This window comes from Bradyrhizobium genosp. SA-4 str. CB756, assembly GCF_000473125.1.
Classification (GTDB): Bacteria; Pseudomonadota; Alphaproteobacteria; order Rhizobiales; family Xanthobacteraceae; genus Bradyrhizobium; species Bradyrhizobium arachidis.
In genome coordinates this window covers 5,939,691-6,055,033 of record NZ_KI421499.1, presented here as the reverse complement: position 1 = coordinate 6,055,033, position 115,343 = coordinate 5,939,691, and the positions used below count along the sequence as shown (strand labels likewise).

Below are 115,343 nucleotides of genomic sequence, written 5' to 3'. Positions count from 1 at the left end.
TGCCGGCCGGGATCGCTGACGGGAACGGTCAAGGTGGCGATCGCGGATTGGGCGGTTTGCCTCCACGCCGCCCACCCAGGCTATATCAGCTGGGAGGAGTTCATGGCCAACCAGGGGCGACTGGCAGATAACCTCTGTCGCTATGAGGCAGGACACGCTGGCGTACCGCGCGAGGGGCAGCCCTGTTACAAGGACTTGCGATCTGCGGCCGTTGTGGACGGCGCATGAGCATGCGCTACACGGGCCCGAATGCCGACTATCCGGTTTATTGCTGCCGCTCGGATCGGGACCAGCAAGGCAGTGCGCTGTGCCAGGAAGTCCGGGCCTTGGCAGTTGACGCGCTGGTCGAGCGGGTGGTCCTCGACGCCCTGATGCCGGATCAGATTGAGATCGCACTCGCGGCGGCGCGCCAACTGGAGCAGGAGAGCCGTCAGCTCGAGCGCCAGTGGGCGGTTCGCGTGGAGCGCGCCCGCTACGAGGCCGAGCGCGCTCGGCGTCAGTATGACGCCGTAGAGCCCGAGAACCGTCTTGTGGCGCGCTCACTTGAGCGGGCTTGCGAAGAGAAGCTGCGTGTCGTCGAGGCCGTCGAGCAGGAGCAGGCGCGTTGGCGCGCGCAAGAGCCGCTTCTGATTGGCCCGGCGGAACGCGCAGGGCTACAAGCGCTCGGCGAGAACCTGCCGCGGATTTGGAACGCGGCCACCACGTCGGCAGCCGATCGCAAACGCATTCTGCGATTTGTCATCCGCGAAGTCGTTCTTGATCAGAAGCGGACCCGAGGTCAGGTGTGGCTCAAGATCGTCTGGCAGACCGGCGCAACCAGCGAGCATCACGTCCAACGGCGCGTTCACACCTACCGCAATTACATCGACATTGATCGGTTGCGGCAACGGATCGTCGAGTTGAATGCTGAACACAAAATGGATGGCGAGATCGCGGCAACACTCAATCAAGAAGGCTTCGTCGCGGCCCGAGGCTGCGTCTTCAAAGGCGAGAACGTGTGGGTGTTGCGCACCCGCTGGGGCATTCCCACCGTCAAGATCAACGGCGTGGACAAGAATCCGATGCGCTGGCCCGACGGTAGCTTCTCGATTCAAGGCGCAGCAGCCGAGCTCGGAGTAACCCGCAAACCGTATTCGATTATCTCGCGCGCGGATTGCTGGCCGGCCGCCAGTTGGCCAAAGGCCAGCCATGGCAGATCGAGCTCTCAGACGAGCAAATTACTCAGCTTCGCAACCGGGTACGACGCACCAAGCGTCCGAAGAAGGATGCATCATGAAGTCATCGGCTCTCCAATGAGCACATGCCACTGGTCCACGGGGAGCTGGCTGGTGACGATGGTGGAACGGTGACCGTAGCGATCTTCGAGGATTTCCAGGAGGTCGTGACGGGCACCGGCGTCAAGCGGCTCAAGTCCCCAGTCATCGAGGATCAGCAGATCGACACGGCCCAGCCCGCGCAATAGGCGCGGATGGCGGCCGTCGCCGCGCGCGAGAGCGAGGTCATCGAACAGCCGCGGAACACGTTGATAGAGCACGGAGCGATTGTCACGGCAGGCCTTGTGACCGAGCGCCGAGGCGAGCCAGCTCTTGCCGACCCCGGCCGGGCCGCAGATCAGCAGGTTGGCATGGTCGTCGATCCAGCGGCCCTCGACAAGCTTGGCGAACAACGGGCGGTCGAGGCCCCGCGGGGTGCGGTAGTCAATGTCCTCGACGCACGCCTGCTGACGCAGCTTCGCGTAGCGCAGGCGGGTGGCGAGCCGCTTGTCGTGGCGCAGCGAGGCTTCACGTTCGAGCAGCAGCGCAAGCCATTCGGCGTGACCGAGGCTTGCGGCCTCGCCGGTTGCTTCGATGTCGGCGAAGGTGTTGGCCATTCCGCGGAGGCCGAGGGCGTTGAGGCGATCGAGGGTCGGATGGGTGAGCAAGGGATGGTCTCCTAATTGTAGTAGCGCGGTCCGCGGATGTTGGCAGGCAGGATCGGCGCATCGTCCGCGGAGCGCTGATGAGCGGGACGCCGATCGAGGTTGTTGGCGAGGATCGACTTGACCGAGCCATAGGTGCGCGCACCGATGTCGATCGCCCGCGCAGCCGCGGCGTCCAGCCGTTCGCGCCCATAGGAGGCGGCAAGCCTGAGGATGCCGAGGCAGGCGCGGAAGCCTTGCTCGGGGTGCGAGCGCTCGCCGAGAATGAGGTCGCACAACGCGCTGGTTGCCGGCCCGATCGCGGCAGCGTCCTGGCGGAATGCGCGCGATGGTCCAGCCGGCGTAGCGCCGATGGCTGGAGGCCATGTGCTCCGGCACGGTGGTGTGTTTGTGATTGCCACTCATGCGCTGATGCGCGGCGATCCGCTCGCCCTTGTGGAAGATCTCTACGGTGCGGGCGGTGAACCGCACCTCCACCTCGGTACGCGCGAAGCGATGCGGGACGCTGTAATAATGCTTCTCCACCTCGACGTGGTAATCGAGGCTGACGCGGCGGATCCGCCACTCGGCGAGCACGTAGGGGCTTGTCGGCAATGGCTTGAGCGCCGGCCGGTCGATCTCCTCGAGCAGCTGGCGGCGCGTCACGCCGAGCCGCCGGATCGGCCGCTCCTCGTTGAGCCTGGTGAGCAACTCGCCAATCGCCGCGTTGACCTCGGCGAGGCTGTAGAAGACGCGGTGGCGCAGGCGGCCGAGCAGCCAGCGCTCGACGATGAGGACAGCCTGCTCGACCTTGGCCTTGTCGCGCGGCTTGCGTGGTCGCGCCGGCAAGACGGCCGTGCCGTAATGCGCCGCCATCTCCGCATAGGTGCGATTGATCTGCGGGTCGTAGAGGCTCGCCTTGATGACCGCGACCTTTGTTGTCAGGCACCAACAGCGCCGGCACGCCGTCGATCGCCGCCAAGGTGCCGACGTGGGCGCTGATCCAGTCGGCAAGCCCCTGCGTCCACGTCGCCTGCGCATAGGTGAAGTTCGAGGCACCGAGCACGGCGACGAAGACCTGCGCCGTCCTCCGCTCGCCGGTGAGGCGGTCGACCACCACCGGCACGCCGTCGCCCGCGTAGTCGACGAACAATTTGTCGCGGTGCACCGCCGCCCAGTCGGGCTCGACGATGCGGCGGTGACCCTGCCGGTTGCCGTTGCCGGTCTTGGCGAACAGGCGGGCCTCCAGGGCCGCGTCCGTGAGTTCGTCGGGCAACGGCCAGCTCAGGCCTGCGGCCTCGAACCGCCGGATGGTCAACCGCACTGTCGAGGGCGCCGCGCCCATCCGCCGCGCAATCTCGCGGCTCGGCAGCCCAGCCGCCTTCATCCTGATCACATCGCGCACACGGCGCATCGCAAGCCTCTCCGTCGGCATCCAGGGTCCCCCTTCGCAAAGCCGAAAGGGTTGACCCTATGGGAGCCAGAAGAGGCCTCGTCACCCGGGCGACATCATCCCGGAATGGTGGGCGACATCATCTCGGAACGGGTGGGCGACTTCAAATCGGAATGGTGGGCGAGATCATCTCGGAATGCTGGGCGACATCGAGCGGAATCCGCATGCTAGCCTGGGAATTGCAGCAACTTCTTGGAATGCGGTCGTTTTTGCAATCGCCCTATTCGGTATGCAACTTGCGTCGGCATTTCTCTTTTATGAGGCTGCGTTCGTGTTCTTGGTACAGCGAGATGCGGTTCATGCGAAACGGCAAATGGCTGCCTTGACATTGATCGTCGGTTTCTCGTCAACGCTGTTTTGGCCGTTGACCTCGTTGTTGCTCACTTCGATATGCTGGAGGCAAGTCTGTTGGATCTATGGCAGCTGCAATGTTCTCCTCGCCCTGCCTTTGATCCAATTGGCTCATGGGAAGTCCTCCGCAAGGCTTGGAGATCAGAACACGGTCTGTGGCTCGCAAGACCAGCCCTCTTCCAAGCTGATTGATCTCGTCCTCATGACGGTAGCTTCTCGCTGACGACATTTGCTTTTTCAGCATTACTCAGCCGAATGATTCCCATCCTTTCGTCAATCGGCTTAGACCTGCAGGAGACAGCCTTGGTTTCCACGCTCTTCGGCCCGTCACAGGTTGCAGTGCGGCTATTTGCAGGGTCGTTTAGCGAGAGGGCATCCCCTATCCAACTCACCATTCTCTCATGCGTTATGCTCTCGGCGGCGACATTCGCTATTATACTAGCGTCGCACTCGCTCGTTTCAATTGTAATCTTCATTGCCCTCGTTGGGTTTAGCTCTGGTCTAAACAGCATCTGTCGTGGAAGCTTGCCGCTCTCAGTCTTCGGACCGGATGGGTATGGAGCACGGTCGGGTTGATCACGACCTTCCGATTGTCGAAGGCGTCCTTTGTGCCATTTCTCTTCAGCTTCGTCCAGAATAACTATGGTGTGGCACTTGCCTTGGCCTCTCTAGCCGTCTGCGCAGTAGGAAGCACGCTCTCATTCGCACTCGTTAGTGCCCGATCGAAGGGGGAGCCAGACCGTTGAAGAAGTACGCTGCTCGCCTGACGGCGAGCCCGACGTGAACCGGATCGTCAATAAATGTCCGCCACCTTAGATGAGCGATCGCAAGTGTCTGAGTTTGGGCTCATCAACCCCGCGCGCGACGTTAGCGCACATTCTGGAGAGCCATGGTGTGCGAGAGGGGCGATCAACTGGGCGGTCCAACTGCAGCGCCGAATGGGAGACGTATCTCGGCTTCGCCGGGCCAAAGCTCTAAATGACAGATGCCGCCCCGCTGAGGAGCTGCACGTTGGGATTATCTGATACTCTAGACTCGGTCATCGCGATCGCGACCGCCATTCGCGTTTGCGTCTTGCCTGGCGCGTGTCAACAAGCGCCCGCTGGCGGACGCGATTGAACAGCAAAGTCTATGGGAAAGAAAGTCAAGGCAGCCGACCACAGCTCGAGCTCGCCTCGTCCCCCACATTGGTATGAAGGGAAGAGCTGCTGTCTTAGCTCGCGGAACCACTAAGCTGAGCTACTAGAACCGGTAGTTTGCGGACATTCGGGGCCTAGCCCAAGTTAAGTTGCAGTTGCGGTTGGCAACCAGCCGCAAGGGCTGAGAATTCGATCGCTCTCGGCAGAAGAGTAACATCGAGGTTCGATGATCGCATATTTATCTGACCGCGCAAATGCCGTTACTGCCGTGGGGCTCCTGTGTTCTGGCGCAGCGATGGGGCTCGTGGTGAAAGGACAATATGAGGCCGGAGTAGCGCTCGGACTCTGGGCGATCATCCTTGACGATGTTGATGGGGAAATTGCCCGGCGCACCAAGAATCGAACGATGGCCACCAAAACCATTGGTAAAGCTCTCGATGCGTTCTCTGACCTCTTGTTTGGATCAGTCATCCCGGCGATTGTCGTCGCATCTTTTATGGAGTTTCCAGCATCTGCGGTGTTCACAGCATTCGTGATGCTGATCGGAGCTCTTCGTCTGGCATATTTTGACTGTTTCGGATTGGACGAGCGTGGTCGTTCGACCGGTCTACCTCTCTCTTACGCTCTGCCGATACTTGCCGCGATCTTGCTGGTTGACCACACTATCGCGCCGCTTGAGTTGGGTGTGGTTCTTCCCGCATTCATTGTACCGCTATCGTTGCTCCACATCGCCCCGTTCAAGATCAAAGCCTCTGGCAGTCTTGTGCATGTGATAACCATCGGCGTGGCGGCCACTGCTTCCGCCGGACTATTGATGACGAGTAGAGCGGGTCAATAAGCGGGCTTGCAATGTCGTAAGGACGAGAAATGTCAAGCTCAATCAACCGCGTGGTATTTGCCGGCACCAGGGGACTTGCGACCCGCTGTCTTCTGTTCGTCATCGAGACCTGCGGCAAAGACCACATCGCCGGGATTCTCGGCGCTTCTCGGTACGAGAAAACTTGGTGGAGGCATGAGACCAGTGAGGAGCTTTGGGAAGTCGCAGACCGCTTCGGAGTACCCTTTTTCGCGTCGATAGATGATGTTCCTCCTCTCGGGACGTTTCTCGTAAGCGTCATGTGGAACAAGATTTTCCCGCCCCATATCCTCGCACGGTTCGATGGAGGGGGTATTAATCTTCATCCGGGCCCGCTGCCTGAATATCGCGGCAGTTTTGCGCGGACGCATGCCATACTCAATGGCGAGAAGAGCTTTGGGGTAACTGTCCACTATCTCTCAGAGCGCGTCGATAGGGGCGATATTCTCGGCGAATTGCGGTTCCCCGTGCTGCCTTCTGAGACCGCCCTCTCTTTAGACACCAGAGCGCAACTTTATGGCTACGCTCTCTTCTGCCAAGTGTGGCTGCGTTTATTGGACGGATCGGCGTCGTGTCGCTCACAAGACAAGTTGATCGCTCAAGAAAAGCGCAAGGCTTGCTTCTATCCCATGCGCACGATGGCCTCACTTCTGGATTCGGCAGACGTTCCGCGCAGCACCGAAGAACTCGATCGGCTCTACCGCGCTCTATACCTTCCACCACGCATTGAGCCTCCAAAGTGGCTTGTCGAACGAGTCATGACCAATGAGGTTCGGACGCTCGCTCGGGACGTTCACCACCAGGGTAAGGCTTGACTTGGCTCGCACCGCGGAAGCTCGCCCGGAATATGAGATCGCGCTTCTCGAGGCCGTCCGCGGAGCCAAAGTGTTGCCTGCGAACTTCCGCTCATTGACTGAACGTGGTCTTAGCTCTGGAGGTTGTTTTTGTAGCATCCAGCCCATCGAGAGGCGCCGGCCCCCCGACCGCGTGTGAGCCGGCTGGACACGCAGGAGGCTAGCTGTGTGTGGGATTTGCGGATTCATCGGACGGGTTACTGATCTGTCAGTGACCGAGCGGAACCTCGCGCGTTGCGCTCAGAGCCTGGCCCATCGGGGCCCTGACGCGAGTGGTAGTTGCGTGACCTCTTCCTTTGCCTTTGCGCATCGAAGGCTCGCGATCATCGATCCCGATCCTAGGTCAAACCAACCGTTTCTCGATGAGGAATTCGGCTTGACCCTCACGTATAACGGCGAGATCTACAATTACCGTGATTTAAGGCGGGACCTGCTCCGGCGCGGATACCGATTTCGCACTGAGTCGGATACGGAAGTACTTTGCAAGGCATTTGCTTGTTGGGGGATTGATAGCGTCAAACGTCTGCGGGGAATGTTTGCTTTCGCAATCTACGATCAAAAGACGGGGGCAGCGTTCCTTGTCAGAGATCGGCTCGGAGTCAAACCGCTATATTACGCTTGCGTGGATAATGGGTTTGTCTTTGCCTCACAACCGTCAGCCATCCTGCAGTGGCCTAGGGTGCGCGCGAAGCTCGATCCGGTCGGATTATCAAGCTTTCTCTCCTACCGCGCCGTTTTCGGCGAGAGGACGTTGTTTGCAGATGTTCGAAAGCTGCAACCTGGAACCTGGCTGAAAATCACGGCTCAATCGCACGAGCAGACGTGTTGGTCGGATCCTGCCTACCTCGATGATGGTGGCGATTGCGATTCTCTTGAAACCTTGATTGGCAGCGCCGTGGAGGAACATTTGCTGCCCCACACTCCAGTCGCGGCGCTGCTTTCCGGAGGGCTCGACTCCAGCATCTTGGCTTTCGAGCTTTCAAGGCACTCGTCGCAAAGGCCGACATGCTTTACTGGAATCGTAAGCAAGGATGCGTACGATGAAAGCCCTTATGCGGTTGCGGTCGCGAAATCTCTCAAGCTCGCCCACGTCTTGGTTCGGCTGCCAGGGGCAACGAGCCTGGATGTCGTTACGCGGCTTACCGCGTTACGTGGTCATCCGGTCGGCATGCACAACGAAGCGGCGATGTATTTGCTTGCGCGAGCAGTCAGCCAATCGCACAAGGTTCTCCTTACCGGCGAAGGTGCCGACGAGATATTCCTCGGATATAGCCGGATCTTCAGATTGCCCTTCGACCTTCGTCGACAGGCGCTGTTGGCCGCTCTGCCAGATGTCATTGGCCGCCCGGTGCGACGCCATCTCGGTCTCCCCAAGTTCAAGGCGGGCGAATTTGAGTTCTTCCTTGCGCGGTACACTTACTTTCCCCAAGCCGAGAAGCTGTTGCTGGCGACACCGGAATGGAGAAAGGAGATTGTTCACGATGCGGAGCTGATCGATTGGATGAACGATGCCTACCATTCAGGTGGCGCCACCCCGGTCGAGCGCATAAGGCAATTCTTTGTACGGCATCATCTGCCGGCGCTGCTTGAAATGGTCGACAACACCACAATGGCGGCGGGCGTGGAGTCTCGCGTTCCCTTCACAGACCACCGAATCGTTGCGCTAGCTCTGCGCATGTCGTTCTCAGAACATCTGAGTTGGAAACATGCCTTCGCCCCGTTTCAGGCGGCCCTCCAGCCCATTGCGAAATTTAGCGAAACGCTTGACGTCTCCAAGGCCGCTCTGCGCAGTCTTTACCGAGATCATCTACCCACAAGTGTGATCACGAGAAAAAAACTTGGGTTTCCGCTGCCTCTAGGTAAGTGGGCCACAGAGCAGAGCTCGGCGCCCTTTCGTGACTTAATCTTCAAAGACTCTCCCGCGATCGCTGACTATCTCGACATTGGTGCTCTCCGCCGATGGTATGCGCGCCGCTCTCAAGCGGCAAACGATGCATTCGGAAAACAGCTCTGGTTGATCTGCAATCTGGAGGTCTTCCTTCGTCAACTGCCTTCATAGCTGTTGGTAGGGACCGGATGCGGGGGGAGCCAAGGCAACGCCCCACCGCTTAGCGGAAGACGAGCCGATCGGTGTTTGGAACAGGAGAATGCCAGCCGCCAGAAATGTATGGATGCGCGATCGCGTAATCCAGTGCGGATGAGGCGTTCTGAGTGTGCTGGAACTGGGTCGAACTACGCCAGTGGATTAGTACGCGAGAAGAACGTTGATGCTGAGAGACGACCTGTCGTGTTCGCGCGCCCTGCAAAAAGCTCGGTTTGACGGACGCGTGGTAGGAATGCAGGACAGACCTCATGATGGCCGGTTTGCTGCTGTCCAGCTCGAGTGTATACCGGCACCGGACCGCGAGCCCGCTCTATGGCACCATTCGAAGCCACTCACTGCCGCTATATGTCAAGCTTTTCGCGTCCACCGGAGGCATCAGCATTCGAACCGGAACCGATTGGCGGGTCAGGCCGAGGTTGATGGCTAGCAATCCTGGGAAGCGGAAGCGCGACATTCGCCATTTTTGGAAGGCCAGCAAGAATGACAGCCTTTTCCCGGTTAGGGCCGAACTCGGTCATGCTGGCAAAGCTCGCGTGGTCAACGCGCGTGGCAGCATCTGCCTCAGTGGGATCTTTGAGAGGATCATTGAAAAATACGTAATCGGCGTCCGTCCCAGTCACCACCACCCAATGAGTGATCATTTTAGCTTCGAACTCAATGCTGACCATCACGATAGGGTACCACCCCACCGCCATCCATTTCGAGAGGTCATCGAGGCTGTAGGTGCCAAGATGGACGGGGATGCAGCGCTGGTATGCCTCGGCTAGATCTCGCTCCTGGAGAATCTGCATCACCTCCACCTCGCCGCCTTGCGAAGCGCGAGATTTGAGAAAAAGCCCATCATGGCTCACGACAACAAGCGCTGCGAAGCCGCGCCGTTTGAGGGCTAGTGCCAGGCCAACCGGTCCGCAGCCGCCGTGAATGGTTGTTGCCTCTCGCCAGATCTCGAGCTCAGCTGTTTCATTCGGCTGATATCGCTCGTCGAGAGCGGACATGACCATCATCAGGGAAGATGGTCCACAGGTGAATTTCCTCTTTTGTCGATACAGAGGAACGTTCCTGACCATGTGATTCGTTGAGCTTTCGAAGTCGGGACGCGACATCATCTCAGGTGAATGTGAAGAAAGCTGAGCGAGATCCCGTCTGGCGCAGCGCCTCGCTGATTGTCATGAGAGCAACCGCTGTCGTTGCGATGACGAGCCCGGGCGCGAGGGCGATCCACCATGCGGTCATCAAATAGTCTCTGCCGAATCCCACCATATTGCCCAAGCTGGACATCGGCGGCTGTATCCCCAGCCCAAGAAAGCTCAGGGTGCTTTCCAGGAGAACCGTCTCGGTGAGGCCAAGTGTCATGCCGACCACGATGGTCGGTGCACAGGCTGGGAGAATATGCCTTGCGTAGATATGAACCCGCGAAGCGTTGTAGGTCCGCGCGGCCGTTACATGGAGCCGGTTGCGGGCCGTCAAAGCAAGCCCCCTCGCGATGCGGGCCTGGCGCTCCCAACCGTGCAGGCCCACAAGACAGACAAAGAGTGCCAGCGAATTGCCAAATATCGTTATGACAAGAAGTGCGGTCATCATGAATGGCACAGCAGCCTGCATATCGATCAGTGCCATGACCCCCTCGTCGATCAGTCCGCCGAGCTCGGCAGCGAGGAAGCCTAACGAAACGCCCAGCAGAGTACTGATGAAGGTCCCGCCCACCGCAACGAGCATGCTGATCTGGATTGAATATATCAACCGAGCCAGCACATCCCGACCGAGCTCGTCGGTGCCCAGCAAATGTTCAATCGTGCCGCCGAAGAATAGTGGAGGCGAAAGCCGTGCATCCAAGGAGATCTGTGCTGGATGATAGGGGGAAATCACCTGGGCCAGTGCGGCAATCAACAGGCATCCGACAATCCATACGGCGCCAACATAGAGTCCAATTTGGGGTGGCTTACGCACATCGCGACGGTCTTTCGAAGAACGGAAGATATTTCGGGCCCATTCATGCGCCCAGGCGGTGCTCATTTAGTTCTCCGAGGATTTCGACCGCGGGTCGAGCCAGGCGTAGCCGAGATCGACGGCTAGGTTGGTCATGATCATCGCAGTGCCAGCAAGCAGGACAATAGCCTGCACCACTGGAACGTCCCTGTTGCCGACGGATGTGACGAAGAGGTTTCCGATACCCGGCCATGAGAAGACCGTCTCGACCACTGTCGAACCGGTTACCGCTCCGCCGATGAGCAGGCCAAGTATGGTCAGGATCGGCACCGCCGCATTGGGTAGTACGTGGTGTATCAATATCCGCCAGAACGGAATGTCCCGCGCTAACGCAGCCAACACATACCGGCTGTCCAGCGCTTCGCGAACGGCCACGCGGGTGTAGCGGGCAAGTACGGCGGAGCTTGCGGCCGCCATGGTTACTGCCGGCAGAACCAAGCTGCGCCAGCTCTCGGCGCCGCCGGTTGGCAACCAATTGAGCTGGATTGAGAACACCAGCATCAGCACGATCGCCAGGAAGAAGCTGGGAACGCACAATCCTACGACGGTTCCGATCGTGCACGCACGGCCTATGAAGCTCGACGGAAACACCGCGGCAGTTATTCCTCCCGCAACGCCTGCGAGCGCCGCCAAAGTAAGAGCAGAGCAGGTGAGTGTCAGCGTCAGTGGAAGGTGGCTGAGGACGACACCGAGTGCATCCTGTCGATAGACGTAAGAGACGCCTAAGCTTCCTCGGACGATGTTATGAAGATAGGCTAGATACTGCGCTAGGATCGGGCGGTCGAGCCCCAATTCGCCGGAGTATGCGGCCCGCATGTCCGCCGTCGCGTCCGGCCCGAGTAAGACGGTGACCGGATCGCCCGCGCAGCGCATAAGAACGAATACGCTTGTTACCATCAAAACGAGTGTGACCAATGCGCGAGCAATTTTGCTCGCAAATATCTTCCGCGTGTTGCGCCTCATGCGGCTATCACCCCTCCGCCGGCAAGTCGCGACGCCCTGCTGGCTGCGAACAAGGCTTTGAAGGTGATGCCGTTTGAAGGCCGAGCCCAGAATTGGGCACCGCCTCGAGTAGGGACTTCATGTAATCCGTCTTTGGGTCGAGCAGCACCTCATCGCGTGAACCGCTCTCAACGATGCTTCCGCGCTTCAGGACGGTGATCTCTGAGCAGAGATAGGCAACGGATCTGATATCATGACTGATGAACAAGAGGGACAGGCCCCGGCTCTCGCGCAGATCCGACAGAAGGTTTAGGATCTGAGCCTGAACGGTCATGTCAAGTGCGGAGACGGGCTCGTCACAAATCAGAACCTCGGGATCGAGAATAAGTGCTCGAGCTATGTTGACCCGCTGCGCCTGTCCGCCGCTTATCTGATGGGGCAATTTGCCAAGGATCTCGCCCGATAGGCCGACGGCGGAAATTGCTGCAGCGAGCCGAGCCTGACACTCGGAAGATTTCATTTTGAAGTTCACGAGCAGAGGCGCGATGATTTGTTTGCCGATCGGGGTAATTGGGTCCAGTGCGTCGAGAGGGCTCTGAAAGACAGGTTGGACACGAAGGCGGAACGCAGCCAATGGATCCGGCGTCAGCAGCTCGCCGTCAAAAAAGATCTGACCCGCTTCTGGCGCTATCAGCCCAAGCAGAAGCTTGGCGATGGTGCTTTTGCCGCTGCCGGACTCTCCTATCAGCCCATGGGCCTTGCCACGACGGATGATCATGTTGATCTTATGCAGCCTCGAGCCGCCAAGGACCTGCGCAGCGGAGCGCCGAGCAGCCGGGTAGGAAAAATCGACATTGCGCAGCTCGAGAATGGGTTCGGACGACGCGCGCGCTGTATGAACGTGAGGAGGATCGGTCGGTAATGCCATTCATGCCTCCAAGTTGTGGCATGCCACCACTTGTTGTGGAATGCCCTGCAAGGTAGGCCTTGTGTGCCGGCAAATGTCCAACCTTCCGGAGCACCGAGATGCGAAATTGCAGCCGGCCTGGCGCTGAGTAGGTTCAGGGAGGCTGCCTGCTGGGCTGTGCAGACGCCGGGGACGCCCTGAGAGTGGGGGGACAGCGGAGAATAGGGCGCGCGTATAGGGATGCAGGGGAGTTCGAGCGACGAGATCGGCGCGCCCGATTTCGACCAGCTGGCCGGCGTAGAGAACGCCGATGCGGTCCGATCGTTGCAGGGCAACGCCCAGGTCGTGGGTCACAAAGAGGATTGCCATGTCTGAGCGGAGCTGTTCGAGCAAGTCAAGGATCTGCTTTTGCGTGGTGACGTCGAGGGCCGAGGTCGGCTCGTCAGCGATGAGAAGCTTCGGCTTCATCGCCAGCGCCATTGCAATCATGACGCGCTGATTCATTCCGCCGGACATCTCGTGCGGGTATTTTCTCATCGTCTCATTGGGGTCATTAATCCCCACATCGCGGAGTAGATCTGCAGCCCTTTCGCTCGCCTCTTTCTTGCTCAAGCCGTCGAGCACCTGGACCGTCTCGCGAAGCTGGAAACCAATGTTCCGGACAGGGTTAAGATATAGACTTGGCTGTTGGTAGATCATTGCACGCTGGCGCCGATCGACATCAGAAAGACGCCTGCCTTCGATATGGATGTCGCCGAGACATCTCAGTTCGGAACTAGCTACTCCCATGATGGTCGAACACAGCACGCTCTTTCCGCTGCCGCTTTCGCCGACAAGCGCGAAAAACTCACCCTTCCGCAGCTCGAACTGAACGGCCTCCAGGAGGCGCGTCTCGGGCTGCTCTGCGAGAACAACAGTCAAACCAGTAATGCTAAGAATCGGCGCGCCGCCAGCCGCGATGGCCGGGCGTCCGGCACTCCCGTGCTCAAAAGTTCGAGCATAAGGTGCTTCAAGTGCATGCGAACTGGTTTGGTCCATGATTCCACCTTCCGAGCAGACCATAGTCTTCTGCGTCTGGCCCAGGGCGTTCTCGGCTAGACGTTGATTGCGCCTGGCCGAAAATTCATCAAACCGGTTGGCGTCGGTGTCCACTTGATGTTGGCGCGCTTCCCGAAGAACTCGCCAAGCGAATGGAGCACCGTTCCTGGTGGATCAATCTCGTCGAATATGTCCAGCATCTCTTGATAGGCGGCTCGCCTTTGGGCCGGGTCCTGCGCCGTCAGCAAAGTCGTCTCCAGCATATTGAATCTGTCGTTCCGCCAATACCCACCCCTCTGAAAATTGCTCTGAGACCCCCAGCGCGAGACGAAAGATGCGGTGGGGTCGGGATAGTATGTGCCATCTGACGAGTTGTTCACGCCGCGGCCCAAACGCTCTTCGACTTGGGCCCAATTCTCTTTCATTTGGATATCGACGTTCAGGCCGATAGCCCTCCACATTGCCGCGATAGCTTGAGTTTCGATAAGCTCGGCCGTGTAATAGTTGCCGACCGTTTTGAAAGGAATTGCTGCCCCTTTGTAACCAGCTTCGGCAAGAAGCCGCTTGGCCTCTTCCGGATTGTACCGTGGGATTGGCCGGTCAGGATTGTAGAGAGCGCCGTAAGCAAGGTGTTGATGGGAAGGCGGTACACTGATGCGCTTGCGCCAGATACTATTGACAACGGTCTGCCTGTCGATCGCAAGATTCATGGCGCGCCTCATGCGCGGATCCCGCAGCACCTCATTGGTCGTCGAATCATAGACCAGCGTGCGGAAGGACATCGTGTCGCCTCCAACCACGTCCAGCCGGTTGTCCGCGGCGAGGATATCGAACTGATCCGGCGCTACGGTTGTGATGATGTCGAAGTCGCCAGCGCGAAGGCCGGCGACGCGTGCTGCCGGCTCCCGCACCATCCGAAACTCGATGCCCTTCAGCGGCGGCCTTCCACCCCAGTAGCCCTCGTGCGCCTCGAGGCGTATGTAGCGGTTTTCGACGGCCTCAACGACGCGGTAAGGCCCCGCCGCGACGGGTGCTCTGGCCCATTGATCGAATGTCACCGCCTTCAGATAGGCCGATTTCGAGACGATGCCGCCTCCATAGGAGGTCAGTCGTTTGACGAAGACAGGATCGGGCGCCTTCGTGCTAAACTCGACAGTGTGTCGACCGGTTGCCCGCACCGCGCTCATCGACGGAAAGCTGATCTGGCCAACGCCATAACCCGGGCTGTCCTTTGCCAGCATACGCTCCGCGCCGAAGGTAAATGCGACGTCCTCTGCCGTTAACTCTTCACCATCGTGGAATTGAACCCCTTTCCGCAGAGACACGCGATATGTGGTGCTGTCGAGAGCCTCGATGCTTTCAGCCAACATCGGCCGAATCTGCCCGTCCCGTTGATAGTCGGTTGCAAAGAGCTTGTCGTAAATGCTCTCGAGCACCCGAAAGCTCACGAGCGCCGTGGCACGGGGATGGAGCGGATCGAGCTCGACGCGCAGATCCTGCATTGCGATCCGCAGTGCCGTCCGGCCAGCGTCTTGGGCAAAGACAGAGGTCGATGGAAGCAAGCTCAGCCCACCGACCAATTTGAGAACCGTGCGTCGATCACAGGTCTTCATCACACATCTCTTCTTAGTTGCACAAACCATTGCGTGCCGAGCTCTGAACCATTCAGCTTCGCGTGCTCACGCTCGGGCCGGGCGGTCTCGGACAATGGTTTTCTGAGGAACGGTTCGACTACTGCGAGATATAATTCACACCGTGTGACACCATCATGACAGGCCTAGGTACCTAGGTAGCTAGACAACGGCGTCGCCACTCCCGTAGGTTGAGGCTCGGAATCGGAGCTGGAAGGTGGCGGAATGAAATTCGTAATTGTCATGCTGGATGGTCTTCGTCCTGACCAGCTAAACGAAGCAGTTACGCCCAATCTCGCCGAGCTGTCCAAAATCGGCCTTCGACTTGCCCGCCATACCTCATCTTTTCCCAGTGAGACGCGGGTTTCATCGGCCGCGCTGGCCACGGGCGGACATAGCGCGGCGCACGGAATCATCGGCAACCGCTTTGTGGCGAACGGTCGATCGATCGACGGATCTTCGCTCTCGGAGCTCCTGACACTCGGGGGCGAAAGCGGTGGCGTTCTCACCGCCACGACGATCGGCGAAGTCTTGGCGGCTCATGGAAGGGCGATGTTGTCGATCGGATCTCAATCACAGGGCTCTTTTGGACTTTCCAGCTGGGGGAGTTGGCAGGCGGGGGCGCCGGCGTTCTGGGTCCATGACCCGTCAATGTTCGGTGGCAACGCTGCCGTTCGCCGGATTGCGCCGTCGTTTCCGATGCTCCCTCCCGACGAGCGACCGGCGCGTGCGACCATTGAACGCGTCGTCGACCTATTCTTCTCGTTCCTGAAGAAAGAAGCACTTCCGGAGGTCAGCCTGCTCTGGCTTTCCGAGCCGGACATTACATATCACATGTTCGGACTTCAGCATCCTAGAGCGCGTGAGGTGCTCCACGAGGTCGATCGCCAGTTTGGGCGTATATTCGCTTGGTGGAACGAGAAAGGAGAGCGGGAAGGAGTACAGCTTATTGCTGCATCCGATCACGGACACGCCATCATTGGAGAAAAGGTCTCCGTATTGAAACACCTGCGGCGGTCGGGTTTCAAGGTCGGATACGAACTCACGCCCGACGTAGACGCCGCAATAACCGCTCAACGCGCTGTCAACATTTGGGCCCGGGACAGAGAGGGTCATCTTCTGACAGAGCTGTATCACGCCATGTGCGAGGAGCCATGGTTTGGCGTTGCTTTCTCACGTCAGGCTCCCGATGGCTCTCCAATTATCGCGCGCACCCTTGCGCTTTCGGCTGTCATGGCCGAACACGAACGAAGTGCAGACCTGTCGTTTGTTCTCGCCGATTGCGGCGCGGCTAATCGGAGCGGTTCGCGCGACGCCGTGTACTACGATGGGACCTATCCAATCGGCGTTGGTATGCACGGAGGGCTTTCGGCGCACGAGCTGTCTTCATTATGCATCCTTGCTGGCGATGCCTTTAGAAGGGGAGTTGTTGCGGCCCCAACCAGCATCGTTGATCTGGTACCGACGATCCTTTCCAGCTTGGGACTGCCGTTACCGTCGACGGTGCACGGCCGTATCATCGATGAAGCTTTGCAAGATCGCGAGGACAGAAGCCAGTATGATGTCGAAGATGCGAGCGTCTCAGTTGCCTCTTCAACACGCCGGTCAACTGTCTTCCGGGAGCTTTACCGACAACGTCTTTATCTGAGGGGAGCGGCCGTAACACGGCTGGCGCAGGTTAAGAATGATAAAGCTGGTGCTAATCCGCGCAATTGAAAGCCTGAACCACGGAACATTTGACCTATGTATCAAGGAAAGCGCTGGGAGTTTGTTCGGTCGAACATCGAAGAAGCCATTGCCTCGAGCCGATTTCGGCCAGGCGAAAAACTTCCGAACGACGTAGAGCTTGCTCTCGAATATGGTGTCAACCGGCACACCGTAAGATACGCCATTCGGGCACTCGAGCAGGAGGGACTGCTCCGCGTCGAGCAGGGGAGAGGCACTTTCGTTGTCGAACATCCAACACCCTATCTGCTCTCCCCTCAAACCCGGCTGACCGATAATCTCATCTCGCAAGGCCGCTTGGCGCGTCGTAAGATACTGTCTGCTGCAACGATAAAGGCAGACAAGCGGCTCGCCGGCTACCTCGATTTGCAAGCTCGTGACGATGTGCTGCGCATCGACACACTGAGCTATCAGGACGAGATCCCAATCGTCATCGCTCATAGCTACTTTCCGGCGAAGCGCACTCCCGGACTGCTGGACAAATTCTCTGGCGCCAACTCGATCTCGACAGCTCTCAGGCGCATTGGAATTGAAGACTACTCGCAGCAATGGGTGACGATAAGTGCGCGTCTGCCCTCTGCGCAGGAGGCGCGCCTCCTTGAAATGTCGACTTCAGCACCGGTCTTCGTCAAAGAGAGCCTTGATTGCTCCGGCCGTATTCCGATCAAATTTGGCGAGAATGTGCTGTGCGCACCGAGAATCAACTTCAGGTTCGACTTTAAAGAGATGAGTTCCGCGGAGCAGTCGCTTGCAGGAAAGCCTCGATCCGGAAAAGCGCAAGCGAGGAAATGGAAAACATCTGCCTCTGTGAAGGTCTAGGTCCCGTCCGATGCCTCCCTCAAAGCGGCTGGAGGGAAATAACTGTTTCGCTCGCACCATTGCTTCTGGGGGTGTGTTTCACGCATCATGCCCGGACGAGGTGCTCGCGTTTTGCTGAGACACTAGGAGGCCGCGTTGGTTGCGACCCCTTCAAGCTTGCGGGCCTTGGCGTTGTTAGGCGGCCAGTCTCAGAGGCAGCGGCGCAGGTCGTAAAGAGGCGCCGCGTCAAACCTCCCGTGATCGTGGGCGTTGTATCAAACGTCGGCTTTTGCGAAGATGCGCTCGGCGGTATGCAGATCGTCGGCATCATCGATTTCGTACCACCTGAGATCATCGCATCTCACCGCAGCAAGCAGCAGGCCTTGCCTTTCCACGAGATAGGAAAGAAGCTCCTCGGTGTAGGCTTGGGTAGCTCCGGCCTTGATCATATCGTCTAGGGCCGGAACGACCTCTGTCCGCAGAGTAGACGCGGACAGGCGAAACAGATTCATCGTCTTGTAAAGAGGCGGCCCATCCGTGATGAGATTTCTCGCTGTTTGTTTCAAGCGAAATTCTGAAATGAAGCCAAGATCGGACAATAGGACCGCTGATCCCTGCATTAGCTCGCCGAAGGGAGCGACAGCAGCCGCGTCTGGCTCTTCACTGATAAGCAGCTGCCGCAATACATTTTCCTCGAAGAAGACGTCGCCCTCAAGAAGCAGGTGGTCCCCGGAAACGAGCGCGTCACGCGCCAGCCAGAGCGAATAGGCGCTCCCAGTACGGTCGTAAACGGGGGATTCGATGTATTTGATCGCAACACCGCCAAACCGGCTGCCGCAAGCTTCTTGGATCGCCTCTTTGCGATACCCGACAACAATCGTCACCTGTTCCACGCCGACACGCCCAAGGTTATGGAGCGCGTTGTGCAGGATGGCAGTGCCATGGATTTGGATTAACGGCTTCGGGTTTAGATCCGTTAGCGGTCGCAGTCGAGAGCCCACTCCGGCGGCGAGAATGAGAGCATGCTTGGGAGCATTCAGAGGCATTTCATTCGCCTTCATCATCTCGAGTTTCGCTCCCCGAGCATCGTGAACGCCTCTGTTCAGTGTTACGTGCCGCAGACTTGTCGACCAGCCCAGATATTGAAGGGCGTAGCTGTGAATTGTCATCGACGCATACACCTGCATCAGCCGCTGTGTGATCCTTAAGCGTTAGGGACAGATGTTTAGCCATGTCCGGAGCTGTCCAGGATGTTAGGTCGCGGGCTTGCTGGGTCACACCGGAGCGAGTCCGACGAGGGCCCGCGGCGCATCGGGCGGGTTTTGAAAGAGAAGCTGAAGGTCCAACTCTGCTGACATGGACTAGCTGGGCTGCAGATATTGCTTTTCGGCCACGGCGAGCTCGTCATACCTCAGGAGCTCGAATATCTCACTGAGCGGCGCGATATGAGATTCAATGTTCGCAACGCTCTCTTGAGCTGCGATGCTATCGCAGATGCGCCGCATTGCAGCTGCCGCAGCCCGCATGGAGTGATTGGCCCAGACGACTGTGGAGATACGCGCATCACGATAGGCGGAGACTGGCGTTCGAAAGTACGTCGTCGGAACGATCACGAGAGGGAGCCGGTTCCGCCACTCGGTGACAAACGAAAGCATCTCGTCCGCGGTACTCTTTCGCGAGTGAATCAAGATTGCATCGGCTCCCGCGTCGGCATAAGCGTGAGCACGCAAGATAGCTTCATTCAACCCGTGCCCAGCGATCAGCGCTTCGATCCTAGCCACGAGAACCAAATTGTCGGCGACTGCATCCTTTACAGCCCGCAGACGACCGGAGAATTCATCGATATTGGCGAGCGGATGCCGCTCACCAATGAGCGAGTTCAGCTTCGGAAAACAGCTGTCCTCAAGCGAGATGCCGGCGGCGCCCGACTGATGAAGTTTGCGTGCGAGAAGGCGAGCATTGTTGAAATTACCGAAGCCGCCATCCCCGTCAACGAGCACAGGGAGCTCTGTCGAGTCCACGATGCGTTCGACGCTCTGGACGAGCTGGGTCCATGAGGCTTCATTGGCATCGCGATAGCCGAGCGAGCTGGCAATCGACAAACCAGAGGCCCAGAGCCCCTTGAATCCTGAGCGCTGGGCGATCATGGCAGACAGGCCATCATGCGCTTCCATCAGAAACGAGAGCTCATCATTCGAGCAGACCTGGGCGCGAAGCATTTCGACGGGCGACGGCCCTGCGCATTGACGACCTGCCGTAGCCCGAACAGCTTGTGGTTGATTCTGCATGCCTAGATCCTGCAAGCCGATCCTCGATTGGCGCCAACGTCACCGTTCATATCTTTTCGGGGGAATGCCTATCAATGACCAGCATTGGTAGTTTTTTGAGACGCGCAGATTCGCATAATTGCGTAGGAATGGCGCCGAACGCAAAGCTTTTCGCTATGGGTTGATTGGGATCCTTAAAGGCTAGAAAGAGGAGCCTTGGTACGAATGGATGACCTGGGTTCGCGAGCCTGGTCCTACAGCCCCAGGGAGAACTCTCCCACTCCTTGACGGGGACGAGTGCTTAGCGAAAGGGTGATATCCGCCTCACATGGAGTTGGACACAACATCGACAGCCACGGTTGTCGTAATGCTGATGTCGTGTTTACGACACATGTCGCGATCCCATCGACAGGGCTGTAGTGGGATGGCGGTTTTGCGCGAATGTCGCGGCAATCGCCGAAGATCGTCCTGCCTCGCCGATGTTGCTGGCCGCCACTGAGTGGCATGGCACTTGCTGATGCCTCTCCTGTTCTCTCGAGTCCAGGAGAAATTCATGGCGGATGAGAAAGAGGTTGTGCTGTCGGAGCGGGAAAGACAGTGTTTGCGATGGGTCGAGGAGGGGAAGTCATCCTGGGCTATCGGCGTCATTCTGAAAGTGAGCGAGAACACCGTCAACTTTCATATCAAGAATGCGATGCGAAAGCTGGAAACGTCCAGCCGGACTCAGTGCGTCGTCAAGGCGCGACGTTATCGTCTTATTGAGTAACGGTCGCGGTTCCGTTGCCGCCCATACAGATCTAGCCAAATGTAAGGGCGACTGCGGCTTGCTCCGGCGGAATGCGACGCGAATGACGCGGCCGCGGCCGTAGAGCCATAATATAGGCGCTGTTACTATGAACCGGGACGTGCTTCTATTTCGTCGCCGATCGTCACGGGGCTCCGTAGACCATTAGGGGAGGTGAGCTCACAGGCTCATGACCCCCTTGTAAGCTCGACGGCCGGTCGGATGTCTATGTTAACGATGTGATCGGTCCGTCCCCCTGCAGCGGCTGCGGCGGTCGTATGCGTGGCGTAAATTGAAGAGAGTTTATGGTAGCGGCTTACGTACTGAAGTCGTGGTCGTTCGGAAAGGCGGCGTAGCCGGTTGGGCCGGACACGAAGAGGGCACTCATAGTGCGTGAATCCATTTCCAAAAGCGTGCTGCTGGTAGACGTTTCATCATATTCTAGCGCTCTGTGCGGTCAACGATGTGCGCGCGATCCTCACGAAGCGTAGCTAGCTTGTTGAACGGCCTTTCCGCGGACACCCGGTGCGACTGTTGCGTTCTTCAGATGATGTGGTGGATTCGAGATAAGCTGAAGTTGTTTGCGGCGGACGGCGCGATCCCGGTGTTTTCCGAGGCGGGCGACTCTAAGTCGATGTGGCTGAGTTGGGCCACGACCACAGGCGTCATTCATGATTTGGAAACTTGGCAGAACCGGGAACGGCGTTGAGGAGGATTCGAGGCGCGCAACGCAACCACGAATCGGTGCGCAATGTAGAGCTCATATGCATTCTCCGCGTGGTGGGGACGACAAGTACGGGGCCGTTAACGACGCACGCTCCTACCATCCTGGTCAAACTTCGAGCTGCAATTTCGTTTGCTCTTGCATAGTGGGGAGTCGTTCGCATTGTTTTTGCCGCCGGGCAGAGCATCAAGCCGACCGCATCGGAGGTATCCTCCTCAGGGTACGAACAGGGGCATGTCATGGAAGCGGATCGTATCACCGCGTAGGGGCACAATCTCATAGACCAAGGTACTGGGCCGCGGCAGCTTGAAGGAAGCTTCTCTGCAGGTGTCTACCTCGTATTCGGATGCCCGATGAGCCGCCGCGCGGACCACGCCAGCAGCCCTATGATGCCCGTTTATATCCTACCGTCGGGGTGCCGGAGCGCGCGGCCGATGTTGGCAAAAGATCTCCGGCATCCAGACGATTGACTACTCCATAGACTTGTCAATGCGCGCTCGCGCCATGCAAATGGTGCCGATAGGACGGTGACCTCGTCACACCGCCTGAGTCTTCCTCCCATCGAGCCCCATTACGCGTCGCCGGCAACGACGGCAACGCTCTGCTTACACTCATCAACTCGATGAAGCCAAACGTCATCTTGCCCTAATTTGGGATCTCGTCGCCTCATCCGCCACGACCGCCTTGAAATCCCGATTGGATGCAGCAATTCGATGATTTTGCTCGACTGGTCAGATTCCGGAAAGCTGGACCTGCCATCGTGCGTAATGGAGATATCTCGGGGCTGATCTGCGACTGCATCAAACGCAAGCATCGTCAAAGGGAGTTACGAGATGGTTCGGATCCATGACGCGATCGACACCGCAACGTTGGCTTCCAGCAGCACATCAGGCACGACCCAGCAAGATGAAACCTTAGGCCAAGCGGCCTTTGACCTGCAGCTGCACGACATGCCGTTGGAACAGGAGCAACAAGGAGGTGCAGGTCCTTCCGATGCTGTTGTTTCGGCCGACATGGAGGACGGCCTCGATACGGTCAACCAGAAGCCCGAAATGAAGCTGGTTGTCATCTCGAACCGGGTTGCCCCCTTCGACCCTAACAAGCCCCAGACCGGCGGGCTTGCGGCAGGCCTCGAACCGGTCGTTCAACATTCCGGTGCACTCTGGGTGGGTTCCTCGGACACCCAAGGAGATGGTACCGACCAGCCCTTGCCGCTGGTGAAGACCGGTGCAGGCGACGTGGCGAGGCTAGACCTGCCAGAGGCGGACTATGCCGGCTATTATCGAGGTTTTTCGAATTCGACCCTGTGGCCGGCACTGCACTCCCTGCTTGAACGGATGTCAGGCTCCGAAGGCGATTATGAGAGCTATCGAAATGTGAACGCGTTTATAGCGCGAGCGGCCTTCGACGTACGGGATCGGGACGCATTCTGGGTCCATGATTATCATTTGCTTCCGCTCGCGGCCGAACTGCACAGGCTCGGCATAGATCGGCCGACCGGCTTTTTTCTGCACACGCAATGGCCGTCACCCGACATGATCGAGCGCGTACCCCACCATCGCGAACTTATGAAGTTGATGCTGGAGTACGATCTGCTCGGCTTTCAGACAAACCGAGATCTCAACAATTTTCTGGCCTGTCTGCAGGTATATTTCGGGCTGAAGAGCAAGGATGGCATCCTGACAACGGAGCGTGGCCAGACGCGGCTCCAAAAATTCCCGATCGGCATCGATCCCAAGCAGTTTGCGGAGTACCTTTCGGCAGAGGTTTCACCCGCTGAGGAAGAAAAACTCTCGTCATTATTGCAGAAGTTCGCGGGCACCAAGTTTGCGGTCGGCGTAGACCGGCTCGACTACACAAAGGGTATCGATAAGAGGGTCAAAGCGTTCAACCACCTTTTAGCCGCGGAGCCTGGCAGCATCTCGTTGCTGCAGATCGCGCCGTCCTCTCGTGCGGACGTCGTCGAATATCAGAAGTACAAGGAGGACGTGGAGAATGCGATCAGCCAAGTCAATGCTGAGCATGGCACGGACGAGTGGAAGGCGATCCACTACACGAATGACTCGTTCAGCCAGGCTGCACTCGCCCGTCTTTACCGCGCCGCAAATGTAGGTCTCGTCACGCCGCTGCGTGATGGCATGAATCTCGTGGCGAAAGAATATGTCGCCGCCCAAGACCCAAATAATCCCGGCGTTCTTGTACTATCGAAGTTTGCGGGGGCGGCTGAAGATTTCAACGAAGACGAGGCACTGCTGATTGACCCAAACAATCCCGAAGAGATTGCTGACGCTATTTCGAAAGCGGCCAACATGCCGCTTGAGGAGCGTGTCAAGCGCTGGCGGTCGATGATGGATAAGATTGAATCCTACACCATTCACGACTGGTCGGCGAACTACCTCCGGGAGCTGGACAAAAGCCGCGTCATGATTCCGGCTGATCACATCCTCCTTCCCGGTTTCGGCTGGAGCAACGAGGCTCAAATGCCCTTATATCAAAGTTATGCGGCGGCGCTGACCGCCTATAACGAGATTGATCCCGCTGATGGCGCTTTGAAGCAGGCTGGCTATGCAGACGTCGGGTCGGCCTTTGAGGCTTTAGCGGCCCCACTGAAGCATACACAGGACAGACTCTGGGATCTGCCGGCGGCGACAGCTTCACGCGATGGTCGTCGCGGACAAGAGCTCGGTGCCCGCGACGACTGACCGGGCGAAAATCATAGCACGGTGGATGACAGGCCTCTGTAGCAGGACAGAGGAGCAATCCAGGTCTTTGGCGCTGACGCGTGCACGAAACCAAGACATCATGCGAGTGGTCCATGACCAGAATAGGACGATACAGTCAACTCATGCTCTATCTGTAAACGACGGTGATGCGAGTAATGGCAGCGACAGCCGGCGGGCTGCTGCCGTTGATCGCTCCGCCCCGGAAAACGGCACTTGCTCGGTGGCCGCAACAGCAACGTCACAGAACAGTTCGCAGTGAGGATTGTACCAACCTTGGACCGGCCCCATGATCCGGCAGCAGCAGGCATTCTCGATCGAAATCTCGCCTTGGTCTCGTTTGTGTAATCGGGCGTCGTCGATGAGACCACCGCTCGTGCGTCGGTCCAAACCGGGTGAATCAGGATCGTTTAAGCTGGACCGTGGCTCCTCAATTGCTGCTGATGCCCAGCCTCATTTCGCCATCTTGTTGCGCAGAAGAACCTGATCTGGTGCTTGTACCTGTGGTTGATTGTTGGCTCAATCTCAAGAGGTGTTGCTACGTAGGCCGTTTCGGGGGCGTTCTTACTCTCCTCGTCTCGAGCGCAATCCTCTCGGCAACCAGTTAACGGCCCGAGTTATCGGTGTGACTTCGTGTGTTTTCGTAAGGAAAAAGCTCCTCCAACTCAGCAATGATTACAGCCGACGGGTCGGAGGTCGCCACGCATACCACCCTTAGCCCGATGTCGCTGCTGATCAATGCGCTGGGCTTCGTCCTGATGATGCCCGTCGAGAAGTCCGCTCGGTGACGCCGACCGGGAGGACCTAAGATGTCGAGGTAAGCAGCATCGCTGCGCCCCCGGGCTTGCCACTGAAAATCGAAAATGCTGGTGCTCTCTCGCAGGCCGTCCGCCGACACGCTGTGATGTCTGCTTGGCGACCAATGGCGGCAACCGAACATGGTCGCGGAGCCCCGAACGGCTGAAACTTGCGACTCTTTAGCCGGCACGCAGCTTGCAGTGAGGGGCGCGATATAGCGCAAGCCGCGCTACGTCATGCGCGTGCTTTCCGCCGCTTCTGCTTGACGCTCCGCGGCCCGCGAGCGTGGCCGCTCGACCTCAGCTGGAGTAAATTTATGAAGACATCACTCCTCTTCGCCACACTGATCTCGATTGCCTGCTTCATCTCCACGACGCTTTCACAGGAGCGAACCGATGTGGCACTGACGGATGATCCATTCCGTTGGCTCGAGGAGATCGAAGGGCCAGCCGCGGTGGCTTGGGTTCGCGCCGAGAACGAGAAGACGCTCGGGGTGCTTCAGTCAGATCCTCGCTATCGGCACTTCTACGAACAGGCGCTCTCCATCCTGCAGAAGGATCGGATCGCAAATATTCCATTGGAAGGGCGCGGTCCGGAGCATTTCTGGCAAGACGAGAACCAGGTACGCGGCGTCTGGCGGCGCACCACGCGTGAGAGCGATCGTGGCCAAGACCCAAAGTGGGAAGCCATCCTCGACGTGGACGCCTTGGCCGTCGCCGAGAACAGAAATTGGGTCTTTCGAGGTGCCAGCTGCCTTCCGCCTGAACAGCGCCTCTGCCTAATTAGCCTTTCCGATGGCGGCAAGGATGCCGTGTCCATACGAGAGTTCGATAGCGTCGCCAAGACCTTCGTTGCGGGCGGCTTTTATCTCCAAGAGGGCAAGCAGGACGTCAGCTGGCTCGATGGTGACACACTCCTTGTTGCACGGGACTGGGGCGAGGGGACTTTGACGGGGGCCGGCTACCCATTTGTGGTGAAGGAGCTCAAACGCGCTCAGTCGCTCAGTGAGGCTCGCGAGATCTTTCGTGGCGAGCCCACCGACAGTGAGACGCAGCCCCTCGTGCTTCGTGACAGCGAGGATCATATTCATGCGACCGGCGCGGTGCGCGCAATCAGCTCTTTCGAGTCCGAATATGTGGTCTTCCGCCCCGATCGGGCCGTCAAGCTCAATCTGCCGAAGAAGGCCGAGATCGTCACGATCGCGTGCGGCCGCCTGCTTGTGAAACTTGACGAGGACTGGACGCCCTCAGAGGACAGCCGATTCACGGCGGGCTCGGTGATCTCGTATGACCTCGACGAGTGGAAGCAGGATCCGCTGCGCGCCAAAGCCTCGCTTGTCTTTCAACCTGGGCCCCGCCAGGCCGTGAGCGAGTTAACCGCCACAAAGAAGTTTTTGATCCTGACGATCCTTGAGAACGTTCAAAGCAAAGCGTTCGTTTATAAGTACGATCATGGAGCTTGGTCCGCGACGCCCATACCGCTGCCGGAACAAACAGCTGTCAGCCTGTCAGTTACCTATGATGAAGCGGACAGGGTCAAGTTTACCGTCTCGAGTTATCTCGGACCAACGTCAGTCTGGTATTTTGATGCGCAAAGCAAAAGGCTTGAGGAACTGAAGAAGGCCCCGTCTGCCTTCGATGCGTCCAACCATGTCGTGGAGCAGCTCGAAGCCACTTCGCCTGATGGCACGTCAATTCCCTATTTTCTGGTGCGACCAAAGAACGCAAAGTTTGATGGCGCAATTCCGACACTTCTCCATGGCTATGGCGGCTTCCAAGTCCCGCTTCTGCCCTCTGATCTGGGGCCGGGGGCGCGGCTCTGGCTCGAACAGGGCAATGCCTATGTCGTTGCGAACCTGCGCGGGGGCGGCGAGTTTGGCCCACAATGGCATCAAGCCGCGCAAGGGGCAATGAAGCAGACGACATGGGACGATTTCATTGCCGTTGCCGAGGACCTGATCCGCCGCAAGATCACGAGTCCACGCCGGCTTGGAGTAATTGGCGGCAGCCAGGGTGGGCTCCTCGTTGGCGCGGCAATCACCCAACGTCCCGAGCTCTTCAACGCGGCGATCATCGAGGTACCGCTGCTCGACATGCTTGGATACACCAAACTGGGCGCGGGCGCCTACTGGATCGGCGAGTACGGTGACCCCGCCATTGCCGAGCAGCGTGCGTGGATCGAACGCTACTCGCCCTACCAGAAGCTGGTGGCGGGCAAGACCTATCCCGTTCCCTTAATTCTTACCTCCACCAAGGACGATCGTGTGCATCCAGCGCACGGCCGCAAGGCTGCCGCGAAGCTCGCTGCGCTGGGCCAGGCTTACCTTTATTACGAGAACATCGACGGGGGACACAGCGCCGCGGCCAATCTCAGAGAACACGCGCGTCAACTGGCCCTCGAATACACCTATGCATCGAGGCGGCTTTGTTCCGAGTAAACTTTCGGTCGACGGGCTGATCGAAGCAGAGAAAATCGAGACCATTGATTATCTCAAACGTCTTCACGTTGATTCGCTGAATTCATCGAAGTTCGTCAGATGCGGAAGCTACCGGTTGAACAGGCTCCGCCGTTGTCGAGCGGGTTTGCCAGCTCGCAAAACCGTGCGGATAACTTGCCAAATGCGCTTCCTTGAGGATTGTCTCGGCGGGCCCTGTTCATTCGACAGGACGCGATGTGCGGTTGACGTCCGAAGACGAACAGCCAAAGGGCAGCCATGCAAGCCTCTTCGTGCTTGAGAAAGCACGTCAGGTTGCTTCAATGCAGGCAGGCGCGGTAATCCTGCTCCACGTGCGGAAAGGAGTTCAAGGCCGCCCTGTTGTTCGATGTCCATGAAGAGCATTTGCCGGCTTTGGGCGAGAGTGGCATGTTCGAGGCTCCGCAAATCTTCTGTAAGCCGTTGGCGCGCGAAGGGTGAAGCGAAGATCAAAACGTCATCTGGGCCTGTCGTCGACGTCAGGATTTTTGTCGCTTGCACGATGCGGCCGCAGCTAGACCACGCTATAAAAAACGAGCACGTGATCGGCGCAGCGACGCTGGGTATCTCTTGCCGACCGTCTTGATGGCCGGAAGACTCTTCGCTAGATCACAACGGTTCACTATGGAGATGCCGCCGTGGCAATGGGTACTGTGAAGTGGTTCAACTCGACAAAAGGTTATGGGTTTATCAGGCCTGAGGACGGAAGCCCCGATGTCTTCGTGCACATCAGTGCAGTCGAAAGGGCCGGTTACACCACTCTCGAAGAGGGGGCCCGGGTAAGTTATCAGCTCAAGACCGGGCGTTCGGGTAAGACGTCAGCTGAGGATCTCCGGGTTGGCTGATCTGACCCGCCTCCGGAAACTGCTCTCTGCAAAGCTTGTTGTCGCACCTATCCGGCGATGCCTTGTCACGGCGCGCCGGGCGTTCGGCCTTTCGACCGTCTCTTCTAGGCGTGGGGCTGTCTCGCAAACCGCTTGAGAGCCTCGATCTTCTGAAGCCATTGACCAATAGTTGCAGCCAGAGTTACAGCTGTACCAGTCACGTCGCAGTGCCGGCAGTGCCGCTGTGGAAACATATTTCGGCGAGCTAACCACGAACAGTTCGAGCCGTACGCTCGTGGTCACGCCGTGAAGTGCACGTCGCGCACGTCACGAGCGCATGAAGCGGTTGGCAGAACACGGGCCGGATCCCGGCGGACTTTGTGTTTCGCGATGCTCTTGGCTGGGAAATGCGCAAGACCAGCGGCAATTCCTGTCTGCGCTCGAAAAGGAGCTTCGCCGATCAAAGAGAGTGGCCCCTCAACCGGGGCTTCAGCTTGACGTGCTGCGCCGGCCTCGAGTACCGCAGGGTTGGGCCAATTCCTCGCCGAGCGAAGTCGCCGCGCAAGCGATCACGGATGCCGCAATACTTATTCCTCCGCAGTCGCCGTCAGAGGGCGCGGGGTCGTCGCAGGAGAGCCGGACCCGCTGGAGCGCCTCGACTGTCGCCGTGGCTGGGAGGAGCGCGGCACCTATGTTAGGCTAGAGTTCTGTCGTTCTCGCGCAGCATCAATCAAATCGACTGCGGTCGTTCATGGCCACGAAATGATTGTCGGAGCAAGCGCGCGCGTAATCTTCGACAGCTAGAGCAGGTGTTGATCATATTTGCTCAGCTGTCACCCTGCTGCGCCTGTGAGGTATCTCAGCCGAGCGTGCAGAATTGACGGGCGGCTCTCCATCGCCTCTTCCTGTCCGTGATCGCCCTCCCAGGCGGCACTTCTGTTCTTGTCACCTCGATGTGACGACCTCGCATGGGCTAGAAGCGAGTTGTGATCCAGCGCGGCAATTGTCGGTCCTCGGAACGCAGAGGTTTCGCCAACTTGGTGAGAGGCCCCGATGATATTTTTCATTGGTGTTGGGTTATCCATGCCCGACGCGCAGCAGCTGCCTTGACAGCCCCGTCGATCAGGCTGGCCTCCTCTTCAGAGCGAAGGTTATCTCGCCGTTGTGGGTTGCGGGGCCGGTAGCGCCGCTCGACATCGAGCGGACGCTAAGGACTGCTTCGTTCGGTGGGCATTAGCGGGCATTTCCCGGCCGGTCTTCGTCGATCTCCTCTTCATGAACCCCGCTCGTATTTGGGAGCAGAATTCTCGATCGGTATTCCCCGGCCGCTCCGCGTCGCTCTGGAAAAATGTTCCCGCTCGGTAACTTTTATGCTCTCTCCCTCGGAAATGGAGCGAAAAGTTCCCGCTCAGTAACTTTTCGCTAGACATTTGCTGCTTCAGCACGATGCCTTGGCAATTCTGCCATGGGCGGCAAATCTGCTGCCGGAGAACGCAACTCTCGGGACCGTAGGTCATATGCTCGGCAAGTCGCCGGCCGATGTCATCGATCTTCTTGCCGAAATGGGCCGCGACACCGCCGGCGCGCTCTCCATCGGACAACCTGGCACCGCGTTGATCGCCGGCAAATGGCGAGAGATCCCCGACCAGGCCTCGCGAGAGCGCATCCCTCAACGAGCTACCCCACAAGCCCTTCCTCGTCGGCGAGGACGGCGTGTCGATGTCGCTTGCCGGTGCGCAGACGAAGCTCGCCATCGCGCTGGATGGCGACACCCTGTATATACCGATCGACGGCACGCCATCGACCCACATGCTGCATCAGGAGGACTTCTGCCAAGCCCTGGGCCGACCGCCAGCTGCCAAGTACCAGAACAACGACACAGGCCTAAAAGGACCATCATTGGCCGACATGCTCGGCGTGACCCAGCGCCACATGACAGCACAGCAGACCGCCCGCTTCGTCGATCTTGCGACCTTCAATCCGATGGTTTGGAACACGGATTCTCACGCCAAAAATTACTCGCTGATGCTATCGGCGCGCGGCGCCGCCATGGCGCCAGGTCACGACATCGTCTGTGCGGCGCCATATCCGAAGATCACCCGCAACATGACGCAGAAGATCGGCGGGCAGAAGCAGGCTGACCAGCTCGGACGCAACCACTAGGAACGCTTCGCCATCGACTGCAAGCTCACTCCAGCGCAGACGATCCGGCGCGTCTCCGAGATTGCTCAGGTCCGTGACGCACCATGCAATGTCGGCCAAGGCCGAGGTCGAAGGCATGCCTGCCCGCGGCGATCTCGTCCTGGAAACGGTGGTCGAGGCGGTGATTTCGCGCGCGCGGCTACCTAGAGCGCCTGAAGCAAGCCGATCCAGCGCCGGAAGGCGCAGAAGCCCCATCACCCTAGCAATAGACGCATGTCGCGACGAAAGCCGAGCCTGCCTGCCTCGCCGCATGAAACATGGCTGCACATCGTGCTCAAGGCTCATGGCACAGCGAGGGCTGGGGTACTGGCCGAAATAGGCCACTCGGGATTCAAAAGGTCACTGAAATTACACACCGTAGTTATACTGACTCCAACTACCAGTGCGCGAACCTATCTCTGGACTCCACCAGAATGGAGGTAGGGAATATGTCCCGAGTTACCGAAGCTGACGTTGCCGAAGCGGCCATCAAAGTTCTTACTGATCGAGCTATAGGTCGTGCGACCATAAAAGAGTTGATTGAAGAAATTCCGAACTACCTACCGCTTTCAGCCGAAGACCTTGCGTCATCACCGACCCGGCCGGGCGAGGCGTTATGGGAGCAGCAGGTGCGCAACATCACCTCGCATAAAGCGTCGCCCGGAAACGCCATCTACGAAGGCAAGCTTGTCGCCATCCCCGGCGGCTTGGCGTTGCCGGGGCGCGAGGTTGCCGCCTAGCTAGGAGAACTTCGCCTTATAGCCGGGTTTGAACCATTTCAGTTCGGTTCTGCCCGGCGCTTCTTTATCCCAAACAAACCATGCATAAGCCGTCGTTCCGCTGCCCTTGGGTTCCACGCCGCGAGGATAGAAAGTAATACGTTCACTGAAAACCCAGACCCGGGCGGGCGGTATCTTTGCGAAGATCGTATTTGCGCGGTTCGCGCCCTCTAAGAAGGCAAGCCGCAACAGCAGTGCGAACTTACGGTTCGAATGCATGACGCCGCTGGCGACAAAACCCTCAGCGCAGTTGTAAGGCGGATTGGTTACGATGTTGTCGGCTGACCATTGCGGCTCAAGAAAGTCAAAGCCGATCTCACCATAGCCGCGATCGTATAAATCAGAACTGCGAACGGGCTGCCCGGTCTGCTCTAGTACCCGGGACATCGTCCCATCACCACACGCGCTTTCCCAAATCTCGCCGGTGAATTTTTCATTGTCGATCAGAGCAAACGTTGCCCACGGTGGAGTGGGGAAAAAATCAGGCCCGCTGAGATCAGCGAACCTTTTCATTGTCGGCTTAAAGCCGCCGTTCAAATTGTAAGTTGGGTCTGCCATCCGAATCTCCTTGGATGGCAGAGTATCAGAATCATTGATTCAGCAAGGGTTTTTAGTGAGTCATTATGACTCACCCCTGCCTCCCTCCCTGAATTACAGTGAACTTCCGGCGACGATCTGGCGGCGTCTTAGTGGGCAGTGCAGGCGCCACGGAGAGTGCGGCGTCAGCTGAGTAACTCTCCACGCCTTGTCAGCCACGCCTAGGGCCTTAGCTGGCGTCGTGCGCAGGGCCTCATGGACGCGGCACAGATTGTAGTGCGCGACGTACAGCGCGACCGCACGCAACGTGGTTGTCCAGCTTCTTGCTAAAGCCGTTGATGAGGAGGGTGAACCGGCGCGAAGCCATGCGCAGCGAAAGGCTCTGACGCTCAACATAGCTGGCCGAAACGTACTGATCGGGATCGCCAGATACTACGTCACGGCTTACCACCGCTGCGGCGGCGGGCGAGTGGCGGCCCTGCGCTCCTTCACCAGATGCGTTACCGAGTAGGTCTTTACGATCCCGCCATGAGAGGCGTCCGGGCCGAAGGCATTGCGGATCGCTCCGCCGTAGGAGATGGAAGCCGTCCGTTGAAATCTCAGCCTGGCCGATGACGCGGCTGCGGACGTCACGCAGGAAGTCCATGGTGCTTTCGGTCGTGGCCCTGCACGTTCTTTTGCTTCTTGTCAAGGCGCTGCGGACGCGATCGACGAGCCCTTGAGGAACAACAGGGAGACCAAGACGCCCCATCTCGCACTGGTGATGGCGAGAGCTACAGCTCGACAACAGCTCTTTGCCAAGCTATACACGAACATACAGTGAACACATCCTCTCAGTTGCAGCAGCCTTGCGATACATCTCGACCGAGGTATCCCCTAGGCAGATTCTGAGTGCAGGCGACAAGCTGCATCCCTTTTTGGATGATGCCGATTCAGGGAGTGATAGCGATTGTCCTTGTTCCGCCATTTGCATGACGACGCGTTTTTAGCCTTCTCGCGCGATCACAAGCACCTGTACGCGGCCTGTCTGCTCGACCTCCATGAACGCTTCTTTTCAGGCGTGCCGTCGTTTCCAACCCCCCAACAGGTCGTCCATGCCATCTACGACGTCATGCGCGAAAACCCCGCCCTCTGGAATGAAGGCGATGATTTTGGCAGCCTGCCGGAAATGATCTCCGCGGGACGCCGCCGGATCCGGAAGGCCGACGTCGCGCTCGCTTCCGAGAAGGGCGACAAGGCGCTCGGTCTTGCCCGACAATTGTACGCCCGGCTGCTCGCCTGGGGATGGCTTGAAGAGGAGGAATACGGGCTTCGCGTTACCGTGGACATGGCTATGGGACCGCTGCTCGTGATCCAGCGGCTCGCGAGCCTCAACAAGGATCTCTCGCAGCGATTCGGCGGCTTGATCGTGCAAATCCGCCTCAACCTGGAGGCCGTTGAAAAACTGAGGCCCGAGATCACCGACCGCAAGCAGCGCGAAGCCGCGCTCGCCGTCCGCGAGGCGCGCAATCAGGCCGACCAGTTCACGAGGAGCCTGCGGGCCATTCTCGCCGACCTGAAGCGCGTCCGACGGACGGTCATGGAGTCGAAAACAGTCGCTACCCGGCTGGAAGCCTTTTTCGAGGAGTTCGTCGACCAGCTCCTGCTGAAGGATTTCGAGTCCATCCTCACCGTCAACCATCCGTACCGCTTCCGAGACGCTATCGTCGATCTCGCCCGGAGGATCTCCTATACCCCAGAAACCATGCAGGTCCTCGCCGAGGAGTACACAGCTTCCAGCATGGCAGCCGATATCGAGGACGGCCGCATGGCCGCGGCCGACGACCTACTGGCCATCGAAAGCATCTTCGAACAGATCGGGGAGATGTTCGATAGGATCGAGGCCTTCCGCAGGCAGCTCGAAGCCCGGGTCCGCAACACCATTAAGTATGCGGAGCGGGGCGGGCAGGGACTCGTCGGACGGGCCGGCGACCTGGTGCGGCGCCTGGATGCCCTACTGCGGGACGGCAGACACCACAAGGCCACTATCGAATGGAGCATCGAGCCGCTGCGGTCCCCATGGTCGGAGCACCATCAGGCCCCGGCCAGGCAGCCGCGTCGCCCCGTCGAAGCAAGGGAGCTCGCCGAGCCGCCATCGGACCCGCTGTACGAACTGCGCAAGAAGCTCCGCCTCGAGTACATCGCTCGTATCGCGCCCCGCCCCGAAGATGTCAGACGATTCCTCGAGGGCCAGGTGCCGCCATTCGCGACCAGAGAAGCCCGCTTCATGGAAATCGATAACGTGGACGATTTTCTCGCCTTCGATTGCGCCCGCCGATACGCGTTGACGGGCGAAGTTCCGGCGCAGGTCGCGGCCGGGTTCGATCTGGAGCCGCGCCCAGACACGCCGCCCCACGACAGCGAATGGCTTCGGTGTGCGAACTTCGTGGTCAGGCGATCCGGCCACTTCCGGAAAGCAGAGGCAGCCCGTGCTCAGTGAGTTCGAAAACGCCGAGCGCTCCTTCGGCGCGGAAAAAGCAGCCGACCTCCGCAAAGCGCTGCACTTCCTGCTACGGCGGCAGTTCGTGTTCGCGGGAGATCCCCGGACTGGGACAGTCTACAACACGATCATGGATGGCCGCTTCCGCGACGTGGTCGACGGCTTCTTCGATAGTTGCGGATACCGCGTCCATCGCGATCCGGAGGCGCAATGGGCCGGCATCGTCGCCATGGATGAGGACGTGCCGCTGCCTCGAATGAAGCTCGACGAAACCATTGTTGTGCTGGTGCTGGCAGCATACTGGCAACAGGAGGTGAACGTCGGAGCGGTCGAGGACCGGGCCGTCGTAGTGGCCACTTTGAATGACCTGTTCGATCGCTACCGCGAGATGGCGCAATACGGCGGCGGAGGCGCGATCTCGGCCGCCCGCTTCCGGGACATCCTGCGCGAGGCCGCCCAACGCAGTTTGGTCGAGATCGGTGATTTTGACGACGAGGAGCAGGACTGCGAGATCAGGATCCGCCCGATGATCAAGCTGATCAGTGGCGGCGATGCCCTCTAACGGCTGGAGCGCTACGTCCGTAGCGAGGAGGCGCGGTTTCCGCAGCCGGCAGGAGACGAGGCATGATGGAGCTACGCCACCTGACGATGGTGAACTGGCACCTGTTCGATGTGGCCGACATCGACGTGATAGGACACGTCGGGGTCTTGGGCGAGAACCGGTCCGGCAAATCGACAATCCTCGACATGGCACAGGTCGTTCTCACCGGCGGGAGCCGGCGGTTCTTGCGCCTGAACGCCGTCGCCGGCGACAGCGGAAAATCGCGCAGCGGCTCCAAACGCAGCGTCGTCGATTACTGCCTTGGGACGCTCGGCGAAGACCAGCGCCGGCGCGACGAGGCGCGCACCTACGTGGCGCTAGGGTTCGAAGACAAGGAAGGCGATCGACCGCCGGTCACGATCGGCATGGCGCTTGAGGCGCGCAAGTCCGACAGCAGGGAGACCGTGCTGGCACTGTTCGTCGCCGTCGGGACCGTTCTGAGCTCCAAGGACTTCATCGAGCAGCGAGGAAAGTCGCAATTCCCGGCGCCTTGGGAGGACGTGCGCGCCCGGATCGTCGCTGCGGTCGGCGAAGGCAACTTCGTCAATCATCGCGATCGGGCAAGCGACTACGTCCGCGAGTACATGCGCCATCTTCTGCCGCATTCGCCCTATGGCGAGCAGAACGCCAGCGCCCTTCAGAAATCAATCGTCAACGCGATGACGCTCGACCACAACCAGACGGCCACGCAGTTCGTGCGGAACTACATCCTCGAGGACAGCCCGATCGGCATCAAGGAGCTGCGCGAGTCGATCCAGACATACCGCAACATCAGCGAAACCATCCGAAAGATGCGCCTCAGGCTCGAAGCCCTGAGGGCGCTTCGTGTCGTCCTCGGCACTCTTGAAGAAACGCTCGAGACCAAGTTTAGGGAGGAGTGGATCGCAAAACGCGCGACTTGGCTCGCGGCACGCGCGACAAACCTGGACTTCAAGACCAAGCGGCGTACCGAGATGGCGCGCCGGGACGCCGCAGCAAAAGAACTCGATTTCATCGACGACGACGTCAAAGCCATCGATAACGAGATCGAACGCCTCACGGCCGCGATCGCCGAGCACGATGCCAAGACCGGCAGAAAGTCCCTGCAGCAGACCGCCGATGTGGCCGGGCAGGCGGCGCACCGCGCCTCCGTGGACTTCAAGGCTCGCATGGAGAACATCCGTCGCCTGGAGCCGCTACGCGCGATGTGCGCGGACGGTTTCGAGGACTTCGTTCCTGCGCTTGAGCGTCTTCTGACTGCCACCGCCGGGGCCGAGATCGGGCACGTCTCCGACGAGCTCTCCGCGGCCGAGAAGTCCTTCGCCGCAAGCGGCACGAAATGGCTGCCGAAGATCGACGAAGCGCGTCAAACGATCATCGCGGAGCTTTCCGGGCTCCGAGGCCGGCGCGATGAGGTGCTCGAACGGATCCGACAGCACGCCGCCGGAGGGGCGCGGGCCTATCTCGGCGACGACACTGAACTCCTCTGCCGCAGGCTGCGGCAGAGCGGAATGGTCCCGCGCGTGCTCTGCGACATCATCGAAGTCGCCGAACCCGAGTGGGTAGGAGCCGCCGAGGCGCTCCTCGGCCGCGACCGGGAAGCCGTGTTCGTGGACAGAGCGGATATCAGCGCCGCCACGTCAATCTTCAAGGAAGGTCGCCGCGAGTTTCGCCATGCATCGCTCGTGAGCCTAAACAAGCTCGAGCAGTTCAGGGCCAAGCCGGAGCGCGGTACTTTCCCCTCGATCTTCCGGAGCCAGGATCCGGACGCGATGGCCTTCATCATGCGCCGCTACGGCACAGTCCGCCTCGCGGACACGCTCGATCAGTTCAACAGGCCCGGCCGGGCTATCATGAAGGACGGCCTCTATGACGACGGCCTCGTAAGGACCCATCGCTGGATCGAAGCCTCGCAGCATAAGATTGGAAAGGCGGCCCAGGCGAACGCCCTGCGCTCGCTGCAGGATCAGGCCGAGGAATTGGATCGGCTCCAAAGGGAAAAGAGCAAGGAGGCCCAGGCGGCAGAGCAGGCCTTTGCCGCTCTGAAGAACATTTGCGAGGGGCGTAACGATCTGAACGCTAGCGCCGCTGCCTTCGCAGCCGCGCAGACCGAGATCGCCGAAGCCCAGGCGAGGCTTGAAGCGCTCGACGGCGCGGGCGACGGTGGACTTCGCGACAAGAAACGAGCGCAGCAGAAGCTGAAGGAGAAGAGGCTCGATGAGCGAAAGATCCAGCAGAAGGCTTTCGGCGAGCATGACGGTGAGGTCAGATCGGCAGAAAGGAGACTAGGAGAGGGCGAAAACGTACCCGGCTCCGAGCTTAACCTGCGGGTCGCCCGGTCGATCTATCGCAAGACCTTCCCGCTCTACTCCGCCGCGAAGGGCAGGATCGTGTACCGCGAGCGCCTCAATGCCGCGGCCCAGAAGGGCTTCGCGGAGAAACACCGCGCCATCGCCGACAGAGCGCTCAAAGATGCGGACGCCTCCGACGCCGAACGCCTCCGGATCGAGCGACGGGTCCGCGAACTCCTTTACGATTACTTCGACCAGTTCGGGATGAGCTCGCAAGTCGGCGCGGAGAGCGAGCCGCTGCGGGAGGTGAAGCCCTGGATGGAACAGCTCATCTCGGACATCGAATCCAACGAGCTACGCCAGTACGAACGGCAGGCTCGGGAAGCGGCGGAAAAGGCCTGCACCCTGCTGCGCGGTGAGTTCATCAACGCGCTAACGGCCCGGATCGGCAAGATGGAGCGGGAGCTGCAGTCGTTGAACCGCAGTCTCTACGCACATCCCTTCCACAACGAGCGCTATTCATTCCACCGCACCCAGGTCGTGGAATTCCAACCCATCCTGAAGATCATCGAGATTGCCAAAACCTCTCCGGAGGCGCTCGATATGCTGTTCCGGGGCGACGTGCCCGATGACTTCCCGCACAAGGACACGATCCTTGCGCTCGAGGCATTGCTTGAGGATCAAGACAAGGACTTCACGCAGTTCGAGGACTACCGCAACTTCTACACCTTCGAGATTCACATGGAGGATGTCGCTACGGGCCGTTCAACCCGCTGGGAGCAGCGGCGCGGCACCGGATCCGGCGCCGAACAGCAGGTGCCCATCTACGTCGCCATCGGCGCTTCGCTGGCCGCCGTCTACGGCAGCGCGGAGCGTCGTGTCGGCAAGCCCGCCGGCTTCGCCCTCGCCATGTTCGACGAGGCCTTCTCCAAGATGGACGGCAAGAACCAGCGGCAGATGATGAGCTTTTACAAAAAACTCGGGCTGCAGTTCGTGATCGCGGCGCCGTTCGAGAAGCGGGTCGCCGTGCTCGAGCACATGGACACAATCGTGGAGGTGGACCGCATCGGCGAACAGTCCAGAGCCACAGTGGTGGAACTTAAAGAAAAGGCCAAGCGCGAACTGATGGCCATCGATCCGGACCTGATGTCCGAAGATGAGCTCGCCACCCGTCTCGCCGCCGAGTAGTCATGGCGCGACGTTTCACGGACGCGATCGGCCTGCTGAACGACCTGCTCGATCGCTTCGAGGCCGGCGCCGCAAGTCCAATCGCCCACCCCGACTATGCCGCTTTCTCGTCGGTAGTCGCGGCGGACGCGTTTCTGAACCAGATCAGGAAAGCCGAAAGTGCCGGCGCGGTGTCCATTGGCTGGGGGCGCGGCGCGAAGCGGGACCAAGTGGCGCACGTGCGGTTGGCCTCGGCGGAGATCTTATACCGATATCTCGACCGCACGCCGGCGTCACGCATCGCGGAGGACGCCGCCGCGCGGCTTGTAGCCGGAGTGGCGCTGAACGAGTCCCTGACGAACAGCGGCTCTCAAATCGCGGAGGTGTGGGCGCGGGGTAAGACGTGGCACGGATTCGGTTCGTCCGAGGTCGACACGTTGCGCCACGCATTCGTTCTCGCCCAGGCGATCCTCGATAACAAGCATCTGGACGTCGACTACAAAACTTTCTCGCGACGTACGGTGGGGCACAGCAAGATACTCGAGCGCATCGAGGGTGCCGTGGTCCGGCTTTTGAGCGGCGTAATGGACTTTCCGCCTGGTGCCCGCCCCCGCGAGGCACTGCGAGCGATCGGACTGGAGCGTTTTGCCCCGCCGCTTCTGATCGCAGGCAAGATCGACCTTGATGGAGCCGACCTGTCCGGTATCTCTCCGCATTATCTCGGCATCAGTCCCAAGGAAGCAGATCGCGTCCGCTTCCGGGAGCCGCCGGCCTACATTCTGACAATCGAAAATTTCGCAAGCTTCAACCGGCACATCGCCGAAGCGGACCCCGGCCGATTTGGTACGACCATGTATGTCGGCGGGTACCCCTCGCTTGCCACCCAGCAGGCGCTGCGGACCATCGCAGGATTGGTATTCGAACAGACGCCGATCTTTCATTGGTCGGACATCGATCCGGACGGCACCTGGATCTTCCACACCATCGAGCGCGCCGTCGATCGACCGATCCGTCCCCACCTCATGAGCGTCGAAGTCGCCGAGCGCTTGGGACAAGTGCCCTTCAAAAAATCGGCACCCGCTCGATGTCCACCGAACTCCGGGATCGCGGCTCTGGCAGCGTACCTGGCGGAAGATGGAGCCAAGACACTCGAGCAGGAAGAACTCGATCCAGTCCTGCCGGAGCTTCATTAGAAAATGCGCGCGGATCAACGCGGTGCCGATCCCGATGAGCTTGCTCGGCCGACGACCTCCGTCGGCCTTTGTGAACAACACCTGCGTTCCGCAGCGCGAACGCCATAAGTAGGGCGGGGCGGCTCCTTGCCGTGCTTCGACACAACGCACGAAAATGGTGGGAGCATTCTGGCCGCCGCACGCAATATCTTTCTATTGAGCGCTGCCAGGGTGAGCGCTGCTGTGGACGTCGTGGTTGCGGCTTCGGATGTCTCGTTCAAGACGTGGTTTGTTCAAACCCGACAACAGCACCGCCTGCAACTACGTGCTACGGGAAAACCGACATCGGTTCTTCATAAAACGCTCAACCGGCATTGGCATGCCGGTTGCTTGAATATGTGACCAACCACTTCTGACTATGATGCTCGTTCAGCATTCGGTCGAGGTATTCAGATGAAACTTGCCCGGTTGGTTGGTGGCAGAGGTCTCCTGATGCGCTTTCCAAACCATGCGGCTGCGCCGCGAACTCTGACATCTTCGGATCGCGCTCCAGTTTGCCGGGCAGAATCCGATTGTCTTGTAAAGGGCTCGCGGGGAATGGCGGTCCTCAACAAGATGGTGCAGGCCAACGTAAAAGCGTTATACCTCAGGACCATTGGTTGCGTCACTTTTCGCTGGGGCTCAAGCGCGGCCATCTGCGAGATGCCGAGTCTGGGTTTGTAAAGCTAAGCGGCGGCGTTCAATCGGCGCTTTGCAGATGGTCAATAAGCTGATGCAGGACGATTGGGATCTCGAGAAAATAGTCAGGCAACAGGACGAGCTCAAGGTCAAGCTGCTTCGCGCCCACTCGGTTGTCGAGGAATGTAAGGCAGGATTGGCGGATCTCGAGAGGAGGCTTGAGCGTCGAGCGGTTTCATCATCGATCGATAAACGCCAGCGCAACCCTGCGGCGAACAATTCAATACGTAACGCGCGACCGCGCAAATCCCGAAGCTTCGATGATCCTGTTGATCAGAATGCTGGTGTGACGTTTTCGAGTCGAACATGGGACCGCTGAAAGTGCTGCCGCGCACGTTGGCAAGCGAACGGTTTTGTCGCGGAATTGGTGAAGATCTTGCGACGCATGGGGTTGCGCGCCCGGCGGGCGAATTGGACAGCGGCCCTGTCGATAGGCGCGTTTGGTTGACCGCGGTGTGTTGGCAAGGGGATGCGCGCACAGTAGCACCACATACGGGACGTATCGCCGCGTCTTTGGCTAGAGTCTCCTGCTTCGGGGCTGCTCAGCAGATGTTCTGAATCGAATATCAAAGCTCTCCAGCTTGAGCCAGCCAATTCGGTCGTTTTGTCCGTCTTAAGGTGTTCAAATTACCGGTAGACGTCTCTGGATCGGGCGCGAGGGGCGCGTTCAATGACGCGATGGTCGGCTATCGCCGTGGGGCAAGGCATGCGAGTGACGGACGGTGCTGACCGCGGAAGCCGACTATGCCTCACGGCCATCGCATGGAGGATGATGAGAACCGGCTGACTATGTCCGCATACGATCACAATTCACCGAAAGACGGCAGGTAACGGCGGTCACCTAAATTCGTGAGACGCCAGGAACCGGGTTCTCGGTGAGAATGCGATCTGGGGCGGGCCGCAGCCTCGTCAGCTTCTCGAAAGCTTCTCCGTATAGGGACTAACCCAGTGATCCTTGACGGGGAGGCTGGCATGGACTCGCACGATTGCGCCATTCCAATGTCGCACCTCCGCCATCGGTACAGCACGCCGTTCCAGACGATCAACCGAACCAGGCGGGAGCAGACGCCTTTGAGCAGCAATTAGATGCGGCAGGCTTACGGCGAACCGGCTTCGCGTCCATCCCTTGCTGAGCGAGCGCCAGCTGGCGCGAAATATCGCGCCGCATTTTCGACTGTGATTGGAGTGCTGGATGTTTAGACCCCTTGCCGATCTGGCAGCGGCCAAGTAGCCGGGGCTCAATCGAAGCGCAGCGGATCGCCTTGGATAAAGTTTAGCGCCAGAGGCGGTGAACAGTTCTTGTCCCTAACCCTGCGGCGCTCGACCTCGATCTCGCCGCCATGAAAGCTGATCCCCCACGTTCGTCCGGGACGTGTCGCTACTAATCTTGCGGTGCGCCTTCCTGGCTGCACGGTGTCAAGTGACCGTGGGCGCTCCTGACACTTCTTGTAGGCGGGTCTTTGATCGAACGCCGATGCGGCGGAGTGCGGATTCTCCCGCACTTGAGATGCCGCTTCGGGCGCTTAAACACTGTGAGAACGCCGAGAAGCTGTTTGGATTTTGGACTATCGCACAACGCTTCGTCTTCTTCGCGCATAGGCAAGGCGCTACGGCGCGATCGCAAAGTCGAAGCCTCTGCTGCGTCTTATAAATGTCATCTTGCGCGGGCCAGTGACGCGCGCGACGGCTCGATCGAGCCAGCGCTCAAATACCAGAAAAGGCACGCGGCAAGGATGCGTGCGACAAAGCACGAGCAGGTCAATGATAAAGCGTTTTCGCAACTGGATCCTATTGTCCATACTCACCTCCATGGTTGTCTGCCCCGCCGCAAAGGCGCAAGACCGCCGGACTATCGCCGAACCTGTTGCACCTCATACGGTCTGCGACCGCCCTGTGCCTTCCGGCAAGAACGATACAGTTAGCCTACAAGACGCCATTGAACATTGCCCCGCTGGGGCTGCAGTTTATCTCGGGCGCGGCGAGTTTCACTCAGGTCCACTCGACATGAAATCGGGCGTGACCTTATGGATCGGACGCGGTGCGACGCTGATCGCCATTCCCGAACCTGCTGCTTACGACAAGGGCCTCGGACAATGTGGCCGCATCGCGGAAAAGGGCGACGGCTGCCGGCCATTCATCAGCTTTTCAAAAACGCGTGGCGGCGGCATCTACGGAGAGGGCATCATCGACGGTCAGGGTGGAGCAATTATTGGCGGCGGCGCGGAAAGCTGGTGGCAGCTAGCGCGTCGCGCCCAAGCTCAGGGCGGCAAACATAACGCCCCGCGCTTGATCCAGATCGATCATGCGCAGGACATCACGTTCTCTGGTGTCACCTTGCGCAGCGCTCCCAATTTTCATGTCGCGATGAGCAGGGTCGAAGGTGCCACGTTCTGGGGCCTCACGATTGATTCGCCGGCGGATGCCCGCAACACCGACGGCATAGATCTTGGCGCGAGTCAGGATGTGACCATCACTCACAGCTTGATCCGTACGGGTGACGACAACGTCGCAATCAAAGCCGGCGATAATGGCTCGAGCAGCCATATCTCGATCATTGATAATTATTTCGGCTGGGGGCATGGCATGTCTATCGGCAGTGAGGTGAATTCCGGGGCCAGAGACATATTGGTGCGTAATCTGACGCTGGATGGTACGACGTCTGGCCTGCGCATCAAGAGCGATGTTAGCCGAGGCGGTCTGGTAGAGAGCGTGACTTATGAGTACGTGTGCCTGAGGGGCAACAGGTGGCCGGTGGCTTTCGATACAAAATATGATCCGCGCGCACGAGGCACGAGGATTCCGGTCTATCGGCAAATCGTTCTCCGTCATGTGCATGGCGACACCGGTGTGTTGCTGATGCGCGGCCTAGACGAGGGGCATGCACTTGACGTGACACTCGAAGATGTCCGATTTGCCAGTTCCGCGACTTGGCAAGTTGAACATGCGAACGTTACCGCATCTGACGTATCACCGCCGCTGCCCGGACGAGTTGCAAAGCCGCTGCGGCGCGGATCGGAGGTATGTTCCAGCGCATTCCGCGACGGCGGTTGGTAAAGCACTACACCCGGTGTCGAACTCGCTGCTGAGTTCCGCATCTGGGGCAAGATGACCGGTGTGACGAAGGTCAGCCTCATGCCCCGAGTTGGTTGCACTTGTCCGACGGTTTGCAGGGCCGGGAATACGAAGGTGACGTGCAGGTTCTGACTCTGTGCAAAAAATGTGTTTGACCATGCACGGCGACTATCCCGCGGCGGTATCTCATATCGACCGCGTCGAACGTGTCGCGAACTCAACGACGAGTGAGATCACATGCGAATTTTCGTGCCTTCCGCTGCGCTTCTGGCCGGATGTTTCTGCATCCCGGCAGCGTATGCTGAGCCACTATTCGTGTCGCATGCCGGAAATGCAGACTATCACTCCGTGCAGCAAGCCATCGACGCATTGCCGGCGGAAGGCGGAAATGTCCGGATCGCGCCGGGCGTCTATCGCGAGAAGGTCAAAATCTCCAAATCCGGCATTCATATCGAAGGGACTGGTAGGAAACCGGAGGATACGATCATTGTGTATGGCGACGGCGCGATCAATGTAGGAGGAACCGCCCGTTCGGCGACGCTGGATGCCGCTGGCGATGACTTGCGGCTCGAGAATCTGACCATCCAGAACGACTACGCCCTCAATCCGGCCAATCCCCCCTCGCAGGCCGTAGCATTGTCCGTTACCGGAGACAGGGACCTCGTTACGCGCGTCCGCCTGCTCGGTGCCCAGGACACGCTATTTGCTGGCAAGGGACCAAACGGCAGAATGTCACGACAATACTTCTCGAACTGCTACATCGAAGGGCATGTCGATTTCATCTTTGGTAACGCCAAGGCCTGGTTCCGGCAATGTGAGTTGCACGGCATCGCTAATCAAGCGGTCATCTATACCGCTCAGAGCAAGGCAGCGCCGGATGAGGACAGTGGCTATGTTTTTGATCATTGCAGGTTAACTGCCGCCCCTGCTGCGGGCTATATCGCACTTGGCCGCCCTTGGCGTCCCTACGCCACAGTGGTCTTCTTGTCAGCGAAGATAGATGCCCCCGTGATCGCGGAAGGGTGGCGCGAATGGACGCCCGGCAAGACCGATACCTTGAGGACAAGCTACTATGCTGAATACAGATCCTTCGGCCTCGGGGCCAACCCCTCAGCCCGCGAGCCCCACTCCCATCAACTGACAGATGGCGAAGCTGCGAGATGGTCGCTGAGCGTGTTCTTCGGAGGCGCCACAGATTGGCTGCCAAAGGGGACCATATCGATGGAAGACAAAGCAACGGTGACGAGACGACGGCGATCGTCGGATGAATGACGGGTGAGCGCGGATATGACGGCGGCGTAAGCTGTCACCGACATCCCGCTGGGCACCATATTTGTGGACAATCGAACACCTCACCAGACGGTTACTCACGAACAGGAAAACGCGCAACTGCATGCGATAGCCCTGTGTGGAGCGCATCAAGTTCACGGTGCATGCCTTGCCTCGCGGCGATCGGCAGAGCCCTTGAGATAGGTCGGTGGCGAGGGGCGTTACAGCCCCTGGCTATATCAGAAATGGCCGTGAACGCCGCGATCCATCGGCCTCTTGATCGATCATTAATCCGGCGGCAGCGAGCGAATAGGCCTGGACGGCTCGCTTCTGCGCCGAAACCCTTTCCATGAAGCCGCCGAGTATCCCCGGAAAGGTCTGTTCTTTCATGTTGTCTCTCGAACAACGGAGGGATCGATCGTGCGCAACTCCTGTTGAGCTTATCAGGTGGAACCGGCGGTAATAGCGACCTCGCCGTCAGGAGTGGAAGGAGCCGTTTGGCATTTCCACGAGCTCACCGCTTCGCCGATGCAGCCGCCACGTGCGCAGGATCTTGCCGCATCCCTTTTTCCGGCCCTTCTTCCTGACCGCTGCGCGGAACAAACGAACAGGTCATCGCGTCGATTGTCCGCCATGGTCACCGGAAAGCGTTAGGGCAGGGAAGTCAAACTGCCCGCGTAGCCAGAGCAAAGCTCTGGATGGTTCTGTCCTCCACTTCCGATGCGCCGTTGAGGCCCGCTGAGATGTACGGGCGAGCTCTAGCGCACCACGGTCTTCAGGTACTGGTAGGCCTTGATGATCTCGACCAGGCGATCCTCCGTGGAGCGGTCGCCGCCATTGGCATCGGGATGGTGCTGCTTGACCAACGCCTTGTACTTCGCCTTGATCTCGCCGAGCGTCGCATTGGCATTCAGACCCATCACCTGCAATGCTTTGCCCTCGCCATTGAAAATCTTACGCGCCTCAGCCTTGGCCTTCGGGCGGTGGCGGGCGCCGCCGCGTCCGTTCAGCTCGGCGAGCGTGCAGAGTGTATGCCAGTCGTCCTCGAAATTAACAGTGCTGCCGGTCATTTTGTGTGCGCTGATGTTCTCGCCCATCTTCCAGGTCGGACGATGGCCGATCAGCGCGTCCTTTTGGTAGCGCGCGACCGCTTCGGCGTCCATCCCCGAGAAGAAATCGTAGGACTGATTGTATTTGCGAACATGCTCGATGCAGAAGTGCCAATAGGCGCGCGCATTGTCGCGGCCCTTGGGCGCGGGATGGGTAGCCTTGTTCTGGCAGCCAGGCCATTCGCATAGCGCCGCGGGCTGTCGCTCCTGCGCTTCCTGCTTATTGATGCGAATGGAGTCGAAGATTTCGGACGTGTCGATCAACATGACCTGGCTCCATTGGCGCAGCGGCAGTTACAGCGCCGCTTCTATGCTAGAGACTTGGTTTGGACGGCACGCCGGGTCTGACTCGGCCTTTGCGTCCAGTCAGTCGCATGATGTAACAGGCATTTCCTAGCAATGGACATGCCAAGACGCGCGAGCTTGGTTCAGACCATCATCTCTTTGCGATTTCAGATTAGCTCAATCGCAATTTGCTGTCGGGTTCTGCACACGGACGTCTTTAATGGGACCGGTGCGAATACTCTCAAAGATCCAGCGAAGGGCAATGCTCGGCGGTAATCTGCGCAGCGAGGAACGCGAGCGGCGTCTTCTTAATTTTGTTTAGAAGCTCGAAAAGTCTTCCGTCTTCGTAGCGAAACAGAAGGCGCAATGTCGCGATCTGAAGGGAATTCGGCCCCGCTCGTTCGCGGGTCAATGCAACTCACAGTACCCGCCCGCCGCTGACAAAGCCCCCCTGCTCACCAGCCGACCCAGCAAAGTTCGAACGATTCGCACTGTTAGGGCAGGTGGGTGCTGGCACTGGCACGGCAGCCGGGATTGTAGGAGGTGCGTGGCAAAGCGCTGGTCCACGTCCCGGATGCAGCTCTAAATGGCTATGTCGAGGCAATTCGTTTGCGGCGCGGGTCGGTGCAGCCGGATCCTATAAAACACCGATTTATCGCCAATTGCCTCAAAGCATCGTGTGCCGAAGCGTCACCCAGCGCGGCGATGTCGCCTTTGGACAACGGTTTTCGAGCCCTGGCGCTTTTGGCGGCTTGCGACGACGGGACATGCACCGTGAATAAGAAATTGGATCTCGATTATGCCGTCGTCGGGTACTGGAATGCATGAGCCAAACAAGCGAGATGAAATAATCGTGCCGATCAGTCAGCGAATATCCGTCCTGAATGATCGGGCAGAAGAGCATTTCAGACATCGTGCATGAGTAAAACCCGCCTGTTGTCGGAGTTGCACCCTATGCGCATTCGGCGCTGCCGGCCCGCAGTGGCGGCGATGGCTTTCGGCAGCGCAACTGTATTTGCCCGAAAAGTTGCAGAGCCTGGACCTCATGCTTTTGTAAGAAACAGCTCTACCATTCTAGAGAGCGACCGCGCTCAGGACGAGAAATTGCAATCGGGCGAATCCGTCATTAGGTCGAAGCCCATGATCGGTTCCAACTCTCCTCCAGCCTGCGCACCTCCTCTGCGGCTTGACGGCGACAATCATCGTTGCCGCCGCTAGCCCTGCCCAATAGAAGGTCACCATGATCCGAGGGCGTCGCGTTCGCCTGTCGCGCCGTCCGCCCGCATTCTATTTGCAGATCAGTATCTGCGGTGATCCGGCGGTCCAGAGTAGGAACCCAATAGAGGATGGCGCAGCTATCGGCCTGCGAGGCGCTTTCGGCCAGCAACCCGTCAAAACAACTGGTTTGCATCCGGAAAGACCGGTTCGCAGCGATCCCCGGGGACCTTTGCGTCTGTCATGTACAAGTGCCCCATTGCCTACACGTCTGCTTGCACCGTCTCATCATCGGATGCCGAAACGCCCAGCTTCCCCGCAGTAAGAAGTCATATCGAGAGACATAGGGTTGGATGCCGCGCGGTATGCGGCGCGGGCGCCGACGATGAGGGGCAGCCGGGCCGTTGGATCTCGGTCAACTCAATGCCCCTTCGTCGACTGCCTGTCGGCAATGCAATAATTTTTTGCGGGCTCGTCGGTGGCTGGATTAACCGCTCAAACCCACGTGGTACATGCTCGGAGATACTCTAATGCGTTTTGACTGCGATTTGTCGCAAGCCACGAAGATTTTCTGCGCAGCTCAGGTTGCGGGCGCGGTAATTCAACGTTCGTGTTGCCAGTGGACCCTGCAATTTAAAACGAAGTATGCGGTCAGTCGTTGATGCGCGCAAAGCGGACGACCTGCATTTAAAGAAATTTGTTAACTTCGGCCGACTTACAACCGGAGCGAACACGCAGCCGCTGCGCATGTGGTCGAGTTATTCGCAGAACCATTCGCATGACGGCGACACTCGTATTTTTGAGTCACTTTGGTCGAGGTTCAAAATGCTCAATGTCGTGAAGTTTCGTCGACCTGGTGCGCCCATGCGGCGCACTGAGTCAATGCAAACGATGGCGATTGCTAAGCGTGACGCGCCATTAGCGCCGTTCGCAATAGCATGTGATTCCGGTCGAGGTGAAAATCAGCGGCTCAAAGCCGCCCGCGCCAACGCCAAGCTCACGATCGCGCATGCGATTGCCACGCTGGAGGAGAACCATCGTCAGATACGAGCGCTCATACATAAGATGGCCGATTCGTCGGCTGGGGCCAGGCTGGAAGCGGATCTCGATCTAATCGAGCGAGAGCTTGCTCTCGCCAAACGAAAATCTGCCAGCCTTTAGAGCTGACGTTCCTCGTTTTACGATGGGATCGCTGAAGTACATTCGAGGTAAGACGACCACCCTTTAGCAGAGAGCCACAACAAGTGTTCACAAACATCAAAATCACCGGTCGATTGATAGCTGGGTTTGGATCGCTTCTTCTGATGTCCGTTGCAATTGTCGGTTACTCGATCCATACCTCCCGGAGCGCGAACGGATTGTTGGCGACTGTGGTTCGCCAAAAAGACCACGTAGCCGAAGATGAGCGCATCGAAAAGCAAGTATTTGAAGCTCGGATGCATGTATGGATGGCCTTGGCAACCGATGATCCGTCGCATTGGGAGAAGGCCGCAGACACCTATAGGCGAACATTTGCGCGGCTTGAGGATCTCGCTGCCGACACCAAGGACTTAGGACGCCGGGTGCGAGTGCTGGATCTCAAAAGAGCCATCGAGGACGATGAAACGAAGGCGCTCGGACTGAAGGAATTTAGAGGAAGAAATAGCGCGCTAGATACGCCCGCGGCGAAATCGGCCGTAAGTTCCGCACTCGCGGCCGGTGGTCGGGTCGACGAACTCTCAGAGCCGCTCGCGATTGATTACGAGAAGGCTTCGAGAGCCACTGCGTTAAAGGCGGAAGATGACCTTGGATTGGGTGTGATGATAGCCTTGATCCTTGGCGCTCTCAGTTTGCTGCTGGGTGTCCTCCTCGCTGTGTTTACCTCGCGCAGCATTAGCAGCCCGATCCGGAATCTGACAGCATCGATGCTCGAGCTGGCCGAGGGCAATTTCGATGTTGTACTCCAAGGTCTTAGTCGCAAGGACGAAATTGGGGAAATCGCGAATGCGGTCGAAAGGTTCAAGGTGAGGTCGGCCGAGAAGGCGGAGGCGGAAACCCAAGCCAAACTTGCTCATGATCGTATCGCTGCTGAGCAACGAAAGTCAGACATGCGCGGGCTTGCAGATGCGTTCGACGTGGCCATCGGGGAAATTGTCGAAACCGTTTCCTCGGCGTCCACAGAACTGGAAGCGTCGGCTCGCTCACTGGCAAAGACTGCCGAATCGACACAGCGACTCTCGACCGCTGTAGCGTCGGTCTCCGAACAGGCGTCCGCGAACGTTCAGTCCGTTGCATCGGCCACAGAAGAAGTGTCGATTTCCGTAAATGAGATTGGTCGGCAAGTCCAAGAGTCAGCTCGTATTGCCAGTGAAGCCGTTCGAACAGCCGCGAGCGCTGACAAGCGCGTTCTGTCTCTCTCCGAGGCCGCCGGCAAGGTCGGTGACGTCATCCAATTCATCAACACAATTGCATCTCAAACAAATCTCCTGGCCTTGAACGCGACAATCGAGGCTGCCCGCGCCGGAGACGCTGGGCGCGGGTTCGCGGTTGTTGCATCAGAAGTCAAAATGTTAGCGGACCAGACCGCGAAGGCGACCAAGGAGATAAGTGATCAGATTTGTGGAATTCAGTCATCCACCAAGGAATCGGTGGCAAGCATCAAAGAAGTCACTAGTGTTATTGGCCGAATCTCAGAAAGTTGCTCGGCCATCGCATCTGCTGTGGAACAACAAGGCGCTGCAAACCAAGAGATTGCCCGGAATGTGCAGCAGGCGGCAATTGGTACGACCCAGGTCGCCACGAATATCGCCGAAGTCAATCGAGGTGCGGATCAGACGGGCACCGCGTCAACGCAGGTGCTTTCCGCTGCCAGGTCCCTAGCTGAGGATAGCAATCGTCTGAAGCTGGAAGTGCAGAGATTCCTGGCCAGGGTAGCGGAAGCTTAGCAAAGCTTTGACGCTTTTGAAGAAGCGCTGCTCCAGTGCGCAATGTTCCTTTATCTTGGTCGGATGTATTTTCGACGCCGACCTCTCGGGGGCGCGACCGACGGACAAGAGTCCCAATAGGGCTTGAGGGCAGCAGCTGCCGACAATAGGTACTCCATCTCGTGCAAAGCGCCACTTTGCGTGGAATGAGTGCACCTATGAATGGGATGATTGCCGCTTTTCGTCAGGTCGAAGTCAAAGCTAGATGCGGCGGTGGAACACGTTCGCGGCAGCTCCGAACTTGGTTAAGCGACATCTGTTACTGTACGTCTTGATGGCTCCGGCGGCTTCGATCGAAAGAAACCGAACCTGCCGGAATGCGTTCAGGTCGCCATCAGCTCGGCTGGCCTTTCACCTACAAGGGCGGCCAATGGATAGGCCTACAAGTCCACTGCGGTTGATCTCAGCAAGCAGACTGTCGGCGCGATGCCTCGCCGGAATTCCAACAAGCGGTGTGCCCGCTGTCGCATCCGTCGCCACGGGATCACGAATGAACTCATACATCCGGATAATGAAATGGACGGAGAGGCCTGCGAAATCTTCCTCCGGCCTCTTGGTGCTTACCGTAGAATCCTTGCGATCAACTTCAATTCGCCCAAACTATCGCTGCAAGCCAGGCGATCATTACGATGGTGGCAACTCCCAGGAATCCGATAGGAACTAGCGGATTGCCATTTCGCCGCCGCTCGCCTGCATCCAGGGTAAGAGACGATCAGAGCTGCCCGCCTGGCATACATCGGCGAGCTGAGACAACGATTCGGGTTGAGGACGACCTAGGAGTGACCGGGCCGGAAGCTGCTCTAATACGGCTAGGCCGCTTCATAGGGTGAGGCCGTGCTCATCGAGCACCTTATCTCTGAGAGCCCCCTTGATCTCACGGGCGATCTCTTTGCGAACTGCGGCGCCCAACTCTCGCTTGGCATCCTCGACAAGGTCAGCTTCGACCCCGATCAAACCTTTGTCGGTGAGCTGTTGCTGCAGCCGGCTGTGGAACTCCGTGCCCATTGCAGCAAGGAGCTGGTCGTGCGCCCTGGTGTGGTCTTCGGGGGCGATGCGACTCACAACGTCGTCCCAGGGTTGCCAGTCCACCGCCAAATAGTCGGCGAATTCCGCCGCCTCTCGGTTGCGCACGGATGTCTCTGCGCTGTCAACGTCAGCGTCGGTCACACCGGAAACCTCAAAGAAACGCATATTCGGGGCGACGTGTTGCAGTCCCAGCCGCTCGCGGAGCTTATTTTGATAAGCAAGAGAGACCTCAATGGCGTCGATGTCTTCGACGTTGTTGCCCGAGCCTAGCGCGTGAACTTTCTCGCGCGCAATTCTGTCCAGCGCGTCCAGGCGGAACATGACCCGCCCCAGATCGATGAGATCGGGAAGCCGGGCCTTGTTGTTATAGGCGCCGTTCTCGACCTCTGCGATGAGCCGTGCGGTCTGCATGCCGTTCCAGGTCAAAGTTCTGCGATCCTCGCAGCTCTGGTTGGCATCCAGAGCCAGTTGGAAGTACCGCTTACGCAATTCCGGGTCTTGCGCCACCTGCCGCAGATCGTTGGCCACCGACTGCCGGAATTCTTCATTCCCAGAGTTCACGGAATCGAACAGTTTGCCAAGAAAGAGCGCGTATTCACGGGCGCCCGGCTCTTCAGAAACGCTCCGCCAAGCTGCCAGCACCTTCCGATCGCCCTCCTGTGGATCGCACCGGAGCCAGTCGGCGACCCTTTCAATGAGAGCATCGGCCTGTCCATCATCTGTCCCGGACAATTCACCGGACAATTCGCTTTCGTCATCGCGCGAAAGGTAGACGGTCGGACCGACATAATCATCGGCGCGAAGGACTGTATCCAGGTTCGCCAGCACTTGCTCGGGCAGCGGATTGTCAGTCAGAACTATCCTGCTACTAACGCCTAACTGCGTCAGCAGGTCCTCGGGCAGACTCGTCAACTGGTTTTGGCTGGCGTCGAGAAACTCCAGTGAATCGGGGAGGGCCTCCGGCAAACGTGTTAGTTGGTTTTCGCTGACGTCGAGAAACCGGAGCGTAGCAGGAAGTTCCTCTGGCAGATTCGTCAACTGATTGTGGTTGGCGTAGAGAAACTGGAGCGAAGCAGGGAGGACCTCGGGCAGATCCTGCAACTGATTGTGGCTGAGGCCGAGAAGCTCGAGCTCAGCAGGTAGGACCTCAGGCAAGCTCCTCAGCCGGTTGGAGCTCGCGTCGAGGCCTCTGAGCTCGGTTGGAAGTGCGGGCAGGCTGGTCAGCTGATTACTCCTAACGTCAAGGCGCCGGAGCGAAGCAGGGAGGCTATCGGGCAGAGTGGTCAGCCGATTGAAGGGCACATCAAGCACGACGATAGCGCTCGGAAGTCTAGGGAGGCTTGTAAGGGACAGCGATTCAAGATCCAGTGTAATGGCCTCACCGATAGCATTCACTCGGCGCACCGCTTCTTCCCGATCCTCGAGCGGGCCTACCTCCGGTTCAGCAGCCCAATTCTCAAGCACCTCGCCTTCAACGTCCTCTGTGTGGGCAGAATTTCCGGAGTTAGCTGCGTGGCCTGTCACGACCGCGTTCCACTGTGCCGCCGCTTCGTTTTCCCCGCGTTCTTGTCCGGAAGATGTAGAAGAGATGCCACCGCCGCGCTGACTCTGTCCTGCCTCAAACGGATCCATCTCGCCCTCTTTACGAGACTGAGCAGACTCAGTCCATGGTGACATGCTCTAGGACCTAAGACACCTAGCTTTCGATAAGCTGACAGACTATCACCGTAAGGTGGCAACGATGCGCGAAGCCGGCATGACTGTCGGTACGATGATTTCAGAACAGTGACTCGATCTCGGCCGAGGATAGTTATCTCCAGCAAACACGTTTCTGCGGATGCCAAGGCGGCAGCGGCCTCGGTATAGAGTCCCAGAGCCGCGATGGAGCTTTATCTCAACGGCGGCCAGCGGAGCCGTTTCGGCCGAGTAGCTGGAAACGACAGGCCTCAGGCGGTCCGAACGGCCAGGATCACGGCGCCCCTCTCAGATGCCTAGGCAGTCGGTGTCGAGCTGATCTTCTTGACGGGCTCACTCGCAAGTTGGATTGCTTCGCTCATCATTGGCAAAGTGCGCAGCTCTGAAGTTCTGCAGCGACACTCGTCAGCTGATCGACAGGTAGGCCTGCTAACGGCAGAAGATACGCTGCCCCGTTGGCTGTCCTACCGGACTTATCTGGTCAACGAAAGGAAAGCAAGCTCGCAGCACTATCGATCCATTGGCCGCGGTCGGGCTCGTGTGAACCTGCGCCCACTTAAGTCGGGCGGGAGCCGCAGTGCACATGCACCGGCTCTCGAATGATCATTGCGGTGCGCAACCACCTGCTTCGCGAGCTTGAGAAGCGGTGGTATTCTTGTTCTGAGGATGGAGAAATTGATGAACACGGGACAGGCACAGTGGAGTGCAGGTTCTTCCTCGGCGCGTTCTGAAGACGCGGACCAGGAAAGGTACCTCGGCGGCTTCAATCGTGCCGTGGCGAATTTGGTCGAAACCTTGACTGGGTATCAGACCCCAGCCTCCGCGCGCGCGCAGATCGTGGACAATTGGGTTGCCGAAGAGGGGCAGGGCGAAGCCGAGAATAGGCGACAAGGGCGGAGACGAATCAGGAATTCGGATAACACAAGCTCGCGCTCGCTGGATTTGTCCTCGCTCTCGCTGACCGGTCTGCCCGCCGCCCTGCCGCCAAGGTTGCAGGAGCTGCGCGCCAGGCACAACGAGCTAAGCAGTCTGCCCGCTATGTTCCCACCCGGTCTCCAGCGTCTTCTAATTAGCCATAATCGCTTGACGAGTTTGCCGGACGATCTTCCGGTGACCCTCTCTCAGCTGGAGGTCGCTGACAACAGCTTGACCAGTCTGCCGGCAAACCTTCCGGCCGGGCTCGAGATCCTGAACGCAAATGACAACCGGCTAACCAGCCTGCCCGACGCTCTCCCGAACGGGCTCACCTCGCTTGCGGTCAGTGGCAATCAGCTGACCAACCTCCCGGAGTTCCTCCCCTCGTGGCTCATTGAACTCAATGTCAGCGGCAATCAATTGGCCAGCCTTCCCGACTCTCTTCCGAGCACGCTGCAATCACTCAATGTCAGCGGTAACCGGCTGACCAGCCTGCCTGAAGGTCTTTTAGATGCTGTTGTCCCGCATAATAGTCTCAACTACCCGCATCTGGAGAGCCTTGAATTGGCGAATAACGCGCTGCCGGACGACGTCCTCGCTCATCCGGCGGCGGCTGAAGCGCCACCGCAGCTTGCGCAGCAATCCCTGCATGAGGCTGCCGCACACTGGCTCGCAGACGACCCGGAAACACTGGCCGAATGGCAGCACTTCACGGATGAGCCCGGCGCCCAAGACTACGCACAGTTCCTGGAGAGGCTACGAGGCACCGTGAACTATGGCAATGGCGAGTTTCGGCAGGCGGTGGCCGATGATCTACGGCAGGCGGCCGCCAATCCGACATTGCGCGAGCAATTTTTCGCACAGGCTTCCGAGGCCAACGCAAGCTGCGAGGATCGTGTCACCTTGCACTGGAATGGTATGCAGACCGCGCGCCTCAACGCTGATGTCGAGGACGGGGTATACGACGATCGGCTTGGCGATCTGATCCAGCGCGGCCGTCTCGCCTTCCGCTTGGAGGCGTTGGACGGGATTGCGCGCGACAGGGTCAAGTCGCTCGCCAGCGGCAACCCAGACGTAGACGACATCGAAGTCTACCTGGCCTATCAACATCGACTGCGCGAGCCGCTGGAGCTCAGTCATTTGGCCCCTGATATGCGCTTCCTGGCGGTCTCTCACGTCAGCGAGGACGATGCCACGGAGGCGCTTGAGCTAGTTCAGCAGCAGGAAGCAAGCCAGTTCATCGACTACATGGCAAGCCGCTGGCAACCCTGGGAGACGGTGCTGAGGCGCATGGCTCCTGACGAACATGCAGCGATGCAAGATCGGCTGGTCGAAGCCATGGGCGAGGAGTTTCAAACCCGCTTGGATCAGCGACTGGCCGAGCGTGATCTTCTGGGCGATCCGGATGCCGAGCGGGTGCTCGGAGCCCAAGTCCGAAACGAGATCGCTGGCGGGATCAAACGCGAGGTCATGCACCGTGTGCTCGCAGAGCGTGGCCTCGAACTATGAGGCTCCCGAACCGCGGCAGAGATATCTACTATTGCTCTTCGCTGCCAAGGTGCTTTTGCGCCTTGGCAAGTGTGCTGCCGTCGATGAGAGCCTTTCGGCCTTGCCGAGTGACGAAAATTCCCGCCTGCCAGGCGAGGCTGTATCTAGGCCCGGTTGAAGCCGCTTCGGGACGAGAGCTCCATCGAAGGCGAGTTGGAGCAAAGCGAAGGACGCCTGCGCGTACGCGTCTATCCCCGAGTTGACAGAACAAGCTAGATTGGCTGCAAATTCCGATTTGCTCGACGGTCAGCTCGCGCGAGACGTTCTATCACGCGGCGCTTGACCGGCCATGCACCCAACCGGTGCAGATCGCAGAAGTGGGGCGTGAATGCATGCCTGACTCGACGGCCGTGCTTGCTTCGTTGGCTCCTCCGCTGCTCGCAGTCAGACCCTCCGCTCGGGAGATTTCGCGAGCGACAGTCTCTCAATGGAAGCGCGGTGTGAACCCGATCGATAGGGTGCGCTACCCTGCAGCACTTGCTTAAGGTCGCTCGTGAGAACTCTGCTCTGGGTCGGTTGCTATGTGCCCTTGCACCAAAGCGGACGGGGCGGGTTGATCATCTCGCCCCTCGCAAAGCTCCTCTGTTTATTCATCATGAAGGGAATTGCTCTGGATCGAAAGTAAAGTCTTTTGGATCAATGGAGACCGAAGGGGCCAAGTGATCGTCCGGTGGTCCGTGAAGCGCGTCATGCAAGTGCTCTTCCAGTTGCTGAAGCTCCTCTGGGGCAACCGAGGTTGGCAACGGGCCGGGTTGATCATCGAGATGATCCAGTACTCGCCGAAGATCTGCCTGAAGGAGCTGCTCCGAATCGAATGCGACTTGCTCCTGGATGAAAGCCGGGGTGGCGGGTTGATCCTCTCGCCCCTCGGTGAGCGCCAGTGCGTCTTCATCCTCGAGCAGTCGCCGAAATTCCTCCGGAGAACTGCTCTGGATCGATGGAAAACTCTGCTGGATCAATGGAAAACGAGGGCCCTGGGGGATCCTCCCTTTGCCGTTGAAGCTCGTTACGTAAGTCCTTTTCCAACTGCTGCAGATCCTCTGAAGGCAGGGAAACCGGCAAGGGGATAGCTTGGTCATCAAGATGGTCCAGCACGCGCCGAAGCTGCTCCTGAGAAAGCTGCTCTGGATCGACCGCGCCCTGTCCTTCGAGGAGAGCCGATGGCACGGGTTGATTGTCGTGCCCCTCCTGATGCTCCTCTTGCCGATTAGCTTCGTGCGACGCGAGGTGCTGCGCTGCGGCGCCATCGATGCGTGTTGGTTCCGTCAGTACCGCAACTTCTAGATTGATGAGAGCAGCGTTCTGGGCGGAAGGATCGAGCTTAGCTCGATTGCGCCCTGGACGCACGATGGGCGCGACGATCCCCGTCGACCAAAAGGTCCGCAGATGCTCTAATGCTCTAGCGAGTCTGTTACCATCACCGCGCACGTCACCGCCATCGCCCAGCGACTTGCCGTCCAACCGAGCAACAATGCTTGGTTTGTTTTTTGCGAAGAGCCAACGGCTAAAGCCAATCAGAGAACTTGCATGCTGCTTCGCAGTCAGGGCGGGCATCCCGACCTCAATGAGGGCCTCCTCAAGCCCCAAGATAATGGGAGCATCCTCAGGGTAAAGAGGCCGCCGGTCGACGGCCCCCGGGATTCTGACGCCCGTTGAGGCGACCGGCATTGCTCCGCCACTTCCTCCTGAAGCGGCGCTTGCTCTCCGTTGCCGGTATACCAAAACCTCTTCCAGATCGTTCAGCCTCCTCTGTCTTTTCGCTGCTCTCGCTGAGGGGAGCACGCGCGGTCGCCCGCGAGAAACCGAATAACCGGAATCATGATACGCACGAAGCACGTTTACGCCTGTCCTCATGCGGGCATTCTTCGGAAAGTAAGTATCTAGGTGATTCACCAGGGACTGGTGGTCCCTTAGATCAGTCGTTTGGCCACGGTCGCGGAGATCATTCGCCAGCCGACGAAGTGCCTGAGTATAGAGCTTGACCGTGTTCGGTTGTGGGTTCTTCTGAGCCGTATATTGAGCAATCGCCCTGCCGATCAGATCCCGGTCTTCTGTAGATAGATAGGGGTAGAAGCCCCCACCGCCGACGGGAGCGAGATCGGCTTGGCTTGCCTCCGCCAAGTGCTGCTCAAAACGATCTTGTCCGGCCTGGCTGGTCTGCGGCTCTTGCGAGTCGGCGTGCTGCACCTGCGACCAAGCTGGCACATGAAATGGGTCAAAATCTTGCGGGTCCACGCTAACCTCACCTCCAGGATCACCTGAATAGGTCTGCCTAGTCGGCCAAGCTTTCGAGAACCTGACCTGGCCATGGTTTCGTACGGGAGGTTATTCGCGCGCGCCAAACCCGGAAATGCCGGCGCTCGGGACCAGCCTCTCCTCAACAATCCGCCCGATTTCCCTGGAGAACTAACGACATGCTTTTCCATTATCCTTTTAGCTGGCGTCCCCTTATATCGACCTAACCGGCTCGTCTGACGCAGATGCGGCCGATCCTTTCAAAAAAATCGCGAAGCTCAGGTCCCATGCGTCACGAGAAGGTGGGAGCAGAAGGGCGCTTGGGATGATCAGAAGAATATCAACGTGGATACCAACAGATTCAGCGCGTGTTCCGTTTGGGGCGTGTGCGTGATGCTTGTGGGGTTATGAATGTATGATAATCCCACGCCTGCATATATTCCCGGAGCAAGACGGGCGGTATATGTTCCGGTAATTGCCGTGGTATCACGATGCGCAAGCTGGCCTTTAGCGAGAGCAGCATCCACCGCAAATTTGCTCCAGTTCGTCTTGCTAGCAACGATCGCAATCAGATCACTCGGCCGGCTATCAAAAGGCCCTTTCGCATAAAGACGAAGCTCGTAATATTGGCTGATCCTGTTGAGGTCAGGCGGAGCTCCCATAATAGAGAAGCCGCCATAGATGCCGCGAGACGGCAACCCAAGGGCGTCGCTCTGCCAGAGCTGCCTGTCTGCAGCGATGTAGTGAAAATGATTCCCAGTCTCCCTTTGATGCTTGGGGTCCGCCAAATTCGTGTAGCGGCTATTGTTCAAACCAACGCCCGCCCGCAGCCACGTCTCGGGTACGCCGGGAGCCGACTTGCTCTTGTAGCCGGCTTCGTCAACGAGAAGGGTGCCTGCATTGGCCGTGCTCCAGGTCAGGCCGGTGGGATTCTCGATTATGTGGGAATAGGCACCATCTGGACTGATTGAGCGCTGGACGGAAACCTTGTTGTACAAGCGATCGTCAAAATTGTACTTCAAGTTGACCGCCGGCGTCGGCGTAGCATTGGTGCTCATCCCTGCCTGGAACAAGGCAGACATGTTCGATCCTGTAATCCCTCCGAACAATGTGCCGGTGAACTCATTTTGGTTTCTGAGGTAGCCAAGCTTGAGTTCTAGCGTCCTGTCGAAGAAAGTCTGGTAGTAGGCGAGCGTATTGATTCCTACTCGATCTGGTCCCGGGCGATCCCACGTCCAGTATTGCTGCTCGGCTCCTACGACAATCTGTCCGTCGGCAATGCCAAACCGGCTGAGATCGTAGGTGACGATCATGAGGTTTACCGACGCGAAGGTCGGATTCTGGCCCATATAGAGCTGGTTTGCGATAGCGCTTCTGGCCGCATTCGGCAGCTGGTTGTTTACAAAGCTGTTGTGTGTCCAGCCGATGTAGCCGATGCCGACATCTGCCAGCGCCGATCTAACGCCGTCCTTGTCCTGATCAATCGTGTCCGCAGGGCCAGGTATGTTGAACCACAACCCTTTTTCACGCAGCTTGTCGTACCTTTCGAAGGGATCGATCGTCTGTTGCGGTCTCGTCTGAGCACCCCTGCCCGCATTGCCGCGCTTCTCGAAAGGCAATCCGAGACCTGCTGCTGGAGCCGAGGCAGAAGGGCGGATTTCCTGACGGATCAGGTCGATCGGGAGCCTTGCGGCCCGATCGGGGGTCTTTCCTCTTTTGCCGGCCTGATCCACGGAGTAGCTACTCGGATCAAACCTACTAGCGGTTTGTGCCCGTACGGAATTGCCGACGAGACAAGCCGCTAGCGAAAGCGCGATAACAAGCCAAAATTGCTTTCCCCTGTATTTCAAATTGAACGAAAGTGCTGCCGTAGCCGAGTGTGTCCGAGGCGAGCTCGTCGCAAGTAGGCAATCACGCGTGGCGTACTTCGGGTCAATGTCTGCCGGAGATGAATAGATTGAACTGCGGCCTGATTGGCCAGAGTGAGCTCCCGGCGTTTGCGCGTCCGAGGGCGAGGGGGACGAGCCAGAACACGATCTATCCGAAGAGGACCACTCAGGTTTCCTGAACCTCTCACCCCGTGGCACGACGATGATCTGGTCCGAAACTTTTCTGGTGCATAAGGCCGGTGCGCCGAGGGCCAGAGCAGGGCGCTGGCTCGGCAAATGCTCACGACGAGCGCGCGGGGGCTTGCTGTCCTGGCCAAGAAAACATTGCGAATGTCCGCCCTGCTCACTGTGAGTCTGGCGGTGTCGCGCGTCTGCATCGAAGGCGGCTTTCTGGACGAAGCGGCCGCGACCGGCAAGCAAGGCTCTCCGTGCAAGAAGCTTGGATTCACGAAGCGCTTTCGCGGTATCGTTCTCAGCGAAACACAAGACAATAGCCAGGCTTGAACTTGCTCGCGCGCCAACCTCACCGCAACATCCATAGTGATGGTCCAGGAGACCGGAGGAATCAGCTATCGAGCAGCTTTGGCGAGTATCGGCGAACAGTTGCTGGCTACCGTGAGCGCGGCACAACCCATCCTGCATCCGAATCCTTGACGTACGCGGCGTTCGTTGGTCATCCTTGCCACGAGCCCGTCATCTCGAACAATCTGCCGAAATTGGTAGTTGACCAGGTACAGTGCTTGCCGTTCCAATCGGCCATTGCCGCTTGGCCGATCAGCCGTGGCCGCCCCGGATGAGGTTGCTGTCCGGCAAGAGGGGCTTCACCGAACACTCTGCAGGAATGAGTGGACGGTTTGCATTCGTGCCGCGGGTAAGAAAATCGCCTAGGTTCTCCTGAATGGTGAGAAACGGCTGCGCCATCGCCGGCGAAGATGAGCACCGTTGCTCGCTGGTGACGCTATCATGGAGGACGCGCTCAAATTGTCGCGTTGCGTTCCTCAAGAAGCAGCGTTTCATAGGAGCAGGGTGGCCGATCAGGAGGCTCGGCAAGATTGATTTATTGTCGACGCTCGCAGCTCCTGGAGTGCGTGAGCATCGCAGCCTATCGCGTCGACGAAACAAGACTGCTGGAATGGGATCTTGAGCGAGGGACAATGGACTTGATGGATCAAGCGGCCGCTTCAGACTTGCGGCCGCTTTTGCGCGGGCCAAGACGGATCCTCCCGGTTTTGGTGCTCCCGCTTGTCCTCGTTGGCTCGTGTGCTGCTGGCGCCTGGCTTTGGGCTAACCTAGAAGCCTTCGTCGAGACGCCGGAAGCTTCAACGATGAGCCTGTCACTGGAGGACAGGGCATCCTTGTTTGAGATAAAGTGGGCACAGCAGAAAACCGCAGATGAGATCGCAGTACTCAACAGCCGGATCAACGCTCAGCGGGATGACCTCAAAGGGATCCTGGATCAGATCACCATTCTGGCTTCGCGGATCGATTCGCTGCAGAGTTTAACAACTGTTCCTTCTGCTTCCGAGCCTCCTTTGTCGCCAGCCCGGGCTGCTTCGAGCGTCGCCAGGAAACGCTTCAGGCGATCCAAACCACAGGGACCTGTTTCCGTCGGAGGCGCGCCGGTGATCGCCGCACCGAAGGCAGCCGAGCCTTGAGGTCTGAGACGCGGCAGGCGTGGTCGAGTCTCCAACTGTGCTCGATGAAGTGGCCCGTAGGGTCGCAAAGCTGCCTCCGGCCGTAAAATACCCGGAGCTTATGCGGGCGCCGTCGTCTCCAGCGGCATGTAGTGAGGCCGTCACTATCATCGAGAGCACTTCAGGGCGGGTGGTGCAGAGCACTTTCCGCATGATCGAGCGGTGGCCCTGAGCGGGCAATGCTGCGCCTTTCCTTTAAATCAGCTCTCTTCCAATCACGCCAATCTGGCGCGTGCCCGCCCGATGGCTTCTTCGGATAGCCCCCGCGAAGAGCTTAGAAGTTTGGGATCTGCTCACATGCGTGGCTTAGTTAATAGGGATGCGGTCGAGATAAGTGTCGAACGCGGCAGCAACAGCGCGAACGACAAACCGGTGCTCCTGCTTGACCCGAATTAATCCCTCTTCAATGTCCACTACCCCATCTTCTGCAAGCATTCCCAGGCGGTGGGCCGAACCGAGAAGAGGAATCAGATCAAATCCGTGAGCAGCGCAGATCGCTGGTACGTCGGCCTGCAAATCGCACATCAGACGCTCGATGATTGCTGCGCGGAGGCGATCTTCGGCGGTGAGACAGCAGCCTTTTGAGGTTGCCAGGCGTCCAGCCTGAATGTGTTGGTGATAGGAAGCCGTTGCGATCTCGTTCTGGACGTAACCGTCGCGCAGACGGCCGATGGCTGACGGACCTAAGCCGATTACGGTTTTGCAGGTATCAGCCGAATAGCCCAGAGAGTTGCGGCGCAGCCGACCAGCTTTCTGGGCCAGCGCGAGCTCGTCATTGGGCAGGGCGAAATGGTCGAGCCCGATCTGGCGGTAGCCCGCCGAGACCAGCGTATCTGCAATGGCCGCGGCTTGCTCAGCGCGGGCGACATTATCCGGCAGCGCCGTCTCATCGATCTGGCGCTGACGTTTCATGTAGGAGGGGACGTGAGCATAGCCGAAAACCGCAAGCCGGTCTGGCCGCATGGCTAGAGCCGTTCGCGCGGAGTCAACACAGGACCGCACCGTCTGATGCGGCAGTCCGAAGAGAAGGTCGAAATTGATGCGCCTTATCCCATGCTGGCGAAGCCTTTCGACGACAGAAGCCGTCTGTACCTCGCTCTGGACTCGGTTGACCGCCCTTTGAACCACGGGGTCGAAGCTTTGCACGCCTATGCTCGCGCGGTTGATCCCCGCCGCTTGTAACATTTCGACCATCTCGGCCGTGACCCCACGCGGATCGATTTCTATGGCGATGGTAGCTGATTTACTGAACGCAAAGCACTGGCGCAGGAATTCCATCAAGGCGAGAAAATCGCTCGGTGCAATGGTGGTCGGCGTCCCGCCGCCGAAATGCACGTCGTGCACCGGCAGAGCGCGTGGCACTTGCTCTGCGACCAAGCGTATCTCGTCCCGCACTGCTGCCAAGTAATTGCGGACCGGTCGCTCGCCGCGCGTGAGGCTTGTAGGAAAACCGCAATACCAACAGATAGAGCGACAGAACGGAACGTGGATGTAGAGCGATACGGGCTCGTCGGGAGGCAGCCGCCTCAGCCATGTCTCACAAGTCTTGGCACCGACCATCGCGGAGAAATCCGATACGGTTGGATAGATGGTGTACCAAGGCAGGCGAGCATCGCAATACTTGTTTAGAAGGGAGGTCTGCAAGACTTAACTTTCCCATGCTCAACAGCATGAAGCTGACCGATGCCGTCAATTGTGTCTTTGCGTTATGTCAAACGTAGTGGTTTCTGAGATCTGGCCCCGTTTTCGATGTTACTGCCAACGCGGCTTAGGGGCAGAGCAAGGAGTGAGAGCCGCTCGATGGCGATTATTTGGACGTTTAGGTATGAATTTTCTCGTCCGGGTACGGTTGAAGCCGCTAGAGAGCCGGCGCGAGCGATCAATCGATCATCCGAGGGCACGCCGGTTCGCATCCGCTGACGGCGCGTCATTTTTGCGACCGACACAGGGACTTGTAGGTCTCACCAAGAGCAGCTCGCCTTCTCGATCTTCAAGCAAAGCCGATTGGTTACTCACAGAGTTCGACGGATGCCTCCGTCAAAGGCCGGCGTGACACAAAAGATAAGTTGCTTGCTAGATGAGAGCGCGAGGAGCTCAATAGTACAAAACCTGACGCGACGTGCGATTCAAAGTCCTTTAGCGCGGCCGACGAAGCCATTCTTAATCTCTAGTATCGAACGCATAAGCCTCAATTCCGCCACGCTGGTTGTCTCATTGCCACGAGCATCATCACGGATGTACTGATGGTGTTGGGGCGACCCCAGCGCACTTTTCAGCCCCCCGGCGAAGTGCGTCGGGGCGCCTTGTTTCGGCGGCGTGTCGTCGCTGTCTAATGCAGCTCACCAACTCACAACGACTTTTGGGCGCCTGCTGATGGCAAGCGAATCCCGGCCAGATGCAATCGGCCGAGACACTATCTGCGATAGTTTCTATTCTGCTTCAAACTGGGTTGTTTTCTTTTTACATCGGCTTTGGAGCTATCGATCCCTGCCAGATCGCGCATATCTATTCCGTTAGCCTGCATTGGCGTCGTATCGATGCGATGCACCTGCAGTTCTCAGCTTCACATAGATGGCCTGGTCAGGTTTCGACCGACCGTCACTATGTTCTGATGCTGCGAGCTGGAGCTGCCAAGCAGGAGCCGACTGGGATATGATCTTGCGCCTGTTCATTGCATGAAAGTAGCCTTCGCGGTCTGGCATTTCAGTCCATTCACAACGGGTCGAGGAAGTTTGTGGTTCGGTAGGCCGCCGAACCTGGAGCTCTCCTCGCGAAAATGAGAGCTGAGCCTAGCCAGGCCTGAAGAAGATGGCCGCCAAACAGCTCGAGCAGTCGAGAGTGGGCACCCCACCCAAGCTCTGTTATCCACGCCGAAGGCATCGAACTCATTCGGCATCGGTAAAAGGATGAGTATATTGGCGCGGCTGATTTCAACGGCAGCGCGCGCAACATTTTGACGGCTTCGTGGCCGAGGCGGCTCATTGCCGCGCCTTTGCATCCATGCGCTCAAGAATTGCCTGCGTCTTTCTGGCGCTCAGCACATCATCTTCCCTGACATTCTCCATGAGAACGTAACCCACACACACGCGCGGCATTGCAGTTCTACATTGAAGTAGAGTTTCCAGGCCCCGGCCGCTCTTGAAGAAGTCGAATGCGCCCCCTGCGCGATCCGCAGGGTAGCGAGAGCGTGCCCGATCGCCTCCCATCAGATGCTCTTCTTCCCGCGTTCTTGCGCTCTAGATGAGAGGGCAGCGCAAGCCATGGACGAGATGGAGGTACGCTTCATACCGCTCGCGCGCCGCGCCGACATTGACCCTCCCGGCAACTGGAAAGCGCGAACGGGATGTGATTAAGCACGGACCGCTCGGCTCATGACGATCAGCTGGGATGCACGAGGTGATCCGCCCCATCGCCGCTGGACCCGACAGCTTTTCGTGTTCGCGATTGGCGCCCTTCAAAGTTAGCCAAGCCCGCGGACAGACATAAGCTGCCGCCTCCATCATGTTGCACCCCGATCTGACCGTGCTTCATCACCTGCCGAACCACGAAAGATAGGAGTTGAGACTTTCAAGCGAGAACCAATTGGATGCCGGCAACGAGCATAACGGCAACGAGGATAAATCTGATGCCCGCTGGGTTCAGGCAGTTCAGGCTGACTATCGTTCCAGCGACCGCACCCGCCAGCGCGAAGATAGCGTAAAGAACCAAATCCGGAGAGGGAAATTGGCCGCTGAAAAGAGCTCCGACGAATCCGACTGTGGAATTGGCCAGAATAAAAGGGGGTGATAACGCGACGGCCTGCTTCGGTGATGCCCAATTCAGTGTGATGAGCGTCGGCGCGAGGAACACTCCACCACCCACGCCGGTCAGACCGGAAACCAGGCCAAGGGCCGCGCCAATGCTCACGATTGCCGAGAGCGGAGTTTCACGAACACGATCAGCCGCGCGTCCCCGCTGCATGATCATCACGGCGCTCGCCAGAAGAAGAACGAGCCCGGTCAGCGTCTTATACATGTGGTCATCGAGCGCAATCAAGCCGCCGGCAAGCGACGCTGGCACGGACGAAAAGAGAAGCGGGCGCAGGATGGCCCGGTCAACGACCTTGCTGCGGTTGAAGAGCCACGTAGAATAAGCCGCGACGACAATGTTGAGACCAAGTGCCGTCGGGCGCATCTCTGTCGATGACATACCAAAAAATGCCATTAGCGAGAGGAATGCAGTGCCACCAGCCTGGCCAACGCTCGCATAGAGCAGTGAGATGATCGCGATGAGCAGACAAGCCATGCTTCACCGATCTTGGCGACGATCTTCGCCGTTTTCCACCGAGCCCATCATGAGTCGCGCAATCAGGTGCGGTCTGACTGTTTTCTGCTTAGGGCGGATCGACCCGCTTCGCCGGAATAGCTGGGCAAAGGTCCAGTCAGTTCAAGTTCCTTTAGCGAGTGCCATGTTTGGACCGCCCAATCAATTGCCGTACTTGGTACTTGACTGGCGGGAATAGGACTGTGTTGCTCCCTGAGGAAGCAGCAGTCGACGGCCGCCGAGGTGAGCTGCATTTCTTGCTGTAATAACCTCGTGTCGCGTCTCGCGACGTGCTGTCGGCTTTCCGCATGTCATGAATGCTTCGACGGACCGACGTCGCGCCAACCATGCGCGTTCGAAGCTCTTTCTGGTCTGTTTTTGTGAAATCAGCAGTTGGTATGACACTTGCTAGTCTGGCGCGGGTCGTCTCCCTGCTGGAGAAGCGCATGCAATATGTCCTCCGCATCAAGCAGATCTCGCAGTTACGAGTATCTATCGTTGCGCCGTTAAGGTGGCCCCTTTCTGCACGTTCGGTACGTTTGCGCCGGGCCTGCCGGACGGATTCGATGAGACGGCGCACAATGATGCGGGGAGTATGGCTTCTGCCTCGACTGTTCCGTGTTGCTCATCGATCCCGTCCCCGGCGCCGTCGCACGGAGAAGAATCGGCGAACGGTTAGCGATGGCAATTCGCAAGATTGGGAAAAGACATGAATCTCGTATTGTTCGTCCCCAAGCAAAGAATGGATGCTCACAGGACGCTCCTCACGTCCCGCGCCGCCAAGCCCCTCGAGCTTAGCCGTATCGCGGAGATCAGAGCCTAGGATCTCGTCGTGTTCGGCCTCGAGACAAACCAATGCGTCGTTCGGCTGCGTTCTCTCGCCATGCAAGCTCAACAGAGCCAAACCTCTAGGCGGCGGAGCTGTTTGGAAGCTCAGTCCGGGTCCCGCGGACCATAGGGGCCGCCATGATCAAACGGGACACCGTTGGTTTGGTATCGATGGCATCATCCTTCAACAGGATCACGGGTGATGATTTCCGATTTGGCCAGTGCGTTATCGGCAAACTGGACCGATCACTTCAGCTCAGCCTCGGAGACAGGGATGATGGCGCTATATCTGGTGGCGTTTGATGCGATCATGCCGGCGCATTCGGCCGGGGCGCAACGAATTCGTCCAATGGCGTCCAGCATAGCGCGAGCGCTCAGACTGGATGAATAAACTAACCCTCGAGTTCAGCTCATGGACTGGAATTTGGCTCGGCCTGAAGCAAGCGCAATCGAACACGGTGAAGGGGAGCTTGATTGTCGTACTGAAGCGCCCAGCATGGACCTCTTTAGCTTCACCGAATGCGCTAACCAGACTCATTCACTCAGAGCACTATTCGAGCTTCTTGTAGGCTGTGCCACGAGGGAAGGCTTCAGTGAAGTTGCATACGGCGCTCTCAACTTCGTTGAGCCACTTCGGCTGGCGGAGTATCCACCCCCGACTGTGGCTGTGAAGTGGCCGCCAGACTGGTGCGACCGGTACTTCAAGCGCAAGTACCATTCTATCGATCCGGTGGTCCGGCTTACGCCGATGCTTTCGCGGCCGTTCTTGTGGGATCAACTCGCCGATGACCATCAGCTTCAACCGGACGAAAGACGCGTACTTGACGAGGCGAGAGAGGCGGGACTGAAGCATGGCATGAGCGTCCCGTTGTTTGGCCCGTTGGGTCGGATATCTGTGGTGTCGTTTGCATCTGCGTTCGATGATGCTGATCCTCAGGATCGCATCGGGCATCTCAACGCGCTGGCCTGGCAGTTTCACACCGCCTATGGCGACATCGCTCGTCCCTGCGATAATGGTTGCGACAGAAAAGTTGCACTGTCGCCGCGGGAGACTAGTTGCATGCGGTGGGTGGCAGAGGGGAAGTCGTCATGGGAAATTGGGAAGATCCTGGGAATCAGTGTTAATACAGTCAACTTTCATGTCAAGAACGCAATGCGAAAGCTGGGGGCAGCCAGCCGGATTCAAGCGGTGGTTGTGGCGGTTCGCCTAAATGTTCTTTGAATTTGAGAACGGGACACTAGCAGCCAAATTGTGGGCTTCCAGCTTCTGTGCATGGCACCTTCGGCGAGCTCGCAACACTCCTTGGAGCAAGTCCGTTATCTCACGCTGCGTGAGGTTGTGGGACTTTCACGAGATCGATGAATTCTCGAATCGACTGACCTGTTCCTCCAGTGTGTTGGCGGCTTCTCGGCCACACTCCAACTGGCCTCTGGATTCCATTACTCAGACGAGCGCGCACCTGGTGCTTCGGAACTGATTGGGGCCGGCAGGGTGAGGAGCAGCTGAGGAAAGAACCCCGACCGGGGGTCGGGGTTCCGATTCACGTGACTGCGTGGAGGTCTCTATTTGGCAAAGGGCGAGCCAAACTTATAATTGAGTCGCGCCGTGATGAGATCGACGTCCTGGTGCACGCGATCCGCGCCAAGAGCCGCTGGGAAGCTTATGTTACTGCGTTGCATGAACAAATGGTTATACTCGACGCCAGCTGACCAGTTTGGCGTGAAGCTGACTTCGGCACCGGCGCCCAGCACGCCACCCCAACGCACATCATTGTTTTTGCCAATCTCCGCGCCAGTAGCCACCGAGTTGACGTGATAGATGTTGCTCGTCACCGCAGCGCCGCCCTTGCCATAAAGGAGCACAGCATTGAACGCGTATCCGATATGGCCCGTGAGCAGGCCGAATGCATCTGTCGTGGTGCCAACGGTGTCTGCCGGGAACGCGGTGCTGACATTGGAACCGTTGAAGTCGGCCCAGTTGCCCTGACCCTCGATGCCGTAGACCATGTTGAAGATTTGCCAACGATAACCAATCTGGCCGCCAATGGTCCCACCAGTCGAATTATGGCAGCCCTCGGGGGTAACACCATTGAAATCCCAGCAGTTGCGGCTCGTTCCCCAGCCACCATTGACGCCGATATAGTAACCGGACCAATCGGTGATCGGGGCTGCGGCTGGCAGCGGTACCGCCTTGACCTTTGCAGGTTGCCCCGCCAAGTCGGTGCCGAATGAGGGAGCGGCGGCACCGAGTGCGCCGATGCTTGCAGTCAGAATGAGAATCTTTTTCATTCGAGTGTTGTTTCCTTTCGGTGCCCCCCGGCGCCGTGCGTTTAACAATATGAACGCGAATTGCTGTAACTTCCGCACAACATGTCTTCGAAAGAAACGGGTCCAATCGTACGCCGCGTTAGATTGTGGAGCGCGCAACTTGCCATGCGCTGCCTCGACCGAAATGCTGGGGCCGGGACACTGGTCGCTTCGTGCAGAGGATTGTTTGAATACGATCCGTTCATGATGGCCTATGACGGGACGCAGTGCTACGAGCTGTTTGGCTCTCTCTTTCGCTGACTAGCGACAAAGCCAGGCTGCGCCAACACGTCCCGGGCATGCTCGTTCAGAGAGTTCGGCAAATGAAGACCGCTGATCCAGAACGCGTCTCTTGCGATCAGGCTCACTTCCCCGGCAGGACGATCGTGCTGCCGCTTGCAATCGTGAGTGATACGGCGACGATCGATCGCAGGCTTGGACCGCTCTGGCGCAGGACCTAGCGCAAGTTTAGCACGATGTTCCTCAACCTCGACGTCGATCGACGGGTGTCAAGGAGCCGATGCGGCTGTGCTTGACGAGGCTCTTGCTTGAACTTGCGGGACCTCGTGCCGAGCCAAAAGTCAGGAAAGGAAACGGTATGGCTCTTCCTGGCGGCAGCGAATATTAGGGCGCTGTCCCGCCTCGTCGCCCACTTGCACTGGATTCTAGTGGCTGGGGTCACCATAAGAGCTGCATAGGCGATAGTCGTCGCGAACGCGCTCCTCTTCAACGGGCTGAAGATGACTGGAGGGGAAGCTCCACCACGCTCTGCCCCGGTGTTTTCCGCCGCATAAGGGTCCCAAGACCCTCAACAAGCCAAGCTTATGTGGCAGTACGGGTTCAGGTGCCTATTGCTCGGTCGACCGCGCCAGCTCAGCCCGCAAGTTGCGTATCGCCTCGTTAGCCAGATTCAACGTATTCCGTTCGCCCTTCTTTATCGAAGACTCGAGGAAAGTGCACAACCGGCTATGGAGGACCGTCTTGCGATTATGCGCCAGCAACGGATCCTTCTCAACAAAGCGCCAGGCTTTATCAAATGCAACGCTCACGATAGCATCTTGCATCTGCTGATCCATCTCAACACTCCACGCCGTCCTGATACAAGGAAGTACCTTCGCAAAAGCAAACCGAGCGTCTGTGGCTTGTCCCAGCTAGTAAGACATCAGAGCCGCAGTACGCTCGGACATCGAGCTGCTCTCGATGTTCAATGAATTTACAGATGTTTGTTGAAGTTCCGATGACCCGGCGTGTCGGATTGCCAGGCGCATTCGAATAATTCTGAAGCGGCTGAAACGAGCTCGCGCTGTTCGCGCGGCTTCGTTGCCGAAGTGCTCTTGTTGCTCGGTATCGGTCGATAATTGAGGCTCTTCTTCCTGCAATCGGAAGATCGGGCCATGCCAATCACGAGTACAGCCGAACATCGATCAAAATGGATCGTTCCCCTCCTTTCCCAGTCTCTAGCTAAGACGCGTTCATCGAAGGGTGTGGCGTTTTCCGGCCACCGCTTGTTTGCTTTCTGACATGTGTCCGCGGGGCGTCGTTCTTTGCTCGACCCTTCGCGGCCTCCTCTCGGTGCGGCCTCCCGCTTTTGAGCGTGGTGGCGAACAGTTGTGATTCGGAAAGGCCAGCGGAACCGGCTCGCTTACGGGACGGTAGCCCATAAACACCCAGTCGCCGATTCCTGGCGCGTACGACCGTCGCAGTCAGCCCAGCGATAAACGTTCAATAAAAGCGGCATCAACCACAGAGAAACCCAAATGAAATCTCAGTCTACTGTTGCACGTGACAGAATTAGTTTCGCGATCTTCATTTGATTAGCGGGAGTTCGGAGCACTTCGGGTAATGCCGCCACGGCCTGATCGAAAAGGCGTCCCCAAATTTGAAGGTCTTCTGGGTAGTAAACGCCACGGTCTCGCGAGAGTCGCGTCGTTTGCTGGTCGCGGGCGGGGTCCCCGGTTTTGGCATCCCCGAGCTGCCCGAGCTCCAGTTCCGCCATGATCATTTGGTTTGTCAGGGCGTTTAGCAGTCGGACCGCTTCGAGCTCGTTGCCTTCTTCGCGTGCGAGGGCGGCCACGAGGTCGAGTTGCACGTCGATGCGATCCTCGAGGTCCTCTGAGCGTGAATTGGAAGGGTCAAGTTCCACGGTGTTTGCTCCGGTTAGTTAAATGCAGGAAGTAGGCTGAGTAAGGGTTGTGTCGTGCTTTCCCGGCCGCGAGACCGCAGACGCGGCGAATGAACGAATGGCTGCTGCACAAGCCAAGGTGCGCACGCGCGCTCGCCGAAGGGATAGGGTTGCAGGCATGTGCGGCGAAGAGAGCGCAAAGGCGGAATCGACCAGAGGACGCTGTGAACTATCATGTGATTCGACCATTGAGCCGATCCAGCGCCGACAGTCGCAGTAACTCCAGCCGGCGGGGACGCCGCGATGACGGCAAGTCGAGAATTGCGGCTCGACACTGCACGATTGCTTGTCGCCTGACATAGCAATCCAGACGTAACCGGAGGCCTTGCCAGGCAGAGTGCCACAAAGAGCGTTCGGCGCTGGACGAAGCTGTTGCTGAAGGCGCGCCGTCAGCCGGTCCAGACCGGTCTCGTCATCATGCCAGACGTTTATGGCCCAGCTCATGCCAGGCAACCCAGAATTAACATCCGCTTCACATGTCTGCGGTTTCTCTCTGCATTCGTTGACAGGCGATGCCTCGCCCGGCGAGGGGGCGGATCGGCCCCTGGAAGGGGGGCGCGATAAGAGACAAGACCGGCAGATCGCGTCCACCCCTCGTTCCGGTGGCGATGTAAGGATTGCAGAGAAGGGATAACCGCGCCGGGATATGGTCGAAGAGGGCCGGCGCATAGAATGAGATAGGGTAGCGTCAGGCTGTAGGAAATGGGTGCGGGAGCCGCCCGTCGACGAAGACTGAGGACGCGAGCAGAGTGAGAATCCACGATCACACCACGTGTAGGGGTGGGCAGTAAGATCGCGCGGCTGGTCGCATCACACCGATCGACATCAGTGCCTCGTCCTGGCCGGAGAATAGCGTGGTCAGATAGCCAACTGCACTGCTTTGTTTGGGGGCCGTAACAGCGTCGGATCGTCGGCGCTGCCCGCCTGGTCAGGGAAAAAAGTGCAGCCTGCACCGGTTTAGCGGACGGTTCGCCTGCCCCAATTCTATGCAGCGCACGCATTTGCCTTGGCCAAGCAGTGTGCGTGAGAGTCGATCTTCCTGGAGGGCCTTAGTATGATTGCAAAGGAGGAGGCGCCAGCGCGACAGATTACGCGCCAGACGTTGCGATTAGCGATCTGACCGCATTTACGCCGCTCGTGCGTCGATTCCAAAGATCGATAGCTGTCGTTGGCGAAGCAGCCACGAGAACCTTGAAGCGCCCTGCGACTATGCTGAAAGTAAAATGGGCTCATTTCTCAAACGACATCCGTGGAATGTGCTTTCCGGAAACCGGCGATCGACTTATGGGTATTTGGCTGAAATTGGTAAAATCGAAAGTGTCGATGGGATGCATCCAGTTCGTGGATCGCGGACGGGCGTAATCTCACCTCTTACATCGAAAGCGGGTCAGTTAGTTGTTTCCTGCCGGCTTGGTGCAGTGAGCTTATGGGCCTCTTAGACGAGCTTGCTGATTCGTTGATGACCGGCGGCCTAGAAGGGTCCCAGCAGCGAGCGCAGGCGAATACCTCTAAATTGGACTCCAGATCTCACGAAGGTGAGAGAAACTCCTCGATCCTCATAAGGAAGGGGGGCATAGAGTCTCGTCCGGACTGTCCGACCAGCTCCGGCCTCCCGCAGATGCAGGATGAGCCCTGAGCAATCGCAGGTCTTCATTGAAAAGGTCCGCGTGATCAAAGCGGACGAAGAGCGTTCGGCCGCGGATAAGTTGATAAAGCGGTTCGCAGACAACTTAGCCAAAGCTGTCCCCAAAATAGGAACGCGAGGCGGTCAGATATCGCCGCCATTGAGGCTGACGGTCGCCTTTGCGCCCGGCGCAACGACAACCAATATGGCTACCAGTCTCGGATAACCTCAGTGCGTCGGTATACTTGCCACGCATACGATCCCCCAACGCAGACATTATCCGCCGAAGCTACCGAAAATTTCAGCTTTAATTGCAGTTGCGGTGTACAGGGAAATCTCCAGCGGTAGGTTTCCGAATGCAAGCTGGCAAAGCAAGTAGTTGGCACCCGCCACTTCCATCTGCTGGAGAAGGACCTGTCGGACGGAAGCCGGCGTTCCAACGACGCACAATTCGCTCTCAAGTGCTGCATCGAAGGTCAGCGGAAGGGCGGGCGGCGTCGGAATGGCGTTAAGCTCGTAAAGAAACTTAAAGCTCTCCAGCCATCGGCGATACGCAGTTTCGGCCGCCGCATGAGCGTCCTGATCAGACTTCGCAATCACGACCATGCGGGCCAGCCCGAGAAGTGGCTCGCGGCCGTGTGCGGCTGTGTCGTGGGGTCGATGGGAACGGTAGGCGTCCGTAACGTTCCGGACAGCGCAGGCGGGGCCTATGCACGCCAGATTGGCGCCATTTGCCGCGGCCCACTGCGCCGACTCTGCCCGATTGCTTGCGATCCAGATGGGCGGATATGGACGTTGATGGGGCCTCAACGCTAAGGGTACGTCGCTCAACTCGAAGTGGTCTCCCTGATAAGATAGCGTGTGTCCCTGCAGCGCAATATTCAAGATTTCACTGGCTTCCGCATAACGACTTGGTGCAGCGTCTGCACTGATGCCGAAATAGCCCCATTCAATCGGCTGGGAACCGCGGCCTATCCCGACCTCGAGCCTGCCGCCGCTCAATTGGTCAAGCATGCAGATCTCTTCGAATGCGCGCAATGGATGATAAAGGTTGAGCAACAGTACGAGCGGACCGAGCCGTAATCGCCGGGTGCGCTGCGCGACACTTGATAGGAACAGGTGCGGCGAGGGCCCTCTGCCATGAGGTGTGCAGTGATGTTCGGCCAGGTGATAAGCGTAGAATCCGAGCGCGTCGCAGACCTCGATCAGCTTGAGACGATCTTCATATTGTCGTGCGGCATCTTGGCCGTCGTCATCCAAATGGTCGAAAATGCCGCACCTTAGTCTTGAAGAAAGGCCACTCTTCACTCGATCAATCTCCGATTACGGTCAGATGGCGGGTCCTGGTTGCTTCGTGCCTTTGCGCTCAAAGAGGTCTCGTTCGTCTTTGACCGGTCAGGCCGTTTTTCTTTGAGTGCGTGGATCTGGGCTTGCACCATGTGAGCGGGTGACGAGAATGCGAGATGCCGTCGCCGCGCCGTTGATAGACGTCCGCGAACCATCTCCAAAGGCGAGTTATGCTCGACCAGTAGCATCGTTACTCGCTTCAGAGGTCCTGTGCCTCGCGAGCCAGATCAGCCCGGCACGGCTACTATTTGTCTATCATCGGACGTAGCGTCTCCGTCAGGGCGACGTCGGGTAGCTCTGCAAGCGCTGCAACGAATGCGAAAAACGCTCCGAAGGCTGCAAGTATGAGAGAGCTTGCGAGTATCGCCTCTCCGATCTGAGCGCGTCTCATTATCCGTGTCGCTTTGGCTTCGGGGAGATGGCGATGACGCCAATCAGTTCTGCTCGACAGTTTCAACACGGCCCTCTCGCCAACGGTAAACCAGAAAGCCAGGAGCCGCATTGTCTCCCTTTCTATCGAACCGGACTGGGCCAATCACGGTAGCGGTCGGCCGTGAACGAAGTGCGCTAGCTACGCGCACAGCATTGAAAGAACCGGTCCGGTTCACCGCCTCTGCCCATGCTTGCACGGCCGCATAGGCGTAAAGCGTGTAGCCTTCAGCGGACAGGTTGGAAGCTTTGAGTGCGGCCACCACGCCGGCCGCATTGGCATTCCTGGCGGGGTCCGGCATGAAGGTAAACAACGTGCCATCTCCGGCGCTGCCTGTAATCGCCCAGAATTCAGAGGTCATCAAAGGATCGTTCGCCATGACCATAAGTTCCGCTCTTGCTTCTGACGCCTGGCGTACGAACAATCCGATTTCGGTATGATAACCGCCGATATAGGCGACACGCACCCGTTCCTTCTTCATCCTTGAGACCAGCGCCCTGTAATCCTTTTCACCGGCTACATAGCTTTGCCGAATGACTTGTCCACCGAATCTCCGAAGCTGTGCTTCAACGACGTCGGCGATACCCTTGCCTGCGGTGCTCTTGTCGTCGAGCACTGCGATCTTGTCGTTAGGGAAGGTCCGGTGAATATACTCTGCGGCAACGATGCCCTGTTGGTCGTCGCGGCCGCAGATCCGAAAGACGGTGTCAAGGCCCCGTTCTGTTAGCTGAGGATTTGACGAGCCTGGTGACACCTGAATGATGCCTGCTTCGGCGTAGATCTCGGAGGCCGGGATCGACGCAGAAGAGCAAAAATGGCCAACGACCAACCGGACCCGCTCTGTTGTGAGCTTATTCGCGACTGCGACAGCTTGCTTCGGGTCGCACGCGTCGTCGGCGACAGTCAATATCACCTTGGTATCGAGAAGTAGGCCAGAAGCGTTCAACGCCTCGACTGCCGCAGCTGCACCATCGCGCATTTGTGCGCCGAACGCGGCGCTGCTTCCGCTCATTGGGCCGGCCACGGCAATATTGACGTCGGAGCCGCGCGCAACAGAGGCGAGGGCGCAGAAGAGAAGCGCGACACTCGCAGCAGGCGCACAACGATTTAACATTGTAGAGCTCCCAATGTTCACCTGAGGTGTAACCGCCGGCAGCTGTGATCAGACGCGTCTACACGGTGAGATTGTCTGTCAAAGCGAAGCTTGCGTTGGTCGCCAGATTGCGACCACGGTAGAACTTACAATTTGACGTTAGGTGCGTTTCAAGGCCCTTTTGAAGGAGCCTCGACGGTGCATCAGGGAGCGTGGATTGACGGGGTCACGACGACTGTCCGGTTTAGTCCATAAAACTGTTGGCCCGCATCAGAGCCGACGAGCGCCTATCGGCAATGCCGTGCGGAGCCGGCCAGGAGGACGTCAGTACGGCTGATCCTCCAACCCGCCAAGGGCCAGATCAAGATATTGCATGAGGCAGGGATCCCAACCAGCCAGACTACGGGGGGCGCTTAATCGTGCAAGTACCTTCAGGATCATCGAAACGCGTGAATCGGCGCCAGCGATTTCGCCGATCAGCAAGCGTGCTGCAACTGCGACAGCCTTTGCCCGCTCGCCGCAAGGATGCTCGCCTCGATCCATACAATCACGCAGGTCGTCGCGGATCCGCCGCCACCGCTCCTCGCGATCTGCAGCTAACTTGCAGGTGCATCGGGACGTCTGATTATTGGTCTCGACCCGCGACATGGCATTGAGGGTGGCAGGCAGCTCATCCACACTTACCTGGATATCACTGTCGATGGTCATGTTGCGCAAGCGATCTCGCAGCAGAGTTGCTCGAGCGACTTGAAGTTCTATCCGTTCTAAATGTTTGCGCAGAAGATCGGTAAGTGAGGTCGTGCCCTCCATAGCTTTACGGATCTCGACAAGGGAGAAGCCAAGCTCACGTAGCGCTCGAATTTGGTGAACCCGTTGCACACTTTCGCGGTCGTACATCCGGTGGCCGCCGTCAGTACGCTCTGAAGCTGCTAGGAGCCCGGTGTGTTCATAATGATGCAGCGTGCGTACCGTTACTCCGGTCGCCTCTGCAAGTTCGCCAATGCGCCATCGACGCCTTCGTGGTGTAGCTTTGCTCATGTTGTTCATTTCAAAGCCTACAACCTGACGTCACGTGTGATTCAAGCTATTTCAAAGCTCTAGCTGGATCGTCTTCCATTCCAGCGCGAGACTGGTGACTATCCTCAGAATGGCGTGGGATCAACCCTGAGGGGAAATGGTGATCAACAAGTTCGTCAGGCATGCCAGTTGAGCCTCGCCAGCCGCTGTACGCGCCAGGATGAGTTTGGCGATTGCTGTGCGATTTTCCGGACTTCGCATCGATGGGGGTAGCGCGGTGATCGCACTATCATAAAGGCGTCCCAGGACGGAAAGCTCTTCCGGATCGAATACGCCGCTGCATTGCTCCAAGTTCAGCTCCTTGTTTGTCATTGCGTCATGGCAGCGCACGTCGTCAAGACGTTTGGCTGCGATAGGGCCAAAAGAAGTCAGACCCGCGGCGCGGAGCGACGAAGATGCGATGTGCTCCCATGTGATGCGACAAGGCAACATGCGTGCGCGATGCTTGCCTCGACGGCGCAAGAGACCGTGGTCATGTGCATGATCGATGACCATCACGCGCACGGTGCGTGAGGGTACGGCTTCCGAAGAAGCTGAAGCGTCTCCGCTCTTCGGGAGCCACTGCTGATTCGGAGAGTTGACGAGGGCAGCCCAGCGCCGCTTCTGCTGTATCGACAGCAGGTGCGCCCGGCGGCCTGGTGCAACGTACGTCCCTGTCTCTAAAACCAAGCCAACAGTCTGACCCGCCGCTCGCACGTCGAGCCTATTGCCAACGTGCGGAAGGCGTACGCAACGTCGTCATGATAGCCGTCTGTTGCGATGATCTTTATAGAGCGACCATGAATTCGAGCCCGGCGAGCGAAAACTGTATGCGTTGAGACATTCGTTGGGATATGAGGCTGGCAGATCTTGCGAACGTCCTTACGACAACGGCGAGGCAGATCGTGCGAAATCTCCGGCAGAATCAGCCCGTTCCGAAGTGCAGATGATGGAGGCCTCTTGCCCAGTTGCCATGCGGGTAGCTTCCTGCAACAATATCTCTCGCATCCACAGGCTTTCCGGGTCGCTATTGTGAAGCACGGGCCATTGAACCGCCTCAGTGAAGGCGGGAAATGGCTGCGGGAGCTCCGCAATGCGAAGGGGCATTGTTCTTTGGAAATGCTTTACGAGCCCTAATGGCATCGTCCCTATGCGGTTGGTGCCCACCAGCAGGGGCGGGATCATGCTGAAGCTCTGCACGAGAATGTCGATGCGCCGATTGAGACCTAAATCGAGTAAAAGGGATTCTTCGACCGGCGTCTTGCGCGCGCCTTTGACCTTAACCGCAACGTGGCCCATCGACATATACCCATCAAATGTAAGCCCCCGTAGTAGTTCGCTGTTCGTGGAGCAGCCTACGCAGACGAGTCTCTCCTCGAATAGGGGCGCCCTGGGGTGCACGCCGGACATGAATAATTCCGGCAAGATAACAAAATCGACTTCGCCGCGGCGGAGAAGCTCATCGTGCTCATCGGTGAGCGCGACCAGTTCGAAGCTGACGGCCGGTGCTTCTCGCGCGACGCGCTCCACGACATTTCGGAAGAATACGACTGTTATAAAATCAGAAAGGCCGATCCTGAATCGCCGGTTCGATCGAGCTGGATCGAACACCTCCCGCGCGATAATTGAAAGATCGATGTGCGTTAGAGCCTCGCGTACAGGGGCTGCGAGTCCTTCCGCGCGTGAGGTCGGGACAAGTTCCCGCCCCCTCATCCCAAACAGCTCGTCACGGAAGTAGGATCGCAGCCGGGCAACGGCTGCGCTCATGGCCGGCTGACTAAGATTAATCTTGCGGGCCGCTGCGCTGAGGTTGCGCTCAGTCATTAGAGCATCCAGCGCGACGAGAAGATTTAGATCCAGACCTTTGAAACGCATGTCTTCTTATCCGGCACGAACGTAATTGGGCGCATACACCAAGCGATGACGGCTGCGTCTGGAGAGGTCCTTGGCTCGCACGTGTGGACATCGTTTCCATCCTACGACCGCGAAAAAGACGCTCGTGCAATGACCGCAACGATGGAGAGCAAAGCGGTAGGCCGACCAGCAGCGGCCGGAAGCCGTCAGAAGTCCCAAAGGTGATCGGTGTCGCCGGTTCCGGCGACCCAGGCGACAGGACCCGGCCGGTTGGGTAATGGCAGATCAACCCAATGTCCGGCCAGTGCCGTCAGTTCGCCACAGCGTCCAGTCGAGAGCCGCCTAGGCCAGCTTTCATCACGGCGGCCAACCTACAACCTGACGCAGTGTGCGGTTCAAGCGATTTTATGCGGCAAGCCAAACATTATTTTACTGGAGGGGGCGTGTTGTGCCGCGATAGTGCCGGGCGTCGCCTGTTTGCGGTGCAAGCGCCTCATCTGCGAGGTCACCACGCTCACGACACGGCAAGTCTTCGCCGCCGATCGCCCGTCGCTGGCAGCTTGGCCTCAGAGACGTTGAAGTGACGAAAGCGGCCGAGTAGGTCGAAGGATTGTTGGCGTATTTGGGACGTGCCGAGAGTGGCTTACGGTGAGCCTAGCAGCGCCTGCGAGTTGGAGGCTCCAGATGCCCAGATGCGATGTTGGATGCTTCCTCCAGCAATATCCGCCGCATCCAAATGCTCGCCGGATCGGTATTGTGGAACGCAGGCCACTGCACAGCCTCGGTGAATGTCGGCAGGGGGATCGGCGGTTCGACGATCCGCAGTGGCATCCGCTTTTCGAAGTGTTTGGCGAGTCGTAAGGGCATTGTGCCGATACGGCCTGTGTCTAACAATATGGGCGGAATCAGGCTAAAGCCCTGCACAACGATCTCAATGCGTCTCTTGACGCCGTGCTCAAGCAAGAACCACTCTTCGATGTTTGGTCTGAGCGCCCGTCCGAACTTCGCCGTAACGTGCCCCATCGAAATGTATTTCTCGAATGTCAGCTGCCGCGATAGCTGCTTGTTCTCGCGGCATCCGACGCATACGAGGGTCTCGTCAAACAGCATCGCCTTCGGATGCGCGCTCGACATGAACAGCTCCGGCAGAATGAGAAAGTCCACCTCGCCCCGGCGGAGCAGCTCATCGGGTTCATCGGAAAATGGCAGCAATTCGAAGCGCACCGCGGGAGCTTCCTGCGCAATACGGTCCACAATTTTCCGAAGAAAGACGATCGTCATAAAATCGGAGAGGATGAACCTGAAGCGTCGGCTCGACTGAGTAGGGTCGAACGCGTCCCGCGATATGATCGAGAGTTGGATATGCAGCAGGGCCTCGCGCACCGGACCTGCAAGCGCCTCCGCGCCAGGTGTCAGGACGAGCTCGCGACCTCTCATGGTGAACAGTTCATCGCGGAAATAGGTGCGCAGCCGGGCGATCGCAGCGCTCATAGCGGGCTGGCTCAGGTGAATTTTGCGCGCCGCTGCTGTGAGGTTGCGCTCCGTCATCAGAGCATCGAGCGCAACGAGAAGGTTTAGATCAAGTCCCTTGAACCGCATGTTGTAAGTCTATCCATCGTGTGGATGAGTTCCATCGGAACAATCGATTTTACCAAATTGCTGGACGTTGGATAGCAAACATCAGTTTGCAAAATTAATCAGGCATACCACGATGGCTGCTGCTCGCTCACGCTGGCTCAGAGAAAAGCTCCTGGACGTGCGAGCAGCCGGCGCATCCGCTTCGAGGGCGGCCATGGGCGCGCCGTGCGAGCCGCGTCGCTTCGTCTCGATGCGAAAGTCGCTCGATCGAGACGCCAGGCAGATCTCCATAAACCTTGGTATGCGTGTTTCATCCGTTTCCATATTGCAGGTTTACCCGCGTACACTTGAGAGCGCGTTCAGCCGCGTTCTAGTGTCGGGAAATAGCGGCAGGCGCAGATTGCGGATGCCCAGTCATTCAGGCAGCTCTCCAAATGGCTCGCCTGTCCACCGCATTCAGGGCGTGTCGAAGATGAAGAACCAGTGTGATCTGATGCCACTCGGCAGCGCCATCGATGAGGCGCCGCGCATCGAAGGCCTGCCGGCAGACGTCAAAACGTCGACAGAGATGTTAGACGAGGCCGAAAAGCTCCGTGCTGCAGACAGGATCTGGCTAGTCCACTCGCCTCACCGGCATCTTCCGGCCTATCTCGCGCGGGGCATTGGCCGGATGACGAGCGCGAACCATGAGATCGCTTCGTCGCGAGCGAAGGCGCATGGCGCGGTGCAGGCGAGGAGTGCCGCGCTCCGAGGGGGCATGGCAGCGCATTTCAGTATTGATCAGCGGTTCGGCGACTAGCGAATTCTCGTGACCATCTCCGCTCATAATTCCACCGGCGCAAGGAAGCCCGCCATGAACATTGCCGCATCCCGGACTGCGGGAGCCCCTACTGCGCGCGCTCAAGTGCAGTGGAGCCTCCGCTGGGAAAGCGAACTGCGGCTCTCTGATCATGCCGAGCTCGCCGAGTTCTTCCGCAAAAGTTACGGGCCGACCGGTGCGTTCAATGCGCAGCCATTTGAGGGCAACCGAAGTTGGGCCGGTGCAAGACCTGAGGTCCGCGTAATCGGTTACGACGCGCGCGGGATAGCTGCTCACATCGGGCTACTACGCCGTTTCATTAATGTTGGTGGGGTCGATCTTCTCGTTGGCGAACTGGGGTTATATGCGGTGCGCCCGGATCTTGAAGGCCTGGGAATTAGCCAGGCAATGCGCGTGATGTATCCCTTGCTGCAGCAGCTTGGGATTCCATTCGGCTTTGGCACGGTTCGGCCTGCGCTTGAGAAACATATGACCCGGCTGGTCGAAAGGCAGGGGCTCGCCACCCTCATATCTGGCATTCGCGTCCGCTCCACGCATCCGGATGTCTATCCCAATTTGTCGCCGATCCGCATCGAAGACGTGATCGTGGTGGTTTTTCCGGTTGGACGCTCGATAAGCGAGTGGCCGGCCGGGACGCTCATCGATCGGAACGGGCCCGAGTTATGAAAGAGCGTTTCCCCCTGTCTGCTGTCCGTTGCGACTACGCTGACGTGAGTGGAAGTCACGCCGTGCATTTGACCTTTGATGATGGGCCAAATCCATTTTGCACGCCAGAGGTGCTCGATGTGCTGGCGCAACATCGGACTCCGGCGACGTTCTTCGTGATCGGCACGTACGCGGCCGAACAACCTGAACTCGTTCGACGAATGATCGCGGAAGGGCACGAGGTCGCGAACCACACGATGACGCATCCGGATCTATCCAGATGCGGACCAGCGGAGGTACGCGATGAAGTTCTGGCGGCGAGCGAGGCGATCCGTTCGGCGTGCCCGCAGGCCTCACCCAGGCACATGCGAGCACCTTACGGCATGTGGACACAAGAGGTGCTCGCTGTGTCAGCGAGCGTTGGTCTCACAGCTGTGCACTGGTCGGTCGATCCGAGAGATTGGTCCCGCCCCGGGGTTGATAGAATTGTGAATTCAGTACTGGCGAGCGTTCGCCCGGGTGCAATTGTGCTCCTGCACGACGGATATCCTCCTGATGAGGAGCGACCGTGCACTGATGCCACGCTGCGCGATCAGACCGCCATCGCGCTGTCACATCTGATCCCGGCGCTACAACGGCGCGGGTTTGTAATCCGTCCACTCCCTCAACTTCACTGAAAAAAACTGACACCCTATGGACCTGCTCGCTACAACAAGCGCTGTCGCTGTTTCGTCTTATGCGCTGCTCTCGACGATCTACAAGAGCGCGCAAGCGCTTTATGCCCAACCGGCGACGAACCCATCGCTGCGGGACAACCTGGGACGATCGGAGCCGATCCTTCCCAGTGTAGACGTCATCGTACCGTGCTTCAACGAGGATCCAATCACGCTCGCCCAATGTCTGGAGTCGCTTGCGAGTCAAGACTACACCGGAAAGCTACAGGTGTATGTGGTCGACGACGGATCGGCAAATCGCGACGTTGTCGCGCCTGTACACAAAATCTATGCGAACGATCCGAGGTTCAGCGTCATCTTGCTGGCAAACAACGTTGGAAAGCGCAAGGCGCAGATCGCCGCAATACGCAGCTCATCCGGTGACTTGGTCCTCAATGTCGACTCGGATACGATACTTGCCGCTGACGTTGTCACGAAGCTTGTATTGAAGATGCACGACCCGGAAGTCGGTGCGGCCATGGGTCAGTTGATAGCGAGCAACCGCAGCCAAACCTGGCTGACCAGGTTGATCGATATGGAATACTGGTTGGCATGCAACGAGGAGCGCGCGGCGCAGGCGCGTTTCGGTGCCGTCATGTGCTGCTGCGGCCCGTGTGCCATGTATCGTCGCTCCGCGCTCGCCTTGCTTCTCGATCAATACGAAGCCCAATTCTTTCGTGGGAAGCCGAGCGATTTCGGCGAGGATCGCCATCTAACGATCCTCATGCTCAAGGCGGGATTTCGAACGGAATACGTCTCGGACGCGATCGCAGCAACAGTCGTCCCGGACAGCCTTGGGCCATATCTACGCCAGCAACTCCGCTGGGCGCGCAGTACCTTCCGGGACACGTTCCTTGCATTACGCCTGCTGCCAGAACTCGATGGCTATCTGACGCTAGACGTTGTCGGGCAAAATCTCGGCCCGTTGCTTCTCGCCCTATCATCACTGGCTGCGCTCGCACAGCTCCTAATCGGCGGCTCTGTACCCTGGTGGACGGGATTGACGCTTGCAGCAATGACAATGGTCCGCTGCAGTGTGGCAGCCCTTCGTGCTCGCGAACTGCGGTTTCTCGGCTTCGCGCTCCACACACCGATCAATATCTTTCTCTTACTTCCTTTGAAGGCCTATGCGCTTTGTACGTTGAGCAACAGCGATTGGCTATCGCGCAAGGTCGCCAATGTGCCGGCCGAAGGGGAAAAGCAGTCTGTCATCCTGCACCCGAACGCTGGACCAAGTGCTGCAAGTAAATGGGGAATGTCTGGAATAATTCATAAGGCGGGGCTTTCGAGCCCTGAGTCGAGCCTGACGGCAACGAAGAGTGTTTGCGGTTGCGATCGTTCGACCGCCTGCAAGTAGGTGATAGGCTCATGATCCCGGACGCAAACCATCAGCTATTAGAGCGGGAGTTGTCTGCCGACGATCCATGGCGCCTCGACAGCAGTTCCTTCGAGCAGGAGCGATACGCGCAAATGCTCCGGATGTCGCGTTGCAATGGAGACGTTGCGTGTGCCCTCGAAGTGGGATGTGCAGCCGGTGCATTCACCGGCATGTTGGCGCCACTATGCGAACGGCTCACTGTGGTCGATGTCATGCCGCAGGCCATCGAACGAGCGCGACGACGGACCAGGAAGTGGTCGCATATCACGTGGGTGACCTCCGACATCCAGCGGTTCTCGACCACCGAGCGGTTCGATTTGATTGTCGTGGCCGAAGTTCTTTACTACCTCAAGGACATTGTTGAGATGCATGCGGCTATCCGCAACCTAGTGAGTATGCTTGCGCCAAATGGAGCTCTGATTTTCGGGTCCGCACGTGATGCCACATGTCAACGATGGGGCCATGCTGCTGGTGCCGAAACGGTGATCGCTCTCTTCAACGAGAGCCTATCGGAGGTCGAGCGTCTGCATTGCCACACCGAGTCGGTCAACGAAGACTGCTTGATCGTCCGGTTCCGGAAGCCGGGTCATTCGTCAGAACAATCAAACGTCGGCCACTAGACCAGGGGATCGTATGCGCATCTGCGGCATCAAGTTGACACATGACGGGGCAATTGCTGTCGTCGAGGACGGGCGGCTTGTCTTTTGCACCGAGCAAGAGAAGCGCGGCAACAGTCCACGCTATCAATCCGTCGAGAATCTCGATGCAGTCGTGCTCGCCTTGGCGGAGCATGGCCTGGATCCGCGGGATATCGATCAGTTCGTCATCGACGGCTGGGATGGGGAGATTGAGTCGCAGTTCCAGGTCCTAAGTGGCGCTGTGCCGATCGCGCTGAAAGGGGCGCCGTATGTCGAGCGCCATGCTGAGGGCCTTCTTGATTCCGTCGACGGCTTTGGCCTGATCCTCGGAGGCAAGGTGTTTCCATATAAGAGCTACCCGCACGTTACGGGCCACGTCGCGTCAGCATATAGCACCAGTCCCTTTGCCAGCGCGGGAAAACCCGCGTTCTGTCTGGTATGGGATGGCTGCATCTTTCCGCGTCTTTATTATGTGGAACCCGGGGGGGCACGGTTCATCGCATCCCTGTTTCCGATGATCGGCCATGCCTATGCCGCCGCGGGTCTTCACTTCGGCCCTTACAGGCAGCCGAACCGCTCCAGTTGGGATTTAGGCATCGCCGGCAAGCTGATGGCTTACATCGCGCTTGGTTCTGTCGACGAAAGCATTGTGGCAGTGTTTCAGGAGCTCTATGAAAAGCGCTTCGCCGCTGACACGGAGCAGGCTCGTCGCTACCGCGCAGACATCAACAACGCAGAATCGTCGCTTGCAGCTGTGCACGACTTCTTCGAGGCAAGCGCATTGCGCCTGACGGCCAAGCGAGCGGAGGACGTCCTTGCGTCGTTTCATGTGTTCGTGGAACGTCTTCTTGTCAAGGAAATGGCGGTGGTTTTGCTGCGATACTCGTCGCTTCCAGGAGCGCGAAATCTATGTATCGCCGGAGGTTGCGGTCTCAATATCAAGTGGAACAGCGCGCTTCGTGCGGCGGGATTGTTCGATGATGTTTGGGTGCCGCCGTTTCCGAATGACAGCGGCTCGGCAATCGGCGCTGCTTGCGGCGCGATGGCAGCGCAAAATGGCTTCGGGCCATTGGAATGGTCAGTCTACAGTGGTCCGGCCCTGCAGGACAGCGAACTTCCGCCGGATTGGGAGGCGGCGCCATGCAGTCTGCATGAACTTGCGGTGATTCTGGCCGACAACAAGCCGGTCATCTTCCTTTCGGGGCGCGCCGAGCTTGGGCCGCGGGCGTTGGGCGGCAGAAGCATTCTTGCAGCGCCGACCTCCCCGGCAATGAAGGATCATCTCAACGACATTAAGCGTCGCGAGCACTTCCGGCCGGTGGCGCCGATCTGTCTGGAGGACCGGGCGCCAGAAATTTTCAGCCCAGGTACGCCGGATCCTTACATGCTGTTCGATCACCAGACCCGGGCGGAATGGCGCGACAAGGTCCCCGCTGTGGTCCATCTTGACGGCTCCGCTCGGCTGCAGACCATCTCCCGCAACTCTCCGCACAAAATCGCCGCGCTTCTCGTCGAATTTGAGCAACTCACGGGGTTACCGCTGCTCTGCAACACGAGCGCCAACCTCCACGGGCGGGGCTTCTTCCCGAATGCTGCCGCGGCCTGCCAATGGGAGCGTGTCGAGCATGTGTGGTGCGACGGCCAGCTCTGGACCAAAACGGTGGTAAGAAAGCCATTGTCGCCCGAGCGACTTTTGTCAGCCTAAGGGTGACCATGTCCACCGTAGCAATCGAGCTTGCCGACGTGAAAAAGTCATTTGGCGACAAGGTCATCGTCAATGAACTATCGTTCTCGGTTGCGCGCGGAGAATGCTTCGGCCTGCTTGGTCCAAATGGAGCTGGCAAGAGCACGATTGCGCGTATGCTCCTCGGCATGATTTCGCCGGACGCAGGCAAGATTACGGTCCTCGATGAGCCTGTGCCTTCCCGCGCTCGTGTGGCGCGCGTGCGCATCGGCGTGGTGCCGCAGTTCGATAACCTTGAACTCGAGTTCACCGTTCGAGAGAACCTGCTCGTGTTTGGTCGCTATTTCGGCATGAGCGCTCGCAAGATCGAGGCGGTTGCGCCATCGCTGCTCGAGTTTGCGCGCCTCGAAAGCAAGGCGGATGTGCGCGTGTCCGAGTTGTCCGGTGGTATGAAACGGCGGCTGACGCTGGCGCGTGCGCTAATCAATGACCCGCATCTGCTCGTGATGGACGAGCCGACGACTGGTTTGGATCCGCACGCCCGCCACCTGATTTGGGAACGTCTGCGAGTTCTGCTTGCGCGGGGCAAGACGATTCTCTTGACCACTCACTTCATGGAAGAGGCCGAACGCCTGTGCGATCGGCTGTGTGTCCTCGAGGGTGGACGCAAGATCGCCGAAGGCAAGCCGGACGACCTCATAGCTCAGCATATTGGCTGCAACGTGGTCGAAATCTATGGCGGTGATCCACATCAGCTCTGCGAGCTGATCAGGCCGCATGCACGGCACCTTGAAGTGAGTGGAGAGACGCTCTTTTGTTATGCGGCATATCCGGACCAGGTACGCGTGAAACTGCGCGGGCGAGCGGGCCTTCGTATTCTGCAGCGTCCCCCGAATCTCGAGGACGTGTTTTTGCGGCTGACCGGGCGCGAGATGGAGAAGTGAGCGATGGGTGAAAGTTATGCGGCAGTGATGCCCGCTAACGCATACAATTGGATTGCGGTATGGCGTCGGAACTTCCTAGCATGGAAGAAAGTCGCACTTGCATCGATTCTCGGCAACCTCGCAGATCCTATAACCAATCTGTTTGGCCTCGGCTTTGGGCTTGGACTGATCGTGGGGCGCGTTGAGGGGACGTCGTACATCGCGTTCCTGGCGGCAGGCATGGTCGCGACCAGCGCCATGACGTCCGCGACCTTTGAAGCCATGTATGCAGCCTTTGCACGCATGGACGCCAAGCGCACCTGGGAAGCAATCCTCTCCACTCAGCTCACGCTTGGCGACATCGTTCTGGGTGAACTGGTGTGGGCGGCCAGTAAGTCCGTTCTGGCCGGAACAGCGATCTGGATCGTCGCTGCCACGCTGGGTTATGCGTCATGGCCATCCATTCTGTATGCGATGCCGGCAATCGCCCTTACTGGCCTTGTCTTCGCCAGCCTGGCGATGGTCGTCATATCTCTTGCGCCAAGTTACGATTACTTCGTGTTTTACCAGACACTTGTCCTCACTCCTATGGTGTTTTTGTGTGGCGCGGTCTTTCCGACGAGCCAACTGCCCGGCTCATTTCAGCATTTCGCCGGCTTGTTGCCTCTCGCACATTCGGTCGACCTTATTCGCCCAGTGATGCTTGAGCGCGGCGCCGACAGCGCTGCCCTGCACGTAGGTGCGCTCTGCGTTTACGCGGTCCTGCCCTTTTTCGCGTCGACAGCACTATTTCGGCGCCGCCTGCTGCGTTGACGTGAGTTCAGCGAAAATGGAGAAAGTCACATCGATGCACTGTCACGATGCGTTCTGCGGTAGCTCGGGATGACCTCGTCTGTCACAGCAGCTGCTGCAATGGCCTTAAGAGGCCGCGATCGAGCAAGGTCTACGGCCGCCTGTTCGGTAGATCGGTGCGGACGCCAGCACCGTTACTTCTGGGCGCCCGTCGCTAGGCGCCGAGACGGGCTTTGCAATATTGTGTTGTGCTGTCGGGGCCGCGCACCCGACGGAGCGTGACCGTACAGATTAGATAGGTGGGACGCAGTAAGCGTTCCTGGCAGGATCATGTGGAGAACGGGATGTTGTGCCTGGGAGTGAGTGGCGGACTTGACAGGATCTATGAAAGCACGCCGGAGTTGCCGAATACATTTCTTCACGATGGCGCTGCGGTTCTTGTGCAGGATGGCCGCGTGATTGCTGCTGTCGAAGAGGAGCGCCTCAACCGCGTCAAGCACTCCAACAAGTTCCCGAGCAATTCGATCCGATACTGCCTTTCTACCGCTGGCGTTGAGCTCGGCGAGATTGACCGTATCGCGTTCTACGCGACTGAAGCCTACTGCAACACCATGCTCGAGCGTCTTTCTGTGTCTCAGCCCGTTCCGTTGGACGCCAAACTGTTGCTGCGCCAGCTGCTGGCACGGGAGTTCGGCGCTGAGATCGATCCGTCGCGCCTTTCCTTCGTGAATCACCACGAAGCGCATGCCGTGAGCGCGTTTGCCATGTCCGGCTTCGAGCAAAGTCTCGTTTTTGCCGTCGACGGCGGTGGCGATTTTCTCTCCGGCTTATTGGCGGTGGGGTCTGGCACCGAAATTGCGCAACTAGCAAGCTTCCCGGAACATAACTCCCTGGGGCTGTTCTATCTCGAGACGATCCGATATCTCGGCTACGGGTTGTTCGACGAGTACAAAGTGATGGGGCTTGCCCCGTATGGTGATCCCGCTCCCTATCGCGAGCTCTTCGCGCAGTTCTACGAGTTGTTGGAAAACGGTGGCTATCGCGTTCACCTGGATCGGGTCGGTCCGGTCCTGGTCCGCAACATCGAGGTTCGGCGAAAAGGAATGCCATTCACCCAACAGCATCGAGATGTCAGCGCTTCGCTGCAGGAGGCGCTGGAACGGATCGTGTTTCACATCCTACGACACCATCGTGAGGCGACGGGCATTACACGCCTGTGCTTGGCCGGGGGAGTAGCCCATAATTGCACGCTGAATGGTAAGCTGCTTTATTCCGGGCTATTTGACGACATCTTTGTTCAACCCGCGGCGCACGACGCCGGTTGCGCGCTCGGCGCTGCGTTGATGCTGTCAAACGAGCTGGGCAGGCCGGCGCCGCGGGAGCGACTGCCGGACGTTTATTGGGGGTCCGATCTCGGCAACGAGCAAGCCGTTGAGCATGAGCTCAACGCATGGTCAGGCCACCTCGACATTCAACGAAGTGATGACATAGCATCCAGTGCGGCAGACTGGATGGCGAATGGCGATGTAATCGGCTGGGTTCAGGGCCGCTCTGAGTTCGGCCCACGTGCGCTTGGTAACCGCAGCATTCTTGCGGACCCGCGGCCTGCGGAAAACAAGGACCGCATCAACGCGATGGTCAAGAAGCGCGAGGGCTATCGCCCATTTGCGCCATCTGTACTGGAGGAGGATGCGAGCGAGTTCTTTGAGCTCCCGGACGGCACGCGGCAGCTCCCCTTCATGAACTTCGTGGTTCGTGTGCGTGAAACCAAGCGTACCGTGCTCGGTGCGATCACACACGTTGATGGGACCGCTCGGCTGCAGACAGTATCGCGCAAGGCAAACCCCACCTACTGGGATGTAATTAATGCGTTCAAGAGGCGAACGGGAATCCCAGTTCTTCTGAATACCTCATTTAACAACAATGCCGAGCCGATCGTGGAGTCCGTGGCAGATGCGATCACCACGTTCTTAACGACTGACCTGGACGGACTTGTTGTTGGGCCGTTCCTCGTCAGAAAGCGGCCAGCATCACTGCAGGATTGGAGTGCACTGGGCGTTTCATTGCCGCCGTATGCATCCCTTCATCGTGTTCGCTCCCACACAGCGCCAGATCGTCAGGAAACGGTCTGCGAGATCCGCACAGGACATTCCGCCCGCGATGGTATGCGTATCTCACATGAGCTTTTCGAGATCTTGATGCGGATCGAGGGCGAGGCGTCGCTCGGCTGGCTTCTCGACGCAACCATGCAGGACCAGGCCAAGCGTGAAGATCTCGTGAGGGAGCTGCGGCTCGTGTGGGAGCTGCGTGGCGTTCGGCTTCATCCGCCGCGCGCGGCTTGCGGCTGCAATAAAGTGCAAAGCGAAACATAGCCGGAACTCATGAGCATGGCCATGCCTATGCCTGCAGCATGTGAGGAGGCCAGACCATCCGACGCACGGGGGTCATCGGGCATCCGACTGAAATCGGGCACGTCGACGCAACACCGATCAAGAAAAGACGGAAAGTGTTGCGAGAACGCGGCCCATCACGGATAGCGCTGCTATGAAGTTCTACCGACGCAGCTCGCCGGCACCGCGGTTTCAGACTGTGACGTCGGACAAGATGATACGTGAGACGTCTGCAATGACGTCTCTTGTCCAACCAGGAGCCCGGGAAGAGGCAATGCAGAGCGGTTCGAAGAATGATAGGTTCGTAGTTTCCCGGCGACGCACGGGGTTCGGCGACTGCCTGTGGTCACTGGCGGCAGCTTGGCGTTTTGCAAAGCAGACAGGACGGACGCTAGCCATTGATTGGCGGGGATCTTGTTATCTCGATGAGCCATCCACGAACGCCTTTCCAGTCTTCTTCGAACCGGTTCAAGCCATTGCTGGCGTGCGGGTGATTTGCGACGACGAGATCAATCATTATTCATTTCCGGGACCATTCTTCCCGGCATGGTGGAACAAGCCATCCATCGATTGCATCTACCGTCCGGACGAACAGATTTTCCGAGAACGCGACGAACTCGATCAACTGTTCCAAAGTCGGAAAGATAGTGACGCTAACACGGTTGTGTGTGACGCCTGCCTGATGTGGCGCTGCGATCAGGAGGCCGAACGAGAAATCTTCCGGAACATCAAGCCACGACCTGAAATTCAGTCTCGGATTAATGCGATCTACCGCGAGCACTTTGAATCGTACAGCGTAATCGGAATCCATGTCCGGCATGGCAACGGCGAGGACATTATGGGGCATGCTCCCTACTGGGCTGACCCGGAGCGCGCCTTGCGACAGGTCTGTAATGCCATTGATAAGGCTAGGGAGTTACCCCACGCAAAACCCGTGAAGGCTTTCCTGTGCACGGACAGCGCGATCGTCCTTGAGAAGGTTTCGACCATATTTCCTGATGTTTTCACGATTCCAAAACAGTTCCAGGCCCCTCAGGCCGGCCCATTGCACAACGCCACGCTCGGAGCCGAGGGCGGCTTTTCCGCCCTCATCGATATGTACCTCCTTGCGCGCTGCGACACTGTGATTCGTTTTCCCCCGACGAGCGCCTTTACGCGCTATGCGCGTCTCTTTGCCCCACGCGTTATAGAATTCGATTTGAACGATCCGAGCCGATTGATCCTGATTGAAGAATCCTCGCAAGCGCTCGTGGCTTCATGAGAGCCGTTGCCCGCGTGATCGATCTGATTGCCGCTTTTTGCATCCAGCAGTATTGGCAGATCTTTTCGGGGCGGGAATTGTCTGGCCGAAGTGATGCTCTGTCGCGAACTTCCACCGGAGAACAGAGCGACGCGGGGGCCGAATGTCTTCCGCTGAAGCTCGACGTCGACAACAATGACCTTAGTGTGGCTGCCGCCACGGTAAACAGGTGTAACACGTCCTCGCTTCGTGGGCGCAAGTCGACGCTAATCGGTCGTCCATCGCGGATGAATATATCGAAAGGCTCTCCGTTCATCCGGTGAGCTCCGTCTTGGCGGTCGGTACTCGCTGGTGTGAACGGGCGCTCTCGAAATCCACTATTTTGAAGAAACATTCAGTACGCCAGGTCGCGGTCCGGAATCAATCCGCCCGGCGATGTGCCAGTGCTGGATACGTCCGAGCAGGCCGCGATGAAGCCGGCATCAGTTGCCGACGAATCTAACGTACGACTCTGGTAACGTCAGCTTTCGAGTTGGGGCGCTGCTCGCAGCCTTGTCTTTACGACGGCGAGTGTGCTCGCTAGTTTACGTAGCTGATGCACCATCACTGTCGCAAAGCACACGCACTATGTCTTGAACGAACCGAGCATTCCGCGTGCGCGACACTAGGACGCAAAACGGAAGCGGATTTACATGCATCGCAGTGGCCCAAATCCTGCTACGCATGCCGCACGCAGCAGGAGAGGAGGCGGGCGTGGATCTCGATCTGCCAAAGAACGATCTGATCGAAGGCCAGGTGCCCGACACAAATTTAGCTTGCCCTTTTCAGACCGATAAAGCCCGTGTTCATGGCAGAGAACAGAAAGTGATGTTGCTCACCGGAGCATCGCGCGGAATTGGTCACGCCACTGCCAAGCTGTTCTCTGAGGCGGGCTGGCGCATCATTTCTTGCGCGCGTCAGCCGTTCGACGGCCAGCGATGCCCCTGGGAGGCAGGGAACGAAGATCACGTGCAGATCGACCTCAGCAATCATCGAATGCTGCCGCGCGCGATCACTGAGGTCAAAAAGCGCTTGGCCGGTGCACCTTTGCACGCACTGGTGAACAATGCCGGCGTCTCGCCGAAAACGCCCGCTGGCGATCGGATGACGTCGTTGACGACGTCAATCGAGACCTGGATGAGGGTGTTCCATCTCAACCTGGTGGCCCCGATCCTCCTGGCGCAGGGGCTGTTTGACGAGCTAAGAGCCGCGTCAGGATCGATCGTGAATGTGACTTCGATTGCGGGCTCGCAGGTGCACCCGTTTGCGGGCAGTGCCTATGCGACGTCGAAAGCTGCGCTCGCGAGCCTGACACGCGAAATGGCCCACGATTATGCACCGCATGGTATTCGCGTGAATGCGATCGCGCCCGGCGAGATCAGGACCGACATGTTATCGCCCGACACAGAAGCGCGTCTCGTGCCAAGTATCCCGCTTCGCAGAGTGGGAACCCCGGACGAAGTGGCCAAGGTCATCTTCTTCCTGTGCTCGGATGCGGCGAGCTATGTCGCGGGGGCCGAGGTGCCGGTCAATGGTGGGCAGCATCTGTGAATCAGCCGGCCTTGGGGACACCGCTGACTTGAGCTGCAGCAGCGGTAGTTATGTTCTCCGGTGAGGACGCGTGCGCAATCTGCAAAATAGAATGAAAGCACACCGTAAGTTTACCGTCGTGCCATGAAAAGGTGTTACGGTTCTATGTCATCTCGTGAACACTTGGCGTCAGATCGAGAGTGACATGCAAAACGAAGCTCGCCAACCCGGACAAAGTACCAGGGAGGATGATCGAGAGAACGGAGACCGCCTCATGCTGGATATACCTTCCTCATGCGAACGACCCGCACCGCAACCGGAGCCGGAACGTAAGCTCTCGAGCGAGCCGTTGCGTGAGAGCGCGCTGACCGGCATCTTCGAGATATCGAAAATACTCACCGCTCCTTGTCGGCTCGAGGTCACGTTAGCCAACGTTCTTGATCTTCTGCAGTCGTTTGTGCAGATGCGCCACGGCATCGTTTCACTGTTCGATGACGACGGCATGCCGGACATTACAGTGGGGGCGGGCTGGAGCGAAGGCAGCGACGAACGTTACCGAATGCGGCTGCCGCGGAAAGTAATCGACCAGATCATCGCGACGGACAGGCCTGTTGTTGTCGAGAGCGTGGCCGCCGAGCCGGTATTCAGCGCTGCCGACCGGGAAGTGCTCGGCGCCTCTGATGATATGCCAGTGTCGTTCATCGGGGTTCCGATTCGCATTGAGCCGAAGGTCGTGGGTACGCTGACGGTTGATCGTATCCGGGACGATAGGTCGAGTCTCGGGATCGAGTACGATGCGCGACTGCTCGCCATGATCGCCAACCTGGTGGGACAAACAGTGAAGTTACATCGCTTGTTCGCCTGCGATCGCGAACGATTGATGGCGGAGAAAGACCGGCTACAAAAGCAGGTACTCGACCTCAGGCAACCCCCTCGGGAGCGCAAGAAGCTACACGCCCATGGAATCATTGGCGACAGTCCGGCCCTCCGCGGGCTGCTGGAGAAGATCGCGATTGTAGCCAGATCTAATAGCACGGTTCTGCTGCGTGGCGAATCCGGTACCGGAAAGGAACTCGTAGCCAAGGCCATTCACGAATCATCGTCCCGCGCCAGGCGCCCGTTTGTTAAGCTGAATTGCGCGGCGCTTCCTGAGACCGTCCTGGAATCAGAATTGTTTGGACATGAGAAAGGCGCCTTTACCGGTGCGTTCAGCTCGCGCAAGGGACGCTTCGAACTTGCTGACAAAGGAACGCTGTTTCTTGACGAGATTGGCGAGATCTCAGCTCCGTTCCAGGCGAAGTTGCTGCGCGTTCTCCAAGAGCAGGAGTTCGAGCGCGTCGGCAGCAACCAGACTGTTAAGGTCGATGTTCGAGTGATAGCTGCGACCAACAAGAACCTTGAAGAGGCTGTCGCAAGGAGCGAGTTCCGCGCGGACCTTTACTATCGCATCAGTGTAGTTCCCCTGCTGTTGCCGCCCTTGCGCGAAAGACGCAGTGATATTCCGCTTCTTGCCAGGGAGTTCCTCAAAAATTTCAATAACGAGAACGGTCGTACTCTGACCTTGGAGGCGAGCGGGATCGATGTACTGATGAACTGCGGCTTTCCGGGAAATGTCCGCGAACTCGAAAATTGCATCGAGCGGACAGCGACGCTGTGCGCCGGATCATCGATTGTGAGAAGTGACTTTGCATGCTGCCACGGCCAGTGTCTTTCTGCGATGCTGTGGAAAGGCACCTCCGACGAGAGACTGGACCAGCCCGCACCCACGCCGTCGGTGCCTGCAAAATCCACCATTCCGCTAGCTGAAGCGACCCAGCCGGTCCAGTCTGTCGGCGGCGAACTGGCCTCACTGGGGCCTCCCGGCACAGTTCTCGTTAGTGGCGCCAAGATGGCCGATCGCGAACGGGTCATTGCGGCCATGGAAAGATCTGGATGGGTGCAGGCAAAAGCAGCGCGCCTGCTCGGACTAACGCCGCGTCAAATTGGCTACGCGCTGAGGAAATATGGAATAGAGATAAAGCGGTTCTGAACGACGACATCGGTCGGAACTGCTACTGCCAAATAGCTATACGAGAACGATCTCCGATAGGCATTCTCATCACAATCTGAAGGAAATGGGTCCGCTCACGGGGGCAACTTGGCCCCGAGCATCCCGCGCGCGGGACTGCTGTCGAAGGGCGGGCTCACCTGGTTCGATGACAAAGGGACTTGCTCACAATGACATACTAAGCGTCATTGCGGGCCATGCAATCGCGAACAGTCGGTTGCGGATCATGTAACGAGCGTCATGCCTATCCGTCGATCAAGCTCCGGACTAGTGAGCGCCAATGCTCAATGAACGTCACCCGGTCAGCCGGTCGCCGGTGATTGGCGGGGTAATCTGTCGCAAGCCGTCCTAGCATCACCCAGCTGGCGCGGCCCGCTGAAAAACGTTGTCGCAGTTCTGACAGTGTTAGGATTCGTTCGTCGGGGAGCGGCCTAGAGGCGCGCATTACCGGGACTAAGCCTCTGTGATGGCAAGCTGATCCCAAAGGACGGGCGATGGTACGACACTTGCTGTGCTCTCCGCAGCTGTCGCAGCTTTTGGGAGCAACACCGTGCACAACGTCGTCTGCATCAAACAGGTTCCGGACTCGGCGCAGATCCGCGTGCACCCCGTGACCAATACAATCATGCGTCAGGGAGTGCCGACCATCATTAACCCATATGACCTCTTCGCCCTCGAGGCCGCGCTGGAGCTGCGCGATCGGTTCGGCGGCGAAATCACGGTGCTTACAATGGGACCGCCATCGGCGGAAGATTCTTTGCGAAAGGCGCTGACTTACGGCGCCGATCGCGCCGTCCTGCTTACTGATCGCTGCTTTGCGGGCTCCGACACCCTGGCCACGACGTATGCACTTGCAACTGCCATCCGAAAAATCGGTAAGGAATATGGCCCGACAAACCTCATCTTCACGGGGAAGCAGACCATCGACGGCGATACCGCGCAGGTTGGCCCCGGCATCGCAAAGCGGCTGGGCGTATTGCAGCTAACCTACGTTGCGAAAGTCAGATCCTTAGATCTTGCCGCCCATACAATTGAAGCGGAACGACGCTCCGAAGGTGGTGTCCAGGTGCTGCACACGAGGCTGCCCTGTCTCATCACCATGCTGGAGGCAACGAATCAGATTCGGCGAGGCGCGATGGCGGATGCCTTGCGCGCCGCGCGCGCCAAAATCGTGAAATGGAGCGCAAACGATGCCGGTATCGAGGACGTCTCCAAATGCGGCCTCAAGGGATCGCCGACTGTCGTCAAGCGAGTGTTCGCTCCCTCTGCGCGGGCTGAGAAGGCAGTGCTGGTCGAGGCCGGCGAGCAACCGGCGCAGGCGTTGATAGACGCGATTTTCAAGCGTCAGCCGAAGCTCGAAGCCGATCTTGCTGCGCTTGCCCGTGCCGCTTGATCTGGAGCGAAACGGTCAAAGATGTACCAACACCATGAGGCACTCGCGTGGGCGCGCAAGATCTAGCTAGGTATTTCGGCTCGCGACCTGCGCGTTCTGGTCCACGGCGTTCTTCAATTTCCAAGGGCATCGGGGACCGCGTGTTCCCTAGACCGCGTCATGGCCTCGATCAATGCCCGGAGTTGGTCGCGATTGTCAGGCCGCATCGACCTGCGAATGGGTCCAGATCCCACTATATGGTCGTGTTCGATGGCGTTGAGGCAACTGCTTAGCGCGTAGTTGTCGCGAGCGAAGATGGATTACGTCAGCGGACGGGATCACCATGCTAGCGCCTGCTCCCCAAAGCGCTTGTCGCGCTGTTCAAGGCGCGAGACTTTTGTGGCACTTTGGGCCAATCTCCGCGATTCAGTATCCCGAACTCATTGGCCCGTTGTGAGTGGCGGCCGGCCGGCTCTTCGCCGCCTGGTGTCCGTCAGCCGTGCAAGCGCTGTCGGGTTCAATTCACTTGCGACGTCGGTCGCGATTTTGTCAATGTACTCAAAAATCTTTGGGGCGAGTGCACGAGTTGGCACGGTGATTGCTGTAAGCGTGCAAGAAGACATTGTGGTGGCACTCGCGAACGTGAAACATAGCGTCGGTCTCTTTGAGAATCTCGTGGCGGCCAGCAGCGAGCCAGGTAGATGCGGATAATCCTTGCAATGCTGTACGAAGCTCATAGCGGTTCGATCGACTGGCAGGAGCAGCAACAGCGAGGGCCTGCGCGGCGTAATATCTCACCATGACGCTGAAAGCGTATGATGGCCGGCCCGGAAATTCGCGGCATCCAACGTTTCGCGGACCGGAATCCGTCTTGATCGCCGCCGCTCAGTTGATCTACGTGCTCCGTTCGATGCGGGTGAGCAGCACTGAACATGCCGCTGTCTGCTACCGCGAAGGCGCAACCAAGAATGTCGCCTGGATGGTGAACGCGAAGACAAGCCCATCGAACCAACGAACTCGCGGTGGCCAATAGCTAGCGCGATGCTCCGTCAAAGACCGTTCTCTCCTCATCACCAGGAGTCACATGACATCTCAAGCGTCTCGATTGACACCCGATCAGTCTCCGCAGATATGCTGCAAGTATTTGACTGAGCAAGCACGAGCCCTGTTCGGCCCGCACCCGTTCGCTGCGGAGATGTCCGAGGACCAGGCCGCTCGCCTGCTGCCTGACTATCTTGCGATGTCACAGGCGTTCCCGTACCTGCAGGCGGGGTCGCAACGGGATCTCATTTTCGATGCAATGAATCACAATCGAGATATTGCGAGGGACATCGAACTGACCAGCGTGGTTGGAAATTTCATCTGTTGGGATGAGACGGGCGGTTATGGCCAAATTCTCCAGGGAGGCAAGGCGGCGCTACCCGACATTCTGGTGACTGAGAACTTCCACTCCAACCTGCTTAGAAAGGATGCGTCGCAACTACTCGGCAGAGCAATACGGCCCAACTACAGCGCCACGACCAAGCAGTACCTGCATTCTCTCTATGCCGGATTGTCATCGAAAGATCCCTTAGTGCGTTGCGCCTACATGGTCGCTTTTGAGCTACATGCTGCGGACATGATCGAGTCGCTATGGAGCACTCTGGTCAAAACCTTTAAGGCGCGGCCTGACGATCTTGAGTACTTCCGCAGCCACGTCGGCGGAGAAGATCCTGCGGAGAAGTACCACGGAGAAATGACAGGCCGGCTGATTGGCGAACTTATCCCGGCTGATAGGAATAACCGCTTTTTGGATGAATTCGATCGAGCCTATCGGCTCAGCCTACAGTGGTGCCGCGATCTGCGCCGAATTGTCTCACTGAAGGGAGATGATCACTCGGAGGTCGAGCACCATGGCCGTTGTCATTGTGGTTCTGTCAAGTTCTACGTCAAAGCACCGCGAGAGCTCTCTGCAGTTCGATGCAACTGTTCAATCTGCGAAATGTCTGGATTTCTGCACTTGCTCGTACCCGGCAATAAGATTCGCATTGAGTGCGGCGAAGAATTCCTCACGACGTATCAGTTCAATAAGAACATCGCTCGGCACACGTTTTGCCGGGTTTGTGGCGTAAAGCCATTCTATAGGCCGCGCTCAAATCCCGACGGATTCAGCGTAAATATTCGATGCCTTGATAAAGGGACCATCGAACGCATAACAGTGAGCGAGTTCGATGGCGAGCATTGGGACCAAGCCTTCCGCTCGCTGCACCAGGACCTTCAGTCCTGCGTCGAAGATAAAACCCTGGAGTGAACTCGAATGGCACGCGCAATGAATCATAAATCTCGTCTTCTTTCAGAAGAAGCTTTGACAAAATACCGCATAGAACTGCTGGTAAAGGGGACGGTCGTGATCGGCCCCCAGATATTGTTCACCCAAGATGACTTGTCCAAGATCAATCAGCTGCAGGCTGAGATTTCCGAAGAGGAAGTGAGGCAGGGAGATGCCGGCGACTCGCACAATGTTTTCGTCAAGCGCGTGAGGGTAGACCCGCCCGGCCGCGCTCCTAGCGACGTGGGCGGTGCAGCTCCACGGCAGATCATGGAACTACTTGAAAGGAAAGACCGCAGCTTCGCGGTAAGAAAGATCTTGGGGGCCACGTCGGATCACGTGATTCGCAGATGCCAAATGCATCGGATGCCTCCTGGTTCGTTTGTTGGCATTCATCTGGATTCTGCGAGCGATCCGGATTTCGAGTACGCGGTCATCGTGCAGCTGGCGAGGGACTTCGAGGGCGGGGAGTTCGTGGTATATCCAAGCGGGTACGAACACCAGGTATTCCGACCGCCATTTGGCGCTGTGCTTGTCACCACATGTAAGCTCCGGCACGAGGTGAAGCCTGTGCTGTCCGGCGAGCGCCGATCGCTGGTCTACTTCTGTTCAAAACGTAGCGGCGCGAACCGCCGGATCATCGAAAGTTCTACCGCTGGCACATGAGGTGGGGTGGCTGAGATCGCTTTCGAATGAATTTGGTAAGGGGTGAGCTCTCAGGAGAGGGTAGTAGCTTGGCATCTTGTGCTCAGACTGGTTCTGGCAAAAGCTGCCGGGGCGACGCGCATGTGGAAGAAGAGTTGCTTTGGAACGAACCGGATCTCGCCGCCCGGACCCGATTCGTTCAACCTGCGCAAGCCCAGCTGCCGCGCTTGATCCCGAGCCACCGCGACCGCGTACAAGCCTCCAGCAGGTCGTCAATGATCAGGATGGTACGATACCGTCAATTTCCTGTTCGTGCCTGTGAACGATGCGGGCGTTACTGATGGCGGCGCCCACTGGTCGCTTCTGTTGGTTGAGGCGCGTGCCTACCGCCCCGGTTGCCTATCACTATGACTCCGCCCAGTCTGCCAACAGTACCGTTTGCAGAACAGCTCGCAGCACGTCTCGGCTTCCGCCTGCAACCGGCCCGCTGGCCCGGCAGCAGAACGGCCTGGATAGGGTACCCAGGTGGTAGACGCGACGCCAGCGCTGATTGGACGATTGGCGCAGGGCGAGCGGCCAGTCCATGAGCGGCTGCACCTCGAGCACCTCATCGCGATCGGCACTTCAGTAGCGACTTAAGGGTGGTCCCGATTGGGGCTGACAGAGCTCGAGCTAGACGAGGCAAACATTCACGTCCCGTCGTCAGGTATCTCACGCGATCGAAAGCAGGGACAAGTTCAGATCATGAGCGGTTGAAGATATGGTCGCTGGGATCTCAATCAAACGATTCGCAGTAAATGATACTGCAGATCGCGGGCCGCTGCCCTATCGCGCGCAATCACAAGGCACTCCACGGTGCCAGCCTCTGGGTCGGCAGCAAGCGGGATCACGCCCTCCTTGCGTGTGCGGTCGAACAGAAATCCTTCCTTGACCAAACGATCATGCGCTATTTGTAGGGATCCTGATCGAACATTTCTTACGGATAAAAGAACGTTGCAACCGGAATAGTCGAAACCCAGCAGCCGGACGGCAATGGTGTGTAACACCGAGCCGCCACCCCAACGGCCGTTCGCTTCGTTAAACAGCAGCCGTCCGTCATCCGCGAAAATGGCGTCAATGTTGATCATTCCGCGATATCCCAGGTTTCGCGCAAGCGCCACAAATCGGTAGGCATGCGCCTGGGCAGTCAACCATTGTTCGTTCCTCAGGTCGCTTGGTAGCTCAAGTCCTGTCCAGATCAGAGCTCTTTCGGATCGGTCGGCGCTTTTACGCAGACGTATGTTTCCACTGCTCATGAAAACGATTGAACCATCATCCTCGATTTCATACTCGAGATAGAACAAAGACGTCGCCAGGTGGTACGACTCCACGACGAGCGTCTTACATGACGCCGTTGTCATCTCGGACCAAAGCGCGTCAGGATCAAACGACGTCCATGGAATTCGCCGGGTATCTCTTGCCCCAGGTAGTGGATCGCTTTCATTGCCGGTCAGGATGACATTTCCGACTCCGCCGGCTCCATTGTCCAGCTTTACAATGACGCTGCCGGTCGCGGTTCTAAGTGAAGTGACCGCTCTGAATAACTCGTTTGAGTCTGTCGTGATAGATCCATTCGGCAGTGGAAGTGCGACGCTTGTCGCCAATTGACGGAAGTGGCTCTTGCGGTTCAACAGATCAGGCCCCCGCTGCAGAGCGAAGTCGTCGCCTGTCTGCGGTATACCGAGCATGGCCGCCAGGCGTGCGACGCCTTCAGTAGAGTAACAGGGATACAATCGCCAGGTTGATTTCTGACGAATATGTCTGTTGATTCGCTCAACAACAGTCTTGGACAGGAGTGTGCAATCATCAAGCACCGGCGATTGGCTGCCGCCTTGAGGTACAAGCAAACAGAGGCTCGATGCGTCGAAATTGAGCGTCGCGCCAATGAAGGATAGCAGATCCGCGGGGATGACCACCGGAGAGACTATCAGGTCACCCTCATGAGCAAACCACGCTGAACGGTATGCCGAATTGGCGGCCAGCGAAAGTTGAGCTGGTGTCAGATCGGAGCCCGACATTTGAGCCGTACCGGCATTCATGATCAGGATCCGCGGCATCCGCGACCTCCGGGCATTTGGGCGCGATCAGACAGGAATCGTGATGCCAACAATGGTGAACCTGCTGCGCCGCGTTGAGCACTGAGCGAAGCTTGATTTGGCGCCGTCCTGCTCCGAGAGAGGCGAGGTCGGTGAGCGCGAGCGATATGGTCGGTCTGTCGGGCGAGGCCGACGTAGCTGAGAGGCTGCCCTTCGAAATGGATCGCCGTTTCGCGGGGAGTATACGCAGCTTTTCGGTCGGTCAGGCTGCGGAGATTCAACTCGATATTCAAGCGCCTCACGCCCGCATAGTACGCTTGCAGCGAGTGGCGTCCGCCGCAACCCGGAATTGCTTGGCGAGTCTCCGATGACATGATTCGGGGCCTTTATACAGGCTATGATCAGACGGCCTTGGAGGGATGATGGTTCTCATGGGTTGCGAACAATGAATATTGCTTGAGGGATCTCGGCCGATTGATCACTCTCTCTGTTCTGCTGGGCGACGGTCGTGTGCATCTGTCCGTAGTGATAAAAACACCACGAAGACAGTTTCTTGCCGCGTCTTTGATATACGGGCTCGCCGCACATATAGGCCTCTCTGGCATCTCCATCTTTGAAGCCGATGATGCAGCGGCATTGGCCTTCAATATGGTCGATCAACAGGACCTTCTTGAGGCCGTCGGGCTCTTTCAACTTGCTGCTCCATAATGCCAAGAAATATTTTGCGATGCCCCGCGGGCCAAGCGGAGCGACAATTGCAGCTCAGGCTCCTTGAAAACCTGCGCAGGCCAGCCATCTGTCGCACCTTTGCGCGATCGCCATGCCTTGCCACCACGAGAATGCAGTGACATAGCGGAAAGCCAGTTCGGCGAACTGATTTTGGCGCGGTGTCGCGCCAGAGGAGGGGCTTTGTTCAGCTTCGGCCGGCAGCGTCCCCGACTTAGGGGGCGGATGGAGGTCTACGTCGCTCAACTCTGACCTCGTCGGTTCTCTGGTGCCCCGGGCCAGAACAGCCACGTGGTCTCGCTTTCGGAATGGCGGGCGTTTCAAAGCTACGTTCGAGCCATAGCGCCGCAATTAGGACTGGCTGCAGAACGCTTCCGACCGCCCCGCCACGGGCGATCATGATTGACCGTGGGAACGATGATCTGACCAGCTGAGACATTCGCAATCCTTCACGATCTCGGCAGCAGACCGAGACAGGTGCCCACCTCAAGACCGTACGACTTAACGTTACGTCCGATTCAAGCCCTTTTATGCACGGTGTGAGCGTGGCCAAGCTCTTAAATCGGCTCGCCGGCCGGTCTGGTGTCGCACGCATTCAGCGCTGCGATTTGCGTCAAGAAAGCTCGTTTGCCTTTGAGATGAGGGCCGCTGCCGATAAGCCAATTCTCGGAAACGTTAGCCCTTCCGCGACCAAGGGCTCGCGCCCTTTGCAGCCGATTGCCCGCCTGACCTCCGCTGCCGTCATTGGTTAGCTCAGTCACTTCTATGATTTTGCAATGCCAAATCCGGCATCTGACCGATAGTTTTCGATGAGTGCCGTGAGGGTGGGCGAGGAACGGTCCTGCGAATGTGCCGGCGGCCGTCATCAAACGCACGTCGCGGTCACTGATTTCGCTTGGCGTCAGGATTATCGCAGCGTCTGATACAGGCGGTACAGCAAACGCGCGCGAGGTTCAATCGACGAGATGTAGAGTTGCTCATGATGCGTATGCGCGCCCATGCCGTCAACGCCAAGGCCATCAAGAGTCGCGGTGTGCGGCGCGGTGAAATTGCTGTCGGAGCCGCCCCCGCTGAACGCGTCGAGCAGCTCGAAGCCAAGTTCGGCGGCAAGCGTTTTGGCGTGTGCGTAAAGTGCGGCGCCGGCGCTGGTCTTCTCATATGGCGGACGGTTCAATTCGCCTGATACCTTCACGCTGACGCCGTCGGAGCGCGAGGTGATGCCGAGAATCTTCGGCACCAGCTCGTCGGCATGTGCCATGGTGGGGACGCGCACGTCGACTTGCGCATAGGCCAGTTCCGCGACGACGTTGGGCCTGGTGCCGCCGCGCACGACGCCGACATTGACGGTGATACCGCGCGTGAGATCGTTCATCGCCTCCAGCGTCTGGATCACATGGGCGAGTTCCCGGATCGCGCTGCGGCCGTCCTCGGGCCGCGTACCTGCATGCGCCGGAGCGCCCTTGATGAATACGTCAAAGCGCGCAACGCCCTTGCGTCCCGTGATGACCTTGCCCCCGTCGCGAGCGGGCTCGGTTACCAGTACGTATTTGGCCTTGCGGCCCTCGGCCTCGATTAGCGCGCGCGAGGTTGGGCTGCCGATCTCTTCGTCCGAAACGTAGAGGTGCGTGATGCCGAGCGGCGGGCGTGCATCATCGGCGCAGATTTGCCGGAAGGCGTGATAGGCGAGGTAGGCACCGCCTTTCATGTCGTAGATGCCAGGGCCGAACGCACGGTCGCCCTCGATCTTGAATGGTAGCCGTTCGATGGACCCGATCGGATGAACTGTGTCGAGATGGCTTAACACCAGAATGCCCGGTACGCCCTGCCCCCAAGAAGAGCGGCTGACCAAATGATCGCCGCAGCCGTCACGCCCCACAACGCGCTCGACACTGGCCGGCAGGTCGCGATAACCTGCTGCGACGACATCAGCGAGTTTGTTGATCTGATCCGGCCGCTCCGTCGGAGATTCAATCAGGACCCAGCGGCGAATGCCCTCGAGAATCTGGGCGATTTCGAACCCGTTGCTGGACAGAGTTGTCTGACGCCTTTGAATTCGATTTGTCATCGCATCTGCAAGACCATAATGTCCCTATGTCCTCACGTCAGAATCGAGCCGAAAGATCTAGAGAAGCGCCAACCATTGTGACCCGGGGCGTGCCTATGAACCCGATCCTGCTGCGGCAACGATGCTTACTCGCCTGTCGCTCACAACTGATCTACCAAAGCTGGTAGTTTTCGAGAGGATTATGCAGTTGTCCTGACCCGGTACCCGCACGCGTCGTGGCGCGGCAGGTCGCACACCGGCACAAGCATAGCTCGACCGGCGAAGCGCCCGAAATCGCCGGAGCTGATGAGACCTTTCAATACGAGCCTAATCTGTGGAACCAGTCGCAGCCCAGGCAATCGTTGGATCGCGGTCGTGGAAGCGACTAGGGAGTGAGGCCATCGACCATTCTGCTGTCCCGACGGGGTCTGCGCAAAACCGCACTCAGTCTAGCAGTAAAGTACGAAGTGCGCCCCGGAAGTTGATCAATGGATTTCCATCGCTTTGTCGGGTGGCGATAATTCGTCCGATAAAGACGGTGTGTGTGCCAAGCAACTTGTGGTCATACAAAACGCATTCGAGCGCGCAAAATGCGTTGGGCAATAGCGGTACATCGAGGGCGCCCTGATCCCAGGCCCCGGTGTCGAAGCGGTGAACGCCTTTCGCCCCCTCCCGACCACCAAAACGCAGCGCAAGGTCCTCCTGGTCACTGCGGAGAACACTGACCCCAAAGCTGCTGTTGGCAAGGATCTCATCATGTGCCTCGGAGCGGGCATTGATGCCAACGACCAGGCACGGCGGCTCCATGCAGATGGACGTCACAGAGCTCACCGTCAGTCCACGTCGTCCGGCTGCCGTCCCGGTCGTCACGATAGCGACACCGCTCGCCAGGCTTTGCATGGCATGGCGGAACTCTGCCGGTTGGATAGATGGCATATCCCGGATCGCAGGAGGGAACTGGTGGCTCATGATTAGCCTCTGCAGTTGAACCCCACTTCTAGCGTCTCCACACGCAGAGACGACTTTGATCCCCATGGGGCTTGTAATGGGGGAGCCGGTGTCGAAATTGCGTGACGAGTAGGCTCAGATGGAGACCGGGTATGACTTCGATGTCCTCTGGATTAGCTGACAGTCACAGCCGGACGGACGTGCAATATCTCGGCGGGTTATGCCGGATGGCGATCGCAGCGACAGAACTAGGAATTGCCGTCGCCTCTGTTTCGACAGTGCGTCCATTAAACAGCAAACCGCGCTGAGCAGCCCGGCGAGGCGCCATTGCACAGGGAATCGTGGTCGCGATCCAAACAGCTGGGCTGGAATCTGGCTCGGCCCCGTGGGGAGGGGATGATGCCGATTGCGGTAACAGCGCGCCTGCCAGAGTTTCTCCGCATGTAGACGGCATCGGCGCGCGCCTAATGTACTTTTAGGAGAACACGTGTTTTTGCCGCGACAAGATGCTCATCGAGCGTCGCGTGCAGCGCACCCCGCAACTCCGGTGGGATTGAGCTATCCGTATCGATCAATTCCCGAAACTTCCGTATGATGTGTTCTATCGCAGCAATAGATCCTAGTGTTTCAATCCTCTGCCGGGACATCATCATCTCCTTAGGCGCGCAGCGCGTTTCATCGCGGGTCCTCACCTCGGCAATGTGGTCTGCAACAGGCTCTCATCGCTAAGGAGGCTAGCTCTCGCGCCCGGGCTCGGCGCGAATTGCTTTCGTCAGGGCGAGCGCAGGCAACGCAGGCTCCTTGAAATCCCGCAGAAGTGATGCATTCGTGGCTCCAATATTGTCGCGCTCGTGAACAGCAGACCTGGTCGCAATACTGGAACATCGGCCAGCTCGGCTGTCAGGCGTTCGAAACCGCGATCAGGCGCTTCAGTCGAGCGGCTGCGGCGCCGCGATCAAGTGATTCTTGTCCAAGTGCTACGCCTTCCTGCAGGGTCGAGGCCCGCCCAGCCACGATCAACGCCGCTGCCGCGTTCAAAAGTGCGGCGTCGCGAAATGGACCTGGTACGCCATCAAGCACATTTTGCAGCGCAACGGCATTAGTCTCAGCATCGCTGCTTTCCAGCGCGTCGTTGCGGCGGCGGGGGAGCCCGGCTTGTTCCGGCGTCACTTCGAAGGTGCGGACTATGCCCGCCTCAAGCGCAGCAACAAACGTTGGGCCGGAGAGGGTTATTTCGTCGAGCCCGTCCGAGCCATGAACAACCCATACCGACTCGGCACCAAGGTTCTTCAAGACGTGCGCCAGAGGCTGCACCCATTGGGCAGACAATACCCCAACGATCTGTCGCTTGACCCCGGCCGGATTGCACAGAGCCTCGATCAGATCAAAAATCGTATGGGTTCCAACTGCGGCCCGGATCTGCCCGATGCGCTGCATCGCCGGATAATGGGCTGACGCAAACACGAAGCCGATGTTGGCTTCCTGCACGCAACGTGCGATCGCGTCAGGCTTGAGATCAACCTTCACACCGAGGCGCTCCAACACGACTGGGGCGCTTGAACCCGAAGACGCAGCGCGGTTGGCATGCTTGACCACAGGAATGCCGGCCCCGGCGACGATGAAGGAAGCACACGTCGACACCTTGACCGAATGCGTAGGGGTCTTGCTGGTGCCAGCGAGGCCGACGGGGTCGCATGTCGCCTCGACCCGCGGCGTTCTATTCCGCATCGCCAAGGCGGCGCCAGTGACTTCTTCGACCGTTTCGCCCCGGACCCGCATCCCCATCAACAAGGCGCCGATTTGCGAGGGAGTCGCGTAACCCGACATCATGCTGTCGAAGGCTGACGCAGTTTCCTCACGCGTCAGAGTGGCGCCTGTGGCAACTTTGCCCATGATCGATCTAAGCACTTCCATCGAACTTTACACGTTCCTGTCCAAACCTCGAGCTCTTCCGCGAGACATCGTTGAAGAGACCCGGCACCGATTGCCTTGATGCAGTGGCCCGTCCCACGTGGCATGGCCTCATTTACGCTTGAGGCGGCAGGCGGTTGAGTGTGGGCATGCTTGGTGAGGCTACAACCTGACGCTACGTGAGGGTCAAGCTCTCCATTTCGGTGGTGCCGTCGAGAGGAGATCGTCGGTCAGCTAGAACACTGCCGTTGCTTGTCGCAGGACTGATGACGCGGTTTTTTGGCGGCAATGGCCTTTTGCCGCGGTGTCCCGGCCGGATCACCTCATCCTTCTTATAGCCTGCCGTCGCCGCGGTGGCGAACCGTTGAAGCGGCTTCATCTACCTGCTTCCAGGCTATCCGTGATGGGGAGGTCGAGCCCGATCTCAGCTGGCTCTGCACAATAACCCCACCTGGTTGCAAATGAAGGTGGCCGTTCATAGTGCGATGGACCCGTCCCGTTGATCCGCTTGCGTGAGGGCCGGTCATGTTCGGTTCTGCCTTACAGCAGAATACGCCCTGCTGTGGCGCGTCGAGGCGATCGGTTTTCAGAGCAGCCTCTGCTGTGGCAAGATGATTTTAGAGAACATCGAATGGCGTGATGTGCCTGCCTTGCATGATGCCGCTGTCGATCCATACGCCATGCGGATCGAGACGAAGTACTTTGTTTGGTCGGGACGTATACGCGTATCGGAGCCGCCGCGCACGACCTGAGCGCGATTGCATGCCCAGTTGAAACAATGTCGGACTGCGAAAGTGCAGGTCCTGGATGAACTTCTGCAAACGGGCTGCACCGAACATTCGCGCTTGAAGAGGGGCCCCGCATCAACCTCATGGTAGGATTGCAGAGCCAATTTCAAGTTTGTGCAGCGTTTTGATAACGTGCGTCACACCCCTATTGGCAATCAGAACGTATCGAAGGGTAACTTCTGCATTCGCCTATCTCGACACGCGCGACTGACCATAGTGTTGGTCAATTGTAGGCGGCCATGCTCGTCACCTGACCGCGGGTGACCATCCTGCAGGTCACCCTGGGATCACTTCCCCGGATAGGCGAATGAACAGGCCGCCACATTCACTTCGAGTCGCTGCTTTTCTTGCTAGTGTCTCGCACGGAGATAACATAGCGACATCGCTGACTGAGGCTCGCTTGCTTGGATCTGAGGCAGGCAGTGATAGCGGTGCGATCTGGTATGTGGCTGCTACAAAGGCGGAACACGTCCTCCATGCAAGCCTCTTTCTCTTCTGCGGTCGGCGTTTCATCGCGCGCGTTGACCGGCCTTGGGATTACAGCTGTCATTGCGGCGACAAGAGCAATGGCGCAGCGGGAGATTGTGAGGCGCGAAGCCAACTGACTTCGTTGATTTTGAGTCATGATATCCATTCAAGTCCGGTTGGTTGCGTTATTGATCTTCCTGCGCGAAGCGCAACGTGACCTATCAGCCAGGAAACAGGCCGGAACTGCTTAAGGAAGGTGCCGGCATGCTCGTTCTTCCGCTTTTGCGTTCGTGCGGTGCTGGTCATCCGTCCGGCACGACAGAAACCACACCTACTGTAGTGGCGGAGCACCACGAAGAGTGGAAGTACTGGCGGCTGAGCTGGCCCAGCAAGTAATCATTCGGGAGCATCCAGTGGTTCGGTGCATGCCTGGATGTCGCGATGCACCGTTTGGGCCTGACATGTGCTTAGGTACTCTGGCTCAGCCTACCACCAACTGACCAATGACGTCGTAGCCGGCGCGACGACGGGATGAAGGGCATGGCCCTATCGCGAGGCAGGGAGAGCAGGCAAAAACCGCAGGTGCGCCCAAGCCACTGTTCATGATGCATTCGATCGTTCAGGGCGAACCATGATGACGCGCGCCGGGACTATGTTTGCTGTGGTCGCGCCTGTGGTCCGCGTTATGTGAAGACGTCGGGTGAGGTATCTGGGATGGAGTCTCCGTCTGGCGTTGCGCTGACGTTGGCGTGATCGGAGCGCCCGCCGTGTAGAGCTCGAAACGCGCGATTTCGTCCAGTCGCGATAGGAGCAGCTCCGACGCAGCGCGGACAAGGATGCACCCTGAGGATCTTAGCGTGCTGATCGCGTCGCGCCAGGTGAGTTTGGATATCTGAAACATTCGTGATTCGCTTGACGTGTCTGGAACGGCCTGGATTGTCGGAGGTGGTTCCCACTTGTCTAGGATCGTACAATCTAACGCTACGTGCGATTCAAGTCCCTTCGTGCGTCTAATCGTCTGAGGATGTCGAGGCTGTGCATTCTTCGTGCGAGCCTCGGCTGCAACGCGCACTGTGGCTTCAGAATAGCGGCTGTGCGTGGCGACTGCCCTTCAGCACCCGAGGCTTCGAGCGCCGCTGTTACGTGATTATACGGAGCGCCGGTGTCGCATTTCTTTGATCTGCGAATTGCATGCTCTCGGCATGAATGCGAAAAGTAAACTCTACCAAACCGAGCACTGGCGAGGCCGTGCGGAAGCAACGCGAAAGAAAGCGGAAGCGCTCGCTGACGGGAGAGCCAAAGACAGGCTGCTCAAAATTGCCGTGGAATACGACAAACTAGCTCGGCACGCCCACATGTGGCAGATGCACAAAGACGAGGACGATACGTGACGCGACGCGAGGAAGAGCTGTAAAGTGTTGATCGCTATCCGACCCAATGGTCACGCAGATGTCGCACAGCAAGCAAGTCAGTGCGTGGAAGTGACGTTGAGGGGCACCGTAGGGCGGGGCATCCTGACGGTCCTGTCCCGCGCTCCAGATAGCGAAATATAAGGCGGAGCGATCCGCCTGCCCAACGCTCCTTCAGTCCTACTTCCTTAGTCAGCTTCTCGAAAGCAAATACTCATAAGAAAAAGCGCAGCCTAGACCTCAATTTGCAGTCTATGCGTCGCAGTAACGCGGAAGCCCGGAGCCAATCCGCGCCAGACCGTTCAGCTGTTACAGGTCAGTGTGTGGAACTTCGTTGCGGCTGCAATGGCATATCAGTTTCGCCAATTCGAGCTATCTGCGTCATTGATGGTGCGTGGGTATACGGAGCGGCCGCGGCATGCGCGAGGCGTGGCAAAGCCCCTACCTGCTCTGCCATCCGCCAGCTTATTCAGAAGAACGCTGCGATGATCCAGTAGAGCCCGGCCCAAAGCAGCACATTTATGAGGAGTGCGGCCAACGGCCAAGGGTTCCACCTCCTTTGCGCCGATCGGGAGCGACAATCGGCGCCGTAATGCCTGATCGGTGGGTGCTTTGGTGCGCGCCAATGCGTCATTTCATCAGACGTCGCGCTGGTCCGCTGAGAAATGCCGGACTTTGCATGCCTCGTACCACTCATAATCTCGCAGTCCTCTTGCAAGGAGAGTATCGGAATGTTTGTCTGTTGCGCGGCGAGCCTCCGTCCGATGGTATGCTCGCGTATCATCGGTACAGTTGCCACCGCTTTCCGTCACCGCAGCAATCTACATGCCACGACGCAGAAGTATCCGCACCGCTTTGATGCCACCAAAAGCGCGTATGTCGGGCGTTGGCGACACAGAGCCGCTGCCAGAGGTCGGATTCGCGACGTCCATGTCTGAAAGAGAACACCCGCATTAGCTGCAAAAGGCTGAGCGTATCGCGAGTGCCATACCCCGAGCAATGAGTTCGAACTCGCATCGTAATGCCGCGTGAAGATCGGCCGACGATGATTGAGATCGACTAATCATTGTTCCTGACCGTTAGCTTACGAGGAGAGGCCGAGATGGCAAGCGATCCGCTCGACGTCAGTTCATGTCAGGCGTCCGCGGCTCTGGGTGCAGGCCGATTCGCGCACCGCCTGTCTATCGTGTCGGGTGCATTGCCACTGTTCAGACTCGACGAGAAAGCCGTGAATGATCAGGTACGATCTCGCCAAGCAGTAATATCGTCGGTTCAGCTGGAGCCATCACTGCCTTTGCGGGACATCATGGAATCTAGATGTCAACGCACACTATAGAGAGAATGCCATGATGACGACCAATTCATTGTAGAGAGGGGGCCGCCAGTTTCTTGCGCTCATGCGCCATCAGGTGAATGCGTACTAACGCTTGCTTGAAGCGCGGGAGAGCGATGGCAGACATAAGTGTTGCTGATGCGCGCTGTATTCGGCGATGTGCGACCAATACTGGCCGGCATCCATGAGTAGGATGCTTCGCATGAAAGGGGCTCGATGACGGACTTGTACTATGAGCCGGGAAGGTGCGGTCGGCGGACCGATTCGCCATCGCCCAGATCGTGCTACCGCCCGTACTCACGTAATCGGTGGCTCCTGAGAGCGTTCTGCCCACCATGCGATCGTTAGAAGACTATAGCAGGAGAACGAGTGATGATGGACATCTGCGGCTTTCTCAGATGGTGCTCTCAAGAGCGGTACAGTAACGATTTGCGAGACAACGTAAGCCGCGTCGGTTTCAAGGCCCTTCGAAAGGCAAAGGAGCGGGCGTGCGAGCGCAGTTGATTGAGAAGCTGGAGGCCGGCCGCGTGCAACACGGCCGGTTCGCTACGGTTCCGGGGTCAGGCCCTTGCGGCGTGTTCCTTGTGCAGGGGCCTTGCGGGTGTGAACTAAAGATAAGTGGATTTGTTCGTCCTGGTTGGGAGCATGTTGCGGTCTCGACGCCGCGGCGCTGTCCGAATTGGGAAGAGATGTGCTTTGTAAAAGACCTGTTCTGGGATGAAGAGGAATGCGTCATGCAACTGCATCCGCCATATTCGCAGTATGTGAATAACAGCCGATATTGCCTTCATCTGTGGAGACCCACTCATCGGGACATCCCGATGCCGCCGCCGAGCTTTGTAGGCATCGTTGGACTGGGGCCCTCGGAGGCAGCAATGTTGTTCGCGCGGATGAGCGCGGCACCATGATGAGCTGATTAGGAATATCCCAGCGCAAGGTGACGCCGAGCGGCTGCAGAAGACCGATTCGGCGCCGCCGAACCGAGGCGCCAAGAGCGTGTATATGTGAGGATCAATTGACCGTAGCTGTGCGCGGGGGGCAGCCGAATTAGCTACTATCGACCGGGAGAAGCTAACAGTGCACTGATCCCCGGTAAAGCTCGCGGAGCCGTGCTGAACGCGGATCGGCGGCAACAACAGCATTTCGCCAGGCCAACGATCATCCTCACAAGGCATCACTGGGCGATCCGACGGCGCGAATTGCGCACTCTTGGGAGCGAGAAGTGTGTGCCGACCGGCGGCGTCGCGATGGTTGTGAGATCGAGGCCAAGGCGACGGTCGCATTCAGTGACGAAGGCGCTCTCGCCCCATCACCCTGACCGCATCCGGAATTGCAGAAGGTCGCGCCTGCCGTCGCTGTGCGACAGTCATCAGCTCGCCGGCCACAATCCCACATTTGGCGCGGGGCTCGTGAGCAGCGTCGGTCGAGACACTAATTAGGCGCGGGGCGGTAGCCTCGCTAATTTATCTGGTTGTCAGCTCGTCGTCAGCTTGCCGCACGATCATTCGCAAGCAGAGCGTAAGCAGCCCGCTCGCTCTGAGGAAACGTACGCTGAAGAAGCAGGCGAACCGGCATGTATAATCGAGTTAGTGACCGATCCACACGCCCTAATCAAGCTGACGAACCGAGTGGGTCGGCGGACAGCTGCGAATTTGCTCAAGCATTGACGGATCTCGCTCAACGGGAGAGCCCGCCATGCGGGGAATTGTCTGACAAAATGGGCCTCTGCTGCAGCAAGCCACAGACCTCAAATGCAATCATTTACAGTCCAAGCACCTCGGAGCCTAGCACATCCTCTCTGTCCTCCAGCTCAAATCCATCGTCTCCAGCGAGGCGAAGCCGGCCTAGAGCCGTTCGCCCAAGAGACGCGATATAGGTTTGGTACATCTTCGCGCATTGAGCAGATCGTGAATGAGGTCGCCGACGATGGGTCGATCTACTTGGTCAGCTTGCGGTTCGCCGCAGGTGGCGCCCACACAATCGTAACGTCGACATCGAATGGAATAACGACCCTCTTTGATCCCAATTATGGGGAATTTACTGTTCGCTCAGATCAGATGGGTGAGTTGTTCAAAAGTCTCGCAGACCGCTACAGGAACCCGAACCGACATGATATATCGACTGTCGTCACACTAAGGATGACGTGAGTGTTTGGGACGTTGTAAAGATACTTGGCCGAGGCCCGCGAGCGGATCCTTTCGCGATCGATGCCGGACATCCGCAACGCGTCCAGCAGTGCAATCACGGGAGGGAACACGAATTGTGGCGCCCTCAACGCGCGCCCAACGTGAAGCAGAGCTCAGGGCGCCCCTTCGAATGTTGGAGCGCCGTGCTCGGCGGAAGCTCTCTGGAAGTAATGCAGCGAGGGGAAAATGCTCAGAGAGAGAGAGAGGCTGGCCGGTCACTCAGATTGATGAGCTCGTGCCCTGGCGCGTCAAAGCCTAGATGGCCTGCGCTTGCACTCAGGCAGGACGGTGGTCCGTTAGACTTTCCTGAAAGTTGGCTAAGCTCCTTGTGCGGGTTTCGACGCCTTTAGCCCTTGCGCTCAGGGCTAAGGGCGGGCATCACGCATCCAACACAATCGGCACAAGTTGTATTTTCGTCTGCTTTGGAATCTTTGCCAGCCGCTTCTCCACTGACCTCCCCAGGCAAGCAGCTGCTGTCAACGACAATGCGTGCCGTCGCACCAGCGCACGACCGAGTCGACGCTCGCCACGAGTTCGGCAACAATCCGTGCTTGTCCTCGTCTTCCGCTTTTGCTGTGGTCCGGATCTGCTTGAAGATCTCAACACCAGAACCGAAAGTGATAACACTATGCACTATGTTCGTTCCAAGCCTAACGGCAAACGTTTTGGCGAGCCGACTACAAGGTCCTTCAACAATTTTCGAATTTACGGCCTGCAGCCCCTCTCTGCTGAGCTGGCTGTTGGTGATCTGGAAGATCCGATGACTTACATATGATCCCAGTGTCACACCGGAAGCAGCGCGGGCGCGACTCGGCGCTGGTCAGGACGGTGAATCAGACGCTGTCGCTGCCACGCCCGCACTGGTTGAAGTTAGCAGAAACGTGACTCGGCGCCTGAAAGCCCCACGCATACACGGGGCAAGCGCTGTCCCTACCACGCGCCGCTAACTTCCATGTCACTGTAGAAGAATTAGCTTTCCGAAAGCTGACGAACCCGACGCCTTTCACAAAACGAAAGCGGCCGGTGTGGGGCGATGCCATCCTGGCTCGAAGCCACCCATCTGTCCAGCGGACGTCCGACCCAAGGGTATGGTCAAGCATAGACATAAGCCGATCTCTTCAAAGAGGTCGTGAAACTCGCATATGCCATGTGCCGCGAGAAGGTGTCAGCAGAAGCCCATCGATATTTGCAAGGCGCGGCTCTGCGACACCATTCACGAAAGACGATCCTTTACCTCCGCGACTTGGACGACAGCCGGGCACGTCCGATCAAGCTCGAAAGTGATCGGAAACCAGTCCAACGGGCGGCCTTTCACTGTTACCCGATGCCCTTGGTCGCGTCCTCCGGAGGTTGTCGGCGGTGTGTCGGACCATGCCGAATAGCTCGATGTCACAGGTGACCCGTCTTTTCCCGAGCACGTACATATGCGGCCCGTGCGGCCCATAGATTTTATCGCCGCTTCATTGCCGGACAGTGATGCCGGTGTTTTCGCATTGTCCGGAAGCTGGAAGGCGCGTCAGCGCATCACGCGGGCCAAGATAACCGTGAAGCGCCAATCAAAACGGGATCCGATCTGCGCTTACTGTTCACGACTCATCGTTTGTCGATCTTGTGGCCAGAATCGCACGGTAGTATCTCCTGAATCAGCTGCCGCGAGTCCGAGCGAGCCGTTCGCGAAGCGTGCCCTCCAGAGCGGAAGCCCCGCGACGATTGAGAGCTGCGGGGCAGTTTCCTTTTCGCCGATGTGGCGATGCATTGCTTCACGAGCGACGGCCTCCTCAGCTTCTGGAAAGCCTATCCATAATAGGATCAGCTCAATTGATTGTTTGGACGTGAGGCTAGCGTGGGCTCGTACAATTTCGATCCATCCAATGTAACAGCTTGGCCCCAGGTACGGCATGCGGTCTCGGAAGAGCCCCAGGGTGGGCATGCCGGGCACGGGGGCTCTGAGCAGCACTTGGCAGGCGACAGGTCCCGACCATCGTCAGCATGATGGCGGCACGGTCGGTCCCCGCCGGCTACCGGCGAAGGTCCAGTTGCGCTCCCAAGGCGATGCCTCTCAATGCGCGCTCAGCGCAATTGTTAAAGGGCATGATGTTTTCAGCGCTCAAACCCGGTGGAGAGGACTGGTCGTCCGGATTAGTCTGTCGAAGCCGGGATAGGGGCGCTGGAGCACGAAACGGTGGCAGGCCGCCATGACCATGAGCTGAGAGCTCGCTTTGTTACTTGGCCGCCCCCTACGACTTGCCCGGCTGCGCTGCGAGCGCGGATCCGTAGATGTCGTGCAAGCCACTGGCTCCTGAGACAAGGAGAACCAAGCATGCAAATCGTCGGCATGGACATCCACCGATCGTTCGCCCAGGTGGCGATCCTGGAGGACGGACAATAATCCGACAGCTCCGCGTAGATCTCGTCCACGATCGGCTTGTCGCCTTTGCCAAGATACTCAACCTCGAAGATGAGGTGGTCATCGAGGTGACGGGCAACAGCGCGGCTGTCGAACGTATTCTGCGCCCGCACGTTAAGCGCGTCGCGGTCGCCAATCCGAGGCTCGTTCGGGCGATTGCCTATGCGCGAGTC

79 protein-coding genes and 3 pseudogenes (2 of these 82 cut by a window edge) are annotated in these 115,343 nt (G+C 58.4%); 48 read left to right on the top strand and 34 right to left on the bottom strand.

Going from position 1 to position 115,343, the window contains the following annotated elements; all coding sequences use genetic code 11:
* Positions 1-228 carry the 3' portion of a recombinase family protein gene (locus tag BRAGE_RS56470; protein WP_199820250.1) on the top strand. Its footprint begins 825 nt before the window's first position, so the window shows 228 of its 1,053 coding nt (coding positions 826-1,053); its start codon lies off the left edge, out of view; the stop codon is at positions 226-228.
* Positions 225-1,349, top strand: coding sequence for a hypothetical protein (locus BRAGE_RS56465; protein ID WP_199820252.1), 1,125 nt, complete (start codon positions 225-227; stop codon positions 1,347-1,349). The genes BRAGE_RS56470 and BRAGE_RS56465 overlap by 4 nt, the downstream gene beginning before the upstream one ends.
* Here the strand turns inward: BRAGE_RS56465 and istB are convergent.
* Positions 1,283-1,921: pseudogene (gene istB, locus BRAGE_RS0129240) on the bottom strand (IS21-like element helper ATPase IstB); the annotation flags it as partial. The gene BRAGE_RS56465 and the pseudogene istB overlap by 67 nt on opposite strands.
* 11 nt (positions 1,922-1,932) lie before the next feature.
* Positions 1,933-3,311 (bottom strand): annotated as a pseudogene (istA, locus tag BRAGE_RS49665) (IS21 family transposase).
* Between the two features lie 175 nt (positions 3,312-3,486).
* On the opposite strand from istA, the gene BRAGE_RS0129220 reads away from it, so the two are divergent.
* The 4 genes from BRAGE_RS0129220 to asnB all read left to right on the top strand — a co-directional run bounded on the left by BRAGE_RS0129220 (position 3,487) and on the right by asnB (position 8,609).
* Complete coding sequence (locus tag BRAGE_RS0129220) at positions 3,487-3,924, top strand: hypothetical protein (RefSeq protein WP_027562794.1); 438 nt, start codon at positions 3,487-3,489, stop codon at positions 3,922-3,924.
* Positions 3,925-5,066: 1,142 nt separating this feature from the next.
* On the top strand, positions 5,067-5,678 hold the full coding sequence (locus BRAGE_RS0129215) for a CDP-alcohol phosphatidyltransferase family protein (RefSeq protein WP_027562793.1): 612 nt from the start codon (positions 5,067-5,069) through the stop codon (positions 5,676-5,678).
* Between the two features lie 29 nt (positions 5,679-5,707).
* Positions 5,708-6,511: a formyltransferase family protein gene (locus BRAGE_RS0129210; RefSeq protein ID WP_027562792.1), complete on the top strand. Its 804-nt coding sequence runs from the start codon at positions 5,708-5,710 to the stop codon at positions 6,509-6,511.
* A 205-nt stretch (positions 6,512-6,716) separates the two neighbouring features.
* Positions 6,717-8,609 carry an asparagine synthase (glutamine-hydrolyzing) gene (asnB, locus tag BRAGE_RS0129205; RefSeq protein ID WP_027562791.1) on the top strand — a complete coding sequence of 631 codons (1,893 nt, stop codon included), beginning with the start codon at positions 6,717-6,719 and terminating at the stop codon, positions 8,607-8,609.
* Positions 8,610-8,995: 386 nt separating this feature from the next.
* Here asnB and BRAGE_RS51800 read toward each other — a convergent pair whose 3' ends face one another.
* Genes BRAGE_RS51800 through BRAGE_RS0129175 form a run of 6 tightly spaced genes read right to left on the bottom strand, consistent with a single transcriptional unit; the run spans position 8,996 to position 15,140 of the window.
* A complete protein-coding gene (locus BRAGE_RS51800) occupies positions 8,996-9,721 on the bottom strand; it encodes a peptidase C39 family protein (protein ID WP_159073959.1) in 726 nt (241 codons plus the stop codon).
* Positions 9,722-9,761: 40 nt separating this feature from the next.
* Positions 9,762-10,667, bottom strand: a complete 906-nt coding sequence (locus tag BRAGE_RS49655; protein ID WP_051378118.1) for an ABC transporter permease — start codon at positions 10,665-10,667, stop codon at positions 9,762-9,764.
* Positions 10,668-11,603, bottom strand: a complete 936-nt coding sequence (locus BRAGE_RS0129190) for an ABC transporter permease (protein ID WP_035730188.1) — start codon at positions 11,601-11,603, stop codon at positions 10,668-10,670.
* Between the two features lie 7 nt (positions 11,604-11,610).
* Positions 11,611-12,510, bottom strand: a complete 900-nt coding sequence (locus tag BRAGE_RS49650; protein WP_051378116.1) for an ABC transporter ATP-binding protein — start codon at positions 12,508-12,510, stop codon at positions 11,611-11,613.
* Positions 12,511-13,527, bottom strand: coding sequence for an ABC transporter ATP-binding protein (locus BRAGE_RS49645; protein WP_245161734.1), 1,017 nt, complete (start codon positions 13,525-13,527; stop codon positions 12,511-12,513).
* Positions 13,528-13,583: 56 nt separating this feature from the next.
* Positions 13,584-15,140, bottom strand: coding sequence for an ABC transporter substrate-binding protein (locus BRAGE_RS0129175; RefSeq protein WP_035730181.1), 1,557 nt, complete (start codon positions 15,138-15,140; stop codon positions 13,584-13,586).
* A 243-nt stretch (positions 15,141-15,383) separates the two neighbouring features.
* Between BRAGE_RS0129175 and BRAGE_RS0129170 the strand changes: the two genes are divergently transcribed.
* Together BRAGE_RS0129170 and phnF are read left to right on the top strand one after the other, a co-directional pair.
* Positions 15,384-16,874, top strand: a complete 1,491-nt coding sequence (locus tag BRAGE_RS0129170) for an alkaline phosphatase family protein (protein ID WP_027562788.1) — start codon at positions 15,384-15,386, stop codon at positions 16,872-16,874.
* Positions 16,875-16,901: 27 nt separating this feature from the next.
* Positions 16,902-17,702, top strand: a complete 801-nt coding sequence (gene phnF / locus BRAGE_RS49640; protein WP_051378113.1) for a phosphonate metabolism transcriptional regulator PhnF — start codon at positions 16,902-16,904, stop codon at positions 17,700-17,702.
* A 254-nt stretch (positions 17,703-17,956) separates the two neighbouring features.
* Here the strand turns inward: phnF and BRAGE_RS0129160 are convergent, their stop codons facing one another.
* Together BRAGE_RS0129160 and aepX are read right to left on the bottom strand one after the other, a co-directional pair.
* Positions 17,957-18,727: a phosphocholine cytidylyltransferase family protein gene (locus BRAGE_RS0129160; protein ID WP_027562787.1), complete on the bottom strand. Its 771-nt coding sequence runs from the start codon at positions 18,725-18,727 to the stop codon at positions 17,957-17,959.
* Between the two features lie 315 nt (positions 18,728-19,042).
* A complete protein-coding gene (aepX, locus tag BRAGE_RS0129155; RefSeq protein ID WP_027562786.1) occupies positions 19,043-19,900 on the bottom strand; it encodes a phosphoenolpyruvate mutase in 858 nt (285 codons plus the stop codon).
* A gap of 601 nt (positions 19,901-20,501) precedes the next feature.
* Here aepX and BRAGE_RS0129150 point away from each other — a divergent pair.
* From BRAGE_RS0129150 to BRAGE_RS0129115, 7 genes and pseudogenes are all read left to right on the top strand, one after another.
* The gene (locus tag BRAGE_RS0129150) at positions 20,502-20,714 is read left to right on the top strand and encodes a response regulator transcription factor (RefSeq protein ID WP_027562785.1); all 213 of its coding nucleotides are present in this window, start codon (positions 20,502-20,504) and stop codon (positions 20,712-20,714) included.
* A gap of 1,575 nt (positions 20,715-22,289) precedes the next feature.
* On the top strand, positions 22,290-24,158 hold the full coding sequence (locus tag BRAGE_RS0129140) for an alpha,alpha-trehalose-phosphate synthase (UDP-forming) (RefSeq protein WP_051378111.1): 1,869 nt from the start codon (positions 22,290-22,292) through the stop codon (positions 24,156-24,158).
* 1,132 nt (positions 24,159-25,290) lie between these two features.
* Positions 25,291-27,411 (top strand): prolyl oligopeptidase family serine peptidase, encoded by a 2,121-nt coding sequence (locus tag BRAGE_RS0129130; RefSeq protein WP_027562783.1) that lies wholly within the window; start codon positions 25,291-25,293, stop codon positions 27,409-27,411.
* Positions 27,412-28,085: 674 nt separating this feature from the next.
* Positions 28,086-28,292, top strand: a complete 207-nt coding sequence (locus BRAGE_RS53230) for a cold-shock protein (RefSeq protein WP_028146392.1) — start codon at positions 28,086-28,088, stop codon at positions 28,290-28,292.
* 1,409 nt (positions 28,293-29,701) lie between these two features.
* A pseudogene (locus BRAGE_RS57970) lies at positions 29,702-29,854 on the top strand (HipA N-terminal domain-containing protein); the annotation flags it as partial.
* Between the two features lie 136 nt (positions 29,855-29,990).
* Positions 29,991-30,434: a HipA domain-containing protein gene (locus BRAGE_RS51795; RefSeq protein ID WP_027562782.1), complete on the top strand. Its 444-nt coding sequence runs from the start codon at positions 29,991-29,993 to the stop codon at positions 30,432-30,434.
* A gap of 467 nt (positions 30,435-30,901) precedes the next feature.
* Positions 30,902-31,192 (top strand): hypothetical protein, encoded by a 291-nt coding sequence (locus BRAGE_RS0129115; RefSeq protein ID WP_141263246.1) that lies wholly within the window; start codon positions 30,902-30,904, stop codon positions 31,190-31,192.
* Here the strand turns inward: BRAGE_RS0129115 and BRAGE_RS0129110 are convergent, their stop codons facing one another.
* Positions 31,193-31,789, bottom strand: a complete 597-nt coding sequence (locus tag BRAGE_RS0129110; protein WP_051378109.1) for a hypothetical protein — start codon at positions 31,787-31,789, stop codon at positions 31,193-31,195.
* Between the two features lie 928 nt (positions 31,790-32,717).
* Here BRAGE_RS0129110 and BRAGE_RS0129105 point away from each other — a divergent pair.
* From BRAGE_RS0129105 to BRAGE_RS0129070, 7 genes are all read left to right on the top strand, one after another.
* Complete coding sequence (locus tag BRAGE_RS0129105) at positions 32,718-34,247, top strand: Wadjet anti-phage system protein JetA family protein (RefSeq protein ID WP_027562779.1); 1,530 nt, start codon at positions 32,718-32,720, stop codon at positions 34,245-34,247.
* On the top strand, positions 34,237-34,809 hold the full coding sequence (locus tag BRAGE_RS49630) for a DUF4194 domain-containing protein (RefSeq protein WP_231164263.1): 573 nt from the start codon (positions 34,237-34,239) through the stop codon (positions 34,807-34,809). Before BRAGE_RS0129105 ends, BRAGE_RS49630 begins: the two co-directional genes overlap by 11 nt.
* A gap of 62 nt (positions 34,810-34,871) precedes the next feature.
* Positions 34,872-38,306 (top strand): SbcC/MukB-like Walker B domain-containing protein, encoded by a 3,435-nt coding sequence (locus tag BRAGE_RS0129095; RefSeq protein ID WP_027562778.1) that lies wholly within the window; start codon positions 34,872-34,874, stop codon positions 38,304-38,306.
* 2 nt (positions 38,307-38,308) lie between these two features.
* Positions 38,309-39,478 carry a Wadjet anti-phage system protein JetD domain-containing protein gene (locus tag BRAGE_RS0129090; protein WP_027562777.1) on the top strand — a complete coding sequence of 390 codons (1,170 nt, stop codon included), beginning with the start codon at positions 38,309-38,311 and terminating at the stop codon, positions 39,476-39,478.
* Between the two features lie 736 nt (positions 39,479-40,214).
* Positions 40,215-40,514, top strand: coding sequence for a hypothetical protein (locus BRAGE_RS49625; RefSeq protein ID WP_035730178.1), 300 nt, complete (start codon positions 40,215-40,217; stop codon positions 40,512-40,514).
* 1,442 nt (positions 40,515-41,956) lie between these two features.
* Positions 41,957-43,249 (top strand): glycoside hydrolase family 28 protein, encoded by a 1,293-nt coding sequence (locus BRAGE_RS0129075; RefSeq protein WP_027562776.1) that lies wholly within the window; start codon positions 41,957-41,959, stop codon positions 43,247-43,249.
* Positions 43,250-43,504: 255 nt separating this feature from the next.
* Entirely contained in the window at positions 43,505-44,539 is a 1,035-nt protein-coding gene (locus BRAGE_RS0129070) for a pectinesterase family protein (protein WP_027562775.1), read from the top strand.
* Between the two features lie 231 nt (positions 44,540-44,770).
* Here the strand turns inward: BRAGE_RS0129070 and BRAGE_RS54975 are convergent, their stop codons facing one another.
* Together BRAGE_RS54975 and BRAGE_RS0129065 are read right to left on the bottom strand one after the other, a co-directional pair.
* On the bottom strand, positions 44,771-44,926 hold the full coding sequence (locus BRAGE_RS54975; RefSeq protein WP_156950884.1) for a hypothetical protein: 156 nt from the start codon (positions 44,924-44,926) through the stop codon (positions 44,771-44,773).
* A gap of 368 nt (positions 44,927-45,294) precedes the next feature.
* A complete protein-coding gene (locus BRAGE_RS0129065; protein WP_027562774.1) occupies positions 45,295-45,912 on the bottom strand; it encodes a J domain-containing protein in 618 nt (205 codons plus the stop codon).
* Between the two features lie 561 nt (positions 45,913-46,473).
* On the opposite strand from BRAGE_RS0129065, the gene BRAGE_RS54970 reads away from it, so the two are divergent.
* From BRAGE_RS54970 to BRAGE_RS49620, 3 genes are all read left to right on the top strand, one after another.
* Positions 46,474-46,758, top strand: a complete 285-nt coding sequence (locus BRAGE_RS54970) for a hypothetical protein (RefSeq protein WP_141263248.1) — start codon at positions 46,474-46,476, stop codon at positions 46,756-46,758.
* A 1,032-nt stretch (positions 46,759-47,790) separates the two neighbouring features.
* A complete protein-coding gene (locus BRAGE_RS54965) occupies positions 47,791-48,306 on the top strand; it encodes a hypothetical protein (RefSeq protein WP_141263250.1) in 516 nt (171 codons plus the stop codon).
* A gap of 143 nt (positions 48,307-48,449) precedes the next feature.
* The gene (locus BRAGE_RS49620; RefSeq protein WP_051378106.1) at positions 48,450-50,069 is read left to right on the top strand and encodes a methyl-accepting chemotaxis protein; all 1,620 of its coding nucleotides are present in this window, start codon (positions 48,450-48,452) and stop codon (positions 50,067-50,069) included.
* Positions 50,070-50,927: 858 nt separating this feature from the next.
* Here BRAGE_RS49620 and BRAGE_RS0129050 read toward each other — a convergent pair.
* Positions 50,928-52,766: an NEL-type E3 ubiquitin ligase domain-containing protein gene (locus BRAGE_RS0129050; protein WP_027562773.1), complete on the bottom strand. Its 1,839-nt coding sequence runs from the start codon at positions 52,764-52,766 to the stop codon at positions 50,928-50,930.
* Positions 52,767-53,507: 741 nt separating this feature from the next.
* Between BRAGE_RS0129050 and nopM the strand changes: the two genes are divergently transcribed.
* Entirely contained in the window at positions 53,508-55,253 is a 1,746-nt protein-coding gene (gene nopM, locus BRAGE_RS0129045; RefSeq protein WP_027562772.1) for a T3SS effector NEL-type E3 ubiquitin ligase NopM, read from the top strand.
* A gap of 927 nt (positions 55,254-56,180) precedes the next feature.
* On the opposite strand, the gene BRAGE_RS54960 is transcribed toward nopM, so the two are convergent.
* Together BRAGE_RS54960 and BRAGE_RS51790 are read right to left on the bottom strand one after the other, a co-directional pair.
* Entirely contained in the window at positions 56,181-57,527 is a 1,347-nt protein-coding gene (locus BRAGE_RS54960) for a hypothetical protein (protein ID WP_156950883.1), read from the bottom strand.
* A 329-nt stretch (positions 57,528-57,856) separates the two neighbouring features.
* A complete protein-coding gene (locus BRAGE_RS51790) occupies positions 57,857-59,260 on the bottom strand; it encodes a carbohydrate porin (protein WP_231164264.1) in 1,404 nt (467 codons plus the stop codon).
* Positions 59,261-59,692: 432 nt separating this feature from the next.
* On the opposite strand from BRAGE_RS51790, the gene BRAGE_RS56080 reads away from it, so the two are divergent.
* Entirely contained in the window at positions 59,693-59,920 is a 228-nt protein-coding gene (locus tag BRAGE_RS56080; RefSeq protein WP_167336469.1) for a hypothetical protein, read from the top strand.
* 584 nt (positions 59,921-60,504) lie between these two features.
* Entirely contained in the window at positions 60,505-61,071 is a 567-nt protein-coding gene (locus BRAGE_RS0129020; RefSeq protein ID WP_231164265.1) for a hypothetical protein, read from the top strand.
* Between the two features lie 345 nt (positions 61,072-61,416).
* Here the strand turns inward: BRAGE_RS0129020 and hemN are convergent, their stop codons facing one another.
* Positions 61,417-62,754 carry an oxygen-independent coproporphyrinogen III oxidase gene (hemN, locus tag BRAGE_RS0129015; protein WP_027562767.1) on the bottom strand — a complete coding sequence of 446 codons (1,338 nt, stop codon included), beginning with the start codon at positions 62,752-62,754 and terminating at the stop codon, positions 61,417-61,419.
* A gap of 1,923 nt (positions 62,755-64,677) precedes the next feature.
* Entirely contained in the window at positions 64,678-65,394 is a 717-nt protein-coding gene (locus BRAGE_RS0129005) for a sulfite exporter TauE/SafE family protein (protein ID WP_027562765.1), read from the bottom strand.
* A 1,048-nt stretch (positions 65,395-66,442) separates the two neighbouring features.
* On the opposite strand from BRAGE_RS0129005, the gene BRAGE_RS54955 reads away from it, so the two are divergent.
* Both BRAGE_RS54955 and BRAGE_RS0128990 read left to right on the top strand, forming a co-directional pair.
* Positions 66,443-66,631, top strand: coding sequence for a hypothetical protein (locus BRAGE_RS54955; protein WP_028146390.1), 189 nt, complete (start codon positions 66,443-66,445; stop codon positions 66,629-66,631).
* 105 nt (positions 66,632-66,736) lie between these two features.
* The gene (locus BRAGE_RS0128990) at positions 66,737-67,462 is read left to right on the top strand and encodes a LuxR family transcriptional regulator (protein WP_027562764.1); all 726 of its coding nucleotides are present in this window, start codon (positions 66,737-66,739) and stop codon (positions 67,460-67,462) included.
* Positions 67,463-67,803: 341 nt separating this feature from the next.
* Here BRAGE_RS0128990 and BRAGE_RS0128985 read toward each other — a convergent pair whose 3' ends face one another.
* The 9 genes from BRAGE_RS0128985 to nodD1 form a co-directional block, all read right to left on the bottom strand.
* Positions 67,804-68,529, bottom strand: a complete 726-nt coding sequence (locus BRAGE_RS0128985; RefSeq protein ID WP_027562763.1) for an outer membrane protein — start codon at positions 68,527-68,529, stop codon at positions 67,804-67,806.
* Between the two features lie 866 nt (positions 68,530-69,395).
* Positions 69,396-69,623, bottom strand: coding sequence for a hypothetical protein (locus BRAGE_RS0128980; protein ID WP_027562761.1), 228 nt, complete (start codon positions 69,621-69,623; stop codon positions 69,396-69,398).
* Between the two features lie 689 nt (positions 69,624-70,312).
* Positions 70,313-70,690 carry a hypothetical protein gene (locus BRAGE_RS0128975; protein WP_027562760.1) on the bottom strand — a complete coding sequence of 126 codons (378 nt, stop codon included), beginning with the start codon at positions 70,688-70,690 and terminating at the stop codon, positions 70,313-70,315.
* Positions 70,691-72,629: 1,939 nt separating this feature from the next.
* Positions 72,630-73,661, bottom strand: coding sequence for an LLM class flavin-dependent oxidoreductase (locus tag BRAGE_RS0128960; protein ID WP_027562758.1), 1,032 nt, complete (start codon positions 73,659-73,661; stop codon positions 72,630-72,632).
* A gap of 473 nt (positions 73,662-74,134) precedes the next feature.
* Positions 74,135-75,244: a branched-chain amino acid ABC transporter substrate-binding protein gene (locus BRAGE_RS53215; RefSeq protein ID WP_027562757.1), complete on the bottom strand. Its 1,110-nt coding sequence runs from the start codon at positions 75,242-75,244 to the stop codon at positions 74,135-74,137.
* A gap of 303 nt (positions 75,245-75,547) precedes the next feature.
* Positions 75,548-76,261: a MerR family transcriptional regulator gene (locus BRAGE_RS0128945; RefSeq protein WP_027562756.1), complete on the bottom strand. Its 714-nt coding sequence runs from the start codon at positions 76,259-76,261 to the stop codon at positions 75,548-75,550.
* Positions 76,262-76,381: 120 nt separating this feature from the next.
* Positions 76,382-76,795, bottom strand: coding sequence for a hypothetical protein (locus BRAGE_RS56990; RefSeq protein ID WP_231164266.1), 414 nt, complete (start codon positions 76,793-76,795; stop codon positions 76,382-76,384).
* Between the two features lie 366 nt (positions 76,796-77,161).
* Positions 77,162-78,154 carry a transcriptional regulator NodD2 gene (gene nodD2, locus BRAGE_RS0128940; protein ID WP_027562755.1) on the bottom strand — a complete coding sequence of 331 codons (993 nt, stop codon included), beginning with the start codon at positions 78,152-78,154 and terminating at the stop codon, positions 77,162-77,164.
* A 633-nt stretch (positions 78,155-78,787) separates the two neighbouring features.
* Complete coding sequence (nodD1, locus tag BRAGE_RS0128935) at positions 78,788-79,732, bottom strand: transcriptional regulator NodD1 (RefSeq protein ID WP_027562754.1); 945 nt, start codon at positions 79,730-79,732, stop codon at positions 78,788-78,790.
* Positions 79,733-80,174: 442 nt separating this feature from the next.
* Between nodD1 and BRAGE_RS56985 the strand changes: the two genes are divergently transcribed.
* The 15 genes from BRAGE_RS56985 to BRAGE_RS0128865 all read left to right on the top strand — a co-directional run bounded on the left by BRAGE_RS56985 (position 80,175) and on the right by BRAGE_RS0128865 (position 98,896).
* Positions 80,175-80,510 carry a hypothetical protein gene (locus tag BRAGE_RS56985; RefSeq protein ID WP_231164267.1) on the top strand — a complete coding sequence of 112 codons (336 nt, stop codon included), beginning with the start codon at positions 80,175-80,177 and terminating at the stop codon, positions 80,508-80,510.
* Positions 80,511-80,564: 54 nt separating this feature from the next.
* Positions 80,565-81,197 (top strand): NodA family N-acyltransferase, encoded by a 633-nt coding sequence (locus BRAGE_RS0128925; protein ID WP_027562753.1) that lies wholly within the window; start codon positions 80,565-80,567, stop codon positions 81,195-81,197.
* Positions 81,194-81,853 carry a chitooligosaccharide deacetylase NodB gene (gene nodB / locus BRAGE_RS49595; protein ID WP_035730173.1) on the top strand — a complete coding sequence of 220 codons (660 nt, stop codon included), beginning with the start codon at positions 81,194-81,196 and terminating at the stop codon, positions 81,851-81,853. The genes BRAGE_RS0128925 and nodB overlap by 4 nt, the downstream gene beginning before the upstream one ends.
* A gap of 16 nt (positions 81,854-81,869) precedes the next feature.
* Positions 81,870-83,246, top strand: coding sequence for a chitooligosaccharide synthase NodC (gene nodC / locus BRAGE_RS0128920; protein ID WP_027562752.1), 1,377 nt, complete (start codon positions 81,870-81,872; stop codon positions 83,244-83,246).
* An 11-nt stretch (positions 83,247-83,257) separates the two neighbouring features.
* A complete protein-coding gene (nodS, locus tag BRAGE_RS0128915) occupies positions 83,258-83,887 on the top strand; it encodes a nodulation methyltransferase NodS (RefSeq protein ID WP_027562751.1) in 630 nt (209 codons plus the stop codon).
* A gap of 13 nt (positions 83,888-83,900) precedes the next feature.
* A complete protein-coding gene (gene nodU, locus BRAGE_RS0128910; RefSeq protein WP_027562750.1) occupies positions 83,901-85,610 on the top strand; it encodes a nodulation protein NodU in 1,710 nt (569 codons plus the stop codon).
* Between the two features lie 8 nt (positions 85,611-85,618).
* Entirely contained in the window at positions 85,619-86,533 is a 915-nt protein-coding gene (gene nodI / locus BRAGE_RS0128905; RefSeq protein ID WP_027562749.1) for a nodulation factor ABC transporter ATP-binding protein NodI, read from the top strand.
* 3 nt (positions 86,534-86,536) lie between these two features.
* Positions 86,537-87,325, top strand: a complete 789-nt coding sequence (locus BRAGE_RS0128900) for an ABC transporter permease (RefSeq protein WP_027562748.1) — start codon at positions 86,537-86,539, stop codon at positions 87,323-87,325.
* Positions 87,326-87,648: 323 nt separating this feature from the next.
* Positions 87,649-89,676, top strand: coding sequence for a carbamoyltransferase family protein (locus BRAGE_RS0128895; protein WP_027562747.1), 2,028 nt, complete (start codon positions 87,649-87,651; stop codon positions 89,674-89,676).
* A 172-nt stretch (positions 89,677-89,848) separates the two neighbouring features.
* On the top strand, positions 89,849-90,955 hold the full coding sequence (locus BRAGE_RS0128890; protein ID WP_108914594.1) for a nodulation protein NodZ: 1,107 nt from the start codon (positions 89,849-89,851) through the stop codon (positions 90,953-90,955).
* A 732-nt stretch (positions 90,956-91,687) separates the two neighbouring features.
* A complete protein-coding gene (locus BRAGE_RS0128885) occupies positions 91,688-92,524 on the top strand; it encodes an SDR family NAD(P)-dependent oxidoreductase (protein WP_027562745.1) in 837 nt (278 codons plus the stop codon).
* 184 nt (positions 92,525-92,708) lie between these two features.
* On the top strand, positions 92,709-94,532 hold the full coding sequence (gene nifA, locus BRAGE_RS0128880) for a nif-specific transcriptional activator NifA (protein WP_027562744.1): 1,824 nt from the start codon (positions 92,709-92,711) through the stop codon (positions 94,530-94,532).
* 568 nt (positions 94,533-95,100) lie between these two features.
* Entirely contained in the window at positions 95,101-95,943 is an 843-nt protein-coding gene (locus BRAGE_RS0128875; RefSeq protein ID WP_027562743.1) for an electron transfer flavoprotein subunit beta/FixA family protein, read from the top strand.
* A 1,063-nt stretch (positions 95,944-97,006) separates the two neighbouring features.
* The gene (locus tag BRAGE_RS49585) at positions 97,007-98,212 is read left to right on the top strand and encodes a GFA family protein (RefSeq protein ID WP_035730169.1); all 1,206 of its coding nucleotides are present in this window, start codon (positions 97,007-97,009) and stop codon (positions 98,210-98,212) included.
* Positions 98,213-98,218: 6 nt separating this feature from the next.
* Complete coding sequence (locus BRAGE_RS0128865) at positions 98,219-98,896, top strand: 2OG-Fe(II) oxygenase (RefSeq protein ID WP_035730166.1); 678 nt, start codon at positions 98,219-98,221, stop codon at positions 98,894-98,896.
* Positions 98,897-99,654: 758 nt separating this feature from the next.
* On the opposite strand, the gene BRAGE_RS0128860 is transcribed toward BRAGE_RS0128865, so the two are convergent.
* The 7 genes from BRAGE_RS0128860 to BRAGE_RS54945 all read right to left on the bottom strand — a co-directional run bounded on the left by BRAGE_RS0128860 (position 99,655) and on the right by BRAGE_RS54945 (position 106,958).
* Positions 99,655-100,971, bottom strand: coding sequence for a peptide ligase PGM1-related protein (locus BRAGE_RS0128860; protein ID WP_027562740.1), 1,317 nt, complete (start codon positions 100,969-100,971; stop codon positions 99,655-99,657).
* A 408-nt stretch (positions 100,972-101,379) separates the two neighbouring features.
* Positions 101,380-101,643: a hypothetical protein gene (locus BRAGE_RS0128855; protein WP_027562739.1), complete on the bottom strand. Its 264-nt coding sequence runs from the start codon at positions 101,641-101,643 to the stop codon at positions 101,380-101,382.
* A gap of 69 nt (positions 101,644-101,712) precedes the next feature.
* On the bottom strand, positions 101,713-101,922 hold the full coding sequence (locus tag BRAGE_RS54950) for a hypothetical protein (RefSeq protein WP_141263254.1): 210 nt from the start codon (positions 101,920-101,922) through the stop codon (positions 101,713-101,715).
* A gap of 661 nt (positions 101,923-102,583) precedes the next feature.
* Positions 102,584-103,741: a M20 family metallopeptidase gene (locus BRAGE_RS0128850; protein ID WP_051378102.1), complete on the bottom strand. Its 1,158-nt coding sequence runs from the start codon at positions 103,739-103,741 to the stop codon at positions 102,584-102,586.
* A gap of 423 nt (positions 103,742-104,164) precedes the next feature.
* Complete coding sequence (locus BRAGE_RS0128845) at positions 104,165-104,689, bottom strand: flavin reductase family protein (protein WP_035731619.1); 525 nt, start codon at positions 104,687-104,689, stop codon at positions 104,165-104,167.
* Between the two features lie 879 nt (positions 104,690-105,568).
* Complete coding sequence (gene trpD, locus BRAGE_RS0128840; RefSeq protein WP_027562736.1) at positions 105,569-106,582, bottom strand: anthranilate phosphoribosyltransferase; 1,014 nt, start codon at positions 106,580-106,582, stop codon at positions 105,569-105,571.
* A gap of 172 nt (positions 106,583-106,754) precedes the next feature.
* Positions 106,755-106,958 carry a hypothetical protein gene (locus BRAGE_RS54945; protein WP_141263256.1) on the bottom strand — a complete coding sequence of 68 codons (204 nt, stop codon included), beginning with the start codon at positions 106,956-106,958 and terminating at the stop codon, positions 106,755-106,757.
* A gap of 4,107 nt (positions 106,959-111,065) precedes the next feature.
* On the opposite strand from BRAGE_RS54945, the gene BRAGE_RS57965 reads away from it, so the two are divergent.
* The 3 genes from BRAGE_RS57965 to BRAGE_RS52160 form a co-directional block, all read left to right on the top strand.
* On the top strand, positions 111,066-111,485 hold the full coding sequence (locus BRAGE_RS57965; RefSeq protein ID WP_108914593.1) for a DUF7694 domain-containing protein: 420 nt from the start codon (positions 111,066-111,068) through the stop codon (positions 111,483-111,485).
* Between the two features lie 843 nt (positions 111,486-112,328).
* Positions 112,329-112,724 (top strand): YopT-type cysteine protease domain-containing protein, encoded by a 396-nt coding sequence (locus BRAGE_RS49565; protein WP_231164268.1) that lies wholly within the window; start codon positions 112,329-112,331, stop codon positions 112,722-112,724.
* A gap of 2,502 nt (positions 112,725-115,226) precedes the next feature.
* Positions 115,227-115,343, top strand: partial view of a hypothetical protein gene (locus tag BRAGE_RS52160; RefSeq protein WP_063617216.1) — the beginning only. 375 nt of this gene lie beyond the right edge of the window; 117 of the gene's 492 nt are visible here — the first part of the coding sequence; it begins with the start codon at positions 115,227-115,229; the stop codon falls past the right edge of the window.

Bases quoted from the DNA above. Each gene is read 5' to 3' on its own strand.
- BRAGE_RS49620 (WP_051378106.1), top strand. From the start codon at position 48,450: ATGTCCGTTGCAATTGTCGGTTACTCGATCCATACCTCCCGGAGCGCG.
- BRAGE_RS0129190 (WP_035730188.1), bottom strand. From the start codon at position 11,603: ATGAGGCGCAACACGCGGAAGATATTTGCGAGCAAAATTGCTCGCGCA.
- BRAGE_RS0128860 (WP_027562740.1), bottom strand. From the start codon at position 100,971: ATGCCGCGGATCCTGATCATGAATGCCGGTACGGCTCAAATGTCGGGC.
- BRAGE_RS0129090 (WP_027562777.1), top strand. From the start codon at position 38,309: ATGGCGCGACGTTTCACGGACGCGATCGGCCTGCTGAACGACCTGCTC.
- BRAGE_RS0128985 (WP_027562763.1), bottom strand. From the start codon at position 68,529: ATGAAAAAGATTCTCATTCTGACTGCAAGCATCGGCGCACTCGGTGCC.
- nodD2 (WP_027562755.1), bottom strand. From the start codon at position 78,154: ATGCGTTTCAAAGGTCTGGATCTAAATCTTCTCGTCGCGCTGGATGCT.
- BRAGE_RS54955 (WP_028146390.1), top strand. From the start codon at position 66,443: ATGATTTCCGATTTGGCCAGTGCGTTATCGGCAAACTGGACCGATCAC.
- BRAGE_RS54965 (WP_141263250.1), top strand. From the start codon at position 47,791: ATGCGGTCAGTCGTTGATGCGCGCAAAGCGGACGACCTGCATTTAAAG.
- BRAGE_RS0128845 (WP_035731619.1), bottom strand. From the start codon at position 104,689: ATGAGCCACCAGTTCCCTCCTGCGATCCGGGATATGCCATCTATCCAA.
- trpD (WP_027562736.1), bottom strand. From the start codon at position 106,582: ATGGAAGTGCTTAGATCGATCATGGGCAAAGTTGCCACAGGCGCCACT.
- nopM (WP_027562772.1), top strand. From the start codon at position 53,508: ATGAACACGGGACAGGCACAGTGGAGTGCAGGTTCTTCCTCGGCGCGT.
- BRAGE_RS49565 (WP_231164268.1), top strand. From the start codon at position 112,329: ATGCAATCATTTACAGTCCAAGCACCTCGGAGCCTAGCACATCCTCTC.
- BRAGE_RS0128850 (WP_051378102.1), bottom strand. From the start codon at position 103,741: ATGACAAATCGAATTCAAAGGCGTCAGACAACTCTGTCCAGCAACGGG.
- BRAGE_RS0129140 (WP_051378111.1), top strand. From the start codon at position 22,290: ATGGTTCGGATCCATGACGCGATCGACACCGCAACGTTGGCTTCCAGC.
- nodD1 (WP_027562754.1), bottom strand. From the start codon at position 79,732: ATGCGGTTCAAGGGACTTGATCTAAACCTTCTCGTTGCGCTCGATGCT.
- BRAGE_RS56990 (WP_231164266.1), bottom strand. From the start codon at position 76,795: ATGGTCATCGATCATGCACATGACCACGGTCTCTTGCGCCGTCGAGGC.
- BRAGE_RS0129130 (WP_027562783.1), top strand. From the start codon at position 25,291: ATGAAGACATCACTCCTCTTCGCCACACTGATCTCGATTGCCTGCTTC.
- BRAGE_RS0129160 (WP_027562787.1), bottom strand. From the start codon at position 18,727: ATGCCTCTGAATGCTCCCAAGCATGCTCTCATTCTCGCCGCCGGAGTG.
- BRAGE_RS56465 (WP_199820252.1), top strand. From the start codon at position 225: ATGAGCATGCGCTACACGGGCCCGAATGCCGACTATCCGGTTTATTGC.
- aepX (WP_027562786.1), bottom strand. From the start codon at position 19,900: ATGCTTCGCGCCCAGGTCTGCTCGAATGATGAGCTCTCGTTTCTGATG.
- BRAGE_RS49625 (WP_035730178.1), top strand. From the start codon at position 40,215: ATGGTCAATAAGCTGATGCAGGACGATTGGGATCTCGAGAAAATAGTC.
- BRAGE_RS49650 (WP_051378116.1), bottom strand. From the start codon at position 12,510: ATGGCATTACCGACCGATCCTCCTCACGTTCATACAGCGCGCGCGTCG.
- BRAGE_RS0128990 (WP_027562764.1), top strand. From the start codon at position 66,737: ATGGACCTCTTTAGCTTCACCGAATGCGCTAACCAGACTCATTCACTC.
- BRAGE_RS0128890 (WP_108914594.1), top strand. From the start codon at position 89,849: ATGAAGTTCTACCGACGCAGCTCGCCGGCACCGCGGTTTCAGACTGTG.
- BRAGE_RS0129005 (WP_027562765.1), bottom strand. From the start codon at position 65,394: ATGGCTTGTCTGCTCATCGCGATCATCTCACTGCTCTATGCGAGCGTT.
- BRAGE_RS0128945 (WP_027562756.1), bottom strand. From the start codon at position 76,261: ATGAGCAAAGCTACACCACGAAGGCGTCGATGGCGCATTGGCGAACTT.
- BRAGE_RS56080 (WP_167336469.1), top strand. From the start codon at position 59,693: ATGCTCACGACGAGCGCGCGGGGGCTTGCTGTCCTGGCCAAGAAAACA.
- BRAGE_RS49655 (WP_051378118.1), bottom strand. From the start codon at position 10,667: ATGAGCACCGCCTGGGCGCATGAATGGGCCCGAAATATCTTCCGTTCT.
- BRAGE_RS51800 (WP_159073959.1), bottom strand. From the start codon at position 9,721: ATGGTCAGGAACGTTCCTCTGTATCGACAAAAGAGGAAATTCACCTGT.
- BRAGE_RS0128980 (WP_027562761.1), bottom strand. From the start codon at position 69,623: ATGGATCAGCAGATGCAAGATGCTATCGTGAGCGTTGCATTTGATAAA.
- nodB (WP_035730173.1), top strand. From the start codon at position 81,194: ATGAAAGAGCGTTTCCCCCTGTCTGCTGTCCGTTGCGACTACGCTGAC.
- nodS (WP_027562751.1), top strand. From the start codon at position 83,258: ATGATCCCGGACGCAAACCATCAGCTATTAGAGCGGGAGTTGTCTGCC.
- BRAGE_RS49585 (WP_035730169.1), top strand. From the start codon at position 97,007: ATGACATCTCAAGCGTCTCGATTGACACCCGATCAGTCTCCGCAGATA.
- BRAGE_RS0129110 (WP_051378109.1), bottom strand. From the start codon at position 31,789: ATGGCAGACCCAACTTACAATTTGAACGGCGGCTTTAAGCCGACAATG.
- nodC (WP_027562752.1), top strand. From the start codon at position 81,870: ATGGACCTGCTCGCTACAACAAGCGCTGTCGCTGTTTCGTCTTATGCG.
- BRAGE_RS0129170 (WP_027562788.1), top strand. From the start codon at position 15,384: ATGAAATTCGTAATTGTCATGCTGGATGGTCTTCGTCCTGACCAGCTA.
- BRAGE_RS0129220 (WP_027562794.1), top strand. From the start codon at position 3,487: ATGCTGGGCGACATCGAGCGGAATCCGCATGCTAGCCTGGGAATTGCA.
- BRAGE_RS0129050 (WP_027562773.1), bottom strand. From the start codon at position 52,766: ATGGATCCGTTTGAGGCAGGACAGAGTCAGCGCGGCGGTGGCATCTCT.
- BRAGE_RS0129075 (WP_027562776.1), top strand. From the start codon at position 41,957: ATGATAAAGCGTTTTCGCAACTGGATCCTATTGTCCATACTCACCTCC.
- nodI (WP_027562749.1), top strand. From the start codon at position 85,619: ATGTCCACCGTAGCAATCGAGCTTGCCGACGTGAAAAAGTCATTTGGC.
- nodU (WP_027562750.1), top strand. From the start codon at position 83,901: ATGCGCATCTGCGGCATCAAGTTGACACATGACGGGGCAATTGCTGTC.
- BRAGE_RS54945 (WP_141263256.1), bottom strand. From the start codon at position 106,958: ATGAAGCCGCTTCAACGGTTCGCCACCGCGGCGACGGCAGGCTATAAG.
- phnF (WP_051378113.1), top strand. From the start codon at position 16,902: ATGTATCAAGGAAAGCGCTGGGAGTTTGTTCGGTCGAACATCGAAGAA.
- BRAGE_RS0128925 (WP_027562753.1), top strand. From the start codon at position 80,565: ATGAACATTGCCGCATCCCGGACTGCGGGAGCCCCTACTGCGCGCGCT.
- BRAGE_RS0129115 (WP_141263246.1), top strand. From the start codon at position 30,902: ATGTCCCGAGTTACCGAAGCTGACGTTGCCGAAGCGGCCATCAAAGTT.
- BRAGE_RS51795 (WP_027562782.1), top strand. From the start codon at position 29,991: ATGTCGCTTGCCGGTGCGCAGACGAAGCTCGCCATCGCGCTGGATGGC.
- nifA (WP_027562744.1), top strand. From the start codon at position 92,709: ATGCAAAACGAAGCTCGCCAACCCGGACAAAGTACCAGGGAGGATGAT.
- BRAGE_RS49645 (WP_245161734.1), bottom strand. From the start codon at position 13,527: ATGGACCAAACCAGTTCGCATGCACTTGAAGCACCTTATGCTCGAACT.
- BRAGE_RS0128900 (WP_027562748.1), top strand. From the start codon at position 86,537: ATGGGTGAAAGTTATGCGGCAGTGATGCCCGCTAACGCATACAATTGG.
- BRAGE_RS0129215 (WP_027562793.1), top strand. From the start codon at position 5,067: ATGATCGCATATTTATCTGACCGCGCAAATGCCGTTACTGCCGTGGGG.
- BRAGE_RS0129065 (WP_027562774.1), bottom strand. From the start codon at position 45,912: ATGTTGATCGACACGTCCGAAATCTTCGACTCCATTCGCATCAATAAG.
- BRAGE_RS54975 (WP_156950884.1), bottom strand. From the start codon at position 44,926: ATGAAAGAACAGACCTTTCCGGGGATACTCGGCGGCTTCATGGAAAGG.
- BRAGE_RS0129095 (WP_027562778.1), top strand. From the start codon at position 34,872: ATGATGGAGCTACGCCACCTGACGATGGTGAACTGGCACCTGTTCGAT.
- BRAGE_RS0128865 (WP_035730166.1), top strand. From the start codon at position 98,219: ATGGCACGCGCAATGAATCATAAATCTCGTCTTCTTTCAGAAGAAGCT.
- BRAGE_RS0129175 (WP_035730181.1), bottom strand. From the start codon at position 15,140: ATGAAGACCTGTGATCGACGCACGGTTCTCAAATTGGTCGGTGGGCTG.
- BRAGE_RS0129070 (WP_027562775.1), top strand. From the start codon at position 43,505: ATGCGAATTTTCGTGCCTTCCGCTGCGCTTCTGGCCGGATGTTTCTGC.
- BRAGE_RS0128895 (WP_027562747.1), top strand. From the start codon at position 87,649: ATGTTGTGCCTGGGAGTGAGTGGCGGACTTGACAGGATCTATGAAAGC.
- BRAGE_RS0129150 (WP_027562785.1), top strand. From the start codon at position 20,502: ATGGCGGATGAGAAAGAGGTTGTGCTGTCGGAGCGGGAAAGACAGTGT.
- BRAGE_RS0129210 (WP_027562792.1), top strand. From the start codon at position 5,708: ATGTCAAGCTCAATCAACCGCGTGGTATTTGCCGGCACCAGGGGACTT.
- BRAGE_RS53215 (WP_027562757.1), bottom strand. From the start codon at position 75,244: ATGTTAAATCGTTGTGCGCCTGCTGCGAGTGTCGCGCTTCTCTTCTGC.